Source organism: Bradyrhizobium sp. CCBAU 11434 (assembly GCF_028128895.1).
Classification (GTDB): Bacteria; Pseudomonadota; Alphaproteobacteria; order Rhizobiales; family Xanthobacteraceae; genus Bradyrhizobium; species Bradyrhizobium zhengyangense.
This window is the reverse complement of the sequence record NZ_LBJX01000089.1, coordinates 1-111,405: the sequence shown is the minus strand read 5'-3', so window position 1 is coordinate 111,405 and position 111,405 is coordinate 1. Positions and strand designations below refer to the sequence as shown.

Genomic DNA, 111,405 nt, shown 5'->3' with positions numbered 1-111,405 from the left:
GGCGCAGCCGGCGCTGTCGTGATCGACAATTCCTCGGCCTGGCGCATGGATCCGGACGTGCCGCTGATCGTGCCCGAGGTGAATGCCGCCGCGACCGAAGGCTTCAAGAAGAAGAACATCATCGCCAACCCGAACTGCTCGACCGCGCAGCTCGTGGTCGCGCTGAAGCCGCTGCACGACAAGGCCACCATCAAGCGCGTCGTGGTCTCGACCTACCAATCGGTGTCGGGCGCCGGCAAGGACGCGATGGACGAATTGTTCTCGCAGACCAAGGCCGTCTATACCAACAGCGAGCTGATCGCGAACAAGTTCCCCAAGCGCATCGCCTTCAACGTCATCCCCCACATCGACGTCTTCATGGAGGACGGCTACACCAAGGAAGAGTGGAAGATGATGGCGGAGACCAAGAAGATTCTTGATCCCAAGATCAAGCTCTCCGCCACCTGCGTGCGCGTGCCCGTCTTCGTCGGCCACTCCGAGGCCGTCAACATCGAGTTCGAGAATCCGATCAGCGCCGATGAAGCGCGCAACATCCTGCGGGTGGCGCCCGGCTGTCTCGTCATCGACAAGCAGGAGCCCGGCGGCTACGCGACCCCTTACGAAGCGGCCGGCGAGGACGCCACCTATATCAGCCGCATCCGTGAGGACGCGACGGTGGAGAACGGTCTCGTGCTGTGGTGCGTGTCGGACAATTTGCGCAAAGGCGCCGCGCTGAACGCGATCCAGATCGCGGAAGTGCTGATCAACCGCAAGCTGATCAGCGCGAAGAAGCAGGCGGCGTAACTCCGCTGCCTCTGTCATCGCGGAACGAAACGCGGCGGATTACGCTTCGCTAATCCGCCCTACGTCACCGAATTCGGTCTCGTAGGGTGGGCAAAGGCGCGCAGCGCCGTGCCCACGATCTTTTCCGATTGCGACAGGTGGTCGGGCACGCTTCGCTTTGCCCACCCTACGAGAGCGGCGATTACACCACGCTCCGCGCGCTCTTGAATGCCTTGCTCGCCTTGTCCAGCACGAACAGCGTTCCCTCGGCGACGCCGAAATAGGCGCCGTGCAGATGCATCTGGCCGCTCTCGACGGCCTTGCGCACGAACGGGAAGGTCATCAGGTTTTCGAGGCTGCGGAACACCGCGGCCTTCTCGATGCGTTCGACGAACTGCGCCATGGTCTCGTGGTCGCGCTGCTCGACCACTTCGCCCGGCTTGATGAACATCTGCATCCATTTGCCGATGAAGTCGCCCGGCGTGAGCGGCTCGATCTTGTCGACGAAGGCGCGGATGCCGCCGCATTGCGCGTGGCCGAGGATGACGATGTGCTTCACCTTCAGCACCGTGACGGCATATTCCAGCGCGGCCGAGACGCCATGCGCGTTGGCGTCGGGCTGATAGGTCGGCACCAGATTGGCGATGTTGCGAACGACGAACAGTTCGCCCGGGCCGACATCGAAGATCGCCTCGGGCGAGACGCGGCTGTCGCAACAGCCGATCACCATCACTTCGGGCGACTGTCCCTTCACCGACAGTTCGCGATAGCGGTTCTGCTCGGCCGGCAACCGGTTGGTGGCGAAGGCGTTGTAGCCGTCCAGCAAGGACTTCGGGAATGTGATCATGGCCCTATGCCTAATCATATACCGATAGGGCGAACAAGCCTTTCGAATAGGCAGGCCAGATGGTATCGCCTCCCCCTAGAACCAGTCCGAGCCGTCAGGAAGGAAGTCGCATGACCCGCCCGCGCCGCAGCCATCTGTTCATGCCCGGCTCCAACCCTCGCGCCCTTGAAAAGGCAAGGAATCTCGCTGCCGATGGCCTGATCCTCGATCTCGAAGATTCCGTCGCCCCGGACGCCAAGGCGGTGGCGCGTGACGGCATCGCCGCCGCGATCGCTGCAAAAGGGTTCGGTAAGCGCGAGATCCTGATCCGGACCAACGGCCTCGACTCCCAATGGTGGGCCGACGACGTTGCGATGGCCGCCAAGGCCTCGCCTGACGGAATCCTGGTTCCAAAAGTTTCAAGCATCGAGGATCTCCAGGCCATCGGCCGCGACCTCGCCCATCTCGGCGCCGCGCCGTCCGTGAAGGTCTGGGCGATGATCGAGACCGCGCGCGCGGTGTTGCACGCCGAGGAGCTGGCCGAGGCCGGTCGCGATCCATCGTGCCGTCTTGCGGGCTTCGTGTTCGGTCCCAACGACATCTCGCGTGAGACGCGGATCAAGATGATGCCGGGCCGCGCCGCGATGATCCCGATGATCACGCACTGCATCCTGGCAACGCGCGCCGCGGGCCTCGAGATCCTTGACGGCCCCTATAGCGACATCGCCAATCCTGATGGCTTCGCCACCGAATGCGCGCAAGGGCGCGATCTCGGCTTCGACGGCAAGACGCTGATCCACCCTTCGCAGATCGAAGCCTGCAACGCGATCTTCACGCCGCCTGAAGAAGACATCGCGCGCGCGCGAAAGATCATCGCAGCGTTCGAGCTGCCGGAAAACGTCTCGCGCGGCGCGATCCGTCTCGACGGCGCGATGGTGGAACGCCTGCACGCCGACATGGCGCGCCGCACCATCGAGATCGCGGACGCGATCGCCGCGATGAGCAAGGGCTGAGCAGGCCGGTCTGCTTGGGGAATCTGGCCAGTGCGGAACAGGGGTCGTTTTGAGGCTTTAAACGCCGCAATGGATCGATTTGCTTGAGGCACGGCTGGGCCGGTTTCTGATCACGACCGCGCGAATATCCGCCGCGGTCGCTGCCGTTGACTTGCATAAGGTCCACGTCGCAAGGTAATCCCGGAAACACTTGAAAATACTGGGTCCAACCTGGTGTGAGGTATCCTCATGACGGCTCTTGCTGAAGTGGCTGCTCCGGCCAATCTCGTCGACGAACTTACCGCCCATGCGGTGCGCAGCATCGAGGCCGCTGATCATTCCGCGTCTCCGTTTCCCCACATCGTCTTCCGCGATTTCTTCCCCGCGGATTTCTACCGGGACATGATCCGGAGCGTGCCGACCCAGGGCTACGATCCGATCACCGGTACGGGGACACGGATGGCGCTGCGTCTCTACGGCGAAAATGTCGACAAGATCGAGCCGTCGCTGCGCCCTGCCTGGGCTGCCGTCTCGGCCATGCTGACGTCGAAGCCCGTCGAGCAGGCGATACGGAACCGGCTGCATGACGGGCTCGAGATTCGCGCCCGTGGCGACAAGGTGGCTAAGCCTGAGGATCTGACGCTGGTCGCAAAGCCGGTCGTGTATGTCGACAGGGACGGCTATCAGATCAAGCCGCATCCGGACACGCGCAAGAAGGTCGTGACGATGCAGCTCTATTGTCCGGCCGACGACAGTCAGGAAGCGCTGGGAACGACGCTCTACCAGGCATCCCTCAAGGGACTGTTTCACGTCGGCTCCTACTGCCTCGAGCCCGTGAAGACGATCCCGTTCCTGCCCAATGTCGGCTATGCCTTCGTGGTCCTGAAGGCCTATCACACCCTGACCAGGATGAGCTGGCACGGCCGTCCACAGATCCATACCGATCGTGACAGGGTCACCATTCTCAACACGTTCTACATGAACGAGAAGGTCGGATTCTGAGCGCTGGGTGCTAGAGCATGATCCGGAAAAGTGTGAAGCGGTTTTCCGAAAAGATCATGCTCAAGCAAAAAGCTAAAGCGCGATGACGATTGGACCCAATCTCATCGCGCGTCAGCGCGACGCGACCTCGGTGCGATCGAGCGATTCCAGCGTCGCGGCGTTGCCGCAATAGCCGTGATAGTTTTCGGCCGCGGTGCCGTCGGCGAGATCGCGGTCGCACTGGCCCTTGTGACCGCAGAGCGAGCAGACCCGCTCCATGTCGCGCAGCAGCAACGGCTGTGCGCGTCCGAGTGCCTCCGCGCTGATGCCGAGCTGCTCCAGCATCTTCGGCAGTTCGTCGGCGGCATGCTTGCCGTGGCGGACCAGCTCTTCGAGATCATCAGGCGCGATCCTGAGATCGTTCGCGATCCGGTCGAACTCGGAGCGATCGAGCTGCCGCATCTCGGCCATCTCGCGGCGATGCTTCAGCCAGCTCGCGAAGGACTCGATGAGGTCCTGGACGATGGGATAAGGTCTGCTTGCGGTGCTCATGGAAAGCTCCATTCGAACGTCGGAACTGGAGCGACATTAGGCACAATGATGCAGGCGCACGTTGCGCTGGATCAAATTCAACTCCCGTGTCCCGGACGCGGTGCGGCGCGTCCGGGACACGGGATGAGAGACCTCAGCGAAACCGCTCTACCGCCCAGGCGAACAGGCTGCCGGGAATCGGCGGCTGCAAGGAGCGCCCCTTGCCGGAGATGTGGAGGCCGATCACTTGGGGGTCGGTGATGATGCCGAGATAGCTCGAGGGATCGAAGAACAGCCTTGGCTCGGAATGCACCGCATAGAACGATTTCTTCGGCAACGCCTTTTGAAGATCACCTGAACGCTTGGCGAGGATGGTCAAGGCCGGCGGCCCGAAGATGGCGATGCGAAGGTCGGACAGACGCTGCGAGCCGCCGCTCAGGCGCTTGATCGCAAAGCTCAAGCGGTGGCTCAGCGACAGCCATTCCGGGGTCAGTTCCTCCTGCTCCATCAGACCCTCGAAGGCGCGAACGATCTGATGGTCCTGCGGCAGATAGAGAACGGAGTTGCCGAGCCGGCGGGATCGCTCCCAGGCAAAATAAGGCTTTGCCGGATCGATCTCGACGGGTTTGAGCAGCAGCACGTCGGCGTCGAGCCAGAGGCCGAGATTCTTCGCCATCAGCTTCATGCGGAAGAAGTCGCTGAACTGGAGCGTGGTCCAGTCGCGCCAGCTGCCGTCCGGCTGCGGCGGCCGCAAGCGTTCGGAGAAGGCGTGCGGCAGGATCGCTTCGGCGTCCGCGTTCTCGACCCCCGCCGGAAGACCCGGAATGGTGTCGAAGCTATAGACCGTGACCTTGTGGCCGGCCGCCAGCTGCGAGCGCAGGCAGGTCTGGCGTAGCGTGTCCATCGGGCCATGCCAGAAGGTGACGATCTCGGGAAGCATGGCGCAGCTATACGGGATATCAGAGGCAAAGAAAAAGCCCCGGCGCTTGTCGCACCGGGGCTTCAAATGAAACTTGAGTTCAGGCCCAGGCGCGTTCGCGCTTGAGCTTCTCTTCATAGGTGTCGATCGAGGACTTCTTCTCCATCGTCAGACCGATGTCGTCGAGGCCGTTGATCAGGCAGTGCTTGCGGAACGGGTCGATCTCGAACTTGACCTTGCCGCCATCGGGCCCGCGGATCTCCTGGTTCGGCAGGTCGATCGTCAGCGTCGCGTTGGCGCCGCGCTCAGCGTCGTCGAACAGCTTGTCGAGGTCTTCCTGGGAGACGCGGATCGGCAGAATGCCGTTCTTGAAGCAGTTGTTGTAGAAGATGTCGCCGAACGAGGTCGAGATCACGCAGCGGATGCCGAAATCGAGCAGCGCCCAGGGCGCGTGCTCGCGGCTCGAGCCGCAGCCGAAATTGTCGCCGGCTACCAGCACCTTCGTATTGCGATAGGCGGGCTGGTTGAGGACGAAATCCGGGTTCTCGCTGCCATCGTCCTTGTAGCGCTGCTCGGAGAAAAGCCCCTTGCCAAGGCCGGTGCGCTTGATGGTCTTCAGGTACTGCTTCGGAATGATCATGTCGGTGTCGACATTGATGATCTTCAGCGGCGCCGCGACGCCTTCCAGCGTGGTGAACTTGTCCATCTCTAGGCTTCCCGGTTTGCAGTCAGGGGAGGGCTGTTTAGCCCGGTTGGAATACAAATCCTAGGCCGGATTCGGCAATCTTGGTCTGTCAGATCTGGTCTGTCAGCTTGGCGGAGCCATGCTGTCAGGCGCAAAGCCGGTCGGCAGGCCGTCGATGCTCTTCATGTTCTTCAGGCCCCAATATTTTCGCAAATTGTTGACGCCCTGCGCCGTCCAGTAGCGGATGAGGCTGCCGCGCTCTTGTTTGTAGTCGAACAGGGGCACGCCCATACCGCACGAGGTCTGCACGAGGTCGACCGAAAGGCGCACGATCTGGCGCGCTCCAGTCATGTCCTCGAACCGAGGGCGAGCTCGGCGTATTCAGGCGAGCCGCGCATGATCGACCGTCCCTGGCCGTACAGCCGCAGGATCATCGGCGGACCATCGAAGGCGCAAAACATGAGGGTCAACCGCTTGTCGTCGGAAGCGATCAGGTGCGCGCGGGTCTCGCTGCCGCTGCCGGTGCAGTCGAGATAGGCGACGTCGTTCTCGCCGAGCACAAGGAACGACGCCAGGCCCTTGGGAGACACGTTGATGCGTCCCTTCGGCGGGGCGCTCGCGACGAAGAAGATCTTCTGCCGCTCGATGAAAGCCCTGTGCTCGGGTTCGATCGCAGCGAATTGCTTGCCCATGTCGGTGCCGTCCTTGCTCGGCGAGAGGGCCGAGGCAAAAAGGCTAACACACCCAGGGTACCGGTTTAAGAACACAAGATATGCTGGTATAAAAACCACCATGAAACGACCAGACCCGATCGCCCCTGCTCTCTCGCTCAGCGCGTTCTTGCGGGCGCTCCGGGAGCGTCAGTCTCCGGCGGAATTCGGCCTCGCCGCCGGACCACGGCGGCGCACGCCCGGCCTCCGGCGTGAGGAGGTCGCCCAGCTCTGCGGATTGAGCGTCACCTGGTACACCTGGATCGAGCAGGGGCGCGATGTGTCGGTCTCTGCCTCGGCCCTCGCGCGCCTCGCCCGCGGATTGCGCCTGTCGCTTGCCGAGCGCGGTTATCTGTTTGAAGTCGCGGGTAAGCGCGATCCCGAGCGGCCGGGCCACAGAGACGATCCACCCGAGGAGATCCTGGCCTGCGTCGATGCGATCGATGGTCCCGCCTACATCCTCGATCGCACATGGAGCGCGCGCCGTTGGAATGCGAAAGCATCGCGGTTGTTTGCAGGATGGCTCGACGATGACGGCGAGAAAAACCTGCTGCGCTACATCTTCGTCAGGCCAGAGGCGCGAAGCCTGATCCTCGACTGGAGTTCACGTGCGCAGCGCGTCGTCGCCGAGTTCCGTGCCGCCGCGACAGCCTACTCCGACGATCCGGAAGTTCGCCGGCTGGTGGAGGAACTGAGACTGGCAAGCCCCGACTTCCAGCGCTGCTGGGAAACGCAGGGCGTCTTGGCACGCGAAGGCGGCGAACGCGCGTTCAATCATCCGACCATGGGACTGCTGCATTATCAGCAGGTGTCGCTGTCGCTCGCGGGTTGGCCCGACTATCGGCTGACGATGCTTCTGCCGGCGCCATCCCTATCCGATCGATGATTTCCTATTCGGCCTGCGCCTCGATCGCTTCCATGTCATCGTCCGAGAGGCCGAAATGGTGGCCGATCTCGTGAATCAGGACGTGGCGGAGGATATGGCCGAGGCTCTCGTCGTGCTCGGCCCAGTAGTCCAGGATCGGGCGGCGGTAGAGCCAGACCATGTTGGGCAGCCGGGCCACGTCGCCAAGGCTCTGTTGCGGCAGGCCGACGCCCTGGAATAGGCCGAGCAGGTCGAATTCGCTCTCGCATTCCATCTCGTCGAGCACGTTCTCGGTGGGGAAGTCGTCGACGCGGATGATCAGGCCCTCGCACAGCCCGCGAAACTCCGCCGGCAGGCGCTCGAAAATGTCGTGCGCCGTCACTTCCATCTCGGCCAGCGAGGGCGCTTTCAGGTCCGTCCACATGGGCTTGTCTTAGCGTGGGTTTCGCAGCGATGCATCCGGCTTTATAGGATCGCGCGGAGAGTTGACGTCGCGCGCGAAAACGAGGAGCGTACGGCGCTTCAAGGGGTTGACTGAGCCGGGTGGTGTGAAATGCGGGCAGGAACAGCGGGACTGGTTCTACTGTGCATGGGGTTGTTTTCGCTATCTGGCGTGAGCGCCCGGGCGGAGACGGCTGGCACTGTCGTCCGTATGGCCCAGGCGGTGTCGCCTGACGACGTTCCGCCGCCGCGCAGGCGGCCCCAGACGCGCCTGCGCGTCACGCCCTATTACAGCCCGGACGGGGTCTATCCGCGCTATAACCCGGGCCCCGACGCGGTGCGCGAGTGCAACGTTGCCTATGTGCAGGAACACAGGCCCAGCGGCACCGTGATCACGCCGCATATGAGCTGCTACTGGCGTCGCGGCTGATCCCGGCTCAGTGTCCGCGCAGCGCGCCGATCAGGCCGGCGCTGACAATCGCAGCGGACGCGCCATAGACCAGGATCGCCATCACGAGCTGCGTCGTTGGGCTTGCCGTGCCGCTCTCGACGCCAGGCCCCTGCGAGGCCAGTGCCGAGCTCGCGCCAAGGGCAATGCTCGCTGCGATCGCGAGGCGAGGTATTCGCAATGCTCGAAACTGTGTCATGACCGTCTCCTGCATTCGCTCGACCAGAAGATACGTACGTCGCTGACGGCTGGTTTTCATCCATAACAGATTCAGGCCCAGCGTTCCAGATTGGGCGCTTTTAACTTGCCGGCGGCCGTGTGATCCTCTCACATTGCGGGCGGAGGTCGTCATGACGAGATGGGTCGCATTGGCCGTTGCTGTCGGGCTTGCCGCGGGCGCGTCGAGCGTGTCGGCCGCGCAGAGAGTGACGAAGCTGCCGGACGCTTCCGCGGGCCGCGCGGTGTTCGATGGGCGACGGCACGTGCGATACGATGCTGCGCGCTACGTTCCGCGGCCTGATCCGCACTACTACGCGCGGCCTGTCTATTACCGTCCCTACCCTTACGGTGTGCCCGCGCCGTTCGTGCTGGGCTACGGGCCGTTCTGGTGACGCTGCTCAGCCTGCGGGCGTAAAGCCCTTCACCAGCAGCACGGTCGCTTGCGCGCCAGCCGTGCGATCGCGCGAGATGTCTTCGTAGTCCGGCGAGGTCGAGAAGGCGAGGAATGCAGCCTCGTCGGGAAACGACATCATGACAAGCTTGTCATACGGCCACGCGCCTTCGAGCACGCGCGGATGTTCGTCAGCGGCCAGCAGTCTTCCATTGAATTTCCTGAACACGTCGAAGAACCGCGCCTGGTAGCGGTCATAGGCCGCGCGGTCCGTCATCTTCAACTGCGCAATCGCATAGACGGTCATCTCTCAAATTCCTCTCGGCCTCGACTTGCGCGGAGCGTCGTTCATTCATGGCGCGTTCACGTCGCCGTCTCTAGTTTAATCTTGGGAGCGACTGCAAATGAACAGCGACGGCGGGAGGGCTACGCCGCAATGACGCTGTCTAGATTCAGGGAGACATTCCATGCTGAGGATAGTGCGTCCCGGGACAAGCTCGCTGCGCTTGCTCGGGCTTGCTGCTGTGGCCGCTCTGATGTTGTCAGCAGGGATTGCGCGCCGCGCTGACGCGATGACGCCGATCAATCCGACCGCGCTGCCCGCGGCGAAGGCTGCAAGCGACGACATGATGATCCAGGTCCGCCATGGCGGTGGCGGCGGTGGTGGACATTTCCACGGCGGCGGCGGACATTTCGGCGGCTTCCACGGCGGCGGAGGGCACTTCGGTGGCTTCCATGGTGGCGGTTATCGCTATGGCGGCTTCCACCGCTTTGGCGGATATGGCGGCTATCATCGCCACTGGGGTGGCTACTATCGCCCCTATTACGGCTATCGCCACTTCCACCGGCGCTATTATTACGGCGGCTATTATCCCACCTATCACTATCCGCGCCGCTGCCGGATCATCTGGACCTATTACGGCCCGCGCCGCATCTGCCACTGGCATCGTTGGCACTATCCGTACCGCTATTGGTGAGTCGAGTCGCAACGGCTGAAATGAAAAGGGCGCCTCACGGGCGCCCTTTGCTTACCATTGCCTCACAGCCAATCCTTCAGTTTCAACGACGCCGATTTCCACCGCATCAGCGTCTCGACCTTCCACTGCTTGAGCATCGCTGGCGGCCAGCGGCTGAGCTTGGAGGTCTCCTCGGCCTCGGGCTTGGCGACGATGCGCAGCGGCGCCGCGCGCCGCCGGTGCTGGCGGGTCGCATCGCTGATCAGGTCGACATATTCAGGCTTGTTGGCCATGAGAGGTGTCCTCGCGAGATCGTCGCGAGGACACTGTCGGCGCTGCGGCTTAACAGCAATTTGCCGCGTTCGTTCAAATTGCAGGAAGCGGCTTAGCGCCAGTCCCTGACATCGACGAAGTGACCCGCGATCGCCGCCGCCGCCGCCATCGCCGGCGACACCAGATGCGTGCGGCCCTTGAAGCCCTGGCGGCCCTCGAAATTGCGGTTCGAGGTCGAGGCGCAGCGTTCTTCCGGCTTCAGCTTGTCCGGGTTCATGGCGAGGCACATCGAGCAGCCGGGCTCGCGCCATTCGAAGCCGGCCTTGATGAAGATCTTGTCGAGACCTTCAGCTTCGGCCTGCTCCTTCACGATGCCGGAGCCCGGCACGACCATGGCATTGACGGTGCCTGCGACCTGCTTGCCTTCGGCGATCTTGGCGGCGGCGCGCAGGTCTTCGATACGGCCGTTGGTGCACGAGCCGATGAAGACGCGGTCGAGCTTGATGTCGGTGATCTTCGTTCCCGCCGTCAGGCCCATGTACTTGAGCGCGCGATGCTTGGAGAGACGCTTGGCCTCGTCAGCGATCTTGTCAGGATCGGGCACGATGCCGGTCACCGAGATCACGTCCTCAGGGCTCGTGCCCCAGGTCACGATCGGCGGCAGTTTTGCCGCATCGAGGCGCAGCTCATGGTCGAAATGCGCGCCCTCGTCGGAGCGCAGCTTCTCCCAGTAACGCATCGCTGCGTCCCAGGCCGCGCCCTTCGGCGACTTCGGACGGTCGCGCAGGAAGTCGTAGGCCTTCTGGTCGGGCGCAACGAGGCCGGCGCGCGCGCCGCCTTCGATCGACATGTTGCAGACCGTCATGCGGCCTTCCATGCTGAGCGCTCGGATCGCATCGCCGGCATATTCCAGCACGTAGCCGGTGCCACCGGCGGTGCCGATCTCGCCGATGATGGCCAGGATGATGTCCTTGCCGGTGACGCCGTCAGGCAATTTGCCGTCGACGGTGACGCGCATGTTCTTCGCCTTCTTCTGGATCAGCGTCTGCGTCGCCAGAACGTGCTCGACCTCGGAGGTGCCGATGCCGTGCGCGAGCGCGCCGAACGCGCCATGCGTCGAGGTGTGGCTGTCACCGCAGACGATGGTGGTGCCGGGCAGCGTAAAACCCTGCTCGGGGCCGATGACGTGGACGATGCCCTGGCGCTTGTCGAACTCGTTGTAATACTCGATGCCGAATTCCTTGGCGTTCTCGGCCAGCGCCTTGATCTGCTCGATGCTTTCAGGATCGGGATTCGGCTTGGTGCGATCGGTGGTCGGCACGTTGTGGTCGACGACCGCGAGCGTCTTCTCGGGCGCGTGAACCTTGCGGCCGGTGGCGCGCAGGCCTTCGAATGCCTGCGGCGAGGTCACCTCATGCACCAGGTGACGATCGATATAGAGCAGGCAGGTGCCGTCGTCGGCTTCGTGCACCAGATGGTCGTTCCAGATCTTGTCGTACAGGGTGGTCGGCTTGGACATGAGCTTCAGCTCCGAAGAATGTGTAAGCGGAAATGCGCGGGTGGCGCGCGGGGCAACAAAATCGTCAGCGCAGCTTTTAGGCTGCGCGCGTAAGCTCTGACGTTGCCGAGGTCGCGAAGCGTCCGAAGAACCGGCCAGGCAGCCGCGAGCGATCGTCGATGACGATGCGCTGGTGGCTCACGAAGCTGGTCAGATCTGGAAACATTCCAGGAATATATAGCAGGCCGATTTGGAAGCGCGAGTGGTTTGACGCGCACGGCTGACGCAACAAAAAAGCGCGGGGGTTTGCCCCGCGCTCTTCGAAACTCGACTGTAAGCGGAGCTTACTCGTTGACGGCCTTGGCGTGCTCAGTCTTCTCGACGATGCGCGCCGACTTGCCGCGAAGATTGCGGAGGTAATAGAGCTTGGCGCGACGCACCTTGCCGCGACGCACCACCTTGATCGAGTCGATCATCGGCGACATCACCGGGAACACGCGCTCGACGCCTTCGCCGTAGGAGATCTTGCGAACGGTGAAGCTCTCGTTGAGGCCACCGCCGGAACGGCCGATGCAGACGCCTTCATAGGCCTGCACGCGGGTGCGGTCGCCTTCGACGACCTTCACGTTGACGATCACGGTGTCGCCGGGACCGAATTCGGGAATGTCCTTGCCGGCGGACAGCTTGTCGAATTGCTCTTGCTCGAGCTGCTTGATCAGGTTCATGGGTAAATCTCCATCGGCGCGCCCAGCCTTTAAGAAACGGGGGCTGCGCGAAATTCGTCTATCCAGCCATTGCGGATGTGGGCGCTCCTATAAGGCAAGCCGGAGCGTTTGTCACCCGTCTGTCTTGTTTTTTGGCGTTTTTTGGCGCCCGGGCCGATTCGGGGCTTTGGGTGGGATTTGGGCCCACAAATCAGGTCGCCGGGCCTCCGTCAGGGCCTCGGATTGCGCCCGCCGCCAGGAGGCGACCTTGGCATGATCGCCCGAGGTCAGGATCTCGGGGATCGGAACCCCCTCGAACAGCTGCGGGCGGGTGTATTGGGGGTATTCGAGCAGGCCGTCCGAAAAGCTCTCCTCGGTTCCCGAGGCTTCCTTGCCCATCACCCCCGGCAGCAGGCGGACGCAGGCGTCGATCAGCGCCATCGCGGCGATTTCGCCCCCGGACAGCACGTAATCGCCGATCGAGACCTCCTCCAGGCCGCGCGCATCGATCACCCGCTGGTCGATCCCCTCGAACCGCCCGCAGACGATGAGGGGGCCGGGGCTCCGGGCCAGCTCCACCACGCGCGCCTGGGTCAATGGCCGACCCCGCGGGCTCATGAGCAGCTTCGGCCGGTCCGGGCCGATCTCGGCGGCATCGATCGCCGCGGCCAACACATCGGCCCGCAGCACCATGCCCGGCCCGCCACCGGCCGGGGTGTCATCGACGCTGCGATGGCGATCGGTGGCGGAGGCCCGGATATCCCGCGCCTCGATCTGCCACAGGCCGGAGGCCAGCGCCCGGCCGGCCAGGCTCACGCCGAGCGGTCCCGGAAACATCTCCGAAAACAGCGTCAGCACCGTCGCGCGCCAGGGTGGGGGGTTGGTCATCAAATCTCAGCTTTCGTCGTCCCGGGGCGCTCAAAGCGCGAGCCCGGGACCCATCATCACCGCACTTCGTTTTGCGATGTCTCGGGCTACCAGCTTAGCGAAAAAATTCGGCCCGTGGTTATGGGTCGCCGCCTTCGCGGGGACGACTCGTGGATCGAGCTTCGTCCTTGTCGCCCTCGATCTCCTGCGGCAGCGCGATCACGACGCGGCCGCCTTTGAGATCGACCTCTGGCACCACGGCGTTCGTGAACGGCAGCAGCATCGTCGCGCCCTTGAGCGGCGCGATCTCGATGATGTCGCCGGCGCCGAAATTATGGATCGCGAGCACGCGGCCGAGCGCATCGCCGTCAGTGGTGACGGCGGCGAGCCCGATCAGATCGGCGTGGTAATATTCGTCCTCGTCGGTCGCGGGCAATTTGTCGCGCGCGACGTAGAGTTCGATGCCGTTGAGGCGCTCGGCCTCATCGCGGGTAGCGACGCCCTTGAAGGTCGCGACCAGATGGTCCTTCGCTTCGCGGACCTGCGCCAGCTCGAACTGGCGCTTGCCGTCCTTGGAGAGAAGCGGACCGTAGCGCTTCACGGCAAAGGGATCTTCAGTGAAGGTCCACAGCTTGACCGCACCGCGCACACCATGCGCGGCGCCGATCCGCGCGACGCAGATCAGCGCCGACATGGCCTAGCCCTTAAGCCTTCGCAGCGGCTTCGGCCTGCGCCTTGCGCTCCTTGCGCGGCACGGCCTTCTCGGGGTTGTTGCGCGCTTCGCGCTTCTTGACGCCGGCGGCGTCGAGGAAGCGGGACACGCGGTCCGACGGCTGCGCGCCCTTGGCGAGCCAGGCCTTCACCTTGTCCATGTCGAGCTTCAGGCGGGTCTCGTTGTCCTTCGGCAGCAGCGGGTTGAAGTAGCCGAGGCGTTCGATGAAGCGGCCATCGCGGGGGAAACGCGAATCGGCGACGACGACGTGATAGACGGGACGCTTCTTGGTGCCTGCGCGGGCGAGGCGGATAACGACGGACATCTAGTTCTCCTTCAAAGTACGTTTTGTTCGGTTGATTGGTATTCCGCGTTGCGCGAGACCGGAGCGATCCCTCGCGACGAATTCCTCATTTCTTCTTGCCCGGGAAACCGCCGAGACCCGGCAGCGTCGGCTTGCCGCTCAGCCCGGTCAGTCCGGGCAGGTTCGGCAGGCCGGTGCGAAGACCCGGCGGCAAATCCTTCGGCAGGCTGGGCAGACCCTGTCCGCCGCCACTCTGCATCTTCTCCTGCAGCGCCTTCATCTCCTCCGGAGACGGCATCTTCATGCCGCCGCCAAAGCCCATCGCCTGCGCGATGCCGGCGAGCGGTCCGCGCTTGCCCGAGCCCATCGCCTTCATCACGTCGGCCATGTTCCGGTGCATCTTCAGGAGCTTGTTGACCTGCTCGACGCTCTGGCCGCTGCCTGCAGCGATGCGCTTCTTGCGGCTCGCTTTCAGCAGATCCGGATGACGGCGCTCGTCGCGCGTCATGGAATCGATCACCGCGACTTGGCGTTTCAAGATCTTGTCGTCGATGCCGGCGGCCGCGATCTGGTTCTTCATCTTGGCGATGCCGGGCATCATGCCCATCAGGCCGCTGATGCCGCCCATATTCGCCATCTGCAGCAGCTGCTCGCGCATGTCGTTGAGGTCGAACTGACCCTTGCGCATACGCTCGGCAGTGCGCGCAGCCTTCTCGGCGTCGATATTGGCGGCGGCGCGCTCGACCAGTGACACGACGTCACCCATGCCGAGGATGCGGCCGGCGATACGATCAGGATGGAAATCTTCCAGCGCGTCGGTCTTTTCACCGGTACCGATCAGCTTGATCGGCTTGCCGGTGACCGCGCGCATCGACAGCGCAGCGCCGCCGCGGCCGTCGCCGTCGACGCGCGTCAGAACGATGCCGGTGAGGCCGACGCGCTGGTCGAACGCGCGCGCGAGATTCACGGCGTCCTGGCCGGTGAGGCTGTCCGCGACCAGCAGCACCTCATGCGGGTTGGCAGCGGCTTTGATCGCGGCGGCTTCCGCCATCATCTCTTCGTCGAGCGTGGTGCGGCCGGCGGTGTCGAGCAGCACGATGTCGTATCCGCCGAGCTTGCCGGCTTCCAGCGCGCGCTTCGCAATCTGCGGCGGTTGCTGTCCCGCCACGATCGGCAGGGTCGGAATGTCGAGGTCGCGGCCTAACACCGCGAGCTGCTCCATCGCCGCCGGGCGATAGACGTCGAGCGAGGCCATCAGCACCTTGCGCTTGTCGCGCTGGACCAGGCGGCGGGCGAGCTTTGCGGTGGTGGTGGTCTTACCGGAGCCTTGCAGGCCGACCATCATGATCGGCACCGGCGGCACGGAATTGACGTCGATGGTCTGGCTTTCGGCGCCGAGCGTGTTGATCAGCTCGTCATGGACGATCTTGACCACCATCTGGCCTGGCGTGACCGACTTGACGACGGTGGCGCCGATCGCCTGTTCGCGCACGCGTTCGGTGAAGCTGCGCACGACTTCGAGCGCAACGTCGGCCTCGAGCAGCGCGCGGCGCACCTCGCGCATCGCGGCGTCGACGTCCTTTTCGGTCAGCGCACCGCGCCCCGTCAGACGATCGAGAATGCCACCAAGCCGTTCCGACAGATTGTCGAACAATGCAATTGTCCCTTGTCCTGCTCGCCAGAATGGCGATCTTCCAAACACCTTTGCGCCCGAGGGCGCATCGCGCTGTCGGGCGTTGACCTCTGGCCTCCGGGGCCAGTCGGCGGGTCGAAAAGAAAGCCTTTCCGAGAAAGTGGCGGCGTTAAACGCCGCTCACGCCCAAAAGTCAAGGAAAGTTAGGGTGCTGGGACGCCATTGCGAGGCCAAGGCCTTGAAATCAGGCACTTTCCGCCGACGGGTTCCTTTTTCGTCAAGCCCGCCCATATAGCCGGTGATGTCTTACCGCCGCAACCAGCCCTGAGCCCCGCCGTGCCGATCACCCGCCGCCGCCTGAAAACCTATGACGGCCCCGTCTCCGACCATTTCAACGGTCTGCATTTCTTCGATCCCGACGGCGCGCCGCCAAAGCCACTCCGCGAGGTGCTGCGCTGGCAGTTCAGCGGTCGGCGGGAGCGGGCCAAATGGCCCGATTGGGCCCCGAGCCCTCATGTCGACACGCCGCCGGAGCGGGTCGATGGCGGCAAGGTGCGGCTCTCCTTCGTTGGCCATGCGAGCTGGCTGATCCAGGCCGGCGGCCTCAACATTCTCGTCGATCCGGTCTGGTCCTCGCGGGTCTCGCCGGTCGGCTTTGCCGGGCCGAAGCGGCACAATGATCCCGGCATCGCCTTCGAGAAGCTGCCGAAGGTCGATGTCGTGCTGGTCTCGCACGGCCATTACGATCATCTCGACATGGCGACGCTATCGCGGCTTGCCAAGAATTTTGCGCCGCGCGTGGTCACGCCGCTCGGTAATGACGTGACGATGCGCGGCGCCGATTCCACCATCAAGGTGGAGGCCTTCGACTGGCACGATCGCGTCGAGCTCGGCGGCGGCGTTGCGGCGCATCTGGTGCCGACACGGCACTGGACCGCGCGCGGCATGTTCGATCGCAACAAGGCGCTGTGGGCGAGCTTTGTGCTGGAGACGCCGGCCGGAAAAATCTACGTGGTCTGCGATTCCGGCTATGGCGATGGCCGGCATTTTCGTCGCGTCGCCGAGAAGCACGGGCCGCTGCGCCTCGCGATCCTTCCCATCGGCGCCTACGAGCCGCGCTGGTTCATGCGCGACCAGCACATGAATCCGGAAGATGCGGTGAAGGCGCTGGGTGATTGCGGCGCCGAGCAGGCGCTCGGGCATCATCACGGCACGTTCCAACTGACCGACGAGGCGATCGATGCGCCTGCGAAGGCGCTGGTGGAAGCGCTCGATGCGGCGAATATTCCGCAGGAGCGGTTCGTGGCGATGAAGCCGGGGCAGGTCGTGGAGATTTAGCGCCCGCTCTCGCAACACATTGATCTCGTCGTCCCGGCGTTCGCCGGGACGACACTATTGCTGTAGCGACAGTGTGCCTCTTGCGAAGCTCTCTTATTGCTCTTTCGGCTTGATCGCCCAGCTCACATTCACCGTCACCGACAGCGTTTCCTCGCCAGGTGCTACCGCGGCGGGCGCGGCCATCGGGGCTGCGGCCATGCGGCCCTTGAACAGCGGCATCGGAGCGCCGCCTTCGGAGACGCTGAGCGGCGCACCCAGCGTGACGCCGGTGGCCTTGGCGTAGATCTCGGCCTTGCGGCGGGCATCGGCGACCGCCTGCTCGCGCGCATCGTCGAGCAGCTTGGAGGCCTGCGTCACCTCGAACGAGATGTTGCCGATGTCGTTCGCGCCGGCGCTGACCAGCGTGTCGATGACGCCGGCGACCTTGGTCACGTCGCGAATTTTCACGGTGACGCGGTTGGAGGCGCGGAAGCCGACCACGGGATTAGCGCCGGTTGAGCGGTTCGGCGCATATTGCGGCTGCAGCGACAGGCGCGAGGTCTGGTAGTCCTTCTCGGGGATTCCCGCGCCCTTCAGCGCCAGCAGCACCTTGCCCATCGCCGCGTTGTTGGCATCGGACGCTTCCTTCGCCGACTTGGCATCGTTGGCGACGCCGGCATCGATCTGCGCAAGGTCAGGTGCTGCCGAGACCGTCGCCTCGCCGCTCACCGAGATGGCGGACGGGAAATCATCGGCGAGCGCGGGCATCGTGGCAGCGACGATTGCGGCCAGGGAAACAACAAGCGCGGCAGGTTTTTTCATCGGTCTCACTTCAGCGGTACGAACACATTGATCACGAGCTTGTCCTCTGCCGTCTTGAGCGGATCGGTGAGGTACTCCTCGATGAACGTGTCCTTGGCTTCCAGCTTCTTGTCGTCGAGGTGATTGGTGATCGCCTCATAGGTGTTGTCCATGTTGTCGTAGGAGCCGCGATGGACGAATTTCAGCGCCTTGCCTTCGGGCGATTTGCCGATGCTCATGTCCTTGGGCAGGTTCTTCGGATCCTGGTCGACAGGGATTTCGGCGAAGAAGGTGAAGCCGGTGTCATCAGTCGAGGTGTAGACGATCATCGCGTTGCCGGCGTGCTTGATGCCCTGCTTGTCGAGCAGCGCGTTCAGCGCCTTGAAGGCGTCGACCAGGGTGTCGAAGGCCGAGTCCCAATTGGCGGTGCCCTTGACCATCAAGACTTTCCTGGACTCGAGCGTGGTCTCCAGGCCGAAGGGGTCGGCGGTCTGAACCGGGGCCGGCGTGGCGGCCGCGGCGGGCGGCGGTGTTGCAGGGCTCGGTGAGGCGCTGGCTGCGGGAGAGGGCGATGCCGCTGGCGCGGGCGAGGCACTGGCAGCCGGCGACGGCGTTGCTTCGGGCGAAGCGCTGGCGGCCGGAGAGGGTGAGGCCGACGGGGCCGGCGAGGGGCTTGCCGAGGCCGCAGGCGCCGGGCTCGGGGTCTGCGCGAGGGCGCCTGATAGCCCAAGCGACAAGGCCGCTGCCGGGATCAGCGCGGCCAGAGCAAGACGACGAAACCCAATCATTCTATTCTCCCCAAGGTCTTCCGTATCAAGGCCTTAACGACGAAGGCCAAAATCCGGTCGCGCATCCCCCGTCGCGCGAACTTTCGCCGTTCTAACACGCGAGCGCCAAATTCGTCCCATGACAGATGCGTCATGACAGACGCTCCGGCCCTGCGGAGCGCAAATCACTGGCCAGAGGGCTAAGGATCGCCATATAAGACGGGCGAAATTCGGGAATTTTCATGAGCGCGCTCGCCAACCACGCATTTGCCAAGATGAACGGCATCGGCAACGAGATCGTCGTTGTCGACATGCGCGATTCTGCGGGCCGCATCACGCCTGATGACGCCCGCGCGGTGGCGTCCGCGCAGGGCGGCGTGCCCTATGATCAGCTCATGGTGCTGCAGAAGCCCCGGCTCGACGGCACCGAGGCCTTCATCAGCATCTACAACAGTGACGGCTCCGAAGCTGGCGCCTGCGGCAACGGCATGCGCTGCGTAGTCCGTCGCATCTTCGAGAAGAGCGGGCAGACCACGGTGACCTTCCAGACCGCGGCTGGCCTGCTCAATGCCTGGCAGGGCCCGGCGCCTGATCTCTACACCGTCGACATGGGCGCGCCGAAGTTCGGCTGGCAGGACATTCCGCTGGCGGAGGAGTTTCGCGACACCCGCTACATCGAATTGCAGATCGGACCGATCGACAATCCGATCCTGCATTCGCCGTCCGTGGTCAGCATGGGCAATCCGCACGCGATCTTCTGGGTCGACGACGTCAACGCCTATGATCTCGAGCGCTTCGGCCCGCTGTTGGAAAATCATCCGATCTTCCCCGATCGCGCCAACATCACGCTCGCCCATATCGTCGATCGCGAGCACATCACGATGCGCACCTGGGAGCGCGGCGCCGGCCTGACGAGGGCGTGCGGCTCGGCCGCCTGTGCGACTGCAGTCGCTGCGGCGCGGCTGAAGCGCACCGAGCGCAAGGTCGAGATGACGTTGCCCGGCGGCAAGCTCGGCATCGAATGGCGTGAGCGCGACGACCACGTGCTGATGACGGGCACCGCGACCTTCGAATATGAAGGCAAGTTCGATCCGGCGCTGTTCGCGCCGGTGGGCTAATGGCCGTCGACATCGTCACCTTCGGCTGCCGCCTCAACGCGTTCGAGGCCGAGGTGATCCGCCGCGAAGCGGAGGGCGCGGGGCTTTCCGACACCATCGTCATCAACAGCTGCGCCGTCACCAATGAGGCGGTGGCGCAGGCACGCCAGTCGATTCGCAAGCTGAAACGCGAGCGGCCGGACGCGCGCATCGTCGTCACCGGCTGCGCGGCGCAGACGCAAAGCGCGATGTTCGCCGAGATGGCCGAGGTCGACCGCGTCGTCGGCAACGACGACAAGATGCGCAGCGAAGCGTGGCGTGCAGCGCGCGACGCCTTCGATCTCGGTGCCGGCGAGAAGGTCGCGGTCAGCGATATCATGGCCGTGAAGGACATGGCGCCGCATCTGATCGATGGCTATGCGAGCGGTCTGCCACGGGTGTTCGTGCAGGTGCAGAACGGTTGCGACCATCGCTGCACCTTCTGCATCATCCCCTATGGCCGCGGCAATTCGCGCTCGGTGCCGATGGGCGCGGTGGTCGATCAGGTGCGTACGCTGGTCGAGCGCGGTCATGCCGAGATCGTGCTGACCGGCGTCGATCTAACCAGCTATGGCACTGATCTCCCGGGCGCGCCGAAGCTCGGCATGTTGACGAAGCAGATCTTGCGGCACGTGCCGGAGCTGAAGCGGTTGCGCATCTCCTCGATCGATTCGATCGAGGCGGATGCCGATCTGCTCGATGCCATCGCCGATGATGCCAGGCTGATGCCGCATCTGCATCTGTCGCTCCAGTCAGGCGACGACATGATCTTGAAGCGCATGAAGCGGCGGCACTTGCGCAGCGATGCGATCGCGTTCTGCGATCAGGTCCGCCGCTTGCGGCCGGATGTCGCGTTCGGCGCCGACATCATCGCGGGCTTCCCGACCGAGACGGACGAGATGTTTGCGCGCTCGCTCGATCTGGTCGAGGAATGCGGCCTGACGTTCCTGCACGTCTTCCCCTATTCGCCACGCCCCGGCACGCCGGCTGCGAAGATGCCGCAGGTTGCGGGGCCCGCCATCAAGGAACGCGCGAAGCGGTTGCGGGTGGCGGGTGACGCTGCACTACGGCAGCGGCTGCAAGCCGAGATCGGCGCAACGCGCGAGGTGCTGATCGAGAGCGAAGGGCAGGGGCGGACGGAGCACTATCTACCGGTGGCGATTGCGGGCGAGCGTGCGGGGAGCGTTGTATCGCTGAGGATTGCTGGCAATGATGGCGAGCGGCTGACCACGTAATCCGCTGTCGTCGCCCGGCTTGACCGGGCGACCCAGTACGCTGCGGCTTCTCCGTAGCTCACTGCCGTCTCCGGAATGCTGGATCCCCCGCTTTCGCGGGGGATGACACCGTCAGTTTGGTGAAAAGCGAGTCCTACGACGCCCGCACCTGCCAGAAGCGCAGCGTGCGCCGCGCGTTCTCCGCCGTCATGCGCGCAAAATTGCTCTTCGCCCTCGCCAGGTCCGCCGGCTTCATCGCGCCGGTCGCAAAACGGCTTTCGAGCACGGCGATCGTTGTTTCCCAGCTGAGCTGCGCTGCCTTGCACGGCACCAGCAGGCCGTCTTCGCGCAGGCTCTGCATCAGCGGACGAATCACTTCGACGGTCGATCCCGACAGCGCCGCCAGCGCGGCCACGGCCTCCTCGTAGCGCCGGTGTCGCGCGAAGTTCAGCAGCGTCGCCTCGTTGAGCTGGCCGGATGCCTTGAGATTTCCGACCGCCCGCTTGGCGCCCTCGAAATCGCGCACGCCCGACATCTCGCGCTCGACGCCGACGGTGACGGCGGCGATCGCATTCTGGATCTCCTCGAACAGATCGGGCGGTGCGCGTGACAGCAGGCGGGTGCGAACGGCGTCGGTTGCGGAACGCAGCAATCGCCGACGCAGGTCCGACGGCAGGTCGACGCGGATGCCGATGCTCACCGCGAGCTCGGGATCGAGCTCGGCCTGTCCGACGATAACAGTGAATCCCTTTCCGGACATGCGCGCGCCTGGATTGGCGGCGAGGCGCCGGCTGACGCTCGGATAGCGGCGCGCCAGCAACGCGTCGGTGACGATCTCCTTCAGCCACCAGCGGCCGGCGATCGCGAGCAGATGCGGCTCGCTTTTGCTGGAGGCGATCTTCAGCAGTTCACCGTCGTCGAGGCGCGCGGATTCCTGGAGCACGGGACCGGCGATGCGGATCTCGTCATTGTTGGCGAGGCGGCGGATCACCGAGGGCGGCGCCTGCGCGATCGGCGCGAGCTGGGCGCTGATTTCGGCGAGCGCAATGCGCGCTGCCACATCGGCGATGGCGCGCAGCTCGATGGTGCCGATCAGGCGCTCGAGCACGTCATCGAACAGCGCGATCTGCTCGTCGTTGAAGCTTCCGGCAGAGGAGAGAAACAGGTCGGTGACGCGCCGGGCGGTCTCCAGGCCCTTTTCCGCCGAGCCGGTCCGGATCGCGGATTCGACCTCGTCGATGATCGATAGCTGGGCCGTGGACATGACGCGTTGCTCGTCCTGAGCGGATGGGGGGCTTGTTCTAAGCAACCGCTATCATTGGCGACGAGCACTGAACGTTTCGTAAACCTTGCCTCTTCGAGGCCGCTATTCCCCGTTCCAGCCGCAGGCGCGGAGCTTCTCATGCATGTGGGGCGGGGCTGGCGCGACGACGCGGACCGGCTCCTTGTTCCGGGAGATCGGCACCACGATCTCGCGGGAATGCAGATGCAGCTTCGGCTCGCCGAAGCGCGGGCCGTTGCCGTAAATGTTATCGCCGAAGATCGGCCAGCCGGTCGCGGACGAATGCACCCGCAATTGATGGGTCCGGCCCGTCACCGGTTCCATGGCCAGCCACGTGAAGCCGTCGCCCCGGCCCATCACCTTCCAATTGGTGACGGCCTTCTGACCCTCGGGGTCGGGCTTCTGCCACCAGCCGCGCTCGGCATTGAGCCGGCCGAGCGGCATATCGATGGTGCCTTCATCCTCGGCAGGGCCGCCCTCAACCACGGTCCAGTATGTCTTGCCGATCTTGCCATGCTTGAAGAGGAGGCCGAGCGAGGCGGTCGCCTTGCGATGGCGGCCGAGCACCAGGCAGCCGGAGGTGTCCTTGTCCAGCCGGTGGGCCAGCACCGGCGGCCGCGGCAGGCCGAAGCGAAGCGCCTCGAAGGAGTCCTCCAGATTGGGGCCGCCCTTGGGGCCGCGATGCACCGGCAGGCCGGCCGGCTTGTTGATGACCAGCATCAAGCCGTCGCGGTGGAGCACGCGGCCCAGGATCTCCTCGGCGGTCAATTCGGGAACATCGAGCAATTGCAGGACCTTCGGACAAGGCTTTCGTTTAACGGCGGGAACGGCTAACACACCCCCGCCATGAACGATACCACGTCAGATCCCCCCAAGCTGAGCTGGTGGCGCCGCCTGTCCAACGGGTTGAAGCGCACCTCGTCCTCGCTCGGGACCGCGGTCGCCGATCTCGTCACCAAGCGCAAGCTCGACCGCGCCATGCTCGACGACATCGAGGACGTGTTGCTGCGCGCCGACCTCGGCACGTCAGTTGCGGTACGGATTGCGGACGCCGTCGGCACCGGTCGCTATGACAAGGCGATTTCGGCCGACGAGGTCAAGGACGTCGTCGCGACCGAGGTCGAGAAGGTGCTGGCGCCGGTGGCGAAGCCGCTCGAGATCGATGCGGCCAGGAAGCCGTTCGTCGTCCTCGTGGTCGGCGTCAACGGCTCCGGCAAGACCACGACCATCGGAAAACTCTCGCAAAAGTTTGCCTCCGAAGGCCGCAAGGTGATGCTCGCCGCAGGCGACACGTTTCGCGCCGCCGCGATCGAGCAGCTCAAGGTCTGGGGCGAGCGGACCAAGACGCCCGTCATTGCGGGCGCGCAGGGCTCGGACTCGGCGAGCCTCGCCTTCAACGCGCTGACCGCTGCCAAAGAGCAGAACATCGACGTGCTGCTGATCGATACCGCCGGCCGCTTGCAGAACAAGGCCGAGCTGATGAACGAACTCGAGAAGGTCGTGCGCGTCATTCGCAAGGTGGACGCGTCAGCGCCGCACGCGGTGCTCCTCGTGCTAGATGCCACCGTCGGCCAGAACGCGCTGTCGCAGGTCGAGGCCTTCCATCGCACCGCCGGGGTCACGGGTCTCGTGATGACCAAGCTCGACGGCACCGCGCGCGGCGGCATTCTGGTGGCGCTGGCGGAGAAATTCAAACTGCCGGTGCATTTCATCGGCGTCGGCGAAGGCGTCGACGATCTCGCGCCGTTCACCGCGCGCGATTTCGCCCGCGCCATTGCCGGAATCGAAAGCTAGAGTATGGACAAGACCCAGCCGCATCCGCTGTTCAAGCTTGCGACCGAGCTCGGTCCGCTGCTCGTGTTCTTCTTCGTCAATGCGAAGTTCAATCTGTTCGCTGCGACCGGCGCCTTCATGGTCGCGATCGTGGCGGCGATGGCCGCGTCCTATGTGGTGACGCGCCACGTCCCGATCATGGCGATCGTCACAGGCGTGATCGTGCTGGTGTTCGGCACGCTGACCCTGGTGCTGCACGACGAGACCTTCATCAAGGTCAAGCCGACCATCATCTACGGTCTGTTCGCCGCGATCCTCGGCGGCGGCCTGTTGTTCGGCCGCTCCTTCATCGCCGTGATGTTCGACCAGATGTTCAACCTGACCCCGCAAGGCTGGCGCATCCTCACCCTGCGCTGGGCGCTGTTCTTTGCCGGCATGGCAGTGCTGAACGAGATCGTCTGGCGCACCCAGAGCACGGACTTCTGGGTGAACTTCAAGGTGTTCGGCGTCACGCCCATCACCATGATCTTTGCCATCGCCCAGATGCCGCTGACCAAGCGCTACGGGATCGAGCCGGTGTCGCTGGAGACCAGCGAAGCCGAGGCGGGGGACGTGAGGAAGGGCTGACGCCGGTTCCGGCCCTGCGGTTCCCGGCCGCGACCTGGCATATTCACCCTGGCGTGCGTTTCGTGCGCTCTGTCGATCGGATTCTTCACCGCTCCGTAACTGCAAGCTGAGATTATTCAGCGCTTTACCTTGCCTGAAAGGTCGCAGGCGATAGCCTTTCTCCTCATCCAATCCGCGGATTGAGCCCGTACGCGGAGGCCCGGTGGTGAGCGCAAAACAGGACCACACCGCTGAACACCTGATCCAGTACCTTCGGCAACTCGCACCGCAGGTCCGGCGCCGCCTGCTTGCCGAACTGGAACGGCTACATCTCCTCGGCGAGGACATTCCGCATTCCGAGCCATTGATCGCGGCGCTTCGCGCCGAGTTTCGCAACACGGGCCAGAATCATTATCGGGTCGGAAATCCCTCACGCTACTTCTTCGAGCCGCTCGAGCCGGTGCTGGTGGACAGGGCCCCGGAGCGGGCCAATAGCGGCCAGATCGCCCGCGGATCGCTGGCACCGATCTGGAGCCTTGTGACGGAGCAATTGCTGCGCAGCATGGCCGCCGACTACATCGCCAACGCGACCGATGTCATCTCGGCCGACAGGCAGCACGAGGCGCGGCAGCTGGCCCAAGCGTTCCAGAAGAAGGTCCTGATCTCTCTCAACGGCCTGCTTGGTTCTGCCGAGGGTGCTGCCGGCATTCGCGACGGGTTGATGGCCTATACCAGCTCGCATGCGACGTTCGACGACCTCAAGAAGATGCTGCGCTACCTCGACATGCAACGGGAGCTCGAGGATTTCGGCCGGGCGCTCCCTCCGAAGATTGCGCGGCTCGAGGGCGCCAGTCTCGACAAGGTCCTTGGCCTCTTGACCGCGCTCAAGGCCAGGCATGCCGATGCCGTGCCGTTCGCGCTCACGATCGTCGCAAAGCGTCTGGAAACCCCTTGGGAGCTATTGTCTATCGCGACCGTTCCGGCTGACGACCGGGCTGCGGCGCGGATCGCGGCATCTCCATTCGCGATTGCCGTATCGATGGTGATCGATCAGATCGAGGAGAAGCACCTCCTCTTGCTCTTCGCGCTCAGGAACAGCCGTCCGACGCGGGCCAAGGAAATTGTTAGTGAGATCTACCGGATCGAGGAGGCGCTGAGGACCGAGATCGAGCTTAGGGGATCCGAATGGGCCCGGCACCTGGATGACCTGATGACGGCGGTCCAGGCCGCCGTCGACGCGGAGATCAGTACCATTCCTGGCGATCACCGGCATCTGACGCACATTCTGGAATCGCCGCGGTTGCGTCCGGACCATTCCTTCGGCCACAAGGTCGGCCATATGTTCGAGAAGGGCTGGGATGTCGTGGCCGGCCTGCTTGCGGGCAACACGGACCAATCGTCGCGATGACTTGGTGAGCTCAGGTGCGCGGACGAGCTCATCGGCGAGATCGTCAGCTTCCGGCTTTGAGCGCCTTGTCGAGTTGCGGCAACAGCACGGCTTTGAGATTGTCCGGCGTGATCGGGCCGACCAGCTTGTAGACGATGGTGCCTTCAGGGCCGACCACAAAAGTCTCCGGTACGCCATAGACGCCCCACTCGATCGAGGCGCGGCCATTGGCGTCGGCACCGACGCGGCCGAACGGATTGCCGTAGCGGCCGAGGAAACGGCGGGCGTTGTCGGGCGTATCCTTGTAGTTGATGCCGACGAGCTGGAAGCGCTTGTCTTTGGCAAGTTCGCTCAGGAGCGGCGCCTCATCATGACAGGGCACGCACCAGGAGGCCCAGACATTGACGAGACTGACCTTGCCCTTGAAGGCGGAAGGGTCGAAGCCCGGCACCTGGACATTGTCGGCCTGCAATCCCTCCAGTGGCGGTAGCGTGGTCTGGGGCGCGGGGTGGCCGATCAACGCCGAGGGAATCCGCGAGGGATCGCCGCTGCCGAGCCGGAACCAGAACAGCACGGCCAATCCGATGAAGGCGAGCAGCGGCAGCACCATCAGGAAGGTGCGGCGCTGCGGCGGCGCGGAAGTGGTTTGATCGCTCATGTCGTTGTCTTTGGCGTGTCCACAGCACTGCGACCCGAGCGGCGCGTGACGCCGCTGCGCTCGAGCTCGCGCAGCCGCGCCGTCTGGTTGCGGTAGTCGATGATGACCCAACCGATCAGGAGCGCGACCACGATGGCGGCGGCGGCATAGGACGTCACGATGAAGGACGCGTAGGGGCCAAGCGACATCGTCATGCCACCCCTTTCGACGCGCTTTCCTGGCGCGAAGCGGTCCCCACATCGCTCGAAAACGCGACGCGGCTCGCCTGCATCATCTGCAAGGAGCGCACGCGCCGGCGCAAAATCTCGTTGCGCATGGCCGCGATGTGAAGCGTCACGAACAGCAGCGTGAATGCGATCGCCATCACCAGGAGCGGAATCAGGAACGATTTGTCGAGCGTCGAGCCGCCCATGCGCATCACCGAGGCCGGCTGGTGCAGCGTGTTCCACCAGTCGACGGAGAACTTGATGATAGGAAGATTGAGCGCGCCGACCAGCGTCAGCACGGCGGCGGCGCGCGCCGCACGCGAGGGATCTTCTACCGCGCGCCACAGCGCCATCAGGCCGAGATACATCAGGAACAGGATCAGCACCGAAGTCAGCCGCGCATCCCACTCCCAATAGGTGCCCCACATCGGCCGGCCCCACAGCGAGCCCGTGAGCAGCGCAAGGAAGGTGAAGCTGGCGCCGATCGGAGCTGCGGCTTTCGCCGCGACGTCGGCAAGCGGATGCCGCCACACCAACGTGCCGAGCGAAGCCACGCTCATCACGCCCCAGACGAACATCGACAGCCACGCATTGGGCACGTGGATGAACATGATCTTCACGGTCGCACCCTGCTGATAATCGTCAGGCGCGTATGCGGATTGATACAGGCCGATCGTGAGCAGGATGATGGTCGCGGCCGCAAGCCACGGCAGCACCCGCGCCGAAAGCGCGAGGAACCTGGTGGGGTTGGCGAGGTCGATCAGCGACATGGTATTCTGATAATCACAGGCGGACGCTCACGCAATCAGCATGAAAGCGCGCAGCGAAAGTTGATCGGGGTCAAGGCGACCGGCTCATTTCAATCCAGTCCATGTTTCAGGCTCGCCGCCGCCGCGAACGGGCCGATCACGAGGCTGACCAGCGACAGCGCGCAGAGGATTGAGAACGGCGCGCCGAACGACAACGGCCCCGTGATTGCGGCCTGCGATGCCGCGACCCCGAAGATCAGCACGGGAATCGACAGCGGCAGCACCAGCACGGCCATCAGCAGCCCGCCCCGATGCAGCGTCACCGCCAACGCCGCGCCGATCATGCCGGTGAAGGTCAGGGCCGGCGTGCCGGCCAGCAGCGTCAGCGCCACCGCGCCGGTCGCGACCATGTCGAGGTTGAGAAGCAGGCCCAGCACCGGGGTTGCGACAATCAGCGGCAGGCCCGCGGCCAGCCAATGCGCCAGCGCCTTGGCGGCGCAGGCGAGTTCCAGCGGCGTCCGGCTCATCGTGATCAAATCGAGCGAGCCGTCCTCATGGTCGGCCATAAACAACCGGTCCAGCGTCAGCAGGCTCGCCAGCAGCGCGCCGAGCCACAGAATCGCCGGTCCCAGCCGCGACAGCAGCGCCAGGTCCGGCCCCACCGCGAAGGGCATCAGGACGACGACGGTCAGGAAGAACAGCACGCCGATCAACGCCCCGCCGCCGACGCGGAGGGCGATCTTGATGTCCCGGCGGATCAGGGCGGCGAGGGCGGTCATGGGTGACTTCCGGTGGCGAGGCGGTCATGTGAGCCCGGCTCGCGCCGCAGGCAAACTGTGCTCCCTCCCCCCTTGTGGGGGAGGATGGGGGAGAGGGGTAGCCCAGGAAATGGTGTGCTTGGGAGCAGAGAAAACCTTCGATCGACCGAGAGAGTCCCCGTGTGGCATCCCCCTCTCTGACCTCGAGAGCGAGCTTCGCTCGCCTCGGACCCCACAAGGGGGGAGGGAACGGAGAGAGCGGCGCCGGGCCGTTCGAAAAGCTGAGGGTCGCGCCACCTCATGCCGTCCCTCCGATCCGCAGCTCGCGCGTGTCGATCCCCAGCGGCGCATGGGTGGCGGCGACGATCATCCCGCCCCTTGCCAGATGCTCGCGCATCAGGCCGCCGAACATGTCCTGTCCGGCGACGTCCAGCGCATTGGTCGGCTCGTCCAGCAGCCAGACCGGCCGTCGGACCGTCAGCAGCCGGGCCAGCGACAGCCGGCGGCGCTGTCCCGCCGACAGGAAGCCCGCGGGCAGATCGGTGGCATGGTCGAGCCCGACGGTGGCGAGACTTTCCGCCGCGTCACAGCGCTCGCCGCCCAGAAATTCGGCCCAGAATGACAGATTCTCAGCCACGCTCAGCGCCGGTTTCAGGGCATCGCGATGGCCGAGATAGTGACACTGCTCCGGCAGCGTCATGTCGGCGTCGCCCCCGTCCAGTACGATCGTGCCGCCAGCCGGAATGAGCAGCCCCGCGATCAGCCTGAGCAGCGAGGTCTTGCCCGATCCGTTGCGGCCGACGACCGCCACGGCCTCGCCGGCAACAGCCTCGAAATCGAGCCCGGAAAACACCTCGCGGCCGCCGCGCACGCAAGTCACGCCGCGGCCGGCCAGCTGCATCTTGACTGGTACCAACCCGTTCACAGCCGGGCCTCAGGAAATCTTGGGGTAGCGCATCAGAATTTTTGGCTCGCGACTTGCTCGGTACTGTTGTGGCTGTGGCGGCGCGGTTAGAAAGCTTCTATAAGCCCGGAACTACTTGATGCAGCAACTCAACCTGCCCCTGCAAGCGATCCAGCCTGCTACGCTGACGGTGTTAAAATACCCTGCCGGGTATGTCTAACAATTGGGATTTCCTACATGACCTCGCTCGACAGCTTCAAATGCAAAAAGACCCTCAAGGTCGGCGCCAAGACCTATGTCTATTACAGCCTGCCCACGGCCGAGAAGAATGGTTTGAAGGGAATTTCGAAACTCCCCTATTCGATGAAGGTGCTGCTCGAGAACCTGCTCCGGAACGAGGACGGCCGCTCGGTCAAGAAAGAGGACATCGTCGCCGTCTCGAAGTGGCTGCGCAAGAAGTCGCTGGAGCATGAGATTGCCTTCCGCCCGGCCCGTGTGCTGATGCAGGATTTCACGGGCGTTCCGGCCGTGGTCGACCTGGCCGCCATGCGCAACGCCATGCAGAAGCTCGGCGGTGATGCCGAGAAGATCAATCCGCTGGTGCCGGTCGACCTCGTCATCGACCACTCCGTGATCGTGAATTTCTTCGGCGACAACAAGGCCTTCGGCAAGAACGTCGCCGAAGAGTACAAGCAGAACCAGGAGCGTTACGAGTTCCTGAAATGGGGCCAGAAGGCGTTTTCGAACTTCTCGGTCGTGCCGCCCGGCACCGGCATCTGCCACCAGGTCAATCTCGAATATCTCTCCCAGACGGTGTGGACCAAGAAGGAGAAGATGACGGTCGGCAAGAAGACCGGCACCTTCGAGGTCGCCTATCCTGACTCGCTCGTCGGCACCGACTCCCACACCACCATGGTCAATGGTCTCGCCGTGCTCGGCTGGGGCGTCGGCGGCATCGAGGCGGAAGCCTGCATGCTCGGCCAGCCGCTGTCGATGCTGCTGCCCAACGTCGTCGGCTTCAAGCTGAAGGGTGCGATGAAGGAAGGCGTCACCGCGACCGACCTCGTGCTGACGGTCACGCAGATGCTGCGCAAGCTCGGCGTCGTCGGCAAGTTCGTCGAGTTCTTCGGCCCTGGCCTCGACAATCTTTCCGTTGCCGACAAGGCGACGATCGCCAACATGGCGCCGGAATATGGCGCGACCTGCGGCTTCTTCCCTGTTGACGCCGCTGCGATCGACTACCTCAAAACCTCCGGCCGTGCGGCACCACGCGTTGCGCTGGTGCAGGCCTATGCCAAGGCGCAAGGGCTGTTCCGTACCGCCAAGTCGGCCGATCCGGTGTTCACGGAAACGCTGACGCTAGACCTCGCCGAAGTGGTGCCGTCGATGGCCGGCCCGAAGCGTCCCGAAGGCCGCATCGCGCTGCCGTCGGTCGCCGAAGGTTTCTCGCTCGCGCTCGGCACCGAGTACAAGAAGGCCGACGAGCCCAACAAGCGCTTCGCCGTCGAGGGCAAGGACTACGAGATCGGTCACGGCGACGTCGTCATCGCCGCCATCACCTCCTGCACCAACACCTCGAACCCGAGCGTTTTGATCGGTGCCGGCCTTTTGGCGCGTAACGCCGCTGCGAAGGGCCTCAAGGCCAAGCCGTGGGTGAAGACCTCGCTGGCTCCGGGCAGTCAGGTCGTCGCCGGCTATCTCGCCGATTCCGGTCTGCAGAAGGATCTGGACAAGGTCGGCTTCAACCTGGTCGGCTTCGGCTGCACCACCTGCATCGGCAATTCCGGTCCGCTGCCGGAGGAGATCTCGAAGTCGATCAACGACAACGGCATCGTCGCCGCGGCGGTGCTGTCCGGTAACCGCAACTTCGAAGGCCGCGTCTCGCCAGACGTGCAGGCGAACTACCTGGCCTCGCCGCCGCTGGTCGTTGCCCACGCGCTCGCCGGCAGCGTCACCAAGAACCTCGCGGTCGAGCCGCTCGGCGAAGGCAAGGACGGCAAGCCGGTGTACCTGAAGGACATCTGGCCGACGACGAAGGAGATCAACGCCTTCATGAAGAAGTTCGTGACCGCGTCGATCTTCAAGAAGAAGTATGCCGACGTGTTCAAGGGCGACACCAACTGGCGCAAGATCAAGACGGTCGAGAGCGAGACCTATCGCTGGAACATGTCGTCGACCTATGTGCAGAACCCGCCCTATTTCGAAGGCATGAAGAAGCAGCCGGAGCCGGTCACCGATATCGTCGAGGCGCGCATCCTCGCCATGTTCGGCGACAAGATCACCACCGACCACATCTCGCCGGCCGGTTCGATCAAGCTCACCTCGCCCGCCGGAAAATATCTCAGCGAGCACCAGGTGCGTCCGGCCGACTTCAACCAGTACGGCACGCGTCGCGGCAACCACGAAGTGATGATGCGCGGCACCTTCGCCAACATCCGCATCAAGAACTTCATGCTGAAGGGCGCGGACGGAAACATCCCTGAGGGCGGTCTGACCAAGCACTGGCCCGACGGCGAGCAGATGTCGATCTACGACGCCGCGATGAAGTACCAGCAGGAGCAGGTGCCGCTCGTCGTGTTCGCCGGCGCCGAATACGGCAACGGCTCCTCGCGCGACTGGGCAGCGAAGGGCACGCGCCTGCTCGGCGTTCGCGCCGTGATCTGCCAGAGCTTCGAGCGCATCCATCGCTCCAACCTGGTCGGCATGGGCGTGTTGCCGCTGACCTTCGAGGAAGGCACCTCCTGGTCGTCGCTTGGCCTGAAGGGCGACGAGAAGGTCACGCTGCGGGGCCTGGTCGGCGATCTCAAGCCGCGCCAGAAGCTGACCGCGGAGATCGTGTCCGGCGATGGTTCGTTGCAGCGCGTTTCGCTGCTCTGCCGCATCGATACGCTGGATGAGCTCGATTACTACCGGAATGGCGGCATTCTGCACTATGTGCTGCGCAAACTCGCGGCTTAAGCGCGAATTTGTGAACGGTGGCTCACCGCGACGTGAGTAGAAGGTTAAACGAAGGCGGCCTATCACAAGGCCGCCTTCGTACGTTTTGCGGTATGTTTCAGATGGGCCCGTCCGGCAGAATCCTGTGCTGGACGGTTGAATGTACCGCGCCCGTAAGACTACGGTGATCATCAGGCGATAAGATCTTCCCCCAACGAGCGACGTGTGTGACCTTCAACATGACTGGCATGATGGCTTCCAATTTCGTTTCGCGGTGGTCCGGAGCATTCTGGTCGGGAGCACTCGGCATCTGCGCCATCGTCGCCGTCATCCGTCCGGCCCAGGCCGATCCCCGCGCCGTGGTCGAGCTCTTCACCTCCCAGGGCTGCTCCTCCTGCCCGCCTGCCGACAAGGTCATCGGCGATCTCGCCAAGGATCCCTCGATCATCGCGCTGAGCATGCCGATCGATTATTGGGACTATCTCGGCTGGAAGGATACGCTGGCGGATTCACGTTTCTCGGCGCGGCAGCGCGCCTATTCGCGTATGCGTGGTGACCGCGAAGTCTATACGCCGCAAGTGGTGGTCAACGGCGCCGCGCACGTCATCGGCAGCGACCGCTCCGGCATCGAAAACGCGATCGACAAGACCGACGCGGGCACCGGCGTCATGAGCGTGCCGGTGACGATGTCGCTCGCGGGCAAGCAGATCAATGTGTCCGTCGCGGCGAGCAAGGAGCCGACGGTCTCGCATGGCGAGGTCTGGATCTGCTCGATCGTGAAATCGGTGCCGATCGAGATCAGTCGCGGTGAGAACCGCGGGCAGCAGATCACCTACCACAATGTCGTACGCAATTTGCTCAAGGTCGGCGACTGGCACGGACATCCGGAAAGCTGGACGGTACCGATCGAGAATTTGACGTCGCGCGATGGCGTCGACGGCGCGGTGGTCTACGTCCAGGACGGCAGCCGCGAGAAGCCTGGCCCAATGCTCGGCGCGGCGTACACGTCGCTGCACTGAAGCGCGCGTCAGATCTCTCTGAAAAATTAGTCGTTGTCATTCCGGGGCGCGCGAAGCGCGAGCTATGGTGCGCAATTGCGCACCTGAGAATCCATTTCTCATCGCGATGATTGGATCGATGGATTCCGGGTTCGCGCCAAGCGGCGCGCCCCGGAATGACGGGAGGCAGACACATCCCACCACAAACAAAAAAGGACCAACTCGCGTTGGCCCTCCTTGTCGCGCGTACAGACCCGATCCTGTTCGACCCCGGGGGGCTGGGGGCTGAGGAATCCGGAACCGAAAGGACCGGGTCAACGCACACGAGTCTTTTCGCAATGCAGGGCGGCAGGCGGTGGGCGGAAAAGCGGCGATCCTGTGATTCCTGCTAACGATCCCGTGACGGTTTGCCGCTGAGAAGTTCCACCGTTGCGTGTGTCATGATTCGCTGGCCGTTGGCGAGGTGAACCCCGGTCCGCATGGGGCTTGCAAGAGGCCCTTGCGGCGGGGAACAGTTGGCGCGATCATGCAGATGTCATGATCCGCGGCTCCGGGGACGGTCTTCGCGGACGTGGATCATGCTGAGCGATGAGGAGGCGCCCCATGAGCTTGACGTCGGAGGATGCCGATCCGAGCGAGCAGCGCGCAGTGGCGCGCCCTGCCGCTGCGAATGCCCAACCCGGCCGGGTGACGTTCAACCGGCTCGAGCTGCACCGAATTCTCAATCTCTATGGCCGCATGGTCGCCGACGGCGAGTGGCGCGACTATGCCATCGACTTCCTGAAAGACCGCGCGGTGTTCTCGGTCTATCGCCGCGCCTCCGAAGTGCCGATCTACCGCATCGAGAAAGATCCGCGGCTCGCGCGCAAGCAGGGCATGTACAGCGTGATCTCCGCGACCGGCCTGATCCTGCGCCGCGGCCACGAGCTCGAGCGCGTGCTGTTGGTGATCGATCGGAAGCTGGCGGTGGTCTAACCACACGATCGCTGCCGTAGGGTCAGCAAAGGCGTTCTTGCGCCGGCCCACGAACCTTCTCTATCGCCACAGACCGTGGGCACGCTACGCTTTGCCCACCGAGAGACTTCGCGCGCCCCGGACCTACTTCCCCGGCACCGTCTTCGCGCCCTCGCCGAGATCGCGCTGCATCATCACCGTATCCAGCCAGCGGCCAAACTTCAGGCCGACATTGGGATGCGTGCCGATCATCTTGAAGCCGCCTCTGGTGTGCACGCCGATCGAGCCGGCATTGGCGGAATCGCCGATCACGGCGATCATCTGGCGGAAGCCGCGCGCCTCGCATTCGCTGATCAGCCGCTCCAGCAGCTTTGAGCCGATGCCGCGGCGGTGGAAGCTGGGATCCAGATAGATCGAGTTCTCGACCGTGAAGCGATAGGCCGGACGCGGCCGATAGGCGCCGGCATAGGCGTAGCCGGCCACGCGACCGTCGAGGATGGCCACGAAATAGGGATAGCCGCCGTCGACCAGCGTGCGATAGCGGCGCGTCATCTCGGCGAGGTCAGGCGGCTCCAGCTCGAAGGTCGCGGTGCCCTCGCGGACGGCCTGCTGGTAGATGGCGGTGATGGCGGGGAGGTCGGCCTCGATCGTCGGCCTGATTTCGGGTGCGGACATGGGGCAAGATTAGAGCGTCCTCCCGGCGGCTGGAAGAGGCAACGCTGCTGCCACACCCGTCATTGCGAGCGCAGCGAAGCAATCCAGAAATGCATCCGCGGAGGGACTGTGGATTGCTTCGCTGCGCTCGCTACGATGAGGAGTGGCCGCGGGCAAACAAAAACCCCGGCCTTGCGGCCGGGGTTCGTGTCCGTTCCCTCGACGTCTTGCGCTTAGTCGCGCTGGCCGAGGAGCTGCAGCAGCAGCGTGAACAGGTTGATGAAGTTCAAGTACAGCGACAGTGCCCCCGAGATCGCCGCACGCTCTGCGATGTCACCGCCGGCCGAAGCGTAGCCGTAGATGTAGTCGTTCTTCAGCCGCTGGGTATCCCAGGCGGTGAGGCCTGCGAACACCAGCACGCCGACCACCGACACGATGAACTGCAGCGCGGTGCTGGCCAGGAACAGGTTCACCAGGCTCGCGATGATGATGCCGATCAGGCCCATGAACAGGAACGAGCCCATGCCGCTCATGTCACGCTTGGTGGTGTAGCCGTAGAGGCTCAGCGCGCCGAAGGTCGCCGCGGTGATGAAGAACACCCGCACGATCGAGGTGTGCGTGTACACCAGGAAGATCGAGGACAGCGAGATGCCCATCAGCGCCGAGAACACCCAGAACAGGATCTGGGCGGTCGAGGGAGCCAGACGGTTGATGCCGGCCGAGATCACGAACACCATAGCTAGCGGCGCCAGCATGAACAGATATTTCAGCGGGCTCACGAACATCGCGTAGCCGAACGGCGTCAGGAACAGCTTGCCGACGCGGACGGCTTCCGGGGTCGGAACGTCAGTCACGGCAGCCATGTAGACACCGAGCGCGGCGAGGCCGGTGATGGCCAGGCCAATGCTCATGTAATTGTAGATGCGCAGCATATAGGCGCGCAGACCGGCGTCGACCGTCGCGGCGTCAACACGCCCGGCGGCCCTACCGAAAGGAGAAGCGTAATTGCGGTCTAGGTCCGACATGGTCGAATTCCCGTTGGTTGCCCGGTCCAGCACAGGGGTTGCCATGCCGCCGGTTCGTCAATTCTATCTCGGATACCGATGTCCGCCGACATTAATTTTGGCTAACAATCGGGACTCCGAACCCATCCGATATGTGGGAAACTAACACATTCGCTGCAACGGTCCACGCGCGGCCGAATGTCGCCCTTGCGGTGCAATCCTGACGTGAGCCTGACAAGCTGACGTGGTTAACCGCCGGAATCCCGTGATTCCGGTCCCGCGCGGCCAGCCGCTACTTTTTGTCACAAATTCCGCAACACTGTGGCGGGCTTTTTGTTCAACGCCAGCAGTGTTCCAGCAAGGCCGAGCCCGACGGTGACGACGAGGGCGGCGGCCACCACGCCTGCCGCGCTTGCGGCCTGCCAGACGAAGGTCAATGTCATCAGCCGCGTCACGATCATCCAGGCCGCGATGCTGCCGGCGATCACGCCGAACACCGCGGTGGCAAGCCCGATCAGCAGATATTCGAGCGCATAGGCGCCGAGCAGCCGCAACCGCGTCGCGCCAAGGGTCTTCAGGATCACCGCATCGTAGACGCGGTGGCGATGGCCGGCGGCGAGTGCGCCGCCCAGCACCAGGATCGCGGAGATCAGCGTCACGGCGCTGGCGCCGCGGATCGCGAGCGCGAGGTTGGTCACGACCGCGCCGACCGTCTCCATCACCTCGCGCACGCGCACGCTCGTCACCATCGGGTAGGCGTCCGCAACCTGCTTGATGATCTTGCCGTCGCCGGTCGCATCGCCTGAGGCTTCGGTCAGCGTCGCGATGTGGGTGTGTGGCGCGCCCTTGAAGGCGTTCGGCGAGAACACCAGCACGAAATTGATGCCGAGACCTTGCCAGTCGATGGTGCGCAGATTGCCGATTTTCGCCGGGATGTCGCGGCCGAGCACGTTGACCACGATCTCGTCGCCGAGCTTGAGGTCGAGGCCGTCGGCGATCTTCTTCTCCATCGAGACCAGCGGCGGGCCGGAATAGTCCGCGCCCCACCATTCGCCCTCGACGATCTTGGAGCCCTTCGGCACCTCGCCGGTATAGGTCAGGCCGCGGTCGCTCTGCAGCACCCATTCGGAGTCCGTCGTGGGCTTGAGATCCTCGGCGCGGACGCCGCGGGCGGCGACAATGCGCCCGCGCAGCATCGGCACGTCCTCGACCTTGGCGCCCGGGGCGATCTGGCGCAGATAGTCGTCGAAGGGAGCGGCCTGCGTGCTCGGAATGTCGATGAAGTAGAACGACGGCGCGCGGTCGGGCAGCGCGGCCAAAAACTGCCGGCGCAGATTGCCGTCGATCTGGGTGATGGTGACGAGCACCGCGAGACCAAGGCCGAGCGACAGCACGACCGACGGCGTCAGCGCGCCCGGCCGGTGAATGTTGGCGATCGCCAGCCGCAGCATGGTGAAGCGCGTGCGCGGCAGTTTTCGCGCGATTGCCATCAGCAGCGCGGCGACGCCGCGCAGCACAGCGAACACGACGACGGAGGAGACCACGAACACCGCGGCGATGCGCTTGTCGAAGGACAGTCCGATCACGACGGCAACGAGCAGCGCGACGACGCCGCCCATGAACACGAGATAGCCCATGCGCGGCCGGTGCCATTCGGCGGCGATGGTGTCGCGGAACAGCGCGGCCACCGGCACGTCGTGCACGCGTCCGAGCGGCCAGAGGCCGAAGGCAAGCGCGGTCAAAAGGCCATAGACGAAGGACAGCGCGAGTTCGCCTTCATGCACGGCCGGCACCACCGGCAGGGGCAGCAGCTTTCCGAACAGGCCGACGATGGCGAACGGCATCGCTGCACCCAGCGCGAGGCCAATCACCGAGCCGATCGCGGCGAGCAGGATCACTTGCGCGAGATAGATGCCGAACACGTCACGCCCCGTTGCGCCGACGGCCTTGAAGGCCGCGATCACCTCGAGCCGGCGATCAATATGGCTCTTCACGGCGTTGGCGACGCCGACGCCGCCGACCAAGAGCGCGGCGAGGCCGACCAGCGTCAGGAACTGCGTGAAGCGGCTGATGTTGCGTTCCAGTTGCGGCGAGGCGTTGGAGCGGCTGCGCACTTCCCAGCCGGCCTGCGGCGCGGCGTTGCGCGCGTCCGCGATGAACGCCTCGGTGGCGCGGTCGCTGTTGGCGGCGTCAGGCAGTTTCACGCGGTAGACCCAGCGCACCAGGCTGCCGGGCTGGATCAGCCCGGTGGCACGCAGTGCGGCCTCGCTGATCAGGAAGCGCGGACCAAAGCCGATGCCGCCGGCAAGCTTGTCGGGCTCGGCCTCGACGGCGCTGCGGATCTGGAACGTGGCCGAGCCGATGGTGACGCGGTCGCCGATCTTGAGCGACAGCCGCGCCAGCAACGCCGGATCGGCGGCCGCGCCGAATGCGCCGTCCTTCTCCGCGAGCAGATCGCTCAGTGGCAGCGGCGGTGCCAGCGTCAACTGGCCGAGCATCGGATAGGTATCGTCGACCGCCTTCATCTCCACCAGCGCGAGCTTGCCCTCGGCCGAGCGCGCCATACCGCGCAGGGTGGAGGCGACGGAGACTGTACCGCGCGAACGCAGGAAGGCGACTTCTTCGGGTTTTGCCTCGCGCTGGAACAGCACGAACGACACGTCGCCGCCGAGCAGCGTGCGGCCTTCGCGCGCGAGGCCATCGCTCAGGCTCGCCGACACCGAGCCGACGCCGGCGATTGCCATCACGCCGAGCGCGATGCAGGCGATGAAGACGTAAAAGCCGCGCAGGCCGCCGCGCAATTCGCGCAAGGCATAGCGCAGCGCCAGCGCGACGCCGTTCGGCTTCGCAAACGGTTCGATCGCGACGCTCATGGTTTGGTCGTCTGCGTGTCGATGCGGCCCGAGCGCAGGCGGATCACGCGATCGCAGCGATGCGCCAGCGAGGAATCGTGCGTGACCAGCACCAGGGTCATGCCGCGCTCGGCATGCTTGGTGAAGAGCAGATCGACGATCTGCTTGCCCGTCGCCTCGTCGAGATTGCCGGTTGGCTCGTCCGCAACGAGGATGGCGGGATCGGGCGCCAGCGCGCGCGCAAGCGCCACGCGCTGCTGCTCGCCGCCGGAGAGCTGCGTCGGATAATGATGCAGGCGATCACCGAGCCCAACCGATTGCAGCTCTTCGGCCGCGCGCTTGTTGGCATCAGGGTTGCCGGCGAGCTCGAGCGGCACCGCGACGTTCTCCAGCGCCGTCATGGTCGGGATCAGATGGAAGGACTGGAAGACGATGCCGACCTGACGGCCGCGGAAGCGGGCCAGCGCGTCCTCGTCGAGGGCATTGAAAGGCGTGCCATTGACCACCACCTCTCCGCTATCAGGACGCTCCAGCCCCGCCATCACCATCAGCAGCGTGGATTTGCCCGAGCCTGACGGGCCGATCAGCCCGATCGTCTCCCCCGAGCCGACGCGCAAGCTGATATCCTTGAGGATGTGAACGCGTGCTGCCCCCGACCCCAATGAGAGATTGACGTTGGAGATGGCGATGGTGTCCGGCGTCGTGCCGGCGAGCGAAGAGGTTTCGATGCGACTGTCCATGGTCCGGTCATATGGCAACTCCGATAGCGCGGTCGAGAGGCGTTACGGATTGTTCATGCACATAGCCGTGTTGATGCTCGTTTTGATGACGCTCGCCCATCCGGCCCGGGCGGATGCGGCAACGCCGATCAAGCTTGTCGTTCTCGGCGATTCCTTGAGTGCCGGTCTCGGCCTCCCGGCCCAGGATGCGTTTCCTGCCAAGCTTCAAAAAGCCTTGCAAGCCAAAGGCATAGTGGTCGACATGACCAACGCCGGCGTGTCGGGCGATACCTCGTCCGGCGGCCGCGACCGGCTCGAATGGTCGGTGCCCGAGGGAACAGAGGGCGTGATCGTCGAGCTCGGCGCCAATGACGCGATGCGCGGTATCGACCCTGACTTGACGCGGGCGGCGTTGACCGACATCGTTCAGCGTCTCAAGGCGCGCAAGATCGCCGTGATGTTGTGTGGCATGCTGGCGCCGCCGAATTTCGGCGCGGACTATGGTGCGCGCTTCAATTCGATTTATCCGGATTTGGCGAAACAGTTCGACGTGCCGCTCTATCCGTTCTTTCTCGACGGCGTCGCGGCCGATGCCAAGCTCAACCAGGCCGACGGCATTCATCCGACCGCTGAAGGTGTCGACATCGTCGTCGATAAGATGTTGCCCACGGTGGAGGCATTCGTGCGCACGATCGGCGAGCAACGCCGTTGAAAAGCAGGCAATGCTAACCCTGACTCCCAGGGTTTTCCCGGTGTAGCCTTGGCAACACTTCGCAGAGTCACACAACTGCGATAGGAATCAGGGTACCGGTGATTCGTCACCGGCTCTAATTTGGATAGGGTCCTGCTTCTTGAGGACTGTACCCAAGCATCGGGAGTACGAAACGATGCCGCGTTTGTTCACTGGTCTGGAAATTCCGGCCGAGATCGGCCAGTCGCTTTCCAACTTGCGAGGTGGCCTCCCCGGCGCCCGGTGGATCGATCCCGAAAATTATCACGTCACTCTGCGCTTCATCGGCGATATCGATGGCGCCTCCGCCAACGAGATCGCATCGATGTTGTTTCGTGTCGATCGCAAGCCGTTCGAGGTGAAGGTGCAGGGCTTGCAGAGCTTCGGCGGCCGCAAGCCGCGCGCGGTGGTCGCCACCATCGCACCAAGCAAGCCGCTGATGGATCTGCAGGCCGAGCTCGAACGCATGATGCAGCGGATCGGCCTCAATCCGGAAGGGCGCAAATTCATTCCGCATGTCACGCTGGCCCGGCTGCACGACGCCACCGACCGTGACGTCGCCGACTATCTCTCGATCCGCGGCTACTTCCCGAGCAAGGCCTTCATGGCCGAGCGCTTCGTGCTTTTCTCGTCGCGCGCGTCGACAGGCGGCGGCCCGTATGTCGTCGAGGACGCCTACGAGCTGTGTGAGTAGGTCTTTACCTCGGCGCGTTATCGCGGCGCACAGCGCCTGACCGGCTGACATCGGTCTTCGCGAAGTCATCGCCCTTGAACAGCAGCGGTTCGCCGCGGCTCATGGCCAGAGCGTAGGAAAGGCAATCACCGTAGTTGAGCGACGCGGCGTGACGCCCTTTCCCGTAGCGCCGCCAGGCACGTCGCGCCGCATCGGTTTGTCCGGCGTCAACTGCCACGATCTCGGCGCCGATCTTGACGAGCCATAGGTCGAATTCGCGCCCGCCCGCATCACCTAGCCGCGTCTCGATCACCATCGTTGTCTCAAGCACCGTGGCCGCCGAGATCAGGCGGATCGGATCGTCCACGATCAGTCGCTCGATATCTGCTGCATCGTCTTCATTGAGTGCAATTGCCACGATCGCCGACGTATCGATCACCATCAGCGCGGCAATCCATGGTCGTCGTATCCGAGAATTTCCTCAGGCGTGCGGTCGTCCACGACGCGCATTTCGCTCCAGCGCCGCCTGATCTCGGCCATGTCCTCCAGCAGCGCGTCTTTGTGAGCCTGTCCGCCGAGCCGGCGCAATCGCTCCTCGATGGCGCGCTTGGTTGCCGTCGTGATGTTCTCGCCGGTCAATTGCGCGAGGCTTCGCGCCAACTGCTCCGTTTCAGGGTCCTTGATGCTTAGCGCCATTTGAGGTTCCTTGGTTCCTCAATAGGTATATTCTACCATGGCGGAGTGCAACAATAGATCCGTGCGGCGACCTGGACGCCGTGCTTGCACCCAGGTGGATGTCGGCGCGCAGTTCGTTCGCGAAGGCAGGAGCGCATAAGCCCTTGCGCCAATATGTCGTTGCAATTTCCGCCGGTCTCTGGCGGTAAAGGGCGATGCTCTCCACCCCGAACTCCTCCTTCAGCGAAGCCTATCAAGCCCAGATCGCCTCCGGCGCGATCGAGCCCGATGCCGCGCAGGCCGAGGTCGCCGAGGCCTATGCGGCACTCGACCTGCGGCTCGCGAACTACAGCCCCAAGCGCAAGCAGGGCCTGCTCGCCCGCCTGTTCAACGGTGGCGACAAAGACGAGGCGCCGCGCGGGCTCTACATCCATGGCGAGGTCGGTCGCGGCAAGACCATGCTGATGGACCTGTTCTTCCAGCACTCGAATGTCGAGCACAAGCGCCGCGCGCATTTCCACGAATTCATGGCCGATGTGCACGAACGCATCTACGATTATCGGCAGGGCATCGCGCGCGGACAGATCCCTGATGGCGATGTCATCGCGCTGACCGCGCAAGCGATCTTCGAGGAGAGCTGGCTGCTCTGCTTCGACGAATTCCACGTCACCGACATCGCGGATGCGATGATCCTGGGGCGCCTGTTCGCAAAACTGTTCGAGCTCGGCACCGTCGTGGTCGCAACCTCCAACGTCGCGCCCGACGATCTCTACAAGGGCGGGTTGAACCGCGCGCTGTTCCTGCCCTTCATCAAGCAGATCACCGACCACATGGACGTCTCGCGGCTCGATGCGCGCACCGACTTCCGGCTGGAAAAACTTCAGGGCGTGCCGATGTGGCTGACGCCGGCGGATGGCGATGCCGACGCCGCGCTCGATCGCGCGTGGGTGAAAATGACGGGCAATGCCAAATGCAAGTCGCGCGACATCCAGATCAAGGGCCGCATCCTGCACGTGCCGTGCTCGGCCCATGGCGTCGCGCGCTTTGCCTTCGCCGATCTCTGCGAGAAGCCGCTGGGTGCGTCCGACTACCTCAGGCTGGCGCACGACTATCACACCATCCTGGTCGACCATATTCCAGTGATGGACGTCTCCCAGCGCAACGCCGCCAAGCGCTTCATCACGCTGATCGACACGCTCTATGACAATGCCGTGAAGCTGATGGCATCGGCCGACGCCAACCCGATCTCGCTCTATCTCGCCCATGAGGGCAACGAGGCCATGGAGTTCAAGCGGACCTCCTCGCGCCTGATCGAGATGAGCTCTGAATCCTATCTGGCGCTGCCGCATGGTCGCAAGGATTCCACCGCCAGCGGCTCCACCAAGGGCTTGGTCGAGACTTAAGTCCTATTCTCGCCGAAGGTACCGCTGTCATTCCGGGGCGCGACAAAGTCGCGAGCCCGGAATCCATCGCGCCACAAACTCAGCCGCCCGATGGATTCCGGGCCTGCGCCTGTCGGCGCATCCCGGAATGACGGATCGGGTATGCTGATTGCTATCTCGCCAAGCCCGACAATTGGGCATCCACCGACTTGAACGGGGGAAGCGAAAGGGATAACCACCCATTCAGTTTTTCCCTCCTCACGTGTCTAAAGGACAGGTTCACATGGCGCGCGACAAGATTGCTTTGATTGGCTCCGGCCAGATCGGCGGAACGCTGGCTCACCTCATCGGCCTGAAAGAACTGGGCGACGTCGTGATGTTCGACATCGCCGAGGGCGTGCCGCAGGGCAAGGCGCTCGACATCGCGCAGTCCTCGCCGGTCGACGGTTTTGACGCGCACTATACCGGCGCCAATTCCTACGAGGCGCTCGACAACGCCAAGGTCTGCATCGTCACTGCCGGCGTGCCGCGCAAGCCCGGCATGAGCCGCGACGACCTCCTCTCCATCAACCTCAAGGTCATGGAGCAGGTCGGCGCCGGCATCAAGAAGTACGCCCCCGACGCGTTCGTCATCTGCATCACCAACCCGCTCGACGCCATGGTCTGGGCGCTGCAGAAGGCCTCGGGCCTGCCGCACAAGAAGGTCGTCGGCATGGCCGGCGTGCTCGACTCCGCGCGCTTCCGCTACTTCCTCGCCGACGAATTCAACGTCTCGGTCGAAGACGTCACCGCCTTCGTGCTCGGCGGCCACGGCGACACCATGGTGCCGCTGGTGAAGTACTCCACCGTCGCCGGCATCCCGCTGCCCGACCTCGTCAAGATGGGTTGGACCTCGCAGGCGCGCCTCGACGAGATCGTCGACCGCACCCGCAACGGCGGCGCCGAGATCGTCAATTTGCTCAAGACCGGCTCGGCCTTCTACGCGCCGGCCGCCTCCGCCATCGCGATGGCCGAGAGCTATCTGCGTGACAAGAAGCGCGTGCTGCCCTGTGCCGCCTATCTCAACGGCGAGTACAGCGTGAAGGACATGTATGTCGGCGTGCCGGTCGTGATCGGCTCCAAGGGCGTCGAGCGCGTCGTCGAGATCGAACTCGCCGGCAAGGACCGCGAGGCCTTCGACAAGTCCGTCGGCGCGGTGCAGGGCCTGGTCGATGCCTGCAAGAAGATCGCCCCCGATCTTCTCGGCCGCTAAGCGCGACAATTCCCGCCGAAGATCGAAACCCGGTCTTCGGCGGTTTCATTTCCGGACCCGGCTGGCCGGGGTGGGGTCTGGTCCACAATTTCGATATCAAAGAATCCGGGTTGCAGTTCCTGTGGTATATGGTATGCCAGCCACAAGACTGAGGTGGGCCCATGGGGTCACCGCCCGCGGTTCAGGGAGCGACCATATGAATATTCATGAATATCAGGCCAAGGCGCTGCTGGGTGAGTTCGGGGTACCGATCTCCAAGGGTGTCCCGGTTCTCAAGGCCGCTGACGCGGAAGCCGCCGCCAAGGCGCTGCCCGGTCCGGTCTATGTGGTGAAGAGCCAGATTCATGCCGGCGGCCGCGGCAAGGGCAAGTTCAAGGAGGCCTCGGCCGGCGACAAGGGCGGCGTCCGCATCGCCAAGTCGGCCGCAGAGGTCTCCGAATTCGCCAAGCAGATGCTCGGCGCCACGCTGGTGACGATCCAGACCGGCCCGGCCGGCAAGCAGGTCAACCGCCTCTACATCGAGGACGGCTCCGACATCGACAAGGAGTTCTATCTCTCGATCCTGGTCGACCGCGAGACCTCGCGCGTCTCGTTCGTCGTCTCGACCGAAGGCGGCGTCAACATCGAGGACGTCGCGCACAATAGCCCTGAGAAGATCGTCACCTTCTCGGTCGATCCCGCCACCGGCATCATGGGCCATCACGGCCGTACCGTCGCGAATGCCCTGAAGCTCTCGGGCGATCTCGCCAAGCAGGCGGAAAAACTCACCGCGCAGCTCTATGCGGCCTTCGTCGCCAAGGACATGTCGATGCTGGAGATCAACCCGCTGGTCGTGACCAAGCAGGGCCAGCTCCGCGTGCTCGACGCCAAGGTGTCGTTCGACGACAATGCGCTGTTCCGTCACCCCGAAGTGCTCGCGCTGCGCGACGAGACCGAGGAAGACGCCAAGGAAATCGAGGCGTCCAAGTACGACCTCAACTACGTCACTCTCGACGGCAATATCGGCTGCATGGTCAACGGCGCCGGTCTTGCCATGGCGACGATGGACATCATCAAGCTCTACGGCATGGCGCCGGCGAACTTCCTCGACGTCGGCGGCAGCGCCAGCAAGGAGAAGGTCGCGGCCGCGTTCAAGATCATCACCGCCGATCCCAACGTGAAGGGCATCCTGGTCAACATCTTCGGCGGCATCATGAAATGCGACGTGATCGCCGAGGGCGTCACGGCTGCGGTTCGTGAAGTCGGCCTCAGCGTGCCGCTGGTGGTTCGCCTCGAAGGCACCAATGTCGAGCTCGGCAAGAAGATCATCCGCGAATCCGGCTTGAACGTGGTGCCGGCGGACAATCTCGACGACGCCGCGCAGAAGATCGTGAAGGCCGTCAAGGGAGGCTAAGGCCATGGCCCAGGACCATCTCTCCGCATCATCTCCACTTGCAGAGCATGCGCGTCTCGCCGCGTTCGCCGGCGAATGGAATGGTGAAGAGATGGTCTTTCCGTCGCGCTGGACGGAAGGCGGACCGGCCACCTCGCGCACCGTCGCGCGCATGGATCTCAACGGGTTCTATTTGATCCAGGACTCGGTGCAGATGCGCGACGGCAAGCAGGCCTTCGCCACCCACGGCCTCTTCACCTACGACCGCGACGACCGGACCTACAAATTGTTCTGGTACGACTCGCTCGGCTACACGCCGCCCTCGCCCGCCTCGGGTGGGTGGGTCGGCAACACCCTGACGCTGGTGCGCGGCTCGCTCCGCGGCAATGCGCGCCACGTCTACGAGATCATCGACGACGCCTCTTACTCGTTGAAGATTCAGTTCTCGCCGGATGCGGAAGGCTGGGCCGACGTGCTCACCGGCATCTATCGCCGCATCCACTGATCCTCTCACTCCGTTAGTTTCGCGAAAGCAGACCTCATGTCCATCCTGATCGACAAGAACACCAAGGTCATCTGCCAGGGCTTCACCGGCAAGAACGGCACCTTCCATTCCGAGGCTGCGATTGCTTACGGCACCAAGATGGTCGGCGGAACCTCGCCCGGCAAAGGCGGCTCGACCCATCTGAACCTGCCGGTGTTCGACACCGTGCGCGAGGCGCGCGAGAAGACCGGTGCCGATGCATCGGTGATCTACGTGCCGCCGCCGGGCGCGGCCGACGCGATCTGCGAAGCCATCGACGCCGAGATCCCGCTGATCGTCTGCATCACCGAAGGCATCCCCGTCATCGACATGGTGCGCGTGAAGCGCTCGCTCGCCGGCTCCAAGTCGCGCCTGATCGGACCGAACTGCCCGGGCGTCATGACCGCCGGCGAGTGCAAGATCGGCATCATGCCGGCCAACATCTTCAAGACCGGCTCGGTCGGCATCGTCTCCCGGTCGGGCACGCTGACCTATGAAGCCGTGTTCCAGACCTCCCAGGAAGGCCTCGGCCAGACCACCGCGGTCGGCATCGGCGGCGATCCGGTCAAGGGCACCGAATTCATCGACGTCCTCGAAATGCTGCTGGCCGATCCCAAGACCGAGTCGATCATCATGATCGGCGAGATCGGCGGTTCGGCCGAGGAGGACGCCGCCCAGTTCCTCAAGGACGAGGCCAAGCGCGGCCGCAAGAAGCCGATGGTCGGTTTCATCGCGGGCGTCACCGCACCTCCCGGCCGCCGCATGGGCCATGCCGGCGCGATCATTTCCGGCGGCAAGGGCGACGCCGGTTCCAAGACCGAGGCGATGAAATCCGCAGGGATTACAGTGTCCCCGTCGCCTGCCCGCCTCGGCCACACGCTTGCCGAAAAGTTGAAAGGCTAATTCACTCCTTCGTGCTTTTCCGGGCGAAGTTTCGCAGCAAATAGGGTAAAGGGTGCCTGTCGCGTCGAGCCTCTGTCGGGGGAGCTCGGCGCCAGCGCCGTTTGTTATGCGCGAACCGAAATCGCCAGGAACCCAGTATGTCTCGCCAGGACGCGAACGCAGCCTTTGCCCTGTCATCATTTTTGCAGGGCACCAACGCCACCTACATCGACGAAATCTACGCCCGCTACGAGAAGGACCCGTCCTCGGTCGACGCCGAGTGGCAGGAGTTCTTCAAGAGCCTCAACGACCAGCCGGCCGACGTCCGGAAGAACGCCGAGGGTCCGTCCTGGGAGCGCGACAACTGGCCGCTGACCCCGCAGGACGATCTGACGTCCGCCCTCGACGGCAATTGGGCCGAAGTGGAGAAGGCGGTTGGCGCCAAGATCGCCGCCAAGGCGCAAGCCAAGGGGGGCGACAAGGGCGCCGCGATTACTTCCGCCGAATTGCTCCAGGCCACGCGCGACTCGGTCCGTGCGTTGATGCTGATCCGCTCCTACCGCATGCGCGGCCACTTTCACGCCAAGCTCGATCCGCTCGGCATCGAAGCCCAGCGCAACCGCGAAGAGCTTGACCCGCGCACCTACGGCTTCAGCGAAGCCGATTTCGACCGCAAGATCTTCCTCGATCACGTGCTCGGCCTCGAATACGGCAGCTTGCGCGAGATCACCGCGATCTGCGAGCGCACCTATTGCCAGACGCTCGGCGTCGAGTTCATGCATATCAGCAATGCCGCGCAGAAGGCCTGGATCCAGGAGCGCATCGAGGGGCCGGACAAGGAAATCTCCTTCACCCGCGAAGGCCGCAGAGCCATCCTGACGAAGCTGGTCGAAGCCGAGGGCTTCGAAAAATTCTGCGACACCAAGTTCACCGGCACCAAGCGCTTCGGCCTCGATGGTGGCGAAGCCTTGATCCCCGCGCTCGAGCAGATCATCAAGCGCGGCGGGAATCTTGGCGTGAAGGAAATCGTGCTCGGCATGCCGCATCGCGGCCGCCTCAACGTGCTGACCCAGGTGTTGGGCAAGGCCCATCGCGCACTGTTCCACGAGTTCAAGGGCGGCTCGGCCAACCCCGACGCGGTCGAAGGCTCGGGCGACGTCAAGTATCACTTGGGCGCCTCCTCGGACCGCGAGTTCGACGGCAACCGCATCCATCTGTCGTTGACCGCCAACCCCTCGCATCTCGAGATCGTCGATCCCGTCGTGCTCGGCAAGGTGCGCGCGAAGCAGGACCAGCACGGCGATCCGCCGGACCAGCGCATCTCGGTGATGCCGCTCTTGATGCACGGCGACGCGGCGTTCGCCGGCCAGGGCGTGGTGGCGGAATGTTTCGGACTGTCGGACCTGAAGGGCTACCGGACCGGCGGCTCCGTGCACTTCATCGTCAACAACCAGATCGGCTTCACCACCTATCCGCGTTACTCGCGCTCCTCGCCCTATCCGTCCGATGTGGCGAAGATGATCGACGCGCCGATCTTCCATGTGAATGGCGACGATCCGGAGGCCGTGGTGTTCGCGGCCAAGGTCGCGACCGAATTCCGGCAGAAGTTCCACAAGCCTGTCGTCATCGACATGTGGTGCTATCGCCGCTACGGCCACAATGAGGGCGATGAGCCCGCGTTCACCCAGCCCGTGATGTACAAGCGGATCGCGGCCCATCCCTCGACCCTCACGCTCTACTCCAAGCGCCTGATCGCCGAAGGCGTGGTCACCGAGGGAGAGGTCGACAAGCTCAAGGCCGACTGGCGCGCCCGACTCGATGCCGAGTTCGAGGCCGGCACCTCCTACAAGCCGAACAAGGCCGACTGGCTCGACGGCAAATGGTCCGGCTTCAAGATCGCCGACCAGGAAGAGGATGCACGCCGCGGCGTCACCGGCGTCGACCTGCCTGTTCTCAAGGACATCGGTCGCAAGATCACCAAGGTGCCGGATGGTTTCCGCGTTCACCGCACCATCCAGCGCTTCCTCGACAACCGTGCCAAGGCGATCGACACCGGTGCCGGCATCGATTGGGCGACCGGCGAAGCGCTGGCGTTCTGCACGCTGCTCAACGAGAACCACCATGTCCGCCTGTCCGGACAGGATTCGGAGCGCGGCACCTTCTCGCAGCGTCACTCGGTCCTGATCGACCAGGAGGACGAGAGCCGCTACACGCCGTTCAACCATCTCGGCAACGAGCAGGGCCATTACGAGGTCATCAACTCGCTGCTGTCGGAAGAAGCGGTGCTCGGCTTCGAATACGGCTACTCGCTGGCCGAGCCGAATACGCTGACGCTCTGGGAAGCCCAGTTCGGCGACTTCGCCAACGGCGCGCAGGTCGTGTTCGACCAGTTCATCTCCTCGGGCGAGCGCAAATGGCTGCGCATGTCCGGCCTCGTCTGCCTGTTGCCGCACGGCTATGAGGGCCAGGGTCCGGAGCACTCCTCGGCGCGTCTGGAGCGTTACCTGCAGATGTCCGCGGAAGACAACATGCAGGTTGTCTATCCGACCACGCCGGCGAACTATTTCCACGCGCTGCGCCGTCAGCTTCATCGCGAGATCCGCAAGCCGCTGATCATGATGACGCCGAAATCGCTGCTGCGTCACAAGCGTGCGGTCTCGCGTCTCGAGGAGCTCGCGAAGGGAACGACCTTCCACCGTATCCTCTATGATGACGCCCAGATGCTGCCGAACGAGCCGATCAAGCTCGTTCCGGACGACAAGATCCGCCGCATCGTGCTCTGCTCGGGCAAGGTCTATTACGACCTCTATGAAGAGCGCGAGAAGCGCGGCATCGACGACATCTATCTGATGCGTGTCGAGCAGCTCTATCCGGTGCCGCTGAAGGCGCTGGTGGCCGAGCTGTCGCGCTTCAAGAAGGCGGAAGTGATCTGGTGCCAGGAAGAGCCGCGCAACATGGGCGCCTGGCACTTCATCGAGCCCTATCTGGAATGGGTGTTGAACCAGGTGAACGGTGCGAGCCGGCGTCCGCGTTATGTCGGCCGCGCCGCTTCCGCCGCGACCGCCACTGGTCTGATGTCCAAGCATCAGGCGCAGCTGAAGGCGTTCCTGGACGAAGCACTGAGCTGAGAAGTTTTTAAGACTGTCATTGCCCGCGAAGGCGGGCAATCCAGTACGCCGTGAACTTCGTGATCAGAACGAACGTCGCGGAGTACTGGATGCCCCGCCTTCGCGGGGCATGACGTATGAATTCCTGTCCGCGACTGCGATCCCTTAAGGAAAAGACCATGACTGAAATTCGTGTGCCGACGCTCGGCGAATCCGTCACCGAGGCCACCATCGGCCGCTGGTTCAAGAAGGCCGGCGACCCGGTCGCCGTCGACGAGCCGTTGGTGGAGCTCGAGACCGACAAGGTCACCATCGAAGTCCCGGCGCCTTCCGCCGGCACGCTGAGCGAGATCATCGCCGCCGATGGCGCGACCGTCGCGGTCGGTGCGCTGCTCGGCCAGATCACCGACGGTGCCGGCGCTGCCAAGCCTGCCGCCGCGCCCGCCAAGCCCGCTGCTGCTCCGGCGCCCGCCGCTGCCGCTCCGGCTGCTGCCGCCGCGCCGAAGGCGCCGCCGGCCGATGCGCCGCTCGCCCCGTCCGTGCGCAAGATTTCGGCCGAGAGCGGCATCGATGCCTCGACCGTTCCGGGCTCCGGCAAGGATGGCCGCGTCACCAAGGGCGACATGCTGGCTGCGATCGAGCGTGCGGCTTCCGCGCCGACCCCGGTCAACCAGCCCGCCGCGGCCGTGCAGGTGCGCGCGCCGTCGCCGGCCGATGACGCCGCCCGCGAGGAGCGCGTGAAGATGACCCGCCTGCGCCAGACCATCGCGCGCCGCCTCAAGGACGTGCAGAACACTGCGGCCATGCTGACGACCTTCAACGAGGTCGACATGACCAACGTGATGGCGCTGCGGGTCCACTACAAGGATGCGTTCGAGAAGAAGCACGGTTCGAAGCTCGGCTTCATGGGCTTCTTCACCAAGGCCGTCGTGCAGGCGCTGAAGGACATCCCGGCCGTCAACGCCGAGATCGACGGCACCGATTTGATCTACAAGAATTACTACCACATCGGCGTCGCCGTCGGCACCGACAAGGGCCTCGTCGTGCCCGTGGTGCGCGACTGCGATCACAAGTCGATCGCCGACATCGAGAAGGGCATCGCCGATTTCGGTCGCCGCGCCCGTGACGGTCAGCTCAAGATCGACGAGATGCAGGGCGGCACCTTCACCATCACCAATGGCGGCATCTATGGCTCGCTGATGTCGACCCCGATCCTGAATGCGCCGCAGTCCGGCATCCTCGGCATGCACAAGATCCAGGATCGCCCGATGGTCGTCGGCGGCAAGATCGAAGTCCGCCCGATGATGTATCTGGCGCTGTCCTACGATCACCGCGTCATCGACGGCAAGGAAGCCGTCACCTTCCTGGTTCGCGTGAAGGAGAGCCTGGAAGATCCGGCGCGCCTGGTGCTCGATCTCTGATCCCTGATGCTCTGCGAGCGCCGTCGCGATCTTCGCGACGGCGCCTGTCGAACCATGGAGGTGGATGTGACGGATAAAGTCGTTGTCATCACCGGCGGCAGCCGCGGCATTGGTCGCGCCACCGCGCTAGCGGCGGCCGCGCGCGGTTACCGCGTCGTGGTCGGCTATGCCAGCAACAAGAAGGCCGCAGACGAAGTGGTAGCTACGATCGAGGCCAGCAACGGCAAGGCGATCGCAGTGAAATGCGATGTCGCGGAGGAGCGCGACATCATCGACCTGTTCAAGGAGGCCGACAAGTTCGGCACGCTCGGTGCGCTCGTCAACAATGGCGGCATCGTCGGCCAGAGCGGCGTGCGCGTCGACGAGATGTCGGCCGAGCGGATCCAGCGGGTATTGGCCGTCAATGTCACCGGCTCGATCCTCTGCGCGCGCGAAGCGGTGAAGCGGATGTCGACCAAGCACGGCGGCAAGGGCGGCGTCATCGTCAATCTGTCGTCAGTTGCTGCCAAGCTCGGCGCGCCCAACACCTATGTCGATTATGCCGCATCGAAGGGCGCGGTGGATTCCTTCACCATCGGCCTCGGCTATGAAGTCGCGGCCGAAGGCATCCGGGTCGCCGCGATCCGCCCCGGCCTGATCGACACCGAAATTCATGCCTCTGGCGGCGAGCCAGACCGGCATCATCGCCTGGCCCATGTGGTGCCGATGAAGCGCGTCGGCACTGCGGACGAAATTGCCAATGCCATCGTCTGGCTGATGTCGGACGATGCCTCCTACGTCACCTCAGCCATTCTCGATGTGTCCGGCGGACGCTGACGCGCCGCGCGGACGCTGACACATCCTCATCACGCTAAACTCACGGGACTTTCTCTCATGGCTACCTACGATCTCGTCGTCATCGGCACCGGACCTGGCGGTTATGTCTGCGCGGTGCGCGCCAGCCAGCTCGGCATGAAAGTCGCCGTGGTCGAAAAGAACGCCACGCTCGGCGGCACCTGTCTCAATGTCGGCTGCATGCCCTCGAAGGCGCTGCTGCACGCTTCCGAGATGTTCGAGGAGGCCGGGCATTCCTTCGCCAAGATGGGCGTGTCGGTGTCATCGCCGAAGCTCGATCTTCCCGCGATGATGAACTTCAAGCAGCAGGGCATCGACGGCAACGTCAAGGGCGTCGAGTTCCTGATGAAGAAGAACAAGGTCGACGTGCTCAAGGGCACCGGCAAGATCATCAGTGCCGGCAAGGTCGAAGTCTCCGCCGACGGCAAGTCGCAGGTGATCGAGACCAAGAACATCGTCATCGCCACCGGCTCGGATATCGCGCGGCTGAAGGGCATCGAGATCGACGAGAAGCGCATCGTGTCCTCGACCGGCGCGCTGTCGCTCGACAAAGTCCCCGGCAAGCTGCTGATCGTCGGCGCCGGCGTGATCGGCCTCGAGCTCGGCTCGGTGTGGAAGCGGCTCGGCGCCGAAGTCGTCGTGGTCGAATTCCTCGACCGCATCCTGCCCGGCATGGACGGCGAGATCGCAAAGCAATTCCAGCGTATCCTCGAGAAGCAGGGCTTTGCGTTCAAGCTCGGCGCCAACGTCACGGGCGTTGACACCTCGGGCAAGACGCTGAAGGCGACGGTCGAGCCCGCTGCCGGCGGCACCGCCGAGACGATCGAGGCCGACGTCGTGCTCGTCTGCATCGGCCGCGTGCCCTACACCGATGGCCTCGGCCTGAAGGAAGCCGGTGTTGCGCTCGATCCGCGCGGCCGCGTGCAGATCGATCCGCATTTCGCCACCAGCCTGAAGGGCGTCTATGCCATCGGCGACGTCGTCGCCGGTCCCATGCTCGCGCACAAGGCCGAGGATGAGGGCGTTGCGGTCGCGGAGATCATCGCCGGGCAGGCCGGCCACGTGAACTACGACGTTATCCCAGGCGTCGTGTATACCACTCCGGAAGTGTCCTCCGTCGGCAAGACCGAGGAAGAGCTCAAGCAGGCCGGCGTCGCCTACACCGTCGGGAAGTTTCCCTTTACCGCCAACGGCCGCTCCAAGGTCAATCAGACCACCGACGGCTTCGTGAAGATTCTCGCAGATGCGAAGACCGACCGCGTGCTCGGCGTGCACATCATCGGCATCGAGGCCGGCGAAATGATCCATGAGGCCTGCGTTCTCATGGAGTTTGGTGGCAGTGCGGAGGATCTCGCCCGCACCTGCCACGCGCATCCAACCCGCTCGGAGGCCGTCAAGGAAGCCGCGCTTGCAGTCGGCAAGCGGGCCATCCATATGTAGGCCACGCCCAGAGCCGAATCGGGCGGGACATCACATGTTGCGCCGCCTTCTTCAACCGGTCTGGGTCCTGCTGGCGATCATCTTCCTGATCGAAGCTTGGCTGTGGGACCATCTCGAGCCGATCGTCGCGCGGGTTGTCGCACTGATCCCGCTTGCCCGCGTCAAGCAATGGCTGGCCGACCGCGTCGATGCGCTGTCGCCCGCCATGACGCTGATCGTGTTCGTGGTGCCGATCATCCCGCTGTTTCCGCTCAAGCTGATCGGCCTGTGGCTGCTCACCCATGAATATTGGCTGACCGGCGTCTCCACGTTCCTGTTCGCCAAGATGCTCGGCGTCGGCGTCACCGCCTTCGTGTTCGACGTCACGCGCGACAAGCTGCTGGAGATGCACTGGTTCGAGCGGCTCTACGAGTTGGTGCTGCGGCTGCGCGCCAAGGCGACCGAGATCGTCGATCCGGTCAAGAGCCGCATCCGCGAGCTGGTCAAGGGCAACGGCGAAGGCTGGTCCTCGCGCACCCTTCGCCTGATCCAGCGCTTCCGCAAGAGCGTGCGCGAGGCGCGGTAAGCGCCATCGCTCCTCTATGACCGTCACCCTGAGGTGCTCGCCTCTTCGGCGAGCCTCGAAGGGCGACGGCCCGGCTGCATCTCGGCCGCTCCTCCTTCGAGGCTCCGAGCGCAGTGCTGATGCACTGCGCTCCTCGCACCTCGGGATGACGGGTCTAACGTCGAGTTCGCTGCCTCACCTCTCACCCGTGCAGATGCAACAGATGCGGCGCCCATGCGCCGAGCACGGTCATGCCAAGGCCCGCGAGCGTCAGGAGGCCTGCGATCCAGGCGAGCGGCAGCATGCCGGTGATGATCGTCGCCGATGCCAGCACGATGCCGATCTGGAAGGCGGCCGACGCCAGCTCGAAGTGATGATATTTCGCGGTCGCCTCGTCGCGCTGGTGCTCGGCTTCCTTGGCTTTCTCGGCGAGCTGCTCGGTGCCTTCGCCGGTCTCGGGCTCGGAGCGGTAGCGCGCCGCGGTCTTCTGCCACTCGTCGATCTGCTTCTGCACCGCGGCCTTCATGGCGTCGTCGGCGGCAGCGCCCAGCGTCAGCTTGCCCTGGTCGGCCGCGGTCTGCACCACGGTGCGGCGGATGCTCTTGGCCTGGAAGAACGCCCAGAGGTTGGAGGCCTCGACATTCTTGCTGATCGATTCGGTCTGGGCGCCCTTGCCGAGCGTTTCCGAGATCGCCAGGAACAGTGCCAGCACCGCGATCAGCAGGGCGATCTTCTTGTTCTCGCCGGATGCGTGCTCGGCATGCTCGGCGTGCTCCATGCTTTCGTGTGCGCTCATGAATCCCTCCTGTCTCGGTTCCGCAACGATTGACCGAACCGCGCGGCCTGCGCAAGAGGCATGCTTGGCAAGAGTTCTTGGATGACAGCTTGATGTCAGGATTCAGCGAGCCCTTCAGCGCCGTGGATGCGCGTTCGCATAGACCTCGAGCAGCCGCTCGGAATCGATGCCGGTATAGATCTGCGTGGTCGAGAGCGAGGAATGGCCGAGCAATTCCTGGATCGCGCGCAAATCGCCGCCGCGCGAGAGCAGGTGCGTGGCGAAGGAATGGCGGAGCGCATGCGGCGTGGCGCTGTCGGGCAAGCCCAGCGCGCCGCGCAGCCGCTCCATCGCGAGCTGGATGATGCGCGGGCTCAAGGGACCACCGCGCGCGCCGACGAAGATCGGCCCCTCAGGCGGTAGCGTATACGGACATATGGCGACATATTCGTCGATCAGTGCCAGCACATTCTGCAGCACCGGCACCATGCGCGTCTTGTTGCCTTTGCCCGTCACGACGAGCACGTCGCCTTCACCTGATTTCGGCACCTCGCGGCGCTTCAAGCCGAGCGCCTCGGAGATGCGTAGGCCCGAACCATAGAGCAGCGCCATCACCGCGGCGTCGCGCACCAGGATCCAGGTCTCGCGCTCCTCGCCGGCGCGCTCGTCGGCGTCAGCCAGGCGTTTTGCCGACGCCATCGGCAGCGGCTTCGGCAAGGTTTTTGCGACCTTCGGCGCGCGGATCGCGGAGAGCGCGCCGACCTTGCCCTTGCCTTCGCGCTCCAGGAAGCGGCCGAAGGAGCGCAGGCCCGCCAGCGCGCGCATCAGGGAGCGGCCGGCAATATCATCGGCGCGGCGCATCGCCATGAAGGCACGGACGTCAGTCGCTTCAAGCGAAGCGAAGCGTTCCAGCGTCACGCGCTCACCCCAATGCGCGCAGAGGAAATCCAGGCATTGCCGCAAGTCCCGGCCATAGGCTTCCAGCGTCTTCGGCGACAGCCGGCGCTCGGCGCCGAGATGCGACAGCCAGCGCGCCATCTCCTGCGCGATCGAGGGATCGGCGCTGGCGAGCTCGATCTGGGGGGCGGCCGCTTTGCTCATGCGCTCTGGACGTGGTGATTCCGCACAGTATATCGCATCACATCAGTTTATCGTTCGCTAAGGCCGCCTCAGGGCGTTAGCCTTGAGGCCCCCGGGTTCCGATTCTCCTCGCATGGACCATTCGCCGCGCCACACCGCCTCCGCCAACGCGACCCGCATGGTCGACGTGCTGGTGCCGGTCGCGCTCGACCAGACCTATTCCTACAAGGTGCCGCGCGGCATGGAGCTGAAGGCGGGCGATCTCGTCGGCGTGCCGCTCGGGCCGCGCGAGGTGCTCGCCGTGGTCTGGGGCGAGAACGCCAATCCCGATCCGCGCCTGCACAATCGCCTCAAGGAGGTCAGCGAGAAGCTCGATGTTGCCTCGCTGAAGCCCGAGCTGCGCGCTGTTGTCGACTGGGTCGCCAATTACACGTTGAGCCCGCGCGGCATGGTGCTGCGCATGTGCCTGCGCATGGGCGAGAATCTCGGCCCCGAGCGCGTCCGCGCCGGCGTGCGGCTAACAGGCGATCCTCCGCGGCGGCTGACACCGGCGCGGGCGCGCGTCATCGAGGTGCTGTCGGATCGGCTGCTGCATGGCAAATCCGAGGCCGCCAAGGAGGCCGGCGTCTCCGCCGGCGTGATCGACGGCCTCGTTGATGAAGGCACGCTGACGGTCGAGCCGATGCCCCCGCCGCCCCCGCCGCCGGTCCCCGATCCGGAGTTCGGCCGGCCGGATTTTTCGCCGCTGCAGCGCGCCGGCGTCGATGCGATGCGCGCGCTCGCTGCCAACGGCACCTTTCACGTCGCGCTGCTCGACGGCGTCACCGGCTCCGGCAAGACCGAGGTCTATTTCGAGGCCGTCGCCGAAACCATCCGCCGCGGCAAGCAGTCGCTGATCCTGATGCCGGAGATCGCGCTCACCGGTCAGTTCCTCGATCGTTTCGCGCAGCGCTTTGGCGTGCGCCCGATCGAATGGCATTCCGAGCTGACACCGCGCACCCGCGCGCGCAATTGGGCGGCGATTTCCGAAGGCACCGCGCCGGTCGTGGTCGGCGCGCGCTCGGCGCTGTTTCTGCCCTACGCCAATCTCGGCCTCATCGTCGTCGACGAAGAGCACGACCAGGCCTACAAGCAGGACGAGGGCGTGCATTATCACGCCCGCGACATGGCGGTGGTGCGCGCGCATATCGCAAAAATCCCGATCGTGCTGGCGTCCGCCACGCCCTCGGTCGAGTCGGAGGTCAACGCGCGCAAGAACCGCTATCAGCGCGTTGCGCTGCCGTCGCGCTTCGGCGGCCAGCACATGCCGCATATCGAGGCCATCGACCTGCGCCGCGAGCCGCCGGCGCGCGGCCGCTATATCTCGCCGCGGCTGGCGTCAGAGATCAGAAAAGCGATCGAGAAGCGCGAGCAGGCGCTGCTGTTCCTCAATCGTCGCGGCTATGCGCCGCTGACGCTGTGCCGTGCTTGCGGCCATCGCTTCGCCTGCACCATCTGCGATGCCTGGCTGGTCGATCACCGCTTTCGCCAGCGCCTCGTCTGTCACCATTGCGGCTTCTCGATGCCGCGGCCCCCAACCTGTCCGCATTGTGCCGCCGAGGAATCGCTGGTCGCCGTCGGCCCCGGCGTCGAACGCCTGCAGGAGGAAGCGGCCGCGCTGTTCCCTGATGCGCGCACCATGGTGCTGTCGAGCGATCTCATCACCTCGATCGAGACGATGCGCTCCGAGCTTGCCGAGATCGCGGAAGGCCGCGTCGACATCATCATCGGCACGCAGCTCGTTGCCAAGGGCCACAATTTCCCGCGGCTCAATCTGGTCGGCGTGATCGATGCGGATCTCGGCCTCTCCAACGGCGATCCGCGCGCGGCGGAACGCACCTGGCAATTGCTCAACCAGGTGATCGGCCGCGCCGGCCGCGAGCAGGGCCGCGGCGTCGGCTATCTGCAAACGCACCAGCCCGATCATCCGGTCATGAAGGCGCTGATCGCCTGCGATCGCGAAGCCTTCTACGACAGCGAGATCGACCTGCGCGAACGCACGCTCTATCCGCCGTTCGGACGCCTCGCCAGCCTGATCATTTCCGCCGGCGATCGTCCGAGCGCGGAAGGCCTCGGCCGCAAGCTCGTTTCGCTCGCGCCGCGCGACGAGCGCGTGGTGGTGCTTGGCCCCGCCGAAGCCCCGCTCGCCGTCATCAAGGGCCGCTACCGCTTCCGCATCCTGGTGAAATCGGCGCGCGGGTTTGATCTGTCGGATTATTTGCGCAACTGGCTCGCGGTGTGCCCGAAGCCGAAGGGCAACCAGAAGCTCGAGGTTGACGTCGATCCGCAGAGCTTTTTGTAGCCCCACTGTCATTCGGGGGCGCGCGCAGCGCGAGCCCGGAATCCATCGGGCGGCAGAGTTGGTGGATGAATGGATTCCGGGTTCGCGACTTCGTCGCGCCCCGGAATGACAGCACACAACAAAAAAGCCCGCCGTCCCCCGGGACAGCGGGCTCTTTTCACGCGCGGCGCTGTTTGCGCCGTTAGGAGACGACTTCCGCCGTGACGCGGCCGACGCCGGCACCGGTGAGGCCGATGGCGCGGGCGGCACCGGTGGAGAGGTCGAGCACGCGGCCGCGAACGAACGGGCCACGGTCATTGATGGTGACGATGACGCTCTGGCCGCCATGGGTCACACGAACCTTGGTGCCGAACGGCAGGGTACGGTGCGCCGCGGTCAGGGCGTTCTGGTTGAAGCGCGCGCCCGAGGCGGTGCGGCTGCCGGACTCGTTGCCGTAATAGGAGGCCATGCCGGAGAAGCTGCGACCGGTGCCGGACGACGGTGTCATCGACGCATTGGCATTGCGCCAATCGGAGGTCGCGTTGGAAGCGTCCTGGTCCTGGTGGCGGTGGTGGTGAGAACCCCGGTGGTGATGCCTGGATTTGGCGGAAGCTTCGGTGGCAGTTCCACCGATGAGGAGAGTTGCAGCGACGAAAGCGATCGCCGTACGCGGCCGGGTCACGGTGCCCAGCGTCTTCAAAGACAGCATTTAGTGGTCCCTACGCTAGTATTGCCACATATGTGGCTAGTGGAGCCCCCATCAGTTTGTGAGCGGGTTGGCGTTTCGATTCCCAATGAGGCATGAATTGGGCAGTAAATCCGATCCGTGTCGTCATGAAATATCTTGTGATCTGAATCGATATTCAGCCGATGTTCCGTAATCTTTCACTTTAACGATTTGTTAACTGATCTATTACTTGTGAATACTGTAAAGCGAAGTTGTTACTCTTCACGTTTAGAATTGGGTAAGTATTCGGCGGGCGGTTCCTGTCCGACCATGGTCACGGCTCAGCGAGCCGTGTTCATGGCGGCTATGCGCTGAGAGCAGGAACGAAAGGGTGGGCTCCCGGAGGAAAGGCTCGCGGCAATTCCGTGGCATGGCAGGCCGTCGCAGCGGTCGCGATGAGCTGCTCGCGACGTGCGACGAACTGGCGACAGATCGTCGTGCCTTTAATTTGGCGTCATGTTGCACGTGCGCGCCTGCTATGTTAGCAAAGCCGCGATTTTAACGAGCCCGGCACTTCCCGTGCTGGTCGAAAATCGAAGTCCCGCTTGAATTCCAAGGGCTTGGATCGCTAGGCGCCGCTTCGTGGCGACGGTTTTTCCCTTGCGAATTTGACAGCTAAAAGAGCGCGTCTGTGGCTGCAGAAGATACGTCCGTTTCAGGTGTGTCGGGCCGTTATGCAACGGCCTTGTTTGAACTGGCTCGTGACCAGAAAGTGGTCGACGAGGTCAAGGCCGATCTCGAGAGGTTCGAGGGGCTATTGACCGAAAGCGCCGATCTGAAGCGCCTCGTCCGCAGCCCGGTTTTCGCGGCCGATGCCCAGTCCAGGGCCCTTTCGGCCGTTCTGGACAAGGCCGGCATCGCCGGCATCACCGCCAATTTCCTCAAAGTGCTGACCGCCAACCGCCGCCTGTTCGCGGTGGCTGACGTCATCCGCGCCTATCGCGCCCTCGTTGCCAAGTTCAAGGGCGAGGCGACTGCGGATGTCACGGTCGCGGAAGCGCTCTCGGACAAGAATCTCGACGCTCTCAAGGTTGCCCTGAAGTCGGTGACCGGCAAGGACGTCGCGCTCAACGTGAAGATCGATCCCTCGATCATCGGTGGCCTCGTCGTGAAGCTTGGCAGCCGCATGATCGATAGTTCGCTTCGCACCAAACTCAATTCGATCAAGCACGCGATGAAAGAGGCAGGCTGATGGACATCCGCGCCGCGGAAATTTCCGCGATCCTCAAGGACCAGATCAAGAATTTCGGCCAGGAAGCTGAAGTCTCCGAAGTCGGACAGGTGCTGTCCGTCGGCGACGGTATCGCTCGCGTCTACGGTCTGGACAACGTCCAGGCCGGTGAAATGGTCGAGTTCGAGAACGGCACCCGCGGCATGGCGCTGAACCTCGAAACCGACAACGTCGGTGTTGTTATTTTCGGTGCCGACCGTGAAATTAAGGAAGGCCAGACCGTCAAGCGCACCCGCGCCATCGTGGACGCGCCGGTCGGCAAGGGCCTGCTCGGCCGCGTCGTCGACGCGCTCGGCAACCCGATCGACGGCAAGGGCCCGATCCAGGCCGACAAGCGTATGCGCGTCGACGTCAAGGCGCCCGGCATCATTCCGCGCAAGTCGGTGAGCGAGCCGATGGCGACCGGCCTCAAGGCGATCGACGCCCTGATCCCGATCGGCCGCGGCCAGCGCGAGCTGATCATCGGCGACCGTCAGACCGGCAAGACCGCGATCGCGCTCGACACCATCCTGAACCAGAAGCCGCTCAACGCGCAGCCGGACGAGAACATCAAGCTGTACTGCGTCTACGTCGCGATCGGCCAGAAGCGTTCGACCGTCGCACAGTTCGTGAAGGTGCTGGAAGAGCAGGGCGCGCTCGAATACTCGATCATCGTCGCCGCCACCGCCTCGGATCCGGCGCCGATGCAGTACATCGCGCCGTTCACCGGTTGCACCATGGGCGAGTATTTCCGCGACAACGGCATGCACGCCGTCATCATCTATGACGATCTGTCCAAGCAGGCCGTCGCCTACCGCCAGATGTCGCTGCTGCTGCGCCGCCCGCCGGGCCGCGAAGCCTATCCGGGCGACGTATTCTATCTGCACTCCCGCCTGCTCGAGCGTGCGGCGAAGCTGAACAAGGACCAGGGTTCGGGCTCGCTGACCGCGCTGCCCGTGATCGAAACCCAGGCCAACGACGTGTCGGCCTACATTCCGACCAACGTCATCTCGATCACCGACGGCCAGATCTTCCTGGAAACCGACCTGTTCTTCCAGGGCATCCGTCCTGCGGTGAACGTCGGTCTGTCGGTGTCGCGCGTGGGTTCGTCCGCGCAGACCAAGGCCACCAAGAAGGTCGCCGGCAAGATCAAGGGCGAGCTCGCGCAGTACCGCGAAATGGCGGCTTTCGCGCAGTTCGGCTCCGATCTCGACGCCTCGACCCAGCGCCTGCTGAACCGCGGTTCGCGCCTGACCGAGCTCCTGAAGCAGCCGCAGTTCTCGCCGCTGAAGATGGAAGAGCAGGTCTGCGTGATCTGGGCCGGCACCAACGGCTATCTCGATCCGCTCCCGGTCAACAAGGTGCGCGCGTTCGAGGATGGTCTGCTCTCGCTGCTGCGCGGCAAGAACGTCGAGATCCTCAATTCGATCCGCGACAGCCGCGATCTCTCCGACGACACCGCTGCCAAGCTGAAGTCGGTGGTCGAAGGTTTCGCGAAGAGCTTCGCGTAAGTGCCGTCATGGCCGGGCTTGGTCCCGGCCATCCGCGCCTATCGGCGTGTGAGGCACCACGTGGATGCCCGGGACGAGCCCGGGCATGACGACTGGATAGGTTTGCGATCAGGCCAGAGGGTCGGATCGTCGGGGACGAAGAATGGCGTCACTTAAAGACATGCGCGTCCGCATCGCCTCCACCAAGGCGACGCAAAAGATCACCAAGGCCATGCAGATGGTCGCGGCCTCGAAGCTGCGCCGCGCGCAGACCGCCGCGGAAGCTGCACGTCCCTATGCCGACAAGATGAGCGCGGTGATCTCCAACATCGCCAGCGCTGCTGCGGGTTCGCCCGGCGCGCCGACGCTGCTGGCCGGCACCGGCCGCGACCAGGTTCACTTGCTGCTGGTCTGCACCGGCGAGCGCGGCCTGTCCGGCGCCTTCAACTCGTCGATCGTGCGTCTCGCCCGCGAACGTGCCCAGGCGCTGATGGCGCAGGGCAAGGAAGTGAAATTCTTCTGCGTTGGCCGCAAGGGCTACGAGCAGCTGCGCCGCCTGTTCGACAAGCAGATCGTCGAGCATCTCGACCTGCGCAGTGTGCGTCAGCTCGGCTTCGTCAACGCGGAGGACATCGCCAAGAAGGTTCTGGCGCGGTTCGACAACGGCGAGTTCGACGTCTGCACGCTGTTCTACTCGCGCTTCCGCTCGGTGATCGCGCAGGTCCCGACCGCCCAGCAGGTCATTCCGCTGGTCGTCGAGGAGGGCGCAGCCGCCAACACGACGTCTTACGAATACGAGCCGGAGGAGGACGAGATTCTCACCCGTCTTCTGCCGCGCAACCTTGCGGTCCAGATCTTCCGTGCGCTGCTCGAGAACAACGCCTCGTTCTACGGCGCGCAGATGAGTGCGATGGACAACGCCACGCGCAACGCCGGTGAGATGATCCGCAAGCAGACGCTGGTCTACAACCGTACGCGTCAGGCGCAGATCACCAAGGAACTGATCGAAATCATCTCGGGCGCCGAAGCCGTCTAGCCAGGACGCATCGGTACCCATCAATGCAACATCCCGGTCGATTGACCGTGGCTTACTAGTTCGGATCGAAGGAGACATTCAATGGCAGCCCAGGTCGGTCGCGTCACCCAGGTCATCGGCGCCGTCGTCGACGTGCAGTTCGAAGGCCACCTCCCGGCCATTCTCAACTCGCTCGAGACCAAGAACGGCGGCAACCGCCTGGTGCTCGAAGTCGCCCAGCATCTCGGTGAGTCCACCGTCCGCACCATCGCGATGGACACCACCGAAGGTCTGGTCCGCGGCCAGGAAGTGACCGACACCGGTTCGCCGATCCGCGTTCCCGTCGGCGAAGGCACGCTCGGCCGCATCATCAACGTCATCGGCGAGCCGATCGACGAAGCTGGTCCCGTCAAGACCGAAGGCCTGCGCGCGATCCACCAGGAAGCGCCGACCTATACCGACCAGTCCACCGAGGCTGAAATTCTCGTCACCGGAATCAAGGTCGTCGACCTGCTCGCTCCCTATGCCAAGGGCGGCAAGATCGGCCTGTTCGGCGGCGCCGGCGTCGGCAAGACCGTGCTGATTCAGGAGCTGATCAACAACGTCGCGAAGGCGCACGGTGGTTACTCCGTGTTCGCCGGCGTCGGCGAGCGCACCCGCGAGGGCAACGACCTCTATCACGAGTTCATCGAGTCCAAGGTCAACGCCGATCCGAAGAATCCCGATCCGAGCGTGAAGTCGAAGTGCGCGCTGGTGTTCGGCCAGATGAACGAGCCCCCGGGCGCCCGCGCCCGCGTCGCGCTCACCGGTCTGACCATCGCGGAAGACTTCCGCGACAAGGGGCAGGACGTGCTGTTCTTCGTCGACAACATCTTCCGCTTCACCCAGGCCGGCTCGGAAGTGTCGGCGCTCTTGGGTCGTATTCCCTCGGCCGTGGGTTATCAGCCGACGCTCGCGACCGACATGGGCGCGCTGCAGGAGCGCATCACCACCACGCAGAAGGGCTCGATCACCTCGGTGCAGGCCATCTACGTTCCGGCCGACGACTTGACCGACCCGGCGCCGGCGACCTCGTTCGCCCACTTGGACGCGACCACGACGCTGTCGCGCTCGATCGCTGAAAAGGGCATCTATCCGGCGGTGGACCCGCTCGACTCGACCTCGCGCATGCTCTCCCCGCTGGTCGTCGGCGAGGAGCACTATTCGGTCGCCCGTCAGGTCCAGCAGGTGCTGCAGCGCTACAAGGCGCTCCAGGACATCATCGCCATTCTCGGCATGGACGAGCTTTCGGAAGAGGACAAGCTGACCGTGGCCCGCGCCCGCAAGGTCGAGCGCTTCATGTCGCAGCCGTTCCACGTCGCCGAAATCTTCACGGGTTCGCCGGGCAAGTTCGTCGATCTCGCCGACACCATCAAGGGCTTCAAGGGCCTGGTGGAAGGCAAGTATGACCACCTGCCGGAAGCCGCCTTCTACATGGTCGGCACCATCGAAGAGGCGGTCGAGAAGGGCAAGAAGCTGGCGGCGGAAGCCGCCTAAGCTGGCGAATTGCTGATGGGGAGTGGCGAATAGCTGCTCCCTCGTCTGCCTCTCGCCATTCGCTACTCACCATTCGCAGGTTTGTTATGGCCACCTTCCACTTCGATCTCGTCTCTCCGGAAAAGCTCGCCTTCTCGGGCGAGGTCGATCAGGTCGACGTCCCCGGCTGGGAAGGCGATTTCGGCGTGCTCGCCGGGCATGCTCCTTTCGTGGCTGCGGTGCGGCCGGGTATCCTGACCATCATCTCCGGCGGCCAGAAGCAGAAGGTCATCGTGCTCGGCGGCCTTGCGGAAGTTTCCGACGATCGTCTCACCGTGCTCGCTGACGTCGCGACCTCGCTGGACGAACTCGATCGGGCGCAGTTCGCCGACAAGATCGCGGAAATGCAGGAGAAGCTTTCAGAGCACGAAGGCTCCGAGCTCGATCTCGCGATTGCGCGGCTCGACCACTACAAGAGCATCCAGCAGGAGCTCAACACGACGGCGATGCACTGACGCTGCGTCGCGCCCGCGTCGCGCCGCGCGGCCTTTCAGAATTCTGCAACAAAATCAGCGCTCGTTACGGAAGTGGCGGGCGCTGAAACTTTGTTGCACCGCGCCGGAGATGGCGGCATTCTGCGCCCGCAGATTTGTTCCAGGGCTGGGTGCAGATGAAACGCAAGATCGCGGCGATTTTCGCGGCTGATATTGCCGGCTACTCGAGGCTCGTTGCGGAGGACGAGGAAGAGACGCTGCGGCGTCTGGCGTCCTACCGCGAGGTCATCGACGATTTCATCGCAAAGGCGAGCGGCCGCATCTTCAACACCGCAGGCGATGCCGTGCTCGCGGAATTCCCGAGTGCGGTCGACGCGGTGCGCTGCGCGATCGACATCCAGGAGAGCTTGCGAACCCGCAACATGGCCTATCCGCCGAGCCGGCAGATGTCGTTTCGTATCGGCATCACCATCGGCGACGTCGTCGAGCGCGATGGCGATCTGCTCGGCGACGGCGTCAACATCGCGGCTCGGCTCGAGGGTTTGGCTGAAGTCGGCGGCATCTGCGTCTCCCGCGCCGTGCACGAGCAGGTTGCCAACAAGCTGTCGGTGCAGTTCGCCGATATCGGCGCGCAGGAAGTCAAGAACATCCCGACGCCGGTGCACGCCTACATGGTCGCGATGCGGCGCGAGGACGGGACTTACGCAACGCCGCAGGTGAAGAAAGTCGCCAAGGCTGCGCCTGCGCCGAACTGGATGTGGCCGCTGGTGGTCGGCGTGGTCTCCGTCGTCGCCATCGGCGTCGGCGGCTTCCTGTATTTCACCAAGCTCGAGACCTCACACGTCACGTCCAGCCCGGCAACGTCCACGGCCGCTGCACCCGCATCGAGGCCGGCAACGGCGCCGTCACCCAGCCCGACGCCGACGATGGCTGCAAAGGCGCCGGCACCTTCGCCGACCCCGACATCGGCGCCGACCCAAACGGCTGCCGCGACACCGACGCCGATCCCGCCATCGCCCGCTGCCTCCACCGGCAAGATCGCGGTGGAGGCGGTACCGTTCATCGGCGAGCGCCAGCGTGCCTTTCTCAGCAACGAATACGCGGCCGCTGGAGATCACAAGGCTTATGCCTTGAACATCGGCGGGTTCTTCGGCACGGCGCTCAATCAGCCGACCGAGGAGGCCGCGCGCAACGGCGCGGTCGACCAATGCCAGAAGCGCGCGGACGCCGCGCAATCGCCGCGGCGTTGCGAGCTCTATGCGGTCGGCAACAAGGTGGTCTACAGCCACGGTGGTCCGCCGATGCCGCCGCAGCCCTGGTTTCGGCACGACGCCATCACCGAGCGCGCGTTTGCGCCGAAAGATTTTCCAATGGTGCGCGAGCAAGCCAGAACCAGGCTCGAAAACATTTACATGCAGGCGGCGAAATCACGTTCGGTCGCGCTCGGTCCGGGCGGACAATATTTCATGGCGCTGGGAGCGACCTCGGTCGACGATGCCGCGCGACGCTCGCTGGAATCCTGCGGCGCGATCGCGGGCGCTGCCTGCATGACGGTGGCGGTCGACGACGTCTTCGTCGTGCCGGTCCCGACCCTGCTCAGGGTCACCGGCTTCTTCCACGCCGCGACCAATCCCTCGATCGTGGCCGATGCGCGCGATGAAGTCGTGCGCAAGCTCGGCGACGCCATGGGCTGGAATGCGGTCGCGGTCGGCACCGCCGGCCGCCCCGGCCTCGGCCTAAAGGCCGCCGAGGAGCAGACCGCGATCAGCGGCGCGCTCGCCGACTGCGGCAAGCACGACAGCGACTGCCACGTGATCGCGGTCGGCCCATTCACGGTGGGGCCGCTGAATTAGCGCGAGCGTAGCGCGATTGCTCTGATTTCGCCCGATTTGTCCGCGGCTTGGTTTCGACCACCGCGCATTTCGCCCGCAATCCCCGTTCTACTGTGCACGGGGTTGTTGTCGCGTCTTCATTTGGCGAAGGGCGCGAACTCTTGCGCCACCGCCCGGTAGACCTCGCGGCGGAACGGCACCACGATGTCGGCGACGCGGTCGAGGCGCTCCCAGCGCCACGCATCGAACTCGGCGGGCTGGCCGTTGCGCGGCGTCAGCGGGTCGATCTCGTCATCCTGACCGGTGAAGCGCAGCGCGAACCATTTTTGGCGCTGGCCACGAAATTTCGCCAACCGGTGCGTCTGCGGTCCGTCATAGGGCGGGAACTCGTAAGTGAGCCAGTCGGTCTCGCCGAGATAGTCGGCGCTGACGACGTTGGTCTCCTCCCAGAGCTCGCGCATGGCCGCATCGCGCAAGACCTCACCCTCGTCGACGCCGCCTTGCGGCATCTGCCAGTCGAGTCCGGGCAGGATGATCTCCGGGCCGTCGCCCTTGAAGCGGTGCCCGACCAGCACGCAGCCGTCGGCATTGAACAGCGCGATGCCGACATTGGGACGGTAGGGTTTTTCGTTGGTCACTGCTGCATCCTTCGTCATTCCGGGGCGCGCGAAGCGCGAAGCCGGAATCTCGAGGTTCCCAGATGCGCGATTGCGCACCATGATGCGATGCTGTCGCATCGCTCCGGAACGACGGCAAATCATTTAGCCGTCCGCGAGTGCGGAAAATTCCTTCACCACGCGCTCATAGACCGGACGCTTGAACGGGATGATCAGTGAGGGGAGGTTCTTCATCGGCTCCCAGCGCCAGCTGACGAATTCGGCCTTGTGGCCGCCGCCGCCGGGCTTCTCGACATTGATCTCGCTGTCCTTGCCGGTGAAGCGCACCGCGAACCACCTCTGGCGCTGGCCGCGATAGCGGCCCTTCCAGGCGCGCCCCGCGACCGTGCGCGGGATGTCGTAGATCAGCCAGTCCGGCACCTCGCCTAGTCGCTCGATCGAGCGCACGCTGGTCTCTTCATAGAGCTCGCGCTTGGCGGCTTCCCAATTGTCCTCGCCGGGATCGACCCCGCCCTGCGGCATCTGCCAGACATGGCTGTCGTCGACATGCTCGATGCCACCGGCGCGACGACCGATGAACACCAGGCCTTCAGTGTTGAGCAACATCACCCCGACGCAGGTTCGGTAGGGCAGATCCTCATAACGCGCCATTCCACCAAACCTCTCGCGTGCTGCCGGCCGGGCCATCGGGAAGCCGTGCCGTACCAATTCTTTGATTTAGCTGGATTTTGATTTCAGCATCGCGGTTGTCAATGGCACCAATAGGATACCCCGGTCGTTCAATGTCTTGATCCAGGCGCCGACCCGTTCGATCGAGACCGGCAGGGCCGAGGCCGTGCCGATGGCGACGCCGCGCTCTCGTGCCGTCGATTCCAGCTTGTTCAGGGCGCGGTCGATCTCGGTCGGGGTCGGCACCGCGTCGAGCGCGATGTCGCCCTTGCCGAACGGCACCGCGAGGCTCCCGGCCGCCTGTGAGGCGATGCTGCGGGGCGAGGAGCCGTCATCGAAGAAGCCGAGGCCGCGCCTGGAGGCCTCGCGGATGATCGGCTGCATCGCCGCATCAGTCGCGATGAAGCGGGCGCCCATGAAATTGGTGAGGCCGGCATAGCCCTGCATCCGGCTGAGGTGCCAGTACAGGCGGTCGGTGTTCTGGTCGGGGGTGAGCGAGGTCAGCAGCGTCTGCGGGCCGGGATCGTTGTCGGGGAAGTCGTAGGGCTCCATCGGGATCTGCAGGAAGATCTCGTGGCGCTGGGCGCGGGCCCGCTCGGCGAGCTTGCCGGGGTCGGCGCCGTAGGGTGTGAAGGCCAGCGTCACCGCGCCCGGCAGCTTCATGATCGCATCGGTGGTCTTGGCGGCGCCGACGCCGAGGCCGCCGATCACGATCGCCACGACAGGCATCTTCGCGGCCTTGGCGCGGTCGGCCTCGGCGGCATAGACGTTGAACGGCTTGAGGTCGCCCGAGATCGCGGGGATCATGCCGTAGCGGGACTTCTCCAGCAGCTTTGGATCGATCCCGTTCATGACGGGCGGCGGCGCGGAAGCCGCCTCGCCCTTGTCGGCGGCGTCGCCCGCGCCGATCACCACGTCATGGCGCGCGCCGGTCGAGCCGTCGATCATGGTGATGGTCTTCTGGTCGCCGGCCTGCTTCGGCGCGTCCTTGGTCTCGTGCTTGCTCTCTTGCTTGGCTGCCTGGTCATGGCCGGAAGCCGCAGGCTTCTCGTCGGTGGCTTTGGGATCGCGAATCGCGATCCGCGTCATCGGCTCGCCGCCGAGCGGGTCCTTGTTGAAGATGGCAAAACCGGCAAAGGCGACCAGGAACAGGCCGAGCATGACGGCCAGCAGTTGCATGACGGTGAACGGCAGCCGCAGCCGCCGTTTCCGGCGCGGCTTGTCCTGTCCGAGCGGGGCGCTCAGATCATCGGCCGTTTCAGTCATGCGAGATCCCGAATCACTCAACCCGACGATACCACGCCAAGGTCAAGTGGCGGCAGGCCGGGATAGGCCGGGGGGATCAGGAGTTCCAAGCAAAAAGGTCGGCAGCAAAAAAGGGCGACTCCTGGAGCCGCCCTTTTCAATCAATTGCCGAGGTTGCGCTTAGTTTGCTGCCTTGGGCTTGTCGGCCGCGGCCTTGTCGGTCGTGGCGCCGGGCGCCGGCGTCGGCGCCGCATTGGCGCTGTTCTTGATGCCGTGGAGCAGGTCGTCGGCCATCTTGAGTGCCTTGTCGTCCTTGGCGTCCGGCGGGACGTAGGATTGCGAACCGGTCTTCTCGTCGCCGTCGTTCTTGAGGTGGCCGCGCAGCGAAGCTTCGCCCTTGGTGTCGGTGCGGGACTTCAGCTCGTCCGGCACGTCCTGGAGCACTTCGATATCAGGCACGATGCCCTTGGCCTGGATCGACTTGCCCGACGGCGTGTAGTAGCGCGCCGTGGTCAGGCGCAGCGCGCCGTTGCCCGAGCCGAGCGGGATGATGGTCTGCACCGAGCCCTTGCCGAAGGAGCGCGTGCCGACGATGGTCGCGCGCTTGTGGTCCTGCAGCGCGCCGGCGACGATTTCCGAGGCCGAGGCCGAACCGCCGTTGACGAGCACGATTACAGGCTTGCCCTTGGTGAGGTCGCCAGCATGCGCGGTGCGGCGCTGGGTCTCCTCGGCATTGCGGCCGCGGGTCGACACGATCTCGCCCTTCTCCAGGAACGAGTCGGACACGGTCACGGCCTCCTCGAGCAGGCCGCCCGGATTGTTGCGGAGGTCGATGATGTAGCCCTTGAGCTTGTCGCCGATCTGGCCAGAGAGGTTCGCGACCTCCTTCTTCAGGCCTTCGGTGGTCTGCTCGTTGAAGGTGGTGATGCGGATATAGGCGATGTCGTCGGCCTCGACGCGCGCGCGCACCGAACGGACGCGGATGTTGTCGCGCACCAGGGTGACGTCGATCGGATTGTCCTGGCCCTTGCGGATGATCTTGAGCTTGATCTTGGTGTTGACGGGGCCGCGCATCTTCTCGACCGCCTGGTTCAGGGTCAGGCCCTGAACTGCTTCATCGTCGAGATTGGTAATGATGTCGTTGGCCATGACGCCGGCGCGCGAGGCGGGCGTATCGTCGATCGGCGAGACCACCTTGATCAGGCCGTCTTCCATCGTGACCTCGATGCCGAGGCCGCCGAACTCGCCGCGGGTCTGCACCTGCATGTCACGGAAGCTCTTGGCGTCCATGTAGCTCGAATGCGGATCGAGACCTGAGAGCATGCCGCTGATCGCGGATTCGATCAGCTTGGTGTCGTCGGGTTTTTCGACATAGTCGGAGCGCACGCGCTCGAAGACGTCGCCGAACAGATTGAGCTGGCGATAGGTGTCCGCCGTCGCGGCTCGCGCGCTGGAGCCCATGAACACCGCGCGCGGCTGGGTCACGAACAGCGTCAGCGCCGCACCGGTGGCCGCGCTGAGGAGGATAACTGAAGTCTTGCGCATCATCCGCGAACCTTCTCGCCTTCATTTGCGGCCCACCATGGGCCTGGATCGATTGGAGTGCCGTCTTTGCGGAACTCGACATACAGCACAGGTTGACTCGCGTTGGTGGCGAGAATGGAGGCGACTTGAGATGTCGACCCCATGGTCGCGACCGGCTCCCCAGTGAGCACAAACTGTCCGATGTTTACCGAAATGCGCTCCATCCCGGCGATCAGGACATGATACCCGCCCCCGGCATTGAGGATCAAGAGTTGTCCATAGCTGCGGAACGGACCGGCATAAACGACCCAGCCATCGCACGGCGTCGTGACCTGGGAGCCGGGCTTGGTCGCCAGCGAAATACCCTTCTGGACCCCGCCGACCCCGTCGGAACCGCCAAAGTCCCTGATCTTGTTACCGTTAACCGGCAGCGGCAGGAGCCCCTTGGCCGAGGCGAACAGGATGGCCGGGCTGGTCCGGGAGCGGTCCTTGAAGATGGCTGGGCCCGGTTTGGCGTTGGCCGCCGCATTCGCAGCCGCGGCCTTGGCTTCTTTGGCCTCCTTGGCCTCGGCCTGCTTGGCGGCCTCGGCGGCCTTCTCGGCCGCCTTGGCGGCGCTTTGCAGGTCCTGCTCCATCTTGGCGATCAGGCCCTGGAGATCGCCGACCTGCTTTGACAGCGTGATGGCGCGCGAATTCTCGGCGTCGAGGTCCTTTTCGCGCGAGGCCTGCTGGCGCTGCCGCTCGTCGACAAGTGCGGCGAGCCGGGTCTGGTCGCTGCGGATGTTGTCACGGTCGGAGGCGAGCTGGTCGCGCTCGGCCGCGATGTTCTTGCGCAAGGCGACGAGCTCGCCGAGCTCGCTTGCGATCTTTTCCGCGCGACCGCGCAACTCCGGCACGACGGCGCCGAGCAGAATGGCTGTGCGCAGCGATTGCAGCGCATCCTCGGGCCGCACCAGCAGCGCCGGTGGTGTGCGCCGTCCGGCGCGCTGCAAGGCCGCCAGCACCTCGACGATATCGGCGCGGCGCGAATCGAGCGAAGCGCGCGCCTGCTGCTCGCGGCCGTTCAGCGTCTTCAGTCGCGCCTCGGCCTCGTCGATCTTGGTCTCGACGGTGCGGACATTGGCGGCGGTATCGATCAATTGCTGATTGAGCTGAGTGCGGTCCTGGCCGAGCGAGGCGATCTCGGCCTTCAGCTTGGCCTGCGCTTCCTCAGCGCTCTTCTGCCTGGCGCGCGCGGCTTCCAGCTCCTGCTCGCGCTGCTTGATTGCGTCAGGCGAGATGGCTGCGGTCTGAGGCGCCGGTGCAATTGTCTGACCTTGCGTCTGAGCTTGTGCGAGGCTTGTGCCGGCGCAGCTCGCAATCAGCAGCAAATTGAGGATCGGCGCTCGCATCTGTTGGACAAGGTTCTCGGACAAGGTGCTCGTTGTGGGCGCGAATCACGCGCGATGATAGGGGTGGCCGGCCAGAATGGTGGCGGCCCGATACAGCTGTTCCAGAAGCATGACGCGGACCATTTGATGCGGCCAGGTCGCAGAGCCGAACGCGATCGCGAACTTGGCCTTACGGCGCAATTCGGGCGAAAGTCCGTCCGCCCCTCCGATCACGAAGATAGTATGACCGGCGCCCTCGTCGCGCCAGCGTCCGAGATTCCGTGCGAATACGGTGGAATCGAGGTTTTGTCCGCGCTCGTCCATCGCCACCAGAATCGATTTATCGGGAATATGCGCTGATATCGCCGCGGCCTCTTCGGCCATGCGGGTTGCGGTGTCGCGCGCGCGGCTCTCGGGGATTTCGTGGATGGTCAGCTCGCGGAATCCGAGCTTGCGGCCTGCCTCGTCGAACCGCTCGAAATAGCGGTCGGCAAGCTCCCGTTCGGGGCCCTGCTTCAGCCGGCCCACCGCAATGACTGCAACACGCATGAGGTCTCGGAGTCGTGTTTTCATGACCGCGCGCATTCCGCGCGCGCACGACGCTAGCATGCGCGTCAGCCGATTCGAAATCGGCCAAGTAGGCCTAGATCGCCTTCGCCGCCCCTGGGCCCTGCGTGTACAATCTCTCGAGATTGTAGAACTCGCGGACCTCGGGTCTGAACACGTGCACGATCACATCGCCGGAATCGATCAGCACCCAGTCGCAATTGGGCAAGCCCTCGACATGGACGTTCTTGATGCCGGTTTCCTTGAGGCTCTTCGTCACGTTCTCCGCGATCGCGCCAACGTGCCGGTTCGCACGGCCCGTGGTGACGATCATGTAGTCGGAGTATGCCGATTTGCCGCGAAGGTCGATGGTGACCGTCTCTTCCGCCTTCATGTCCTCGAGGCGGGAGAGGATCAGGCTCAGCGTCTTGTCGGCGTCGGGTTGCGCCTTCAAGGCCGCAGCTTGGGTCGATGTTTTACGCGTAGGCTTAGCAACCTTGGGTAAAACAGACTTGGACAATACAGATGTGGTCAGGGACCATTCCTTTCACTGTATCGCGAACGCCGAATCCGGCGCCCACTGGCTACACTACATCATGTGGGGTTAAGGGTTTCAATATGCCAGAGAGCCCGTAAATCCCCACACTCCGTCTCACTTCGTACCTTTCCAGCTCCCGTCCGGGTTCCGCAAGCCCGTCGAGGAGAGGTTGAGCTTCAATCCGGTCAAGAAGACCCAGGCCGGCGCCGGCCGATCCGCAAGCAAGGCTGCCTCATTCTCCGGCAGGCGATAGCGCGCAAGCGCCTGGGCGGCGGGGGAGGCGAGGGCGCGAAAACTCTGCGGCGGGCGATCGATGACCGCCATCGGCACCTGGTCGGCGATGCGCCGCCAATGCTGCCAACGGTGGAATTGAGCGAGGTTGTCGGCGCCCATAATCCAGACAAAGCGCAAGCCACTGAGACGGCGGCGCAAGGTGTTGATCGTGTCGATAGTATAGCGGGTGCGAATGACGGATTCGAGACAGCTCACCTCGATCCTGGAATCGTTGGCGACGTCGCGCGCGGCCTGCATGCGCTCGCCGAGTTCATGCAGGTTGCCGTTCTCCTTGAGCGGATTCCCTGGCGTGACCAGCCACCAGACGCGATCGAGCTGAAGGCGCTTCAGCGCGAACTGACTGATGGCGCGATGCGCCTGGTGCGGCGGATTGAACGAGCCACCGAGCAGGCCGATGCGCATGCCTTCGGTGTAGGGCGGGATGGCCTGCGCCACGAAGCGTGGCGCGACGAAATTGTTACTCAATGCCCCGCGCCTCGCGCCATGCCTTACGGCCGCGTCTGTCCTGTGCCATGAACGCGATATTTGAAACTCGTCAATTGCTCGGCACCAACAGGACCACGGGCGTGGAAGCGGCCGGTGGCGATGCCGATCTCGGCGCCGAAGCCGAACTCGCCGCCATCGGCGAACTGCGTCGAGGCGTTGTGCAGCACGATCGCTGAATCGACTTCGCTGAGGAATTTCTTTGCAGCTGCGTCGTTCTCGCTCACGATCGCATCGGTGTGGTGCGAGCCGTGGTCCTGGATGTGCGCGATCGCGCCGTCAACGCCGTCGACCACCTTCGCGGCGATGATCGCGTCGAGATATTCGGTGTCCCAATCATCTTCGCTGGCGGGTTTAACGCGCGCGTCGGCTTTCTGCACGGCGTCGTCACCGCGCACTTCGCAGCCGGCCTCGAGCAGCATCTCGACCAGCGGCTTCAGAGTCTTGCCGGCAGCAGCGCGATCGACCAGCAGCGTTTCGGCCGCGCCACAGACGCCGGTGCGGCGCATCTTGGCGTTGAGCACGATCTCCTTCGCCATGGCGAGGTCGGCACTGGCATCGACATAGACGTGGTTGACGCCTTCGAGATGCGCGAACACGGGCACGCGCGCTTCCTGCTCGACGCGCGCGACGAGGCTCTTGCCGCCACGCGGCACGATCACGTCAATCGAACCGTTCAATCCCGATAGCATCATGCCAACGGCCGCCCGGTCGCGCGTCGGCACCAGTGTGATCGCAGCTTCGGGAAGTCCCGCTTCGCGCAGCCCCTGGACGAGACATTCGTGGATCGCGCGGCAGGAGCGGAAACTGTCGGAGCCGCCGCGCAGGATCACGGCATTGCCCGACTTCAAACAGAGCACGCCGGCGTCCGCCGCAACGTTGGGGCGGCTCTCGAAAATCACGCCGACGACGCCGAGCGGCACACGCACACGCTCGATGGTCATGCCGTTCGGCCGCTGCCAGCTCTCGGTGACGATGCCGACGGGATCGGCAATGCCGCGCACGATTGCGATGCCTTCGGCCATGCCCTCGACCCGCGCCGGCGTCAGCGTCAGGCGATCGATGAAGGCGGAGGTCGCGTTGCCGGAGGCGCGGGCTTCCGCGACGTCTTCGGCATTGGCGGCGAGGATCGCAGCGGCATGCTTGCGGATCGCGCGCTCCATGGCCTCAAGCGCCCGGTTCTTCTGCTCCGGCGGCGCCAGCGCCAACACGCGCGCGGCGGCGCGGGCACGGGTGGCGAGATCGGACATCAGCGCCTGAAGATCGGCGTTACCGTCGACGGCTTTGAGGGGGGCGGCCATGGGAGTTCAACCTTCTGCTAAGGCGGTGTCCTAGCATGGAAATCCCGCTTTTGCGAAGGGCAGGGAGGGTATGGCAGGGCTTCGGGAGACGGCTGCTGGGCTCGGCCACTGGCCCAGCTTCCGGCGGCCGGGACAAGCCCGGCATGACGGTTCGGCCGCTCTTCGGCCCTTACCCGCCCACCACCAGATCGTCGCGGTGGATCATCTCCGAACGGCCGCTGATGCCAAGGATGAGCATCACGTCCGGGGACGAGCGGCCCTTGATCCGCTCGGCGACCTCGGCGTCATAGGCGATCAAGCCGCGGCCGACTTCGCTGGTGTCGGGGCCGCGGACGATCACGGCGTCGCCGCGGGCGAACTGGCCCTCGACCTTGATCACGCCGGCCGGCAGCAGGCTGGCGCCGGCGCGCAGCGCCGTCACGGCGCCCGCATCGATGGTCAGCGTCCCCTTCGGCTCCAGCGTGCCGGCGATCCAGCGTTTTCGCGAGGTGATGGGATTGGCCGGCGTCAGGAACCAGGTGCAGCGGCCGCCATTGGCGATCGCCTGCAAGGGATGCTCGATCTTGCCTGATGCAATCAGCATGTGCGTGCCGCCCGTCGTGGCGATCTTGGCCGCCTCGACCTTGGTGCGCATGCCGCCGCGCGACAGCTCGGACTCGGCGTCTCCAGCCACCGCCTCGATCTCCGAGGTGATGCTCTCGACCACCGGGATCAGCTTTGCGTTGGGATTGTTTTTCGGCGGGGCGTCGTAGAGCCCGTCGATGTCGGACAGCAGCACCAAGAGATCAGCGCTCGCCATGGTGGCGACGCGCGCGGCGAGGCGGTCATTGTCGCCGTAGCGGATCTCGGTGGTGGCGACCGTATCGTTCTCGTTGATCACGGGGATCGCGCGCCATTCCAGCAGCTTGCCGATGGTGGAGCGGGCATTGAGATAACGTCGACGCTCCTCGGTATCCTGGAGCGTCACCAGAATCTGTCCGGCGCCGATACCGTGAGCGCCGAGCACCTCCGACCAGATCCGCGCCAGCGCGATCTGGCCGACAGCGGCGGCCGCCTGGCTTTCCTCCAGCTTCAGCGGCCCGCGCGGCAATTTGAGTCGGCTGCGGCCGAGCGCGATCGAGCCGGAGGACACCACGAGGACGTCGCGGCCCTCCTTGTGCAGCTTCGCCATGTCGTCGGCGAGCGCAGCCAGCCACGACGCCCGCACCTCGCCCCGGTCGGAATCGACCAGCAGCGCGGAGCCGACCTTGACGACGATGCGGCGGAATTGACTGAGTTCGGGGCTTGCCATGTTCGTATATGCTGGCGCGTACGGCGAAATTGCTCAGGAAACGGCGGAGCGACAGGCGGCGCCGATGAGGCTGCTTTTGCAGCAGGACGATGGCCGGCGCAAGGCGGCAGGCCCGGTAAACGGCGAAGGTCGGTCTTGTTTTGGGCGCTGGCCCGGTTCTAATGCCGCCAACCAACAACGGGCTGGACGAGGAAACGAATGGATCGCCGTAAATTCATAGCCGGATGTCTCGGGTTACCGCTATTGGCGCAGGCGGGCGAGGCGGAGGCGCAGGCCGGGCTGACAAAGATCATCTTCCCGTTTGCGGCAGGAGCCGGCGGCGACACGCTGTGCCGCTTGGTCGCGCAGGAAATAGCCCCGATGCTGCAGCGGACCGTCGTGGTCGAAAACCGCACCGGCGGCGACGGCCTGATCGGCATCAAAGCGGTGAAGGGCGCGAGCCCCGACGGCAGCATGGTGCTGGTGACGACAGGGCCCACCATGTACCTGCTGCCGATGGTAGAGACGACGCCGAGCTTCGACACCGCGAAGGATTTCATGCCGGTGTCGTTGCTGGCGCGGTTCGAATTCGCGCTGGTGGTTGGCCCGGCCATGGACGTCTCTGACTTCAAGGGATTCGTCGCCTGGCTGAAGGCGCATCCCGACAACACCTCGTTCGGCGTGCCGAGCAATGGCACCATTCCGCACTTCGCCGGCTCCAAGCTGGAAAAGGATCTCGGCATTCCCCTGACGCGCGTGCCCTATCGCGGCAGCGCGCCGATCCTCAACGACATCATCGGTGGCCACATTTCTTTCGGGATCACCACGGTGGCGGACGCGCTGCCGCAGCATCGCGCCAAGGGCGTGAGGATCATCGCCATCTCGAGTGCGGAACGCTCGCCGTTCGCTCCCGAGGTGCCGACGCTGAAGGAGAGCGGCATCGATCTCGTGGCGGACGCCTGGTACGGCATGTGGCTTCCCGCCGGCAGCCCGCCGGAGTTCGCGAGCAAGCTCGGCGCGGCCGCAGCCGCCGCGCTTGCCAAGCCCGACGTGAAGGAGAAGCTCACAGCGATCGGGCTGATTCCGGTCGGCAGCAGCGCCGATGGGCTGACCAAGGAGCTCGCCGCCAACACGGCGTTCTGGCAGCCGATCGTGAAGGCAACGGGATACAAGATCGAGAATTGAGGTCTTCTCCCTCGCCCCGCCTACGGGGAGATGGAAGAGCAGCTCACATCTTTGCGCGTTGCGCGATGCCGTCCTTGATCGCAGCGAGTTCGGCTTCGTCCCAGATGCCGATCAGAATCCCGCCCTTCACCTGGAGCTGGCTGTCCGCATAGTTCGCGATTTTTTCGCGCGGCGTGGTGATGTGGTCGTTGGGATGCAGCGCCCAGTCGAACAGCTCGGCCTGGAGCCGTGCGATGATCGCAGCGCATTCAGGGTCATCGCCGCGATCGACGTATTCCTGCGGATCGGCTTCAAGATCATACAGCATCGGGCGGAAGCCGGAGGCGTGGATGTATTTCCAGCGGCCATCGAACACCATGAACAGACGGCAGCGTTCGATCGGCTGGTTCAGCTTCAGCCGCACATCCTGCATGGCGTAATCGTATTCGGAGAACGCCACTTTGCGCCAATCAGCCGGCGTCGGGCCGCGCAGCAGCGGCAGCAGCGAACGTCCCTCGAGAATGTGGCCCGGCACCTTGCCGCCGAAATAATCGACGAAGGTCGGCGCGAGATCGATGCCTTCGACCAGCGCATCGCGACGTGTGCCGCGCGTCGCGTCGGCTTCTTGCGATGGATCGATGATGATCAGCGGAATTTTCGCCGACTGTTCGTGGAACAGGTCCTTCTCGCCCATCCAGTGATCGCCGAGATAATCGCCGTGATCGGAGGTGAACACGATCATGGTGGTTTCCGTAAGGCCGCGCTCCTCCAAGAACTTCATCAGCACGCCCATCTGGTCGTCGATCTGGGTGATCAGGCCCATATAGGTCGGGATCACCTTCTCGCGGGCCTCATCGCGCGCCATGTTGCGGGAGTAGCGCATGTCCATGTAGGCGCCGAACACCGGATGGGGATTCTGCCGCTCGCGTTCGGAGCGGATCACCGGGATCATGTCTTCAGTCGAATACATGCTGGCGTAAGGCTCAGGCGCGATGTAGGGCCAGTGCGGCTTGATGTAGGACAGATGCAGGCACCACGGCCGGCCATCGGTCTCGGCCTCGCTGATGAAATCCATCGCGCGCCGCGTCATGTAGGGCGTCTCGGAATGCTCGTCCGGCACGCGCGCGGCCTTGTCGGCGTGCACCAGCAGCCAGCCGTTCTGCAACGAGCCGTCTTCCGCCGCACCTGAGTTCGCCCAATGCTCCCAGGGATTGGGGGCTTCAAAACCTTGCTGACGCAAATACTCGTCGTATTTCGGCCGCGGGCGGCCGGTCGGATGCAGCCCGTCGTCGCGCTCATAGGGCTCGAAGCCGCATTCGGCGACGTGCACGCCAATGACGGATTCCGGCGGAATGCCGAGCGCCTTCATGCCTTCGAGATCAGGCGCCATATGGGTCTTGCCGACCAGCACGTTGCGCACGCCGATCTTCTTGAGGTGATCGCCGAGCGTCGGCTCGCCGACGCGCAAGGGCCAGCCGTTCCAATGCGAGCCGTGCGAGCGCATGTAGCGCCCGGTGTAGAACGACATCCGCGACGGGCCGCAGATCGGCGATTGCACATAGGCCTTCGAGAACAGCACGCCACGCTTCGCCATGGCGTCGATGTTCGGCGTCTTCAACGTGGGATGGCCGGTGCAGCCGAGATAATCATAGCGAAGCTGGTCGCACATGATCCAGAGAACGTTCTTCGCGCGCGCCATGCCTATCGCTCCGGTCATTTCTTGATTGTTCGATGCTGCGCTATCGCGGTTGCGATGACAAGCTAGTGATGCGTACGCCAGCAACCTCACACTCCGCTGTCGTCCCTGCGAAAGCAGGGACCCATAACCAGAGGGAGAGGTTTGGCGAAGACTGGTCGTGTGAGACTGCAGCTATCCGCAATCGAGAGATCACGCGGTATGGGTCCCTGCGTTCGCAGGGACGACGGCTACGCCGACCACGGCTCCGCTTCGGCCGCGCTCTTGGCCTTGGCCGAGACAGGGCTTTCGCCGATCACCGCGACCAGCGCGCGCAGCGCTTCCTTGACGCCCTGGCCGGTCGCGCCGGACATCAGCAACGGCGTCTTCTTGGCGGCGCGCTTCAGCCGGTCCTTCTGCTTCTTCAACTCGTCCGGCTCGACGGCGTCGATCTTGTTGAGCGCGACGATCTCGATCTTGTCGGTGAGCAGCCCGCCATAGGCGTCGAGCTCCTTGCGGACGGTCTTGTAGGCCTTGCCGGCGTGCTCGCAGGTGGCGTCGACCAGATGCAGCAGCACGCGGCAGCGCTCGACATGGCCGAGGAAGCGGTCACCGAGGCCAGTGCCTTCATGCGCGCCCTCGATCAGGCCGGGAATGTCGGCGAGCACGAATTCACGGCCGTCGGCATTCACGACACCGAGCTGCGGATGCAGCGTGGTGAAGGGATAGTCCGCGATCTTCGGCTTGGCGGCGCTGACCTTGGAGAGGAAGGTCGACTTGCCGGCATTGGGCATGCCGACGAGGCCGGCATCCGCGATCAGTTTCAGCCGCAGCCAGATCCAGCGCTCTTCGCCCACCTGGCCGGGATTGGCGTTGCGCGGCGCGCGGTTGGTCGAGGTCTTGAAATGCGCGTTGCCGAAGCCGCCATTGCCGCCCTCGGCCAGCACGAACTTTTCGCCGACATTGGTGAAGTCGTGGATCAGCGTCTCGCGATCTTCGTCGAAGATCTGCGTGCCCAGCGGGACCTTCAGCACGATGTTCTTGCCGTTGGCGCCGTGGCGGTCCGAGCCTGAGCCGTTCTCGCCCTTCTGGGCCTTGAAGTGCTGCTGGTAGCGGTAATCGATCAGCGTGTTGAGGCCGTCGGCGACCTCGATGATGACGTTGCCGCCGCGGCCGCCATTGCCGCCGGAGGGACCGCCGAACTCAATGAACTTCTCGCGGCGGAACGCCACGCAGCCGTTCCCGCCGTCACCGGAGCGGATATAGACCTTTGCTTCGTCGAGGAATTTCATGGGTCATAGGTAGGCCAGCCTGACACCCGCGGCAACCCGGGTTTGCCCGCAAATCGGCCGAAATTTCAGCGATTTTCGTCCCGTGCTTAACCGGCCGGCACTGTCGTGTCGGCCCGATATGATATAGCGGAACCGAATTGGGGAGTGGCGTTGGCATGCGGCGACGGGAGTTCATCGGGGGCACAATTGCGGCCGCGCTGCTGTCGCGCGCCGGTGCGCAGCCGGTCGCCGCCAGGAAGCGCCTTGCGATCTACAGTCCTTCGGAGCCGTCGGCGCAGATGCAGGAGGACAGCGACAATCGCTATTACCGGGCGCTGTTCGCCGAGCTGCGACGGCTCGGCCAAATCGTCGATGACAATCTCATCGTCGAGCGCTGGGGCGCGGAAAAGGCCGGCGCCGGCGCTCCGACCCTGGTCGAGGAGGTGGTGCGCAGCAATCCCGACGTGATTTACGTGGTCGGGCTCGGCGCGTTGCTGTTCAAGCGCGCGACGTCGACGATCCCGGTCGTGGCGCTGACGGCCGATCCGGTGGCGCAGGGGCTTGCCGCCAGTCTCGCGCGTCCCGGCGGGAATTTCACCGGCGTCAGCGTCGATACCGGTCCGTCGATCCATGGCAAGCGCATCGCGCTGTTGCGCGAAATGTATCCAAAGCTTGGCAGACTCGCGTTCATCACCTTGCGGGGCGCTTGGGAGGGCCCTCAAGGTCCGAGCGTGCGTGCGGCTGCAACAGCGGCTGGGGTCGAGGTCGTCCCGTGTCTGGTCGATTTTCCAACGACGGAAGCGAGCTATCAGGATCTCATCGCCAGGATTCGCCCCGATGGGGCCGATGCCATCATGGTCGGCGACAGTCCCGACGTCATGACCAAGCGCGCCATCATCGCGGCAAAGGTCGCTTCGATTGCGCTTCCTGCGATCTATCCCCTGGCCGATTTTGTCGATGTCGGTGGTCTCATGACCTATTCGTTCGACCTCGTCGAATTGAACAAGCGCGCGGCGAACAACATCGATGCGATCCTGCGCGGCACGCCGCCCGGCGAGATCCCGTTTTACCAGGCCTCCAAGTTCGAGCTGGCGTTGAACCTCAGGACCGCCAAGGCGCTGTCGCTCGATGTGCCCGCAACGCTGCTCGCGAGCGCGGATCGGGTGGTCGAATGACGCGGCGCGCGCTTCTTACGCCGGCCGGCGCCGGATCAGGAATTTCTGCGTGCCTTCCAGCACCAGCTCCTTGCGCTGGTTGAACACGGTACTCCCTAGCGTCACCGTGCCGGTCGTGCGGCCCGGCACCAGCTCGGTGACCTCGAGCGCCGGGTAGATCGTGTCGTCGGCGAAGACGGGTTTGAGGAACCGGCTCGACTGCTCCAGGAAGCCGACCAGGGAGTCCTCGACCATGAACGGAAACAGGCCCGCGCCCGGCGCGGTGTGGATCAGCGTCTGGAAGCCGTGGGCGAGCAGATGCGGCATGCCGCGGGCGCGGCAATATTCCACATCGTAATGCACCGGGTGGGTGTCGCCGCTCGCGGTCTGGAAGGCCGCGAACACGGCGGTGGTCTGGGTCCGGCTCGGCAGCACGAAGCGTTCGCCGACCACGAAATCCTCAAACCAGCGTTGCGCCGTGATCATGCGGTGCTGGGCCGGATCGAAGTCGGTCATGACTAAAGCTCTCTCTTGGCTCTCTGTTCGCGGACCGCCTATCGCTACCGCGATGCCAAGGGTGCGACAATCCGTTCAATTCGGCTTGCGCGGGCTTGTCGCGGCCGTCTGCTTCATTAAAACGGCGCTCGATGCCCTTCTTCAAGAATCTCTCCGCCTATGACGACCGCTCGGCGCGCCTCGCCGGCATCGGCCTCATGGTGCTGTCGATCTTCATGTTCTCGTTCGGCGACGCCACGGGCAAATTCCTGGTCGGGACGTATTCGGTGGGGCAGCTCTTGTTCCTGCGCGCTTGCGCGGCGCTGCTGCTGCTGTCGCCGATGATCTGGCGGCAGCGTCATCTGTTCCTGCATCTGGAGCGGCCGCTTCTGCAGCTGTTTCGCGTCGTGCTGTCGACGCTGGAGGTCGCCGCCTTCTTCCTGGCGACGGTCTATCTGCCGCTCGCCGACGTCGTCACCTATTATCTCGCCGGTCCGATTTTCGTCACCGCAATGTCGGCGATCTTTCTGGGCGAGAAGGTCGGCTGGCGGCGCTGGACCGCGATCCTGATCGGGTTCTGCGGCGTGCTGATCGCGCTGCGGCCGTCGGCGCAGATGGTGAGCCTGCCGGCGCTGATCGCGCTCGGCGGCAGCCTCTCCTTCGCAACCTTGATGCTGATCACCCGCAGCCTGCGCAAGACGCCCGACATCGTGATGGCGTCCTCGCAATTCATCGGCACGCTCTCGCTGGGCGCCGTGCTCTCGGCCTTCCACTGGGTGCCGCCGACGCCAGGCAGCCTGGTGTTCTTCGCGATGGCCGGATGCATCTCGGTGACGGCGCTGTTCTGCGTCAACCGCTCGCTCAAGCTCGCGCCGGCGAGCGTCGTGGTGCCCTACCAATATTCGATGATCGTCTGGGCCGTGATCTTCGGCTTCGTCGTGTTCGGCGACGTGCCGCAAATCGCCACCATCGTCGGCGCCGCGATCATCATCGGCGCCGGGTTCTACATCTATTTGCGTGAGCGCGATCTGGGCCGCGCGAGCGGAGACGTGACCCCGCCAGCGTAGTCCCTACCTCATCCTTCGCGCGCTGCTCCAGCTCTTCAGCGACGACCACACGCCGCGTGACAGGCGGAAGCAGTCGACCGGTGTCGACGAGCCCAGCGCCAGGAAACGGTGCAGCTGCACCCCGCTCCACTGGAAGCCGCACTTCTCCAGCACGTTGCGCGAGGCGGGGTTGGTGACGCGCGCCCCTGCATAGAGGTGATCGTCCTCGAACTCCTCGAAGAAGAAGTCGATCGCGCCGCGCGCGGCCTCGGTGGCAAAGCCCTGGCCCCAATGCTCGACGCCGAGCCAGTAGCCGAGCTCGGCATTGTCAGGCGTGGAGCGGTCGATGCCGACCATGCCGACCGGCCCGCTGTCGTGCTCGATCAGGAACACGCTCTCGCTGCCGAGCTCGGCAGTGGCGCGCACGAATTCGACGGCATCGTCCTGCGAATAGGGATGGGGAAGGCGGCGGGTATTCTCCGCGACACGGCGGTCGTTGGCGAGGCGGGCGATGGTGTTGACGTCGGCAAGGGTCGGCCGCCGCAAGGTCAGCCGTTCGGTGGCGACGACGCTGGGTCTCGCCTCGGCTAAGGTCACGCTCGAAAAGTCCTGCAACATGTCCGGCTCCGTCAAAGTCACAAACGAAAGGGGAGGCCGGTTTCCCCGCCTCCCCTGGAGCCTTCGATCTCTGCGATCTCTGGAACTCCGCCGGTTCGGTCAAGGACCCGGCGGACTCCAAATGATCCACCGTCTATTCAGCAGCCTCTGCGAGCGGGAGTACCGCTACGAAGGTGCGGCCATTGGCTTTGGCCTGGAATTCAACATGACCCTCGATCTTGGCGAACAGCGTGTGGTCCGTGCCCATGCCGACGTTGAGGCCGGGATGCCAGGTGGTGCCGCGCTGACGCGCAATGATATTGCCGGGAATCACGCGCTCCCCGCCGAACACCTTGATGCCAAGGCGCTTACCCTTTGAATCGCGACCGTTGCGCGATGAACCGCCTGCTTTTTTGTGAGCCATGGCTCGTCTCCGAAATCCTGCGTATCTCTAGGTCAATTCCTTGACGGAATCATTTCAAAACGTCTCACGCCTCAATTCGTGAATGGGCGTGATCGGTTTCCGTTACTCGGCAGCTTCCGCTGCCGCTTCCTTGGCAACCTTTTCCTTCTTCGGACGCGGGCCCTTGGTGGGCTTGGCGCCGTCAGCCAGGATCTCGGAGATGCGCAGGACCGTGATCTCGTCGCGATAGCCGCGCTTGCGGCGCGAATTCTTGCGGCGGCGCTTCTTGAACGCGATGACCTTCGGTCCGCGCTTGTGGTCGAGCACCTCAACCGCAACGGAGGCGCCGGCCACCGTCGGAACGCCCAGCACCGGCGTGTCGCCGCCGAGCACCAGAACTTCATTCAACTGCACGATCGAGCCGACTTCGCCTTCGATCTTGCCAACTTCCAGGACATCATCCGGCACGACGCGGTATTGCTTGCCGCCGGTTTTGATGACTGCGAACATCGTTTTTTTCCTTCGTGTTCAATCCCGGCCTCATGACTGATGTCAGGGGCCGGCTTTTTGTCAGTCGCTATGGGTTTATGCGTTTTGTGCGGGCAAGGGTTTGAAGAGCATTATCCCCTTGAAAACCCACGCAAAAACATGCGGCGCGAGAAACGCCCCGCGCCGGTTGTGCGGACTTATAGCCTGATAGGGCGAAGAGTCAAGGAAATCAGCCGAAAAGAGCCCGGATTTGAAGGATTTGGGCCAATTCCGCGCCCTCAGCTGAATCTCGGTGCGCGTTGCAACCAACGGGTTCCCGTCCCGTTGTCCCCGCAATCTGGCATTCGGGCAAGGGCTTCCATGGCAACGGACGAACTGGTCAAGACGACGGGCATCGCCCATCACGGCGCCGAGCGGCTGCCGTCGGTCGACATCGACAGCTTCAACATCGAGATCAAGGACGAGGACGGTTTTCTCGGCGACCGCGCCAGCAAAGGCGCGTTCCGCGAGATCCTGGACCGCTGGCGCAAGCCGCTGCGCAAGACGGGGGAGGACCCGTTCGGCAAGGAGCCGTCTGAGAACATCAGCAAGAAGACGCTGGATGCGATCCTGATCAGCGACGACGTCGAGGCCTCCGCCGTGGTGCACAGCGCCATCGAGGAGTTCGCGCAGGAGCTCGCTTACGTCACCCGCCGTTTCCTGAAGACGAAGGCCTGGGCCAAGACCGAGCGCATCGTGGTCGGCGGCGGCTTCCGCGATTCCCGGCTCGGCGAGCTCGCGATCGCGCGCACCGAGATCATCCTGAAAGCCGAGGACTTCAAGATCGACATGGTGCCGATCCGGCATCATCCTGACGAGGCCGGCCTGATCGGCGCGCTGCATCTGGCGCCGTCCTGGATTTTCGAGGCCTATGACAGCATCCTCGCGGTCGATATCGGCGGCACCAACATCCGCTGCGGCCTGGTGGAGACGGGCTGGAAGAAGGCAAAAGACCTCTCGAAGGCCAAGGTCGTGAAGTCGGAGCTGTGGCGGCACGCCGACGACGAGCCGACGCGCGAGGGCGCGGTGAAGCGGCTCACCAAGATGCTGAAGGGGCTGATCAGCGAAGCCGAGAAAGACGGCTTCAAGCTCGCGCCCTTCATCGGCATCGCCTGTCCCGGCGTCATCAACGCCGACGGCTCGATCGAGAAGGGCGCGCAGAATCTGCCCGGCAATTGGGAGAGCAGCAAATTCAACCTGCCGGCGAGCTTGATCGAGGGCATCCCTGCGATCGGCGAGCACGACACCGCGATCCTGATGCACAATGACGGCGTGGTTCAGGGCCTCTCCGAGGTGCCGTTCATGCAGGATGTCGATCGCTGGGGCGTGCTCACCATCGGCACCGGCCTCGGCAATGCGCGCTTCACCAACCGCCACAGGGACAGCGGCCAAGGTAAAGATAACGGCAAGGACCGGGATTCCCAGGAGAACGGCAAGAAAAAGAGCAAGGGCGACTGAAGCGACCGAAGTCGAATCGCCGGCCGCGGCGGCCACCTCTCCCAAAGGGAGAGGTCGAACTGCATCGCAGATGCAGTTCGGGTGAGGGGCTCCGATCCCCCGATCGGGCCCAGGGTAACCTTGACCGGTTAGGTTAAGGACCGGATTGCGTTGCGGGCCGCCGCCTGCACGTTACGGTCGAATCGTCGCCTCACGCAGGCCTGCGAAGCCGCCCTTCCTGGCCAGCATTTCGATGAGCGGCACGGGACCGCCAGTGTTTACCGCGTCTGGCGGTCCCACCCCGTTTTCTCTTTCTTCGCCTCTCCCGCTTGCGGGAGAGGCCGACGCGCCCCGGGGCGATGCGAAAGCATCGTCCCGCGCGCGGCGGGTGAGGGCTCTTTCTTCTAGGGGATTGTCCCGTTGCGGAGACACCCCGAGAAAACGCCTCAAAACAAGAATCCCGAACCCCGTTCGATCCTCCGGACCCGCCTCCAGCCCGAAAGCCGTAAAACAACCCCCCGATTTTCCCCTTTCGCGCCTTGTCTGGCCCGCCATCCTCGCCTATTAACGCCCCCAACCATAGGGGCCCTGCTCCTACCATGGCGCCTTCAGGAGAGGTGGCAGAGTGGTTGAATGCACCGCACTCGAAATGCGGCATAGGTGCAAGCCTATCGGGGGTTCGAATCCCTCCCTCTCCGCCAGTTTTCAAATTCTATCGGCCACTTTCTTCTCGCAAGGAACCTTGAAAAATCGCGTGTCCGGCCTGCGTGAGTGTGCAAGTGCCGAAGCGTGTATCCCCCGAGGTAGTCCATCGAGGAGTCCATGACCACGCGGCCTCTAAGACGAGCCGCAGTAGCCGGCAGCGAGGCGCGCCGATGTCGCGCGCCATGGAAAACTGCCCCCTCGGCGTCATGAGGAATTGCCCCCTCCTTGGATAGCCGAGGAGAGAGCGAATGAAAGAGGAACGAATCACTAGAGGCTCGCGGTGGAGTGATCCACGGGGGCAGGTGATGAAGACGCCGGATGACGTGGCGGAGATGTTGCGCCTGAGGGCGTGCGGGTGGGGTCTGAAGCGGATTGCGCGCGAGCTGGGCTGCAGCCATCACACGGTGAAGGGCTACGTGGCGGCGGGCGGGGTTAAGCCGTTCAAATCGCCTGAGCGACCGAAACGGCTTGATGGCCTTGAGGGTTGGCTGCGCGAGAGGCTCATTCGGCATCGCGGCAATGCGGATGTGGTGCGCCAGGACTTGTTGGCCGAAAAAGGTGTGGCAGTCAGCCGGCGAACGCTGCAACGCGCCGTGCAGCCCTATCGCCAGGCGCTGAAGGCGGAGGCACTGGCGACGACGCGGTTCGAGACGCCCCCTGGCCGGCAGCTACAGATCGATTTTGGCGAGCGTCTGGTCGAGATCGGCGTGGTGAAGATCAAGGCGTTTGTGTTCGTGGCGACGCTCGGGCATTCGCGACGACTGCATGTGCGGGCGTTCCGGGCTGAGAAGCAAGAGCACTGGTTCGCCGGTCTCGAGAGCGCATTTACGACCTTCGGTGGCGTGCCGGAGGAAGTGCTGATGGACAATCCACGCGCGCTCGTGGTGCGCCACGACGCGGTGAGCCGGTCGGTTCAGTTTAACGACAAGCTCATCGCGTTTGCGAAGCATTGGGGCTTCCGTCCACGCGCCTGCGCGCCATATCGGGCACGCACCAAGGGCAAGACGGAGAATGGCGTCGGCTACGTGAAGAAGAACGCGATCGCGGGGCATTCCTTCCCAAGCTGGGAGGCATTCGAGGCGCATCTCGCAGAGTGGGAACGTAAGGTTGCGAACGTACGTATCCACGGCACGACCGGCGAGGCTCCGATCGTTCGCTTCGCGCGTGACGAGGCACACCGGTTGAAACCGCTCGGTGGGCAGCCGTCGTTCGGATCATTGCGCGAACTAACCCGGGTCGTCGGCAACGATTGCGCCATCGAGATCGACACGAACAGTTACTCGGTGCCGTGGCGCCTGATTGGTGAGCGCGTGGCGGTAACGGTCGCGGCCGGCGAAGTGCGGATCCGCCATGGACTGCACCAGGTGGCGGTCCACAAGCAATCGGAGGGGCGCCGGCTGCGGATCGTCGATCCCGCCCATCTCGACGGTGTTGCTGGACGCAATGGCGCGGTCCGCCGACCGGAGATTGCGACGGCGCCCGGGTTGTCTCCACCGCCCTCGTTGTTGCGTCCTCTTGCCGAATATGAAGCCGTGATCGGGGGACGCTTCTGATGACGCGCGCAAAGAAGGCAACCGAAGTACCGACTGATCCCCTCGATGCCATGCTGGCGCGATTGCAGCTCTCCGGCATCCGCGACCAGCTCGACAATTTGCTCGACGAGGCGGCACGCGCAAACCTGTCGGCGCGTGAGACGCTGATCCTGCTGTGCGAACGTGAGATCGCGCGCAAAGATCATCGCCGCATCGACATGGCTCTGAAACTTGCACACTTCCCGGCAGTGAAGGAGCTTGCGGGCTTCGACTTCGAGGCGCAGCCGTCGATCGATCCGAAGCAGATCCGCGACCTGGCCGCGTCACGTTGGATCGCCAACGGAGAGAACGTGCTGCTGCTCGGGCCGCCCGGCGTTGGCAAGACGCACTTGTCGATCGCGCTGGGGCGAGAAGCAATCCTGGCCGGGTACACAGTGCAGTTCACCACGGCGACGACGCTCGTCGCTGGCCTTGCCAAGGCGCATGGCGAGCGGCGCCTAGACGAGAAACTGCTCGCGCTGTCAAAGCCAAAGCTACTGATCGTCGATGAACTCGGCTACCTGCCGCTGGAACCTGACGCGGCGCACCTGTTCTTCCAACTGGTCAGCCGGCGCTACGAAACCGGCGCCATGCTGATCACGTCGAACCGCAGCGTTGCTGAATGGGGCACCGTGTTCGCCGATCCGGTGGTCGCCACCGCGATCCTCGACCGGCTCCTGCACCACAGCCACGTGCTGACTATCCGCGGCGACAGTTACCGGCTCCGCGCCAAGCGCAAGAGCGGCCTCATCCAGCCGCCGCCCGCCGGTGACGGCCCTCCGGTCGGCTCCGCCTCCCTCCGGCCCGTCACCGGCGGAAACAACCTTCAACCGAGATCATAACCCAGATGGTGGGGGCAGTTCTTCATGACGCAAAGGGGGCAGTTCCGGATGGCGTTTGACAGCGCCGACCTACGTTGTTCGCCGGCTTTCCACGTATTTCCTCCAGATCCGACCGCCCTGCAATCTTCTTTAGCCCGCGCGACGTTGAGCGACGACTAGAAGAGTTGGGCGCCAAGCCGAATCGCGACAATGAGGTTGGTGTCTGGGGGTTCTTAGTGATCCCGCGTGCAAGCCACTCGTCCATGCGCTTGAGGAGATCAGGCATTTGGCCCATTACCCATCGATGCAGGCCTGCGCCTCTGGGAGGTCAGGAAGCATCTATACTTACGGCTCTTTTAGGGGCGAGCGCACCAAGCGATAGCCGAGCGCGATGACGAAAATCGTCACCGGCACGACTGCGAGCCATATGCCGACGAATCCGCTGGCCGAGAGCGATAGTCGGAACGCGCTGAATACGAATTGGCCCAGCTCGGCCACGGCACCCTAACCCTCAATCTATCGGCCTCCCGCAGGCGCTGCCGGCGTTCTTCGAGACGCTGGTGTGCGAGCGGCTTGAGACGTTCGATAAACCCTTTCTTGCGAAGCGAGGTCAGATACCGCTCGACCGTGCGCTCACCAACGCCATGCGTCGCGCGATAGTCTTCGCGCTCGGAAACGGCAGGCGGTCTGGGGCGTACCAGCGCGCCAGGTCAGGCTATGCCGAGGGGGTTCGATGCTCAGATGAGACGAATTTTTGTTGTGGAGGCCAGATTCTTCTCGACTCATTATAGCGTGTAATTTAGAGGAAATTACATCGACTCATTGAAGCGATATAATCCACAAAGGAGAATATTAAATGTTGGATCAGGCAAACAAGGAAGCTTCCACAACGAAGGCTGCAAAGCGTCAAAAGTTCGTCGAATTGGCCGAAAGTAGGACTGTTAATGCTATTAAGGCGATCCGTATAATCGGCAAATTGGGTAACAAAAATGCCTATCAGTTTGACGACTCGGACGTTCAAAAGATCGTCCGGGCGCTCAATAGGGAGGTCGAGGCACTCAAGGCAAGGATGTCTTCCACGGGCGCCAAGGAGTCCGTGGAATTCAAGTTGGACTGATTTTTCGAGATAATTGAGCCGATATTTTAGGGATGGGAGGCAAGCTACAATGCAGGACCAGCAGCTTTTGGATGAGTTTCTGGCGGCGGAGACGGAAGATGCCGTCTTGGCCGCCCTTAATAAACGGGGACTATTGGACGACCCCACGCGCTGGAAGGCACTGGGTGGTATGCCGAACAACCAGTCGGTCGTTCAGGCGCAGCAGAGCACGGCCGCCGCGGCCTTGGTGGAGAAGATCACCAACGGCATCGACGCCATCCTGATGCGCAAGGTACGCGCCGCCGGCATCGATCCCCGCGATCCCGACAAGGCGCCGGGCAGCATGACCAAGGCCGTGGAGAAGTTCTACGGCGACCTTTCCGACAAGAGCCGCGAGGAAATCCGGCAGATCGCAGAGGATTCCATGATCCTCTACGCGACCGGCACTAAGTCCCGCCCGGCGATCTCGTTCTATGACGCCGGTGAAGGCCAGCACGCCGAAGACTTCGCCAAGACCTTCTGCTCCCTGATCTACGGCAGCGACGAGGGCTCCTACAAGGGTGCGGTGCCGTTCGCGCAGGGTAGGTTCAATATGGGCGGCACCGGTGTGCTGCCCTTCTGTGGCGATGGTCGGAAGATGCAGCTCATCGTCTCCCGCGTGCCCGACGACATGTGCAAGACCCCGCACGATTGGGGCTTTACCGTCTTCTGCTTCTTCCCGTCGACATCGAGCCCGTCATGGAAGTACCTCGTCGGGACGGACGGCAAGATCATGACCGCCGGATCTGTGCCGCTCGGCCTGGTGCCGAAGCTTTTTGCGAAGGCCGGCGAAATCTGTAAGCCGCGCGAGCGCAAGGTGCCGAGCGGAACGCTCATCAAGATGTACGACTACAAGGCACCCAAGTCCAACATCTGCGGTGAACTTTACCGCAAGCTCGAGGATTACCTGCTTAAGCCGATGCTTCCGCTGCGCGTCATCGAGTGCCGAGCCGAGTACAGCGCCAAGGTCATGCAGAACACCATTTGGAACCGGCTGACCGCGTGGGGCAAAGACAAGCTCGAAGAGGGCTTTGAGGACGGCGCGAGCATCCAGATCAAGCTCTCGACCGGCGAGACCATCCCGGCCGAGGTGCGCGTGTTCAAGATTCTGGACAACGATGACCCCGAACAGGATGCGCCGCAAACCGGACTGCGCGCGCTCATCAACGGCCAGTCACATGCCAAGCGCGACACGCAGTTCTTCAAGACCAAGGCTGTGGACAAAGAGCATATCGCAGGCAGCATGCTGGTGACGCTCGACTGCACGGCGTTGAATCAGACGTCGCGCAACGCCATCTTTATGAGCAATCGCGAGAACTTCCGCGAAGACCCGCTGTTGCAGGAAATTCTCAAGAAGCTGCAGAGGGAGCTGCGCTCGCACGAAGGCCTGCAGACCCTCAACAAGAAGCGCTATGAGGAGAAGATCGCCAACGCGACATCGGACGAACTCGGCATCAGCGCACTCGAGGAACTGCTTGCGACCGACCCGACCTTGGCCGATCTGTTCAGCAGCATGATGCCCGGCAAGATCGCTGCCGCGACGAAGAAGCTGAATCCCGGCGACAAGGTGGAAGGCGATCCGAAACCGGAGTTCGTCGGGAAGGAATTTCCGACCTACTTCAAGCGCGCCGACGGCATGACTGTCGTGAGCATCAATCTGCCGAAGGATGACGATGCCCGGACGTCGTTCAATACAGACGTCGTGAACAACTACTTCACCCGGCCGAAGCACGCGGGTCAGGTCAAGTTCATGGGGCAGTTGGAGCCGACGTTCCACCTGTTCAACGGTCGCCTCACCTTCACCTTCCATGCGCCGAAGAAGGCCGTGATCGGCACGACGTTCATGACGCAGATCGAGATCAGCGACGACGCCGGGCACGGTCCGTTCAAGCTGGTCGTCAAGGCAACCATCACGGCTCCGCGCGAGAAGGGCGAACCGCCGCCGCCGAAACCGCCGAAGGAGGCGCAGGACTCGCCGAGCCGGCCCAATGTCATCGAGGTCAATCGCGGGCCCGACGCGATGCCGCTCACGATCGAGAAGGAGCCGAACACCAACCGCCTCGTGCTCGCGGTCAACAGGGACTCGAAGCTCCTGGAGCAGGCCAAAAATCTCAAAAAGCCGGAGGAAGTGCCGGCGGTGGAGTTTGTGTTCAAGTACGGGCTAGCGCTCATTGCGATGGGCTTGCTCGAGAACGTCAAGCACACCGACGAGTGGAAGAACAATGAGGAGCAGTGCCGGAAGAATATTCAGGATCACTGCGCAGGCGTCGCGCGCGTTATCGTGCCGCTCTGTCTGACTTTGCCGCAGAAACTGCCGAAGGCGGCTTAACGGTCGCCTTCCGGTGAAATAGCACGACCTCTTGGCTTCCTGGTGTCGTACCGCGCTGTGCGCTGTACCACCGGCGGCCGGGGACGCTGCGCCACAAGCGGCCGTCAGCCTGGCCGTCGAGGATCGGCAGGCGGAACTCAGTTAGGCCCGCTTCTTCCATCGTTTCCAGATAGCGCGGGAGCTGCCAGTGCGGCGCCGAGAACGCGACCATCTGCACGATGATGGTGTCGCGGTCGGAGAGCGCCGCGACCGACGACATCGAGCCGCGAATGTTGTCGAAGTAGGTCTTGAGGCCGGGATATTTCCGGTCGCCCATGGTGTAGTAGCTCAGGCCGGCGCCATCGAGCTTGTTGGCGATCATGAACGGCAGCGGCGCTTCCTTACGGCCGTCCACTTGCCACCGGTGATACAGGACATGCACGCCCGGATATGGAGGGGACGTTACGACCAGGCGCGGTGCGCGCAGATCATTTAGCGCGGGCTCATCGTGGATGCCGATGGCGCTTCTGCGCACAAGCGTCACGGATTGCTGCCGGCCGTGGTTTCTCACTGACCGTCGAAGATTTTGAGCGCCGTTGACCATATCGTCAGCTGTTTCTTCAAGGGTTCGCCGGAAGCCTTCGATGGTGGCGCGCTTACTGCGGCCGTCGAGAGCCCACTGAGCGCTGCGCAGCACGACACACCGCCCGAACGCTTCGAGACGCGGCGTACCCAGCTTGACGGCCGCGGCGATGGACTGCTCGATGGCCTTTCGAAGCCGCCAGCGCGACGGATGGTCGAGGTGCTTGTAGTACCCGAGCTGTTCATAGTCGGTCAGCGGCGCGGACGGCTTGTGAATGTCCACTACGCTACCGATTCTTTTGGACCACGCCTCAAGGATCTCCAGTTCAGCCTCGGAATAGACCGTGCATTTGACGTTGGTGATGAACTCGGCGAGCGAGCTGATGTCCACGCCGACGGCCTCGCGGCCGCAGGCCAGAGCCTCCACCAACGTAGTGCCGCCGCCAACGTGGGGATCGAGCACCAGGTCACCGGGTTGGGTGAATGCCTTGATCGTGGCGCTGGCGAAAATGGGAGAGAACCGAGCCGGGTATTTGTAATAGCCGTGCGTTAATCCGCGCACAGGCGAGGTGTCGCGCGCAGCAGCAATGAGCGCTGTTTGTGCGTCATGCGATAGATCGAGGTAGTGTGTCCGACTTGCTTCATACATCGGTAACCATAAACAGTCGCTTTGGTTAACATTGGCTAAAAAATTGGTCCGAACGCCCGCTAAGTTCGCTGCGGCCCGGTCTGCTTTGAGGTTCATGCCTGTTCGAATTCAACATAGAACAAAACAAGAACTTTTGCAATAGAAAACCAGCGATTTTCGAGGGCGTGAGCCAGGCCGGCCTTACCTTGCAAACCCCCGAAATCATCAGGATGATCGGCGCGTCGTAGCATCGCTCGCGAGGCCTACATGCGAAAATGCGAAGTCGCCGTGCTGGGGCTGGGGCTCATGGGCGGAGCAGCGCTGGGCGCATTGCTGGATACCGGCGTCGATGCGCTCGGCTTCGATCCTGTCGCAGCACGTTCGGATCGCGGCTCGTCGCATGGGTCATGTCGAATTTTCCGTCGCTTCAATTTCGAGAACCCCAACTACACCAGCCTGAGCGACGAGGCTCATGCCGGCTGGATCCGGCTGCAGGCCGAAAGCGGTCAAACGGTTCTGACGGAAACCCCTATTTTGGAGGCCGGCCGCCCCGGCTCCGCCATGGTGGCGTCCTCGCGCGCGGCCGCGATTGCGAAAGGGCGTCCGGATCCGAAGATGACCGCTGCTGTCGCGAACAAGGAATTTCCGGCTTTCAACCTGCCCGACGACTGGGACGTCGTCGTCCAGGACGGCGCCGCGATCCTGCACACCGCTACAGTCATGAAACTGATGCGCGCACGCGCTCGCGAGCGCGTGATTCCGGAACGCGCGAGCTTCACGCCGCACCACGACGGCGTGTCGATCCGCACGGCCACCCAAGAGTTCTTCGCCGAGCGCGCGATCCTGGCGCTGGGCCCATGGCTCGGTCGCGCACTCCCGCAACTCACCGCGCTGCTCAACGTGACCCGCCAGGCGGTCGGCTGGTTCGAGCCTGCCCGCCCCGACACCGTGACGCTCGGTCGTTTCCCGATCTTCATTCTGGACCGAGGTCCTGATGACATGGTCTACGGCTTTCCGGACTTCGAACAGCGCGGCGTCAAGGCTGCGCCTCACAACCACGGGGCCATGGTCGGTCCCGACGACTGGGGTCCGCAGGCCACCGATGCCGAACTCCGCTCCGTTAGCGAAGCGCTGGCCGCCCTCGTCCCCGGCGCGGCAGGGCCCATCATCGATCGCGACGTCTGCCTCTACACCAACACCGCGCCCGCCGACATCAGGCTAGACGCGGGCGAGGAATTCATCATCGATCGCTGGCCGGAGTCCCGCCTGATCGTCTGCTCCGCGTGTTCAGGCCATGGTGCGAAGTTCGCGCCCGCCATCGGACAAAGGCTTGCGCGCCTCGCCACCGATCCGTCCTACCAGGCAGAACCCTTCTTTCAGCTGTCCCGCTATTCCCAGTTCGCCTGAGCAGATGCTGGATGCCGAACCTCCTGCCATGATGCCATCATGCACCTGTTTTGCCCGACGGAACAAGCGAAATTTCTGAAATTCCGCAATTGTTGGCAAAAGTCCTTGAGCTGACGTAGGTTGGCTACTGTGCATGGGGTTGTTTTCGACTTTCGAGTCCGTGCAGGCGGCGAAGACCGCCGCGCGAGGGAATGGAGACTGATATGAGGACACAGGTCCTGATCGTGGGTGCCGGTCCGGTCGGATTGACCGCGGCGATGGATCTGGCCTCGCGCGGGATCGACGTCGTCGTCGCCGAGATCCGCCATGCCGGCGATCCGCCCAGCGTCAAATGCAATCACGTCTCGGCCCGCTCGATGGAAGTCTTCCGCAGGCTCGGCGTCGCCGCCAGGCTGCGCGATGCGGGGCTGCCCGCGGACTTCCCGAACGATTGCTCCTACCGCACCACGGCGACCGGCATCGAGCTCTGCCGCATCGACATCCCTTCCCGTGCACGGCGCTACAGCGCCACCGGCGGCCCCGACACCTGGTGGCCGACGCCGGAGCCGCCGCACCGGATCAACCAGGTCTATCTCGAACCGATCCTGTTCGCTCATGCCGCAGCTCAAGCGCGCATCACCATCCTGGCGCGCAACGAGATCACCGACATCGCGCAGGACGCCGACCATGTGACCGCGCAGGCGCGCAATCTCGACAGCGGCGAGATTTTTCGCATCGAAGCGAGCTTCGTGATCGGTTGCGACGGCAGCCGCTCGCTGGTCCGCAAGGCGATCGGGGCCAGCCTGTCCGGCACGCCCGTGATCCAGCGCGTGCAATCGACCTTCATCGAGGCCCCGCAGCTGAAGGAGCTGATGGGCGCGCACATCAAGGCCTGGATGGTGCTCTCGCTCAACCCGCGCCGCTCGGGCACCACGGTTGCGATCGACGGTCACGACCGCTGGCTGATCCACAATCATCTCAAGCCCGACGAGCCCGAGTTCGATTCGGTCGACCGCGACTGGTCGATCCGCGCCATTCTCGGCGTCGACGAGCGCTTCGACTACAAGATCCTCAGCAAGGAGGATTGGGTCGGACGCCGGCTGGTGGCCGATCGCTTCCGTGACCGCCGCGTGTTCATCTGCGGCGACGCCGCGCATTTGTGGATGCCCTATGCCGGCTACGGCATGAATGCGGGCATTGCGGATGCCGTCGATCTCTGCTGGCAATTGGCGGCGCATCTGAACGGCTGGGCGCCGGCCGCGATCCTCGACGCCTATGAGGCCGAGCGCCAGCCCATCACCGACCAGGTGTCGCGCTTTGCGATGGACCATGCGATGAAGATGATGGCGCAGCGCGGCGGCGTCTCCGCGGAGATCGAGGACGACACGCCGCGCGGCCACGCGGCGCGCGCGACGCTCGCGAAGGCGGCCTACGATCTCAACGTGCAGCAATATTGCTGCGCCGGATTGAACTTCGGCTATTACTACGACGCCTCGCCGATCATTGCCTATGACGGCGAGACGCCGCCGCCTTATGCGATGGGCAGCTTCACGCCCTCCACCGTGCCGGGCGCCCGCGCGCCGCATTTCTTCCTGCGCGACGGACGATCGCTCTACGACGCATTCGGAACCGGCTACAATCTGCTGCGGTTCGACCCGGCGATCGATGTCGGGCCATTGCAGTCCGCCGCAGAGGCGCGCCGCATTCCGCTCGCAGTGATCGACGTCGCGCCTGACGAGGCCGACGGCGCCTATGCCGAGAAGCTCGTGCTGGTCAGGCCCGATCAGCACATCGCCTGGCGCGGGCAGGCGGCACCGGCAGATGCGCGCGGCCTGCTGGCGCGTCTCACCGGCGCGGCGGCATAAAAAAGAACGAGGGAGGAAATACGTGCTTCACGTTGCAAGGCGCCACATACTGGCCGTGCTGACCGCGGCGACTTTCGCCGCGCTGCCGCTGCAGGCGACTGACGCGGCCTATCCCGAGCAGCTGATCAAGATCATCGTGACCTTTCCGCCCGGCGGCAGCGCAGACACCGTCATCCGGGCGCTCGAGCCCGTGGTCACCGCCGAGCTCAAGCAGAGCCTCGTGATCGAGAACCGCGCCGGCGCCGGCGGCAATATCGGTATGGCGGCGGTCGCGCAGGCGAAGCCCGACGGTTACACGCTCGGCGTCGCGCCGGCGGGCGCACTGACGGTGAACCCGCATCTCAATTCGTCGATGCCGTTCGATCCCAAGGATCTCGCGCCGATTACGCTGCTTGCGGAAATTCCCTTCGTGCTGGTCTCCTCGGCGGGTGTCCAGGCGCACAATGTTGCGGAGACGGTCGCGCTTGCGAAGGCAAAGCCGGGCGCGCTGTCGATCGGCCATGGCGGCAATTCGACGGCGATGCATTTGACGGCCGCGCTGTTCATGCAGAAGGCCGGGGTCGACATGGAGCTGATACCGTATCGCGGGACCGCGCCGGCAACCGTCGACGTCCTCGCAGGCCATATCCCCTTCGCGGTGCTGGATATCCCCGCGTCGAGGCAGCTCATCCTCGAGGGCAAGCTCAACGCGATCGGTGTCTCCGCGGGACGGCGCCTGGATTCGCTGCCCAACGTGCCGACCCTTGCCGAGGGCGGCCTTGCCGGTTTCGAATCCATCGGCTGGTTCGGGTTGGTGGCTCCGGCGGGAACGCCGGCCGACATTGTCGTCAGGCTGAACCAAGCCTTCACGAAAGCCCTGAAAGACCCTGATGTGGCCGAGAAGATCCGAACCCTCGGCGCAGAGCCCGCGCCGAATTCGCCCGAGGAGTTCGGCCGCTTCATCCAGAGCGAAAGCACGAAATGGGGCAAGCTCATCACCGAGGCCGGCATCAAGGCAAACTAGGCGAGGGGCGGTGATAGGTTGAACCTGTCACCGGCGCGGTCCGACCAATAAGCCGCGTCCGGCAGAGAGCCAGGTGATTCACGACCATGTTTGACAAGGCCTACCGGCAGCGCCTCGAAGCTGACCTTGCGCAATGGGAAGCCGAAGGTGTCATCGCGCCGGCCGCTTCCGCCTCGATCCGCAACGCGCTGCCGCCGCTCTCGCCGGGTATCAATATCGCGGTGATCGTTGCCATCGTCGGCGGTTTGCTGATTGCGGCCGCCTTCCTGGCTTTCGTCGCCGCGCACTGGACGGAGATCGCGCGTCTGCTGCGGTTTGCGATCCTGCTGGCGGGCATGATCGTCGCCGGCGGTCTCGGCGCGTGGTTCGCCGCGACCGGCCGCAGCGTTCTCGCCGATCTCTGCGCAAGCATCGGCGCCATCGTCTTCGGCGCGGGCATCGCGCTGGTCGGCCAGATGTACCATCTCGGCGACGATTTTGCCGGCGGCATGCTGCTGTGGTCGATCGGCGCATTCGCGACGGCGCTGCTGACCGGCTCGCGCGGCGCGCTAGCGGTCGGCCTGGTCGCCGCCTGCTTCTGGACATGCATGCGCGTCTACGATGCACCTGATGTCCTGCATCTTCCGTTCCTGGCGGTCTGGCTGATCGCCGCCGCTGTGGCGTTTGCCTGGAATTCCCGCGTCGCGGCCCATCTCGTTGCATCAGCAATGCTGCCGTGGTGGATCGCGACGTCGATTCGCTTCGATCTCGACGGGATGCAGCCGTCGTTCCTGCTGGCTGACGGTGCGGCGCTGCTGTTCGGCGCCGGCCTCGCGATCGCGGCTGCGCCGTCGCCCAGGGCGCAGCGGCTTGGGAGCGTCCTGTCGATCTACGGCGCGTTTTCGCTGGCCGCCGTTGCCTCCCTGGAGGTGATGACGATTGACGACATCATCCGCTTCCGAACCGACACGGTGCCAGCCCAGCCGCATTGGGCAATCCTGTGTGGGGTTGCGGGTGTGGTTCTTGCACTCGCCTCCGCCGGCGTCACAAGGCGCGCGGGTGAAATCCTCGCCGCATGTGCGATCGGCCTTGTGCTGGTTGCCGCACCGATCTGGCCGGTATCCGCAGCCGGAGAGCCCTGGTTCGCCTATGCCGCACTGCTCTGTGCCATGCTGTGCCTCGTCGTCTCCGGCGTGCTCGATGATGTCAGTCCGCGCATCGTTGCCGGCTGGCTCGGCATCGCCGGCGTCATCGCGGGCATCACGTGGGCCGTGAAGGGCTCGCTGCTGCGCCGCTCGGCGTTCCTGGCGGTGGCCGGTGTCATCGCCGTCGTATTCGCGACCGCGCTCAATCGCATGCTGCCGAGGGCCGGGCGATGATGAAGCTCACCGCATTCTGGCAGCGTATCCCGAAAGCCGTGCTGTTCGGTGTTGCGATCCTCGTCCAATGCGCGCTGCTCGTCCTGATGGTTGCCGATCGGATGCAGATCCTGCGCGAGGGGCGCGAGGTCACCTTGCAGACGCGGCCGCTCGATCCGCGCGATCTCCTGCGTGGCGACTACGTCACGCTCGGCTACGACATCACGCAACTGCCGGCAGGCGCACTCGCCGGCCAGCCGTCTGCCGAACGCAATCCCGTCGTGTTCGTCAAGCTGGCGCCTGATGCGGGCGGCCTCTATCAGGCCGTCTCGGTGCATGCCGCGCCTGTCGCCGTCACGGCGCCCGAAATATTGATCCGCGGCCGTGTCACCTATTCCTGCGGTTCGAACGGCCGCATCTTCTGCGACAAGCTGACGATCAGATACGGCCTTGAGAGCTATTTCGTGCCGGAAGGCGAGGGCAAGACGCTCGAGCAAGCCCGCAACCAGCAGAAGCTGCGCGTCGTCGCCGCCGTGCTGCCCTCAGGCCGCGCCGCCATCAAGCGGTTGCTGCTCGACGGCGAGCCGATCTATGAGGAGCCGTGGTATTAGCGGCTGGCTTGTGCCTTCAGCGCCCGCCGCAGCACGTCCCACATGCCCAGGTCGTTCATGTGCGCCACGTTGAAGCGCAGGAAGTTCTGCGCGGTCTGCGCCACGCTGAACACATTGCCCGGTGCCAGCACCACGTCCTCTTCGAGCGCGGCGCGGGCAACGGCCGTGGCATCCTGTCCATCGGCGAGGCGGCACCACAGGAAGAAGCCGCCGCGCGGCATCAGCCAGGGTTCGATGCCCAGTGTCTGAAGTTTTCGTGCAACGTCGCGCCGGCTGCGCATGAGCTTTTGCCGGAGTTCGTCCATGTGCTTGCGATAGCTGCCGCCGGCCAGAACTTTTGTGATGATCTCGGTCGCGACCGGGCTCGGGCCGCCAAAGCTGGTTGCGACCTGCAGATCGACGAGATGCTCGATCCAGTCGGCCCGCCCGGCGATGTAGCCGCAGCGGACTGAGGCCGAGAGTGTCTTGGAGAAGCTGCCGATCCGGATCACACGGTTCAATCCATCGAGCGCCGCAAGGCGCGGCGATCGCTCCGGCTCGAAATCGCCAAAGATATCGTCCTCGATGATGGTGAGATCGTGCGCGGCGGCCGCGGTCAGAAGCCGATGCGCAGTCTGAGGCGAGAGCGTCGCGCCGGTCGGGTTGTGCAGCGCTGAATTGGTGATGTAGAGCCGCGGCCGTTCGGCTCCGAGGATTTGCTCGAAGCCGATGACATCGGGGCCCGACGGCGTGTAGGGCACGCTGACGATCTTCGCCTGATGTGCGCGCAGCAGCGCACGGAAGTTGAAATAGCAGGGATCGTCGACCAGCACGGTGTCGCCGGGACGAAGCATGAAGCGGCAAATCAAATCGGTGGCTTGCGTGCCGGAGCCCGTCAGCATCAGCTGATTGATCGTGGCCTCGATCTCGTCTTCCGCAAGGCGCGTGAGCAGCAGCCGGCGCAGCGTGAGAGAGCCGGAAGTCGAGCCGTAGTTCGTCAGCACGCTGGTGTCGCTGCGGGCAAGCGCGCGGGTGGCACGCCGCAGCGCCGCTTCCGGCATCCACTCCGGCGGCAGCCAGCCGCAGCCGGGCTTCGGCACGCTCGCATCGGCATCGAGCGATTGCCTGGAGACCCAGAACGGATCGACGGCCCGGTCGCGGCGCGGCTCGTCCTCGGTCAAGGCGAGCGGCGACGTGACCGTTGGCGAGACATAGAAGCCCGAGCCGCGACGGGCGCGGATCAGCCCTTCGGCGGCGAGGCGATCGTAGGCCTCGACCACAGTGGATGGCGAAACGCCGATCGCCGCGGCGAGGCTGCGGATCGATGGCAGGCGGTCGCCGGCACTGAGCGCGCGGCCGGCCACCTTGGCGCGGATCGCGCTCATCACATCGATGGTGCGCGTCCCGCCGCGCCCCTTTGTCTGCGCCTCGCCATCCAAAGTGTATGACCTTCCATACCCATACAGTTTTGCCAGATTGTATGGGATTGTCACTGGTTTTGCCATCGGCGCGGGCCGAGGATCACCGCCCAAAAAGGGTCAGACGGACATGCAATCTGCGGCCAGCGGCTGGGGCAACGGGCTTCTCGGCGTCATCATCTTCAGCGGCTCATTGCCGGCGACGCGCGTCGCAGTCGGCGGCTTCTCCGCGCTGTTCCTGACCTCGGCGCGCGCGATCATTGCCGCGCTGATCGGTGCGGCCGTGCTCGGCCTGGTGCGTCAGGCGTGGCCGCATCGGAAGGATCTTGCCTCGCTCGTGATCGTCTCCATCGGCGTCGTGGTCGGCTTCCCCTTGCTGACCGCGCTTGCGCTTCAGCACATCACCTCGGCGCATTCGATCGTCTTCATCGGCCTTTTGCCGCTGTCGACCGCGATCTTCGCCGTGCTGCGCGGCGGCGAGCGGCCGCGTCCGCTGTTCTGGCTGTTCGCGATCCTCGGCAGCGCCACGGTCGCGGGCTTTGCGCTGTCGAATGACGGCTCGGCCTCGCTCACCGGCGATCTCTTGATGATCGCCGCGATCGTGCTGTGCGGGCTCGGCTATGCCGAAGGCGCTGCACTGTCGCGACGCATCGGCGGCTGGCAGGTGATCTCCTGGGCACTGCTGCTGGCGCTGCCGCTGATGCTGCCTGTCATGATCTGGACCTGGCCATCGGCATGGAGCGGCGTCGGTCTGCCCGCCTGGATCGGGCTCGCCTATGTCTCGATCTTCAGCATGTTCGTCGGCTTCATCTTCTGGTACCGCGGCCTCGCGATCGGCGGCATCGCCCGCATCGGCCAGTTGCAACAGCTCCAGCCGTTCTTCGGGCTCGCGCTGGCAGGCTTCCTGCTGCACGAGCCGGTCGCATGGAGCATGATCGCCGCGACGGCGCTCGTGGTCGTCTGCGTCTTTTTCGCGCGGCGATACGCGTGAGGCTGTCGTCTCACTCCTGTCCCATCACCGTCCGCGTCAGCGCGCTTCTGGCAAACTTCTTCAGCGGCATCGGCTTGCCGAACAGATAGCCTTGCACGAGGTCGAAGCCGAGCTCGTTCACGGCCATCAGGTCGGCCCGGCTCTCGACACCTTCCGCGACGGCGCGCGCGCCGTAGCCCTGCGCGAGCTCGACGATGTGACGGCACACCGTGCGCTTCAGGCGGTCATCGGCGCAGCCGGTGACGAATTGCCGGTCGGCCTTCAGCTTGATGAAGGGAATCTTGTCCAGCCCCATCAGCTCCGGCCAATTGGCGCCGAGATTGTCGACCGACAGGCCGATATTGTGGAAGCTCATCTCGCGCGCGATCTCGGTCAGGAAATGCAGGTCATGGATCGCCTCGTTGCTGGCGATCTCGATCGTCAGCCCGCCAAAGGCGGGATGCATCGGCATCCGGCGGCAGAGATCACGTACGGCCTGCGGCTCCTTGAGGTAAGGCGTAGGCAAGTTGATCGAGAGGTCGACCGCGCTCTGCCGCTCCAGCAGATAGTGCCAGTCCTGCAGGGCGCGCTCGATCACGAACTCCGACAAATCGCGGAAATGCGGATCGTGTTCCTCCGGGATGAAATAGGCCGGCGGCACCACGCCCCAGGTCGGGTGGCGCATTCGCACCAGCGCCTCGGCGCCACGTCGGACCAGCGAGCGCGCGTCGATTTTCGACTGGTACCAGAGCTCGAGCCAGCCCGCATGCAGGGCCTCGCCGACATGTACGGCCGGGCTCGGGGCCGGCTCCTCGGGCAGCAGCATTGCGACACGCTCACGCAGCGTGTCGGCGGCAAAGGGCGTGGTGAGCGGCGGCAGCATCGAAAGCCCGTATTCCTCGCCGACCTGCTGCACGGCCTTCACGATGATCGAGTCGCGCGCACCGACAGCGAGCACCTTGCCGTCGAAGCCTTCGCGCACCAGAATTTCCAGGAACTGGCCGGGCTCGATACCGTCGGCGGCGATGCCGAGCAGGATCAGGTCCGGCAGTTCGGAGGCCAGCATGGTCTGCAGCTCGCTCGCACCGCTGCATTCGCTGGTGACGAAGCCGAGATCCTCGAGCACCTCGCTCATGAAGGCGCGCAGATGGCGCTTGCTGTCGGCGACGCACGCGCGCGGCATCATCTTCCGCCGTCCGAAGGTCCTTAGCCTCCTGCCGGCGAGCTCACCAATCCCATCGTTCATCTCAGACCACTCCCGTTCCGTGACGGTGTGTTAACGGGATGGGGGGCGTCAAAATATGGAGAGCTTCACGCGAATGTTGAATTATCCGGGTAACGTTAAAGCCCGCAACATTTGTAAAATTGTTCGGATTCTCTTCGAGAAGTTTTTACATCCGCCTGCGCGATGCACGCCGGTGCGCGCTGAATCCGGTGAAAGCTTGCGAGGAGCGGATCGTCGTTGCGCGCAGTCGGTGTCCTGCAATTGGACGAAGCCAATGCGCACCTCGCCCAATTGAATAATGCCGGCCTCAATTGGCCATGGCTTTGTCGTGTTAGGCCATGCCGGCCGGTTCATAGTCATACGTCGGATAGAATTCTGTGCGGTACGGACCCCACGCCGTATTCTCGACGATGCGATTGACCTCGCTCAACCACGCCCGGTCCGCGAATTCATTTTCACGCGATGCGCTCGTGTTCCGCCGTCGCGCGTGACGGTTATGCGACAAACTCGCCTGGTCTGACCGCGGGCGAGTGTGAAGCACCTCACACGTCTGATGCCGCGCTTGCGCTATTGCTGCGCGCAGCCGGTGGTGGGCTGTCAGGGATTGCAGCTATGTCGATGCGGCGGATGATCTATTGGTGGTTCAGGTTCGTGATGTCGGGGCGATTTCTCGATCGCTTCCTGACGCTGCCGCACACGCCCGAATAGAATCTCGAGGAATCAAGTCACCCCGATCAATTTACGGAACGCCGCCGCGCCGTCCTGCACGGCGTCGCGGCCCTTCCAGGCCAGATAGCTCAGCTTGCCGCCCAACGTGTCCTGGCTGCGCAGCCGCCGCGAGCCGAGGATGTGACCGACATTGGCGGGGAAGCGGCTGACCTCGGCCGCCACCAGCGCGGCGATTGCGTCCATCAATTGCTGAAGCCGGACGCCCCATTCGCATCGCTCGATGCCGTCGATGCGGATCTTGAGCGAATGTTCGGCGTCGTAGATTTCGGTGAGCAGGTCGCGCGCAACCAGGAACCGGTTATGGCGGAGCGCGATCCGCAGCGCGAGCCGCTTGTCGTCGAGCCGGTCGAGCACCATGGGAACGACGCACGCGTAGGGCGACGTCGCAACCTCGTCAGCGTTCTTGCTCGCGGCCGCCTTGGTCGCAAGGTATATGAGCCGCCAGAACGTCTTCAGACGCCTCGCCACCAACGCGAGCGCAAACGGCAGCGCTTCGGGATTGGCTTTCTTGAAAGCGTCTAGTCGCGCGGTGATCTGCGCGACCTGGCCGTCGTCGAATTTCGTGATGGTGTCGGGCAGCTTCGCGTCGAATTTCGGCAGCGCGTCGCCGGCGCGCAGCACCTGCAGCATCTTCTTCACGTCGTCGAAGGCGGTGCGCGAGGCCGTGTATTGCGCGAGCTTGGCGCGCGCGAATTCGGTGCTCTCCGCCGATGCAAGCGTGTTCTCGAGCACCTTGACGACCTTGCCCTGGAAGATCGTCGCGATCTTGAGCACTTCCTTGGGATTGTTGGCGGTAACCTGGTCGTTGATTGCCTTGACGTAGTCGCGCGCCATGGTCGGTAGCAGGTCGCGGCAGATCCATTCCCAGATCGGGGTGAGCGTGTTGCGCGAGATCCGTCCCGCATTGGCGTGCTCGGGCGCGCCGTCGATCAGCAGCAGTTCGAGTGGCGCGAAGAAGTAGCGCGACGGATTGGTGGCGCGCGCCTGGGTCGATCCATCCTTGCGGAATTCGGCGCGCAGCTTGGCCTGGATCTCTGCCGAGCCCGGCATGTCGATGCCGCAAGCTTCGAGCCGCTCGAGCTCGCTCAGCAGACAGCTGCGCGACAACGGCGTCAGCTTCTGCAGGAACTCCGAAAGCTGGTCGATCTCGTCCATTGCACGCAGTCTCTTGCAGCGTTTCCAGCAGGCCCTGCCGGCCCCATGCATGGAGGCATTTGCGCGCTCTCAATTGTGACACAGAGAAGCAAGCTGCCGTTAATTTATCCGTAAAATGCGGGACCTTGGGGATCGACCAGCGCTGCTCTCGTTAAGGATGTCTTTGGAAATTGCCTACGATTTAGGCAGGTTCAGCAACCTTTACGGAGGCTCAAGGGGCGCGTCGCAAGCATAAATTGTGCCTGCGCCGGTATTCCGGCCCAAAACTGACAAATTCACCGTAGTCTTACGGAGCAGAAAGTTAACCACAGACTGCCCCGGGTTCCGCTAAACGAGTCACATGGGGTCACAGAACGATACGGTTGCTGATTCGCGGCCGTCGGAAAGGTTCGAAAGCAGCACTTCTGCGCCTGAAGAGCTCGATTTCGTCCGTCTGAATGCCGCCCGCGCCAAGGCGGCCGACGAGATGGCCGCGGCCATCGCGCGCGAGCTCAACGGCCCCCTGACCGCGCTCCTGCTCTATATGGGCGAAATCAAGCATCACAGCGATCAGCTTGCGCCCGTCTCGAGCGACCGCGCCTATTTGCAGCAGGTGGTCGAGAACGCGCTGGCCCAGACCGAGCGCGTTTGCGGTCTGGTCAAGCAGCTCGCCGGCTCGCACAAGACCGGCTTGCCCGCTCCGTCCATGACCGAGGATACCGAGTTGCAGGCCGGCCGCGCGCCGCAAGCACCGCGCGAGGCGGCTTCCGAGCTCTCGAGCCTGTCGGGCAAGCGGCTGACCAAGCGCGAGCGCGAAGTCCTGAGGTTGATCAGCGAAGGTTTTTCGAACAAGCAGGGCGCACTGCGGATGCAGATCAGCCCACGCACTTTCGAGAGCCATCGGGCCGAAGCAATGCGCAAGCTCGGCGCGCGAAACACCGCCGACCTCGTCCGCGCAGCGCTGTTGCACTCGATCGATTGAAGCCATCGTCTTGCGGGCAGCCCGAGGCGCGATGACTTTTTTTCCCGCTTTAGAAATAATCTTCCGCGAAGGGACGCACGCGCGAATTGGGCCGTAGCATCTTCGGCTCTTCCTTCGGCGTATTGGGGATGATGGTGATGGTCCAGCGCGGCGGGATGGTCGCTTCCTGCTCCAGCACCGAGCGGACGAAACCCGTCACCGTGGACTCGCCCGCCTTCACCGTGGCCATCCGGCCGTTGAACTGGGCGATGCGGAAGCGGCGGACCTCTTTCTGATCCGCGGTCTCATAGGTGAACATGGAAACCCTCCTGGTTTCCGGCGACTATCGCCACCTATGATTAGTCATCTGTGAAAATTGCAAACCGTATAAGTACGGCGGGGCTGTCCGGGGACCGTCAATCCTGCGATTCCTGCGCCTTTGCGCCAGCAAAGGCCGCATCCAATTGCTGCAGAAGATCGTCAAATTCGGCATTGCCGAGTACGCCGGCCGTGCTTTCCAGCAGCGAGGCCAGCCTCGCCAGGCGAAGATAGCCAAACGTCCGGGCGGTGCTCTTCAGTGAATGCGCTTCGCGCCCGATCCTGGCCCGGTGCTGGTCGAGCGCCAGAGTGTGAAACAGCTTGAGCCGCGCGATGGTCTCGTTCCAGAACACCGCGCGCACTTCGCTGGCGCCGTCCTCGCCGATTTCGCGCACCAGCGCGTCGAACGCGCCAAGCTCGCGCAGCGGTTCAAGCTCGCGCAGCGGTTCAGGCTCGCGCAACGGCGCGGCGTCGAGCGCGCCATGCGCGGGGGCGAAAGCGGCGTCGATCATGTTGTCCCGGTCCCCGTTCTGCGCCTCGCGGGTGATCCTGGCCCGGTGCTGGGCGGCGCGAGGCGTCCGGGAACATCTACGCCAATCCGATTTCAGTTCTGGTGACGAGACGCGCGGTGTTTGCAGGTCGCTGTAAGCACCCGCTTTACCATGGGCAGCGCCGGCGCCGGTGGCCCGCCGTCAGGGCCCGAGCAGCCGGTCGTACTGGGCCTTGACCGTGGCGTAGCATTCGCAAGCCGCCTGGCGCAGCCCCTCCAGATTGAGGATCTGGATGTGTCCGCGGCTGTAGTGGATGAAATTGGCCTGCTGCAAGGTATTGGCGACCAGCGACACGCTGTTGCGCCGTGCCCCGATCATTTGCGCCATGGCCTCCTGCGTCAGCAGCAGCCGATAGTCGCCCGACAGATCATGGGTGTGGAGCAGGCAGCGGGAGAGCCGCGACTCCACCGGGTGCGCCGCATTGCAGCCGGCGGTCTGCTGAACCTGCGCGTAGACTGCGAGCCCATGGCGCGTCAGCAGCGTCCGCAGGCTGGAGCTCCGGTCAGCCGCCATGCGCAACCGGTCGAGGTCGATCACCGATGCGACGCCGGGAATGAGCACGATGGCGGTGTTCAGCGCGCATGCATCGCCCATGGTCGAGAGTGCGCCAAGCAGGCTGTCGCGGCCGATCATGGCGACTTGCACATGCTCGCCCTTGGCGAGCTTCACGACCAGCGAGATCACGCCGCGGTGCGGGAAGTAGGCGCGCTTGAGTGTCTCGCCGGTCTCGACCAGCACGGTGTCATGCGGAAGATCGACCGTGCGCAGATATGGGCGGATCAGTTCATGATCGTCTGTCGACAGCGCCGACAGGAACCCGTTGGATGGGCGCACTATCGTTTCCAAGGCTGCCTCCCGTCTCGTCAGTCAAACAATCTCTGTTCGAAATCTATTCCTCGCTTAATAACAAGTTCCATCTTGTTCCCAGGGGGACAAGTTGGCAATCGCGGACATTACGGATCTGTGCGACCTTTTGTTTCTTCGTTGCCTTGTGTGCACTCCAGAATACCGGCGCGGAGTCGTCGTCGGCATCATGGCGGTAGTCCCAAAAGCCGCGCGTGATCGGTCTTCGCGGCGAAATAACAGTCGCAGGACGTGGCCTGCAGGGCGCGCAGATCGGTGATCTCGATCTGGCCCCGGCTGTAGCGGATGATTCCGGCGCGCTGCAGCGCATGCGCGACCAGTGAAACGGCATTACGTCGTACGCCCATCATCTGGGCCAAGGTTTCCTGCGTCAGCGGCAGAGTTTCCCTGTCGGAGAGATCGTGGGCGCGCAGCAACCAGCGCGCCAGCCGCGCTTCGACAGGGTGCAGCGTATTGCAGATCAGGGATTGCTGTGCGCGCGCGAACAGGGCTTGCTCGTGCCTGATCACCAGGCCGCGAAATGGAACACTCGCAGCGGCAACGTTGCGAAACGCCGAGATTTCAACGGCGGATGCGGTCCCCGGGAAGAGCACGATGGCATCTGACACTGCGATTCCATCGGCGAGGGCTGCGCCGCCGGCGACGACGCCATCGCGTCCGATCATCGCCACCTCGATGATCTGTCCTTCGGAGAGGCTCACTGCGATCGATACGGCTCCGTCGTGCGGAAAATAGACATGTCGCAACGCCACATCCGCTTGGCTCAAGACAGTTTCTCTGACCAATTCAATCGTGACGAGGTGAGGACGCAACAGATCGAAGCTTGCTGTGTCGAGCATTTGCAGCAGCTGGTTGGGCGGTCGGCCGCTCGCGGTCATGTCAAAGCAATCCAACGCAGGCTATGAGATGTCGGCGTCGGGCCCTCGACATCTAGTTGCGCGCCGACCAAAATATATTGTAATGGTTGCGTTGCTGTCCATATACCTGTTGGAGGGCAGACAGCTTGCCGCATTTGCGGCGGAAATAAGAACTGCGCGCTGATTCGTGCGCACCCGGCGAGCCAGTCCTGCGTCGCGACCCGGGAAAGTGTGGCAGGGGGCCTCATGAGCCGGAAACGGGCAACCGACGGCAGCGACTGCATCCGCCTTTCCATCGGATATTCGCCCGTCCATGCTGTTTCGCTCGTTCGCCGATTCTTTTCAGCCGTCGGACATTGCTTCGCGCCATCGCGTGGCCTGGCCACAGCTATCGCCTTCATCCCGTTCGCATGTTGCGCGAGGCCGGCCGCGCGCGCGGCCATCACGATTTCAATACAAGCGAGAGGAGAACGGCGTGCGCCACGATTCAATTATTGAATCGCCGAAGCGGGAAATTCAAACGATGACAGAAAGTCTGCGTCATATTCTCGTTGTCGACGACGACCCAATGGTGGCCATGGCCATCGAGATCTATCTCCAGCGAAACAATTTTCGGGTGACGATTGCGGACGGCGGAGAGGCGGGGCTCCGCGCTATCGAGCACGAACAGTTCGACTTGATGATTGTCGACATCTTCATGCCGCACATGCGCGGCTTTGAATCGATCCGGCTGTTTCATGACTGCGCGCCCGCAACGCCGCTGATCGCGATGTCCGGCTATGCCTTCGCAGATCTGAATTCGCCGGCGCCCGACTTTCTGAGGATGGCGCTCGAGCTCGGCGCGGCGCGCTGCCTGCGCAAGCCGTTCACGCCCGATGCGCTGCTGGCAGCGATCAGAGACTGTCTCGCCGAGCACCATGCCGCCGCTGCGCGGCTGGGTTAGTGCGTTATTGTTCGCAACGCCCGGCGGGTAAGAGTCCGTTTACCGCGAGCGCGGGTCGTGCTGATGTCGTCGGCACATTGACCGACGGTCGCACATGCAATGCCGATCGCCGGTGATTTGATTCAATTGGCGCGGCCCTTACGCATCCCGAAGACATCGCCGGGATTTTTTGCGTCCGTCGTGACGCCGTTATCTCCGCGTTTACCTATCGCGTTTCCGGGTTGAAGCTGGGTTCGGGATTTGCCGAAAACCGCTGTCGCACGCAGTCGAACCGCAAATTTCTCTTCAATATCCGTATTAGCACGGAGGATGAAATTAACGGGACCGTGAAAAGGGTTGTCTAACGATCTAGGAGCGGACTTCCGCCGATTCCGGGCGTCGAGGTCAAGCTCAGTAAGGCGTTGCTCATGGATGATCTGTTGCGGGAGTTTCTGACGGAGACCAGCGAGAGCCTGGACACCGTCGACAATCAGCTGGTGAAGTTCGAGCAGGAGCCGAACAACGCCAAGATCCTGGATAATATCTTCCGCCTGGTCCACACCATCAAGGGTACGTGCGGCTTCCTGGGGTTGCCGCGACTTGAAGCGCTGGCGCATGCCGGCGAGACCTTGATGGGTAAATTCCGCGACGGCATGCCGGTGACCGGCCAGGCCGTGACGGTGATCCTGTCCTCGATCGACCGCATCAAGGAGATCCTGGCAGGCCTGGAGGCGACCGAAGCCGAGCCTGAGGGTAACGACCGCGATCTCATCGACAAGCTCGAAGCGATGGTCGAGCAGGGCATGGCCGCGATGTCAGCGTCGGCTTCGCCGATCGCGTCAGGCTCGGCGCAGCCGATGCCGGCGGCAGGCACTGCTGCTCCTGTCGCCGACGCCCCGCCGCTGGTGCCGGAAGCACCTGCCGCTGCACCTGCTGTCGCTCCCGCAAAAGAGATGACCACGGGCTCGCTGATCGACCAGACCCTGGAGCGTCCGTTGCGTCCGGGCGAGGTCTCGCTCGACGAGCTCGAGCGCGCCTTCCGCGAGACCGCGATCGAAGCACCCGCGCCGGTCGCCAAGGCCGAAGTGAAGGCCGAGCCGGCTCCTGCTATTGAGGCGCCTGCTGCAAAGGCGCCCAAGGAGAAGGCCGCGCCGAAGAAGTCGATGGCCGACGAGAATGCCGGCGAAGGCGCCAGCATCGCCAACCAGTCGA

At 64.1% G+C, this 111,405-nt stretch carries 109 protein-coding genes, 1 tRNA gene and 1 pseudogene (1 of these 111 only partly in view); 53 read left to right on the top strand and 58 right to left on the bottom strand.

Going from position 1 to position 111,405, the window contains the following annotated elements; translation table 11 throughout:
• Positions 1–783: the 3' portion of an aspartate-semialdehyde dehydrogenase gene (locus XI06_RS21585; protein WP_237861170.1), read on the top strand. 252 nt of this gene lie to the left of the window's left edge; the window shows 783 of its 1,035 coding nt (coding positions 253–1,035); the start codon falls outside the window, past its left edge; it ends in the stop codon at positions 781–783.
• 181 nt (positions 784–964) lie between these two features.
• Here XI06_RS21585 and XI06_RS21580 read toward each other — a convergent pair whose 3' ends face one another.
• Positions 965–1,609: a carbonic anhydrase gene (locus tag XI06_RS21580; RefSeq protein WP_237861171.1), complete on the bottom strand. Its 645-nt coding sequence runs from the start codon at positions 1,607–1,609 to the stop codon at positions 965–967.
• Positions 1,610–1,719: 110 nt separating this feature from the next.
• Between XI06_RS21580 and XI06_RS21575 the strand changes: the two genes are divergently transcribed.
• Positions 1,720–2,601 (top strand): HpcH/HpaI aldolase/citrate lyase family protein, encoded by an 882-nt coding sequence (locus XI06_RS21575; protein ID WP_271606407.1) that lies wholly within the window; start codon positions 1,720–1,722, stop codon positions 2,599–2,601.
• Between the two features lie 228 nt (positions 2,602–2,829).
• Entirely contained in the window at positions 2,830–3,582 is a 753-nt protein-coding gene (locus XI06_RS21570; RefSeq protein WP_237861174.1) for a hypothetical protein, read from the top strand.
• Between the two features lie 111 nt (positions 3,583–3,693).
• Here XI06_RS21570 and XI06_RS21565 read toward each other — a convergent pair whose 3' ends face one another.
• The 4 genes and pseudogenes from XI06_RS21565 to XI06_RS21550 all read right to left on the bottom strand — a co-directional run bounded on the left by XI06_RS21565 (position 3,694) and on the right by XI06_RS21550 (position 6,388).
• Positions 3,694–4,113 (bottom strand): DUF6455 family protein, encoded by a 420-nt coding sequence (locus tag XI06_RS21565; RefSeq protein ID WP_271606406.1) that lies wholly within the window; start codon positions 4,111–4,113, stop codon positions 3,694–3,696.
• Between the two features lie 133 nt (positions 4,114–4,246).
• Positions 4,247–5,032 (bottom strand): hypothetical protein, encoded by a 786-nt coding sequence (locus tag XI06_RS21560; RefSeq protein WP_271606405.1) that lies wholly within the window; start codon positions 5,030–5,032, stop codon positions 4,247–4,249.
• Positions 5,033–5,111: 79 nt separating this feature from the next.
• Positions 5,112–5,717: a 3-isopropylmalate dehydratase small subunit gene (gene leuD / locus XI06_RS21555; protein ID WP_084808657.1), complete on the bottom strand. Its 606-nt coding sequence runs from the start codon at positions 5,715–5,717 to the stop codon at positions 5,112–5,114.
• 102 nt (positions 5,718–5,819) lie between these two features.
• Positions 5,820–6,388, bottom strand: a pseudogene (locus tag XI06_RS21550) (pyridoxamine 5'-phosphate oxidase family protein).
• A gap of 100 nt (positions 6,389–6,488) precedes the next feature.
• On the opposite strand from XI06_RS21550, the gene XI06_RS21545 reads away from it, so the two are divergent.
• On the top strand, positions 6,489–7,292 hold the full coding sequence (locus XI06_RS21545) for a helix-turn-helix transcriptional regulator (protein ID WP_237861316.1): 804 nt from the start codon (positions 6,489–6,491) through the stop codon (positions 7,290–7,292).
• Positions 7,293–7,296: 4 nt separating this feature from the next.
• On the opposite strand, the gene XI06_RS21540 is transcribed toward XI06_RS21545, so the two are convergent.
• A complete protein-coding gene (locus XI06_RS21540) occupies positions 7,297–7,695 on the bottom strand; it encodes a metallopeptidase family protein (RefSeq protein WP_237861177.1) in 399 nt (132 codons plus the stop codon).
• Positions 7,696–7,860: 165 nt separating this feature from the next.
• Here XI06_RS21540 and XI06_RS21535 point away from each other — a divergent pair, with 165 nt between their 5' ends.
• On the top strand, positions 7,861–8,142 hold the full coding sequence (locus XI06_RS21535) for a hypothetical protein (protein ID WP_271606404.1): 282 nt from the start codon (positions 7,861–7,863) through the stop codon (positions 8,140–8,142).
• Positions 8,143–8,149: 7 nt separating this feature from the next.
• Here the strand turns inward: XI06_RS21535 and XI06_RS21530 are convergent, their stop codons facing one another.
• A complete protein-coding gene (locus tag XI06_RS21530) occupies positions 8,150–8,359 on the bottom strand; it encodes a hypothetical protein (protein ID WP_237861179.1) in 210 nt (69 codons plus the stop codon).
• Between the two features lie 151 nt (positions 8,360–8,510).
• On the opposite strand from XI06_RS21530, the gene XI06_RS21525 reads away from it, so the two are divergent.
• A complete protein-coding gene (locus XI06_RS21525; protein WP_237861180.1) occupies positions 8,511–8,771 on the top strand; it encodes a hypothetical protein in 261 nt (86 codons plus the stop codon).
• Between the two features lie 6 nt (positions 8,772–8,777).
• Here XI06_RS21525 and XI06_RS21520 read toward each other — a convergent pair whose 3' ends face one another.
• Entirely contained in the window at positions 8,778–9,077 is a 300-nt protein-coding gene (locus XI06_RS21520; RefSeq protein ID WP_271606403.1) for a DUF1330 domain-containing protein, read from the bottom strand.
• 160 nt (positions 9,078–9,237) lie between these two features.
• On the opposite strand from XI06_RS21520, the gene XI06_RS21515 reads away from it, so the two are divergent.
• On the top strand, positions 9,238–9,747 hold the full coding sequence (locus XI06_RS21515) for a hypothetical protein (RefSeq protein ID WP_271606402.1): 510 nt from the start codon (positions 9,238–9,240) through the stop codon (positions 9,745–9,747).
• Between the two features lie 62 nt (positions 9,748–9,809).
• Here the strand turns inward: XI06_RS21515 and XI06_RS21510 are convergent, their stop codons facing one another.
• The 7 genes from XI06_RS21510 to ffh all read right to left on the bottom strand — a co-directional run bounded on the left by XI06_RS21510 (position 9,810) and on the right by ffh (position 15,738).
• On the bottom strand, positions 9,810–10,019 hold the full coding sequence (locus tag XI06_RS21510; protein ID WP_237873710.1) for a hypothetical protein: 210 nt from the start codon (positions 10,017–10,019) through the stop codon (positions 9,810–9,812).
• Between the two features lie 92 nt (positions 10,020–10,111).
• The gene (leuC, locus tag XI06_RS21505; protein ID WP_237861185.1) at positions 10,112–11,518 is read right to left on the bottom strand and encodes a 3-isopropylmalate dehydratase large subunit; all 1,407 of its coding nucleotides are present in this window, start codon (positions 11,516–11,518) and stop codon (positions 10,112–10,114) included.
• A gap of 323 nt (positions 11,519–11,841) precedes the next feature.
• Positions 11,842–12,222, bottom strand: a complete 381-nt coding sequence (gene rplS, locus XI06_RS21500) for a 50S ribosomal protein L19 (protein ID WP_092233923.1) — start codon at positions 12,220–12,222, stop codon at positions 11,842–11,844.
• 111 nt (positions 12,223–12,333) lie between these two features.
• The gene (gene trmD, locus XI06_RS21495) at positions 12,334–13,089 is read right to left on the bottom strand and encodes a tRNA (guanosine(37)-N1)-methyltransferase TrmD (RefSeq protein WP_271606401.1); all 756 of its coding nucleotides are present in this window, start codon (positions 13,087–13,089) and stop codon (positions 12,334–12,336) included.
• A 118-nt stretch (positions 13,090–13,207) separates the two neighbouring features.
• Positions 13,208–13,762: a ribosome maturation factor RimM gene (rimM, locus tag XI06_RS21490; protein ID WP_237861187.1), complete on the bottom strand. Its 555-nt coding sequence runs from the start codon at positions 13,760–13,762 to the stop codon at positions 13,208–13,210.
• A gap of 10 nt (positions 13,763–13,772) precedes the next feature.
• Positions 13,773–14,105 (bottom strand): 30S ribosomal protein S16, encoded by a 333-nt coding sequence (rpsP, locus tag XI06_RS21485; protein WP_057740692.1) that lies wholly within the window; start codon positions 14,103–14,105, stop codon positions 13,773–13,775.
• 85 nt (positions 14,106–14,190) lie between these two features.
• On the bottom strand, positions 14,191–15,738 hold the full coding sequence (ffh, locus tag XI06_RS21480; RefSeq protein ID WP_237861188.1) for a signal recognition particle protein: 1,548 nt from the start codon (positions 15,736–15,738) through the stop codon (positions 14,191–14,193).
• Positions 15,739–16,053: 315 nt separating this feature from the next.
• Between ffh and XI06_RS21475 the strand changes: the two genes are divergently transcribed.
• On the top strand, positions 16,054–17,055 hold the full coding sequence (locus XI06_RS21475) for an MBL fold metallo-hydrolase (RefSeq protein WP_377803211.1): 1,002 nt from the start codon (positions 16,054–16,056) through the stop codon (positions 17,053–17,055).
• A gap of 93 nt (positions 17,056–17,148) precedes the next feature.
• Here XI06_RS21475 and XI06_RS21470 read toward each other — a convergent pair whose 3' ends face one another.
• Together XI06_RS21470 and XI06_RS21465 are read right to left on the bottom strand one after the other, a co-directional pair.
• On the bottom strand, positions 17,149–17,856 hold the full coding sequence (locus tag XI06_RS21470; RefSeq protein ID WP_237873713.1) for an SIMPL domain-containing protein: 708 nt from the start codon (positions 17,854–17,856) through the stop codon (positions 17,149–17,151).
• A gap of 5 nt (positions 17,857–17,861) precedes the next feature.
• Positions 17,862–18,623, bottom strand: a complete 762-nt coding sequence (locus XI06_RS21465) for a GyrI-like domain-containing protein (RefSeq protein ID WP_237873715.1) — start codon at positions 18,621–18,623, stop codon at positions 17,862–17,864.
• A gap of 221 nt (positions 18,624–18,844) precedes the next feature.
• On the opposite strand from XI06_RS21465, the gene dapF reads away from it, so the two are divergent.
• On the top strand, positions 18,845–19,720 hold the full coding sequence (dapF, locus tag XI06_RS21460; RefSeq protein WP_271606400.1) for a diaminopimelate epimerase: 876 nt from the start codon (positions 18,845–18,847) through the stop codon (positions 19,718–19,720).
• Positions 19,720–20,973, top strand: coding sequence for a tRNA (N(6)-L-threonylcarbamoyladenosine(37)-C(2))-methylthiotransferase MtaB (gene mtaB / locus XI06_RS21455; RefSeq protein ID WP_271606399.1), 1,254 nt, complete (start codon positions 19,720–19,722; stop codon positions 20,971–20,973). Before dapF ends, mtaB begins: the two co-directional genes overlap by 1 nt.
• 133 nt (positions 20,974–21,106) lie before the next feature.
• On the opposite strand, the gene XI06_RS21450 is transcribed toward mtaB, so the two are convergent.
• Entirely contained in the window at positions 21,107–22,216 is a 1,110-nt protein-coding gene (locus tag XI06_RS21450; protein ID WP_271606398.1) for a DUF2336 domain-containing protein, read from the bottom strand.
• Positions 22,217–22,318: 102 nt separating this feature from the next.
• The gene (locus tag XI06_RS21445) at positions 22,319–23,020 is read right to left on the bottom strand and encodes an RluA family pseudouridine synthase (RefSeq protein ID WP_271606397.1); all 702 of its coding nucleotides are present in this window, start codon (positions 23,018–23,020) and stop codon (positions 22,319–22,321) included.
• A gap of 60 nt (positions 23,021–23,080) precedes the next feature.
• Between XI06_RS21445 and ftsY the strand changes: the two genes are divergently transcribed.
• The 3 genes from ftsY (at position 23,081) to XI06_RS21430 (ending at position 26,021) form a co-directional block, all read left to right on the top strand.
• On the top strand, positions 23,081–24,028 hold the full coding sequence (gene ftsY / locus XI06_RS21440; protein WP_237861196.1) for a signal recognition particle-docking protein FtsY: 948 nt from the start codon (positions 23,081–23,083) through the stop codon (positions 24,026–24,028).
• A gap of 3 nt (positions 24,029–24,031) precedes the next feature.
• Entirely contained in the window at positions 24,032–24,634 is a 603-nt protein-coding gene (locus XI06_RS21435) for a septation protein A (RefSeq protein WP_237861197.1), read from the top strand.
• Positions 24,635–24,839: 205 nt separating this feature from the next.
• Complete coding sequence (locus tag XI06_RS21430; protein WP_271606396.1) at positions 24,840–26,021, top strand: hypothetical protein; 1,182 nt, start codon at positions 24,840–24,842, stop codon at positions 26,019–26,021.
• 43 nt (positions 26,022–26,064) lie between these two features.
• On the opposite strand, the gene XI06_RS21425 is transcribed toward XI06_RS21430, so the two are convergent.
• From XI06_RS21425 to ccmA, 5 genes are all read right to left on the bottom strand, one after another.
• Positions 26,065–26,658, bottom strand: coding sequence for a DsbE family thiol:disulfide interchange protein (locus XI06_RS21425; RefSeq protein WP_237861199.1), 594 nt, complete (start codon positions 26,656–26,658; stop codon positions 26,065–26,067).
• Positions 26,655–26,852 (bottom strand): heme exporter protein CcmD, encoded by a 198-nt coding sequence (ccmD, locus tag XI06_RS21420; protein ID WP_271606395.1) that lies wholly within the window; start codon positions 26,850–26,852, stop codon positions 26,655–26,657. Before ccmD ends, XI06_RS21425 begins: the two co-directional genes overlap by 4 nt.
• Positions 26,849–27,634 (bottom strand): heme ABC transporter permease, encoded by a 786-nt coding sequence (locus tag XI06_RS21415; RefSeq protein ID WP_271606394.1) that lies wholly within the window; start codon positions 27,632–27,634, stop codon positions 26,849–26,851. Before XI06_RS21415 ends, ccmD begins: the two co-directional genes overlap by 4 nt.
• Before the next feature lie 89 nt (positions 27,635–27,723).
• A complete protein-coding gene (gene ccmB / locus XI06_RS21410; RefSeq protein WP_237861203.1) occupies positions 27,724–28,392 on the bottom strand; it encodes a heme exporter protein CcmB in 669 nt (222 codons plus the stop codon).
• 277 nt (positions 28,393–28,669) lie between these two features.
• Positions 28,670–29,272 (bottom strand): heme ABC exporter ATP-binding protein CcmA, encoded by a 603-nt coding sequence (ccmA, locus tag XI06_RS21405; RefSeq protein ID WP_237861204.1) that lies wholly within the window; start codon positions 29,270–29,272, stop codon positions 28,670–28,672.
• 240 nt (positions 29,273–29,512) lie between these two features.
• Here ccmA and acnA point away from each other — a divergent pair, with 240 nt between their 5' ends.
• The 3 genes from acnA (at position 29,513) to XI06_RS21390 (ending at position 34,185) form a co-directional block, all read left to right on the top strand.
• The gene (gene acnA / locus XI06_RS21400; RefSeq protein WP_271606393.1) at positions 29,513–32,233 is read left to right on the top strand and encodes an aconitate hydratase AcnA; all 2,721 of its coding nucleotides are present in this window, start codon (positions 29,513–29,515) and stop codon (positions 32,231–32,233) included.
• A gap of 218 nt (positions 32,234–32,451) precedes the next feature.
• Complete coding sequence (locus XI06_RS21395) at positions 32,452–33,231, top strand: DUF1223 domain-containing protein (protein ID WP_237861318.1); 780 nt, start codon at positions 32,452–32,454, stop codon at positions 33,229–33,231.
• 582 nt (positions 33,232–33,813) lie between these two features.
• Positions 33,814–34,185: a DUF2794 domain-containing protein gene (locus XI06_RS21390; protein ID WP_237861206.1), complete on the top strand. Its 372-nt coding sequence runs from the start codon at positions 33,814–33,816 to the stop codon at positions 34,183–34,185.
• 123 nt (positions 34,186–34,308) lie between these two features.
• Here XI06_RS21390 and XI06_RS21385 read toward each other — a convergent pair whose 3' ends face one another.
• The 4 genes from XI06_RS21385 to XI06_RS21370 form a co-directional block, all read right to left on the bottom strand.
• On the bottom strand, positions 34,309–34,839 hold the full coding sequence (locus XI06_RS21385) for a GNAT family N-acetyltransferase (RefSeq protein ID WP_237861207.1): 531 nt from the start codon (positions 34,837–34,839) through the stop codon (positions 34,309–34,311).
• A 212-nt stretch (positions 34,840–35,051) separates the two neighbouring features.
• Complete coding sequence (locus XI06_RS21380) at positions 35,052–35,843, bottom strand: Bax inhibitor-1/YccA family protein (protein ID WP_234684314.1); 792 nt, start codon at positions 35,841–35,843, stop codon at positions 35,052–35,054.
• 281 nt (positions 35,844–36,124) lie between these two features.
• Positions 36,125–38,695, bottom strand: a complete 2,571-nt coding sequence (locus XI06_RS21375) for an ABC transporter permease (RefSeq protein WP_271606392.1) — start codon at positions 38,693–38,695, stop codon at positions 36,125–36,127.
• A complete protein-coding gene (locus XI06_RS21370; protein ID WP_237861210.1) occupies positions 38,692–39,414 on the bottom strand; it encodes an ABC transporter ATP-binding protein in 723 nt (240 codons plus the stop codon). Before XI06_RS21370 ends, XI06_RS21375 begins: the two co-directional genes overlap by 4 nt.
• A 55-nt stretch (positions 39,415–39,469) precedes the next feature.
• Here XI06_RS21370 and XI06_RS21365 point away from each other — a divergent pair, with 55 nt between their 5' ends.
• Positions 39,470–40,105: an arylesterase gene (locus XI06_RS21365; RefSeq protein ID WP_271606391.1), complete on the top strand. Its 636-nt coding sequence runs from the start codon at positions 39,470–39,472 to the stop codon at positions 40,103–40,105.
• Positions 40,106–40,280: 175 nt separating this feature from the next.
• Positions 40,281–40,817, top strand: a complete 537-nt coding sequence (thpR, locus tag XI06_RS21360) for an RNA 2',3'-cyclic phosphodiesterase (protein ID WP_237861213.1) — start codon at positions 40,281–40,283, stop codon at positions 40,815–40,817.
• Positions 40,818–40,821: 4 nt separating this feature from the next.
• Here thpR and XI06_RS21355 read toward each other — a convergent pair whose 3' ends face one another.
• Both XI06_RS21355 and XI06_RS21350 read right to left on the bottom strand, forming a co-directional pair.
• A complete protein-coding gene (locus XI06_RS21355) occupies positions 40,822–41,238 on the bottom strand; it encodes a type II toxin-antitoxin system VapC family toxin (protein WP_271606390.1) in 417 nt (138 codons plus the stop codon).
• Positions 41,238–41,492 carry a type II toxin-antitoxin system VapB family antitoxin gene (locus XI06_RS21350; protein ID WP_237861215.1) on the bottom strand — a complete coding sequence of 85 codons (255 nt, stop codon included), beginning with the start codon at positions 41,490–41,492 and terminating at the stop codon, positions 41,238–41,240. The genes XI06_RS21355 and XI06_RS21350 overlap by 1 nt, the downstream gene beginning before the upstream one ends.
• Before the next feature lie 194 nt (positions 41,493–41,686).
• Between XI06_RS21350 and zapE the strand changes: the two genes are divergently transcribed.
• The 10 genes from zapE to XI06_RS21300 all read left to right on the top strand — a co-directional run bounded on the left by zapE (position 41,687) and on the right by XI06_RS21300 (position 54,249).
• Positions 41,687–42,874, top strand: a complete 1,188-nt coding sequence (gene zapE, locus XI06_RS21345) for a cell division protein ZapE (protein WP_271606389.1) — start codon at positions 41,687–41,689, stop codon at positions 42,872–42,874.
• A 262-nt stretch (positions 42,875–43,136) separates the two neighbouring features.
• Entirely contained in the window at positions 43,137–44,105 is a 969-nt protein-coding gene (gene mdh / locus XI06_RS21340) for a malate dehydrogenase (RefSeq protein ID WP_128949093.1), read from the top strand.
• A gap of 196 nt (positions 44,106–44,301) precedes the next feature.
• Complete coding sequence (sucC, locus tag XI06_RS21335; RefSeq protein ID WP_237861217.1) at positions 44,302–45,498, top strand: ADP-forming succinate--CoA ligase subunit beta; 1,197 nt, start codon at positions 44,302–44,304, stop codon at positions 45,496–45,498.
• 4 nt (positions 45,499–45,502) lie between these two features.
• A complete protein-coding gene (locus tag XI06_RS21330; protein WP_237861218.1) occupies positions 45,503–45,982 on the top strand; it encodes a DUF1579 family protein in 480 nt (159 codons plus the stop codon).
• 36 nt (positions 45,983–46,018) lie between these two features.
• On the top strand, positions 46,019–46,903 hold the full coding sequence (sucD, locus tag XI06_RS21325; protein WP_092234007.1) for a succinate--CoA ligase subunit alpha: 885 nt from the start codon (positions 46,019–46,021) through the stop codon (positions 46,901–46,903).
• A 137-nt stretch (positions 46,904–47,040) separates the two neighbouring features.
• Complete coding sequence (locus tag XI06_RS21320) at positions 47,041–50,010, top strand: 2-oxoglutarate dehydrogenase E1 component (protein ID WP_237873720.1); 2,970 nt, start codon at positions 47,041–47,043, stop codon at positions 50,008–50,010.
• Positions 50,011–50,168: 158 nt separating this feature from the next.
• Entirely contained in the window at positions 50,169–51,410 is a 1,242-nt protein-coding gene (gene odhB / locus XI06_RS21315; RefSeq protein WP_271606388.1) for a 2-oxoglutarate dehydrogenase complex dihydrolipoyllysine-residue succinyltransferase, read from the top strand.
• Between the two features lie 54 nt (positions 51,411–51,464).
• Positions 51,465–52,226, top strand: coding sequence for an SDR family oxidoreductase (locus tag XI06_RS21310; protein WP_249802186.1), 762 nt, complete (start codon positions 51,465–51,467; stop codon positions 52,224–52,226).
• Positions 52,227–52,283: 57 nt separating this feature from the next.
• Positions 52,284–53,684 carry a dihydrolipoyl dehydrogenase gene (gene lpdA / locus XI06_RS21305; protein ID WP_271606387.1) on the top strand — a complete coding sequence of 467 codons (1,401 nt, stop codon included), beginning with the start codon at positions 52,284–52,286 and terminating at the stop codon, positions 53,682–53,684.
• A 34-nt stretch (positions 53,685–53,718) separates the two neighbouring features.
• On the top strand, positions 53,719–54,249 hold the full coding sequence (locus XI06_RS21300) for a hypothetical protein (RefSeq protein WP_237861224.1): 531 nt from the start codon (positions 53,719–53,721) through the stop codon (positions 54,247–54,249).
• Between the two features lie 181 nt (positions 54,250–54,430).
• Here the strand turns inward: XI06_RS21300 and XI06_RS21295 are convergent, their stop codons facing one another.
• Both XI06_RS21295 and XI06_RS21290 read right to left on the bottom strand, forming a co-directional pair.
• A complete protein-coding gene (locus tag XI06_RS21295) occupies positions 54,431–55,024 on the bottom strand; it encodes a DUF4337 domain-containing protein (RefSeq protein ID WP_237861225.1) in 594 nt (197 codons plus the stop codon).
• Positions 55,025–55,138: 114 nt separating this feature from the next.
• A complete protein-coding gene (locus XI06_RS21290; RefSeq protein WP_237861226.1) occupies positions 55,139–56,104 on the bottom strand; it encodes a tyrosine recombinase XerC in 966 nt (321 codons plus the stop codon).
• Between the two features lie 112 nt (positions 56,105–56,216).
• Here XI06_RS21290 and XI06_RS21285 point away from each other — a divergent pair, with 112 nt between their 5' ends.
• Positions 56,217–58,424: a primosomal protein N' gene (locus XI06_RS21285; RefSeq protein ID WP_237861227.1), complete on the top strand. Its 2,208-nt coding sequence runs from the start codon at positions 56,217–56,219 to the stop codon at positions 58,422–58,424.
• A 181-nt stretch (positions 58,425–58,605) separates the two neighbouring features.
• On the opposite strand, the gene XI06_RS21280 is transcribed toward XI06_RS21285, so the two are convergent.
• Positions 58,606–59,112: a septal ring lytic transglycosylase RlpA family protein gene (locus XI06_RS21280; protein WP_237873724.1), complete on the bottom strand. Its 507-nt coding sequence runs from the start codon at positions 59,110–59,112 to the stop codon at positions 58,606–58,608.
• A 649-nt stretch (positions 59,113–59,761) separates the two neighbouring features.
• On the opposite strand from XI06_RS21280, the gene XI06_RS21275 reads away from it, so the two are divergent.
• The 6 genes from XI06_RS21275 (at position 59,762) to XI06_RS21250 (ending at position 66,707) form a co-directional block, all read left to right on the top strand.
• Positions 59,762–60,322, top strand: coding sequence for a F0F1 ATP synthase subunit delta (locus XI06_RS21275; RefSeq protein ID WP_237861231.1), 561 nt, complete (start codon positions 59,762–59,764; stop codon positions 60,320–60,322).
• Positions 60,322–61,851: a F0F1 ATP synthase subunit alpha gene (gene atpA, locus XI06_RS21270; RefSeq protein ID WP_237861232.1), complete on the top strand. Its 1,530-nt coding sequence runs from the start codon at positions 60,322–60,324 to the stop codon at positions 61,849–61,851. The genes XI06_RS21275 and atpA overlap by 1 nt, the downstream gene beginning before the upstream one ends.
• A 142-nt stretch (positions 61,852–61,993) precedes the next feature.
• On the top strand, positions 61,994–62,866 hold the full coding sequence (locus XI06_RS21265; RefSeq protein WP_237861234.1) for a F0F1 ATP synthase subunit gamma: 873 nt from the start codon (positions 61,994–61,996) through the stop codon (positions 62,864–62,866).
• A gap of 81 nt (positions 62,867–62,947) precedes the next feature.
• On the top strand, positions 62,948–64,381 hold the full coding sequence (gene atpD, locus XI06_RS21260) for a F0F1 ATP synthase subunit beta (protein WP_237861235.1): 1,434 nt from the start codon (positions 62,948–62,950) through the stop codon (positions 64,379–64,381).
• Positions 64,382–64,467: 86 nt separating this feature from the next.
• Entirely contained in the window at positions 64,468–64,875 is a 408-nt protein-coding gene (locus XI06_RS21255; protein WP_237861236.1) for a F0F1 ATP synthase subunit epsilon, read from the top strand.
• 155 nt (positions 64,876–65,030) lie between these two features.
• On the top strand, positions 65,031–66,707 hold the full coding sequence (locus XI06_RS21250; protein ID WP_271606386.1) for an adenylate/guanylate cyclase domain-containing protein: 1,677 nt from the start codon (positions 65,031–65,033) through the stop codon (positions 66,705–66,707).
• Between the two features lie 116 nt (positions 66,708–66,823).
• On the opposite strand, the gene XI06_RS21245 is transcribed toward XI06_RS21250, so the two are convergent.
• From XI06_RS21245 to proB, 10 genes are all read right to left on the bottom strand, one after another.
• A complete protein-coding gene (locus tag XI06_RS21245; protein ID WP_271606385.1) occupies positions 66,824–67,324 on the bottom strand; it encodes an RNA pyrophosphohydrolase in 501 nt (166 codons plus the stop codon).
• 123 nt (positions 67,325–67,447) lie between these two features.
• Positions 67,448–67,954, bottom strand: a complete 507-nt coding sequence (locus XI06_RS21240) for an RNA pyrophosphohydrolase (RefSeq protein ID WP_237861241.1) — start codon at positions 67,952–67,954, stop codon at positions 67,448–67,450.
• Between the two features lie 66 nt (positions 67,955–68,020).
• Positions 68,021–69,238 (bottom strand): divergent polysaccharide deacetylase family protein, encoded by a 1,218-nt coding sequence (locus XI06_RS21235; protein WP_237861242.1) that lies wholly within the window; start codon positions 69,236–69,238, stop codon positions 68,021–68,023.
• Positions 69,239–69,397: 159 nt separating this feature from the next.
• On the bottom strand, positions 69,398–70,765 hold the full coding sequence (locus XI06_RS21230) for a S41 family peptidase (protein ID WP_237861243.1): 1,368 nt from the start codon (positions 70,763–70,765) through the stop codon (positions 69,398–69,400).
• Positions 70,762–72,132: a murein hydrolase activator EnvC family protein gene (locus XI06_RS21225; RefSeq protein ID WP_237861319.1), complete on the bottom strand. Its 1,371-nt coding sequence runs from the start codon at positions 72,130–72,132 to the stop codon at positions 70,762–70,764. The genes XI06_RS21230 and XI06_RS21225 overlap by 4 nt, the downstream gene beginning before the upstream one ends.
• A gap of 45 nt (positions 72,133–72,177) precedes the next feature.
• The gene (gene rlmH / locus XI06_RS21220) at positions 72,178–72,660 is read right to left on the bottom strand and encodes a 23S rRNA (pseudouridine(1915)-N(3))-methyltransferase RlmH (RefSeq protein ID WP_237861244.1); all 483 of its coding nucleotides are present in this window, start codon (positions 72,658–72,660) and stop codon (positions 72,178–72,180) included.
• A 94-nt stretch (positions 72,661–72,754) separates the two neighbouring features.
• Positions 72,755–73,111 (bottom strand): ribosome silencing factor, encoded by a 357-nt coding sequence (rsfS, locus tag XI06_RS21215; RefSeq protein WP_237861245.1) that lies wholly within the window; start codon positions 73,109–73,111, stop codon positions 72,755–72,757.
• A gap of 198 nt (positions 73,112–73,309) precedes the next feature.
• Complete coding sequence (locus XI06_RS21210; protein WP_237873736.1) at positions 73,310–73,954, bottom strand: nicotinate-nucleotide adenylyltransferase; 645 nt, start codon at positions 73,952–73,954, stop codon at positions 73,310–73,312.
• Between the two features lie 23 nt (positions 73,955–73,977).
• Positions 73,978–75,273: a glutamate-5-semialdehyde dehydrogenase gene (locus tag XI06_RS21205; RefSeq protein WP_237861248.1), complete on the bottom strand. Its 1,296-nt coding sequence runs from the start codon at positions 75,271–75,273 to the stop codon at positions 73,978–73,980.
• Positions 75,274–75,442: 169 nt separating this feature from the next.
• A complete protein-coding gene (gene proB, locus XI06_RS21200; RefSeq protein ID WP_237861249.1) occupies positions 75,443–76,564 on the bottom strand; it encodes a glutamate 5-kinase in 1,122 nt (373 codons plus the stop codon).
• Between the two features lie 198 nt (positions 76,565–76,762).
• Between proB and XI06_RS21195 the strand changes: the two genes are divergently transcribed.
• Positions 76,763–77,728, top strand: coding sequence for a Bug family tripartite tricarboxylate transporter substrate binding protein (locus tag XI06_RS21195; protein ID WP_271606384.1), 966 nt, complete (start codon positions 76,763–76,765; stop codon positions 77,726–77,728).
• 43 nt (positions 77,729–77,771) lie between these two features.
• Here the strand turns inward: XI06_RS21195 and XI06_RS21190 are convergent, their stop codons facing one another.
• Both XI06_RS21190 and obgE read right to left on the bottom strand, forming a co-directional pair.
• On the bottom strand, positions 77,772–79,406 hold the full coding sequence (locus tag XI06_RS21190) for an alkaline phosphatase family protein (RefSeq protein WP_271606383.1): 1,635 nt from the start codon (positions 79,404–79,406) through the stop codon (positions 77,772–77,774).
• A gap of 227 nt (positions 79,407–79,633) precedes the next feature.
• A complete protein-coding gene (gene obgE, locus XI06_RS21185) occupies positions 79,634–80,674 on the bottom strand; it encodes a GTPase ObgE (RefSeq protein WP_271606382.1) in 1,041 nt (346 codons plus the stop codon).
• Positions 80,675–80,829: 155 nt separating this feature from the next.
• Between obgE and XI06_RS21180 the strand changes: the two genes are divergently transcribed.
• Complete coding sequence (locus XI06_RS21180; RefSeq protein ID WP_271606381.1) at positions 80,830–81,828, top strand: ABC transporter substrate-binding protein; 999 nt, start codon at positions 80,830–80,832, stop codon at positions 81,826–81,828.
• A gap of 15 nt (positions 81,829–81,843) precedes the next feature.
• Here XI06_RS21180 and XI06_RS21175 read toward each other — a convergent pair whose 3' ends face one another.
• The gene (locus XI06_RS21175; RefSeq protein WP_271606380.1) at positions 81,844–82,323 is read right to left on the bottom strand and encodes a MaoC family dehydratase; all 480 of its coding nucleotides are present in this window, start codon (positions 82,321–82,323) and stop codon (positions 81,844–81,846) included.
• A gap of 131 nt (positions 82,324–82,454) precedes the next feature.
• On the opposite strand from XI06_RS21175, the gene XI06_RS21170 reads away from it, so the two are divergent.
• A complete protein-coding gene (locus XI06_RS21170) occupies positions 82,455–83,369 on the top strand; it encodes a DMT family transporter (protein WP_271606379.1) in 915 nt (304 codons plus the stop codon).
• Between the two features lie 3 nt (positions 83,370–83,372).
• Here XI06_RS21170 and XI06_RS21165 read toward each other — a convergent pair whose 3' ends face one another.
• From XI06_RS21165 to rplU, 3 genes are all read right to left on the bottom strand, one after another.
• Positions 83,373–83,966, bottom strand: a complete 594-nt coding sequence (locus XI06_RS21165; protein ID WP_237861257.1) for a GNAT family N-acetyltransferase — start codon at positions 83,964–83,966, stop codon at positions 83,373–83,375.
• Between the two features lie 133 nt (positions 83,967–84,099).
• The gene (rpmA, locus tag XI06_RS21160; RefSeq protein WP_212240096.1) at positions 84,100–84,369 is read right to left on the bottom strand and encodes a 50S ribosomal protein L27; all 270 of its coding nucleotides are present in this window, start codon (positions 84,367–84,369) and stop codon (positions 84,100–84,102) included.
• Between the two features lie 102 nt (positions 84,370–84,471).
• Positions 84,472–84,858, bottom strand: a complete 387-nt coding sequence (rplU, locus tag XI06_RS21155) for a 50S ribosomal protein L21 (RefSeq protein WP_237861258.1) — start codon at positions 84,856–84,858, stop codon at positions 84,472–84,474.
• A gap of 339 nt (positions 84,859–85,197) precedes the next feature.
• Between rplU and XI06_RS21150 the strand changes: the two genes are divergently transcribed.
• The 4 genes from XI06_RS21150 to istB all read left to right on the top strand — a co-directional run bounded on the left by XI06_RS21150 (position 85,198) and on the right by istB (position 89,431).
• Positions 85,198–86,334: an ROK family protein gene (locus tag XI06_RS21150; RefSeq protein WP_271606378.1), complete on the top strand. Its 1,137-nt coding sequence runs from the start codon at positions 85,198–85,200 to the stop codon at positions 86,332–86,334.
• A 590-nt stretch (positions 86,335–86,924) separates the two neighbouring features.
• Positions 86,925–87,014, top strand: a tRNA-Ser gene (locus tag XI06_RS21145).
• 252 nt (positions 87,015–87,266) lie between these two features.
• Positions 87,267–88,571 carry an IS21 family transposase gene (gene istA, locus XI06_RS21140; RefSeq protein ID WP_271606377.1) on the top strand — a complete coding sequence of 435 codons (1,305 nt, stop codon included), beginning with the start codon at positions 87,267–87,269 and terminating at the stop codon, positions 88,569–88,571.
• Positions 88,571–89,431 carry an IS21-like element helper ATPase IstB gene (istB, locus tag XI06_RS21135; protein ID WP_237874446.1) on the top strand — a complete coding sequence of 287 codons (861 nt, stop codon included), beginning with the start codon at positions 88,571–88,573 and terminating at the stop codon, positions 89,429–89,431. The genes istA and istB overlap by 1 nt, the downstream gene beginning before the upstream one ends.
• A 324-nt stretch (positions 89,432–89,755) precedes the next feature.
• On the opposite strand, the gene XI06_RS21130 is transcribed toward istB, so the two are convergent.
• Positions 89,756–89,908, bottom strand: a complete 153-nt coding sequence (locus tag XI06_RS21130; protein WP_271606376.1) for a hypothetical protein — start codon at positions 89,906–89,908, stop codon at positions 89,756–89,758.
• 358 nt (positions 89,909–90,266) lie between these two features.
• On the opposite strand from XI06_RS21130, the gene XI06_RS21125 reads away from it, so the two are divergent.
• Both XI06_RS21125 and XI06_RS21120 read left to right on the top strand, forming a co-directional pair.
• Positions 90,267–90,527, top strand: a complete 261-nt coding sequence (locus XI06_RS21125; protein WP_271606375.1) for a hypothetical protein — start codon at positions 90,267–90,269, stop codon at positions 90,525–90,527.
• Positions 90,528–90,576: 49 nt separating this feature from the next.
• On the top strand, positions 90,577–92,874 hold the full coding sequence (locus XI06_RS21120; RefSeq protein ID WP_271606374.1) for a hypothetical protein: 2,298 nt from the start codon (positions 90,577–90,579) through the stop codon (positions 92,872–92,874).
• Here the strand turns inward: XI06_RS21120 and XI06_RS21115 are convergent.
• Positions 92,822–94,180: a DNA methyltransferase gene (locus tag XI06_RS21115; RefSeq protein WP_271606373.1), complete on the bottom strand. Its 1,359-nt coding sequence runs from the start codon at positions 94,178–94,180 to the stop codon at positions 92,822–92,824. The genes XI06_RS21120 and XI06_RS21115 overlap by 53 nt on opposite strands.
• Positions 94,181–94,330: 150 nt before the next feature.
• On the opposite strand from XI06_RS21115, the gene XI06_RS21110 reads away from it, so the two are divergent.
• From XI06_RS21110 to XI06_RS21090, 5 genes are all read left to right on the top strand, one after another.
• Entirely contained in the window at positions 94,331–95,470 is a 1,140-nt protein-coding gene (locus XI06_RS21110; protein ID WP_271606372.1) for an FAD-dependent oxidoreductase, read from the top strand.
• 203 nt (positions 95,471–95,673) lie between these two features.
• Positions 95,674–97,314 carry an FAD-dependent oxidoreductase gene (locus XI06_RS21105; RefSeq protein ID WP_271606371.1) on the top strand — a complete coding sequence of 547 codons (1,641 nt, stop codon included), beginning with the start codon at positions 95,674–95,676 and terminating at the stop codon, positions 97,312–97,314.
• 22 nt (positions 97,315–97,336) lie between these two features.
• Positions 97,337–98,317, top strand: a complete 981-nt coding sequence (locus XI06_RS21100; protein WP_271606370.1) for a Bug family tripartite tricarboxylate transporter substrate binding protein — start codon at positions 97,337–97,339, stop codon at positions 98,315–98,317.
• A gap of 86 nt (positions 98,318–98,403) precedes the next feature.
• Positions 98,404–99,675, top strand: a complete 1,272-nt coding sequence (locus XI06_RS21095) for a DUF2157 domain-containing protein (RefSeq protein WP_271606369.1) — start codon at positions 98,404–98,406, stop codon at positions 99,673–99,675.
• On the top strand, positions 99,672–100,265 hold the full coding sequence (locus XI06_RS21090) for a GDYXXLXY domain-containing protein (RefSeq protein ID WP_271606368.1): 594 nt from the start codon (positions 99,672–99,674) through the stop codon (positions 100,263–100,265). Before XI06_RS21095 ends, XI06_RS21090 begins: the two co-directional genes overlap by 4 nt.
• On the opposite strand, the gene XI06_RS21085 is transcribed toward XI06_RS21090, so the two are convergent.
• Positions 100,262–101,683 carry an aminotransferase-like domain-containing protein gene (locus tag XI06_RS21085; protein WP_271606418.1) on the bottom strand — a complete coding sequence of 474 codons (1,422 nt, stop codon included), beginning with the start codon at positions 101,681–101,683 and terminating at the stop codon, positions 100,262–100,264. The two genes, XI06_RS21090 and XI06_RS21085, sit on opposite strands and share 4 nt — an antisense overlap.
• 109 nt (positions 101,684–101,792) lie before the next feature.
• On the opposite strand from XI06_RS21085, the gene XI06_RS21080 reads away from it, so the two are divergent.
• Positions 101,793–102,653: a DMT family transporter gene (locus XI06_RS21080; RefSeq protein ID WP_237861269.1), complete on the top strand. Its 861-nt coding sequence runs from the start codon at positions 101,793–101,795 to the stop codon at positions 102,651–102,653.
• 10 nt (positions 102,654–102,663) lie between these two features.
• Here the strand turns inward: XI06_RS21080 and XI06_RS21075 are convergent, their stop codons facing one another.
• Positions 102,664–103,878 carry an EAL domain-containing response regulator gene (locus XI06_RS21075; protein ID WP_237861270.1) on the bottom strand — a complete coding sequence of 405 codons (1,215 nt, stop codon included), beginning with the start codon at positions 103,876–103,878 and terminating at the stop codon, positions 102,664–102,666.
• A gap of 699 nt (positions 103,879–104,577) precedes the next feature.
• A complete protein-coding gene (locus tag XI06_RS21070; protein WP_237861271.1) occupies positions 104,578–105,741 on the bottom strand; it encodes a hypothetical protein in 1,164 nt (387 codons plus the stop codon).
• Positions 105,742–106,081: 340 nt separating this feature from the next.
• Between XI06_RS21070 and XI06_RS21065 the strand changes: the two genes are divergently transcribed.
• Entirely contained in the window at positions 106,082–106,702 is a 621-nt protein-coding gene (locus XI06_RS21065) for a LuxR C-terminal-related transcriptional regulator (RefSeq protein WP_237861272.1), read from the top strand.
• Positions 106,703–106,751: 49 nt separating this feature from the next.
• Here the strand turns inward: XI06_RS21065 and XI06_RS21060 are convergent, their stop codons facing one another.
• The 4 genes from XI06_RS21060 to XI06_RS21045 all read right to left on the bottom strand — a co-directional run bounded on the left by XI06_RS21060 (position 106,752) and on the right by XI06_RS21045 (position 109,292).
• Positions 106,752–107,000 carry a hypothetical protein gene (locus XI06_RS21060; RefSeq protein ID WP_237861273.1) on the bottom strand — a complete coding sequence of 83 codons (249 nt, stop codon included), beginning with the start codon at positions 106,998–107,000 and terminating at the stop codon, positions 106,752–106,754.
• A 97-nt stretch (positions 107,001–107,097) separates the two neighbouring features.
• Complete coding sequence (locus tag XI06_RS21055) at positions 107,098–107,511, bottom strand: Hpt domain-containing protein (protein WP_271606367.1); 414 nt, start codon at positions 107,509–107,511, stop codon at positions 107,098–107,100.
• Between the two features lie 180 nt (positions 107,512–107,691).
• Positions 107,692–108,387, bottom strand: a complete 696-nt coding sequence (locus tag XI06_RS21050; protein WP_377807933.1) for a Crp/Fnr family transcriptional regulator — start codon at positions 108,385–108,387, stop codon at positions 107,692–107,694.
• Positions 108,388–108,581: 194 nt separating this feature from the next.
• Positions 108,582–109,292, bottom strand: coding sequence for a Crp/Fnr family transcriptional regulator (locus tag XI06_RS21045; RefSeq protein WP_271606366.1), 711 nt, complete (start codon positions 109,290–109,292; stop codon positions 108,582–108,584).
• 514 nt (positions 109,293–109,806) lie between these two features.
• Here XI06_RS21045 and XI06_RS21040 point away from each other — a divergent pair.
• A complete protein-coding gene (locus XI06_RS21040) occupies positions 109,807–110,214 on the top strand; it encodes a response regulator (protein WP_237861321.1) in 408 nt (135 codons plus the stop codon).
• A 407-nt stretch (positions 110,215–110,621) separates the two neighbouring features.
• The coding region (locus XI06_RS21035; RefSeq protein WP_271606365.1) for an Hpt domain-containing protein at positions 110,622–111,405 on the top strand (784 nt) is incomplete at its 3' end.

Excerpts from the sequence above, each read along its gene's own strand:
- XI06_RS21580 (WP_237861171.1), bottom strand. The coding sequence starts at position 1,609 with ATGATCACATTCCCGAAGTCCTTGCTGGACGGCTACAACGCCTTCGCC.
- XI06_RS21575 (WP_271606407.1), top strand. The coding sequence starts at position 1,720 with ATGACCCGCCCGCGCCGCAGCCATCTGTTCATGCCCGGCTCCAACCCT.
- XI06_RS21570 (WP_237861174.1), top strand. The coding sequence starts at position 2,830 with ATGACGGCTCTTGCTGAAGTGGCTGCTCCGGCCAATCTCGTCGACGAA.
- XI06_RS21565 (WP_271606406.1), bottom strand. The coding sequence starts at position 4,113 with ATGAGCACCGCAAGCAGACCTTATCCCATCGTCCAGGACCTCATCGAG.
- XI06_RS21560 (WP_271606405.1), bottom strand. The coding sequence starts at position 5,032 with ATGCTTCCCGAGATCGTCACCTTCTGGCATGGCCCGATGGACACGCTA.
- leuD (WP_084808657.1), bottom strand. The coding sequence starts at position 5,717 with ATGGACAAGTTCACCACGCTGGAAGGCGTCGCGGCGCCGCTGAAGATC.
- XI06_RS21545 (WP_237861316.1), top strand. The coding sequence starts at position 6,489 with ATGAAACGACCAGACCCGATCGCCCCTGCTCTCTCGCTCAGCGCGTTC.
- XI06_RS21540 (WP_237861177.1), bottom strand. The coding sequence starts at position 7,695 with ATGTGGACGGACCTGAAAGCGCCCTCGCTGGCCGAGATGGAAGTGACG.
- XI06_RS21535 (WP_271606404.1), top strand. The coding sequence starts at position 7,861 with ATGGGGTTGTTTTCGCTATCTGGCGTGAGCGCCCGGGCGGAGACGGCT.
- XI06_RS21530 (WP_237861179.1), bottom strand. The coding sequence starts at position 8,359 with ATGACACAGTTTCGAGCATTGCGAATACCTCGCCTCGCGATCGCAGCG.
- XI06_RS21525 (WP_237861180.1), top strand. The coding sequence starts at position 8,511 with ATGACGAGATGGGTCGCATTGGCCGTTGCTGTCGGGCTTGCCGCGGGC.
- XI06_RS21520 (WP_271606403.1), bottom strand. The coding sequence starts at position 9,077 with ATGACCGTCTATGCGATTGCGCAGTTGAAGATGACGGACCGCGCGGCC.
- XI06_RS21515 (WP_271606402.1), top strand. The coding sequence starts at position 9,238 with ATGCTGAGGATAGTGCGTCCCGGGACAAGCTCGCTGCGCTTGCTCGGG.
- XI06_RS21510 (WP_237873710.1), bottom strand. The coding sequence starts at position 10,019 with ATGGCCAACAAGCCTGAATATGTCGACCTGATCAGCGATGCGACCCGC.
- leuC (WP_237861185.1), bottom strand. The coding sequence starts at position 11,518 with ATGTCCAAGCCGACCACCCTGTACGACAAGATCTGGAACGACCATCTG.
- rplS (WP_092233923.1), bottom strand. The coding sequence starts at position 12,222 with ATGAACCTGATCAAGCAGCTCGAGCAAGAGCAATTCGACAAGCTGTCC.
- trmD (WP_271606401.1), bottom strand. The coding sequence starts at position 13,089 with ATGACCAACCCCCCACCCTGGCGCGCGACGGTGCTGACGCTGTTTTCG.
- rimM (WP_237861187.1), bottom strand. The coding sequence starts at position 13,762 with ATGTCGGCGCTGATCTGCGTCGCGCGGATCGGCGCCGCGCATGGTGTG.
- rpsP (WP_057740692.1), bottom strand. The coding sequence starts at position 14,105 with ATGTCCGTCGTTATCCGCCTCGCCCGCGCAGGCACCAAGAAGCGTCCC.
- XI06_RS21470 (WP_237873713.1), bottom strand. The coding sequence starts at position 17,856 with ATGAAAAAACCTGCCGCGCTTGTTGTTTCCCTGGCCGCAATCGTCGCT.
- XI06_RS21465 (WP_237873715.1), bottom strand. The coding sequence starts at position 18,623 with ATGATTGGGTTTCGTCGTCTTGCTCTGGCCGCGCTGATCCCGGCAGCG.
- dapF (WP_271606400.1), top strand. The coding sequence starts at position 18,845 with ATGAGCGCGCTCGCCAACCACGCATTTGCCAAGATGAACGGCATCGGC.
- mtaB (WP_271606399.1), top strand. The coding sequence starts at position 19,720 with ATGGCCGTCGACATCGTCACCTTCGGCTGCCGCCTCAACGCGTTCGAG.
- XI06_RS21450 (WP_271606398.1), bottom strand. The coding sequence starts at position 22,216 with ATGTCCACGGCCCAGCTATCGATCATCGACGAGGTCGAATCCGCGATC.
- ftsY (WP_237861196.1), top strand. The coding sequence starts at position 23,081 with ATGAACGATACCACGTCAGATCCCCCCAAGCTGAGCTGGTGGCGCCGC.
- XI06_RS21435 (WP_237861197.1), top strand. The coding sequence starts at position 24,032 with ATGGACAAGACCCAGCCGCATCCGCTGTTCAAGCTTGCGACCGAGCTC.
- XI06_RS21425 (WP_237861199.1), bottom strand. The coding sequence starts at position 26,658 with ATGAGCGATCAAACCACTTCCGCGCCGCCGCAGCGCCGCACCTTCCTG.
- ccmD (WP_271606395.1), bottom strand. The coding sequence starts at position 26,852 with ATGACGATGTCGCTTGGCCCCTACGCGTCCTTCATCGTGACGTCCTAT.
- XI06_RS21415 (WP_271606394.1), bottom strand. The coding sequence starts at position 27,634 with ATGTCGCTGATCGACCTCGCCAACCCCACCAGGTTCCTCGCGCTTTCG.
- ccmB (WP_237861203.1), bottom strand. The coding sequence starts at position 28,392 with ATGACCGCCCTCGCCGCCCTGATCCGCCGGGACATCAAGATCGCCCTC.
- ccmA (WP_237861204.1), bottom strand. The coding sequence starts at position 29,272 with ATGCAGCTGGCCGGCCGCGGCGTGACTTGCGTGCGCGGCGGCCGCGAG.
- acnA (WP_271606393.1), top strand. The coding sequence starts at position 29,513 with ATGACCTCGCTCGACAGCTTCAAATGCAAAAAGACCCTCAAGGTCGGC.
- XI06_RS21395 (WP_237861318.1), top strand. The coding sequence starts at position 32,452 with ATGACTGGCATGATGGCTTCCAATTTCGTTTCGCGGTGGTCCGGAGCA.
- XI06_RS21390 (WP_237861206.1), top strand. The coding sequence starts at position 33,814 with ATGAGCTTGACGTCGGAGGATGCCGATCCGAGCGAGCAGCGCGCAGTG.
- XI06_RS21385 (WP_237861207.1), bottom strand. The coding sequence starts at position 34,839 with ATGTCCGCACCCGAAATCAGGCCGACGATCGAGGCCGACCTCCCCGCC.
- XI06_RS21380 (WP_234684314.1), bottom strand. The coding sequence starts at position 35,843 with ATGTCGGACCTAGACCGCAATTACGCTTCTCCTTTCGGTAGGGCCGCC.
- XI06_RS21375 (WP_271606392.1), bottom strand. The coding sequence starts at position 38,695 with ATGAGCGTCGCGATCGAACCGTTTGCGAAGCCGAACGGCGTCGCGCTG.
- XI06_RS21370 (WP_237861210.1), bottom strand. The coding sequence starts at position 39,414 with ATGGACAGTCGCATCGAAACCTCTTCGCTCGCCGGCACGACGCCGGAC.
- XI06_RS21365 (WP_271606391.1), top strand. The coding sequence starts at position 39,470 with ATGCACATAGCCGTGTTGATGCTCGTTTTGATGACGCTCGCCCATCCG.
- thpR (WP_237861213.1), top strand. The coding sequence starts at position 40,281 with ATGCCGCGTTTGTTCACTGGTCTGGAAATTCCGGCCGAGATCGGCCAG.
- XI06_RS21355 (WP_271606390.1), bottom strand. The coding sequence starts at position 41,238 with ATGGTGATCGATACGTCGGCGATCGTGGCAATTGCACTCAATGAAGAC.
- XI06_RS21350 (WP_237861215.1), bottom strand. The coding sequence starts at position 41,492 with ATGGCGCTAAGCATCAAGGACCCTGAAACGGAGCAGTTGGCGCGAAGC.
- zapE (WP_271606389.1), top strand. The coding sequence starts at position 41,687 with ATGCTCTCCACCCCGAACTCCTCCTTCAGCGAAGCCTATCAAGCCCAG.
- mdh (WP_128949093.1), top strand. The coding sequence starts at position 43,137 with ATGGCGCGCGACAAGATTGCTTTGATTGGCTCCGGCCAGATCGGCGGA.
- sucC (WP_237861217.1), top strand. The coding sequence starts at position 44,302 with ATGAATATTCATGAATATCAGGCCAAGGCGCTGCTGGGTGAGTTCGGG.
- XI06_RS21330 (WP_237861218.1), top strand. The coding sequence starts at position 45,503 with ATGGCCCAGGACCATCTCTCCGCATCATCTCCACTTGCAGAGCATGCG.
- sucD (WP_092234007.1), top strand. The coding sequence starts at position 46,019 with ATGTCCATCCTGATCGACAAGAACACCAAGGTCATCTGCCAGGGCTTC.
- XI06_RS21320 (WP_237873720.1), top strand. The coding sequence starts at position 47,041 with ATGTCTCGCCAGGACGCGAACGCAGCCTTTGCCCTGTCATCATTTTTG.
- odhB (WP_271606388.1), top strand. The coding sequence starts at position 50,169 with ATGACTGAAATTCGTGTGCCGACGCTCGGCGAATCCGTCACCGAGGCC.
- XI06_RS21310 (WP_249802186.1), top strand. The coding sequence starts at position 51,465 with ATGGAGGTGGATGTGACGGATAAAGTCGTTGTCATCACCGGCGGCAGC.
- lpdA (WP_271606387.1), top strand. The coding sequence starts at position 52,284 with ATGGCTACCTACGATCTCGTCGTCATCGGCACCGGACCTGGCGGTTAT.
- XI06_RS21300 (WP_237861224.1), top strand. The coding sequence starts at position 53,719 with ATGTTGCGCCGCCTTCTTCAACCGGTCTGGGTCCTGCTGGCGATCATC.
- XI06_RS21295 (WP_237861225.1), bottom strand. The coding sequence starts at position 55,024 with ATGAGCGCACACGAAAGCATGGAGCACGCCGAGCATGCCGAGCACGCA.
- XI06_RS21290 (WP_237861226.1), bottom strand. The coding sequence starts at position 56,104 with ATGAGCAAAGCGGCCGCCCCCCAGATCGAGCTCGCCAGCGCCGATCCC.
- XI06_RS21285 (WP_237861227.1), top strand. The coding sequence starts at position 56,217 with ATGGACCATTCGCCGCGCCACACCGCCTCCGCCAACGCGACCCGCATG.
- XI06_RS21280 (WP_237873724.1), bottom strand. The coding sequence starts at position 59,112 with ATGCTGTCTTTGAAGACGCTGGGCACCGTGACCCGGCCGCGTACGGCG.
- atpA (WP_237861232.1), top strand. The coding sequence starts at position 60,322 with ATGGACATCCGCGCCGCGGAAATTTCCGCGATCCTCAAGGACCAGATC.
- XI06_RS21265 (WP_237861234.1), top strand. The coding sequence starts at position 61,994 with ATGGCGTCACTTAAAGACATGCGCGTCCGCATCGCCTCCACCAAGGCG.
- atpD (WP_237861235.1), top strand. The coding sequence starts at position 62,948 with ATGGCAGCCCAGGTCGGTCGCGTCACCCAGGTCATCGGCGCCGTCGTC.
- XI06_RS21255 (WP_237861236.1), top strand. The coding sequence starts at position 64,468 with ATGGCCACCTTCCACTTCGATCTCGTCTCTCCGGAAAAGCTCGCCTTC.
- XI06_RS21250 (WP_271606386.1), top strand. The coding sequence starts at position 65,031 with ATGAAACGCAAGATCGCGGCGATTTTCGCGGCTGATATTGCCGGCTAC.
- XI06_RS21240 (WP_237861241.1), bottom strand. The coding sequence starts at position 67,954 with ATGGCGCGTTATGAGGATCTGCCCTACCGAACCTGCGTCGGGGTGATG.
- XI06_RS21235 (WP_237861242.1), bottom strand. The coding sequence starts at position 69,238 with ATGACTGAAACGGCCGATGATCTGAGCGCCCCGCTCGGACAGGACAAG.
- XI06_RS21230 (WP_237861243.1), bottom strand. The coding sequence starts at position 70,765 with ATGATGCGCAAGACTTCAGTTATCCTCCTCAGCGCGGCCACCGGTGCG.
- XI06_RS21225 (WP_237861319.1), bottom strand. The coding sequence starts at position 72,132 with ATGCGAGCGCCGATCCTCAATTTGCTGCTGATTGCGAGCTGCGCCGGC.
- rlmH (WP_237861244.1), bottom strand. The coding sequence starts at position 72,660 with ATGCGTGTTGCAGTCATTGCGGTGGGCCGGCTGAAGCAGGGCCCCGAA.
- XI06_RS21205 (WP_237861248.1), bottom strand. The coding sequence starts at position 75,273 with ATGGCCGCCCCCCTCAAAGCCGTCGACGGTAACGCCGATCTTCAGGCG.
- proB (WP_237861249.1), bottom strand. The coding sequence starts at position 76,564 with ATGGCAAGCCCCGAACTCAGTCAATTCCGCCGCATCGTCGTCAAGGTC.
- XI06_RS21195 (WP_271606384.1), top strand. The coding sequence starts at position 76,763 with ATGGATCGCCGTAAATTCATAGCCGGATGTCTCGGGTTACCGCTATTG.
- XI06_RS21190 (WP_271606383.1), bottom strand. The coding sequence starts at position 79,406 with ATGGCGCGCGCGAAGAACGTTCTCTGGATCATGTGCGACCAGCTTCGC.
- obgE (WP_271606382.1), bottom strand. The coding sequence starts at position 80,674 with ATGAAATTCCTCGACGAAGCAAAGGTCTATATCCGCTCCGGTGACGGC.
- XI06_RS21180 (WP_271606381.1), top strand. The coding sequence starts at position 80,830 with ATGCGGCGACGGGAGTTCATCGGGGGCACAATTGCGGCCGCGCTGCTG.
- XI06_RS21175 (WP_271606380.1), bottom strand. The coding sequence starts at position 82,323 with ATGACCGACTTCGATCCGGCCCAGCACCGCATGATCACGGCGCAACGC.
- XI06_RS21170 (WP_271606379.1), top strand. The coding sequence starts at position 82,455 with ATGCCCTTCTTCAAGAATCTCTCCGCCTATGACGACCGCTCGGCGCGC.
- XI06_RS21165 (WP_237861257.1), bottom strand. The coding sequence starts at position 83,966 with ATGTTGCAGGACTTTTCGAGCGTGACCTTAGCCGAGGCGAGACCCAGC.
- rpmA (WP_212240096.1), bottom strand. The coding sequence starts at position 84,369 with ATGGCTCACAAAAAAGCAGGCGGTTCATCGCGCAACGGTCGCGATTCA.
- rplU (WP_237861258.1), bottom strand. The coding sequence starts at position 84,858 with ATGTTCGCAGTCATCAAAACCGGCGGCAAGCAATACCGCGTCGTGCCG.
- XI06_RS21150 (WP_271606378.1), top strand. The coding sequence starts at position 85,198 with ATGGCAACGGACGAACTGGTCAAGACGACGGGCATCGCCCATCACGGC.
- istA (WP_271606377.1), top strand. The coding sequence starts at position 87,267 with ATGAAAGAGGAACGAATCACTAGAGGCTCGCGGTGGAGTGATCCACGG.
- istB (WP_237874446.1), top strand. The coding sequence starts at position 88,571 with ATGACGCGCGCAAAGAAGGCAACCGAAGTACCGACTGATCCCCTCGAT.
- XI06_RS21125 (WP_271606375.1), top strand. The coding sequence starts at position 90,267 with ATGTTGGATCAGGCAAACAAGGAAGCTTCCACAACGAAGGCTGCAAAG.
- XI06_RS21120 (WP_271606374.1), top strand. The coding sequence starts at position 90,577 with ATGCAGGACCAGCAGCTTTTGGATGAGTTTCTGGCGGCGGAGACGGAA.
- XI06_RS21115 (WP_271606373.1), bottom strand. The coding sequence starts at position 94,180 with ATGAACCTCAAAGCAGACCGGGCCGCAGCGAACTTAGCGGGCGTTCGG.
- XI06_RS21110 (WP_271606372.1), top strand. The coding sequence starts at position 94,331 with ATGCGAAAATGCGAAGTCGCCGTGCTGGGGCTGGGGCTCATGGGCGGA.
- XI06_RS21105 (WP_271606371.1), top strand. The coding sequence starts at position 95,674 with ATGAGGACACAGGTCCTGATCGTGGGTGCCGGTCCGGTCGGATTGACC.
- XI06_RS21095 (WP_271606369.1), top strand. The coding sequence starts at position 98,404 with ATGTTTGACAAGGCCTACCGGCAGCGCCTCGAAGCTGACCTTGCGCAA.
- XI06_RS21090 (WP_271606368.1), top strand. The coding sequence starts at position 99,672 with ATGATGAAGCTCACCGCATTCTGGCAGCGTATCCCGAAAGCCGTGCTG.
- XI06_RS21080 (WP_237861269.1), top strand. The coding sequence starts at position 101,793 with ATGCAATCTGCGGCCAGCGGCTGGGGCAACGGGCTTCTCGGCGTCATC.
- XI06_RS21075 (WP_237861270.1), bottom strand. The coding sequence starts at position 103,878 with ATGAACGATGGGATTGGTGAGCTCGCCGGCAGGAGGCTAAGGACCTTC.
- XI06_RS21070 (WP_237861271.1), bottom strand. The coding sequence starts at position 105,741 with ATGGACGAGATCGACCAGCTTTCGGAGTTCCTGCAGAAGCTGACGCCG.
- XI06_RS21065 (WP_237861272.1), top strand. The coding sequence starts at position 106,082 with ATGGGGTCACAGAACGATACGGTTGCTGATTCGCGGCCGTCGGAAAGG.
- XI06_RS21060 (WP_237861273.1), bottom strand. The coding sequence starts at position 107,000 with ATGTTCACCTATGAGACCGCGGATCAGAAAGAGGTCCGCCGCTTCCGC.
- XI06_RS21055 (WP_271606367.1), bottom strand. The coding sequence starts at position 107,511 with ATGATCGACGCCGCTTTCGCCCCCGCGCATGGCGCGCTCGACGCCGCG.
- XI06_RS21045 (WP_271606366.1), bottom strand. The coding sequence starts at position 109,292 with ATGACCGCGAGCGGCCGACCGCCCAACCAGCTGCTGCAAATGCTCGAC.